Annotated in this window: 91 protein-coding genes, 4 tRNA genes and 1 pseudogene; 48 read left to right on the forward strand and 48 right to left on the reverse strand. The window is 67.5% G+C overall.

The window, feature by feature from the left end; translation table 11 throughout:
- From AC5P7E_RS17485 to AC5P7E_RS17510, 6 genes are all read right to left on the reverse strand, one after another.
- A partial coding sequence (locus AC5P7E_RS17485; protein WP_258010329.1) for a GTP-binding protein occupies positions 1–315 on the reverse strand: 315 nt, incomplete at its 3' end.
- A 41-nt stretch (positions 316–356) separates the two neighbouring features.
- Positions 357–432, reverse strand: a tRNA-Thr gene (locus AC5P7E_RS17490).
- Positions 433–481: 49 nt separating this feature from the next.
- A tRNA-Gly gene (locus tag AC5P7E_RS17495) sits at positions 482–555 on the reverse strand.
- A gap of 24 nt (positions 556–579) precedes the next feature.
- Positions 580–665 (reverse strand) — tRNA-Tyr (locus AC5P7E_RS17500).
- A 137-nt stretch (positions 666–802) separates the two neighbouring features.
- Positions 803–1,819, reverse strand: coding sequence for an isoaspartyl peptidase/L-asparaginase family protein (locus tag AC5P7E_RS17505; RefSeq protein ID WP_024957319.1), 1,017 nt, complete (start codon positions 1,817–1,819; stop codon positions 803–805).
- Between the two features lie 105 nt (positions 1,820–1,924).
- The gene (locus tag AC5P7E_RS17510) at positions 1,925–2,944 is read right to left on the reverse strand and encodes a cyanophycinase (protein ID WP_088611270.1); all 1,020 of its coding nucleotides are present in this window, start codon (positions 2,942–2,944) and stop codon (positions 1,925–1,927) included.
- Positions 2,945–3,114: 170 nt separating this feature from the next.
- Here AC5P7E_RS17510 and AC5P7E_RS17515 point away from each other — a divergent pair, with 170 nt between their 5' ends.
- The 6 genes from AC5P7E_RS17515 (at position 3,115) to AC5P7E_RS17540 (ending at position 17,508) form a co-directional block, all read left to right on the forward strand.
- The gene (locus AC5P7E_RS17515; protein ID WP_088610971.1) at positions 3,115–5,853 is read left to right on the forward strand and encodes a TonB-dependent receptor plug domain-containing protein; all 2,739 of its coding nucleotides are present in this window, start codon (positions 3,115–3,117) and stop codon (positions 5,851–5,853) included.
- A gap of 162 nt (positions 5,854–6,015) precedes the next feature.
- Positions 6,016–8,787, forward strand: a complete 2,772-nt coding sequence (locus AC5P7E_RS17520; protein ID WP_005408198.1) for a response regulator — start codon at positions 6,016–6,018, stop codon at positions 8,785–8,787.
- Positions 8,784–10,004 carry an EAL domain-containing response regulator gene (locus tag AC5P7E_RS17525; RefSeq protein ID WP_005408197.1) on the forward strand — a complete coding sequence of 407 codons (1,221 nt, stop codon included), beginning with the start codon at positions 8,784–8,786 and terminating at the stop codon, positions 10,002–10,004. The genes AC5P7E_RS17520 and AC5P7E_RS17525 overlap by 4 nt, the downstream gene beginning before the upstream one ends.
- A gap of 123 nt (positions 10,005–10,127) precedes the next feature.
- Positions 10,128–13,355 (forward strand): hybrid sensor histidine kinase/response regulator, encoded by a 3,228-nt coding sequence (locus tag AC5P7E_RS17530; protein WP_005408196.1) that lies wholly within the window; start codon positions 10,128–10,130, stop codon positions 13,353–13,355.
- On the forward strand, positions 13,352–13,993 hold the full coding sequence (locus AC5P7E_RS17535; protein ID WP_005408195.1) for a response regulator: 642 nt from the start codon (positions 13,352–13,354) through the stop codon (positions 13,991–13,993). The genes AC5P7E_RS17530 and AC5P7E_RS17535 overlap by 4 nt, the downstream gene beginning before the upstream one ends.
- A 263-nt stretch (positions 13,994–14,256) precedes the next feature.
- Complete coding sequence (locus AC5P7E_RS17540) at positions 14,257–17,508, forward strand: autotransporter outer membrane beta-barrel domain-containing protein (protein WP_099497493.1); 3,252 nt, start codon at positions 14,257–14,259, stop codon at positions 17,506–17,508.
- 504 nt (positions 17,509–18,012) lie between these two features.
- On the opposite strand, the gene ychF is transcribed toward AC5P7E_RS17540, so the two are convergent.
- The 8 genes from ychF to AC5P7E_RS17580 all read right to left on the reverse strand — a co-directional run bounded on the left by ychF (position 18,013) and on the right by AC5P7E_RS17580 (position 25,118).
- Positions 18,013–19,104: a redox-regulated ATPase YchF gene (ychF, locus tag AC5P7E_RS17545; RefSeq protein ID WP_005408193.1), complete on the reverse strand. Its 1,092-nt coding sequence runs from the start codon at positions 19,102–19,104 to the stop codon at positions 18,013–18,015.
- Positions 19,105–19,368: 264 nt separating this feature from the next.
- Positions 19,369–19,947, reverse strand: coding sequence for an aminoacyl-tRNA hydrolase (gene pth, locus AC5P7E_RS17550; RefSeq protein WP_005408192.1), 579 nt, complete (start codon positions 19,945–19,947; stop codon positions 19,369–19,371).
- 48 nt (positions 19,948–19,995) lie between these two features.
- Positions 19,996–20,613, reverse strand: coding sequence for a 50S ribosomal protein L25/general stress protein Ctc (locus AC5P7E_RS17555; RefSeq protein WP_005408191.1), 618 nt, complete (start codon positions 20,611–20,613; stop codon positions 19,996–19,998).
- Positions 20,614–20,722: 109 nt separating this feature from the next.
- A complete protein-coding gene (locus AC5P7E_RS17560; RefSeq protein WP_005415400.1) occupies positions 20,723–21,682 on the reverse strand; it encodes a ribose-phosphate diphosphokinase in 960 nt (319 codons plus the stop codon).
- A 140-nt stretch (positions 21,683–21,822) separates the two neighbouring features.
- Positions 21,823–21,899: transfer RNA gene (locus tag AC5P7E_RS17565), tRNA-Gln, on the reverse strand.
- Between the two features lie 11 nt (positions 21,900–21,910).
- On the reverse strand, positions 21,911–22,780 hold the full coding sequence (gene ispE / locus AC5P7E_RS17570) for a 4-(cytidine 5'-diphospho)-2-C-methyl-D-erythritol kinase (RefSeq protein ID WP_005408190.1): 870 nt from the start codon (positions 22,778–22,780) through the stop codon (positions 21,911–21,913).
- A complete protein-coding gene (gene lolB / locus AC5P7E_RS17575; protein ID WP_088610972.1) occupies positions 22,777–23,436 on the reverse strand; it encodes a lipoprotein insertase outer membrane protein LolB in 660 nt (219 codons plus the stop codon). Before lolB ends, ispE begins: the two co-directional genes overlap by 4 nt.
- Positions 23,433–25,118 carry a tetratricopeptide repeat protein gene (locus tag AC5P7E_RS17580; RefSeq protein WP_171969031.1) on the reverse strand — a complete coding sequence of 562 codons (1,686 nt, stop codon included), beginning with the start codon at positions 25,116–25,118 and terminating at the stop codon, positions 23,433–23,435. Before AC5P7E_RS17580 ends, lolB begins: the two co-directional genes overlap by 4 nt.
- 63 nt (positions 25,119–25,181) lie before the next feature.
- Here AC5P7E_RS17580 and hemA point away from each other — a divergent pair, with 63 nt between their 5' ends.
- The 4 genes from hemA to ppk2 all read left to right on the forward strand — a co-directional run bounded on the left by hemA (position 25,182) and on the right by ppk2 (position 30,216).
- The gene (gene hemA / locus AC5P7E_RS17585; protein WP_005408187.1) at positions 25,182–26,465 is read left to right on the forward strand and encodes a glutamyl-tRNA reductase; all 1,284 of its coding nucleotides are present in this window, start codon (positions 25,182–25,184) and stop codon (positions 26,463–26,465) included.
- The gene (gene prfA, locus AC5P7E_RS17590; protein WP_024957328.1) at positions 26,443–27,525 is read left to right on the forward strand and encodes a peptide chain release factor 1; all 1,083 of its coding nucleotides are present in this window, start codon (positions 26,443–26,445) and stop codon (positions 27,523–27,525) included. Before hemA ends, prfA begins: the two co-directional genes overlap by 23 nt.
- Before the next feature lie 5 nt (positions 27,526–27,530).
- Complete coding sequence (locus tag AC5P7E_RS17595; RefSeq protein WP_088610973.1) at positions 27,531–29,243, forward strand: O-linked N-acetylglucosamine transferase, SPINDLY family protein; 1,713 nt, start codon at positions 27,531–27,533, stop codon at positions 29,241–29,243.
- Positions 29,244–29,433: 190 nt separating this feature from the next.
- Positions 29,434–30,216, forward strand: coding sequence for a polyphosphate kinase 2 (gene ppk2, locus AC5P7E_RS17600; RefSeq protein WP_005408184.1), 783 nt, complete (start codon positions 29,434–29,436; stop codon positions 30,214–30,216).
- Between the two features lie 585 nt (positions 30,217–30,801).
- Here the strand turns inward: ppk2 and AC5P7E_RS17605 are convergent.
- Together AC5P7E_RS17605 and AC5P7E_RS17610 are read right to left on the reverse strand one after the other, a co-directional pair.
- A complete protein-coding gene (locus AC5P7E_RS17605; RefSeq protein ID WP_005408183.1) occupies positions 30,802–31,371 on the reverse strand; it encodes a TlpA family protein disulfide reductase in 570 nt (189 codons plus the stop codon).
- On the reverse strand, positions 31,368–32,642 hold the full coding sequence (locus AC5P7E_RS17610) for a YihY family inner membrane protein (protein WP_005408182.1): 1,275 nt from the start codon (positions 32,640–32,642) through the stop codon (positions 31,368–31,370). The genes AC5P7E_RS17605 and AC5P7E_RS17610 overlap by 4 nt, the downstream gene beginning before the upstream one ends.
- 77 nt (positions 32,643–32,719) lie before the next feature.
- On the opposite strand from AC5P7E_RS17610, the gene wrbA reads away from it, so the two are divergent.
- The 3 genes from wrbA to AC5P7E_RS17625 all read left to right on the forward strand — a co-directional run bounded on the left by wrbA (position 32,720) and on the right by AC5P7E_RS17625 (position 34,210).
- Positions 32,720–33,313 carry an NAD(P)H:quinone oxidoreductase gene (gene wrbA / locus AC5P7E_RS17615; RefSeq protein ID WP_005408181.1) on the forward strand — a complete coding sequence of 198 codons (594 nt, stop codon included), beginning with the start codon at positions 32,720–32,722 and terminating at the stop codon, positions 33,311–33,313.
- Entirely contained in the window at positions 33,310–33,645 is a 336-nt protein-coding gene (locus AC5P7E_RS17620; protein ID WP_005408180.1) for a DUF2069 domain-containing protein, read from the forward strand. Before wrbA ends, AC5P7E_RS17620 begins: the two co-directional genes overlap by 4 nt.
- A 79-nt stretch (positions 33,646–33,724) precedes the next feature.
- Positions 33,725–34,210 carry an asparaginase domain-containing protein gene (locus tag AC5P7E_RS17625; protein WP_010481766.1) on the forward strand — a complete coding sequence of 162 codons (486 nt, stop codon included), beginning with the start codon at positions 33,725–33,727 and terminating at the stop codon, positions 34,208–34,210.
- Positions 34,211–34,330: 120 nt separating this feature from the next.
- Here the strand turns inward: AC5P7E_RS17625 and AC5P7E_RS17630 are convergent, their stop codons facing one another.
- From AC5P7E_RS17630 to sufT, 3 genes are all read right to left on the reverse strand, one after another.
- Positions 34,331–36,073: a S8 family peptidase gene (locus AC5P7E_RS17630; RefSeq protein WP_024957748.1), complete on the reverse strand. Its 1,743-nt coding sequence runs from the start codon at positions 36,071–36,073 to the stop codon at positions 34,331–34,333.
- 452 nt (positions 36,074–36,525) lie between these two features.
- On the reverse strand, positions 36,526–37,620 hold the full coding sequence (locus AC5P7E_RS17635; protein ID WP_005412326.1) for a branched-chain amino acid aminotransferase: 1,095 nt from the start codon (positions 37,618–37,620) through the stop codon (positions 36,526–36,528).
- A 59-nt stretch (positions 37,621–37,679) separates the two neighbouring features.
- Positions 37,680–38,231 carry a putative Fe-S cluster assembly protein SufT gene (gene sufT, locus AC5P7E_RS17640; RefSeq protein ID WP_012479222.1) on the reverse strand — a complete coding sequence of 184 codons (552 nt, stop codon included), beginning with the start codon at positions 38,229–38,231 and terminating at the stop codon, positions 37,680–37,682.
- Positions 38,232–38,353: 122 nt separating this feature from the next.
- Here sufT and AC5P7E_RS17645 point away from each other — a divergent pair, with 122 nt between their 5' ends.
- The gene (locus AC5P7E_RS17645) at positions 38,354–38,773 is read left to right on the forward strand and encodes a hypothetical protein (RefSeq protein ID WP_012479221.1); all 420 of its coding nucleotides are present in this window, start codon (positions 38,354–38,356) and stop codon (positions 38,771–38,773) included.
- 290 nt (positions 38,774–39,063) lie between these two features.
- Here AC5P7E_RS17645 and AC5P7E_RS17650 read toward each other — a convergent pair whose 3' ends face one another.
- Positions 39,064–40,524, reverse strand: coding sequence for an NAD(P)(+) transhydrogenase (Re/Si-specific) subunit beta (locus AC5P7E_RS17650; protein WP_012479220.1), 1,461 nt, complete (start codon positions 40,522–40,524; stop codon positions 39,064–39,066).
- Positions 40,521–40,841 carry an NAD(P) transhydrogenase subunit alpha part 2 gene (locus AC5P7E_RS17655; RefSeq protein WP_088610975.1) on the reverse strand — a complete coding sequence of 107 codons (321 nt, stop codon included), beginning with the start codon at positions 40,839–40,841 and terminating at the stop codon, positions 40,521–40,523. The genes AC5P7E_RS17650 and AC5P7E_RS17655 overlap by 4 nt, the downstream gene beginning before the upstream one ends.
- 98 nt (positions 40,842–40,939) lie before the next feature.
- Here AC5P7E_RS17655 and AC5P7E_RS17660 point away from each other — a divergent pair, with 98 nt between their 5' ends.
- From AC5P7E_RS17660 to AC5P7E_RS17670, 3 genes are read left to right on the forward strand one after another with little or no spacing between them, the layout of a single operon-like run.
- Entirely contained in the window at positions 40,940–41,524 is a 585-nt protein-coding gene (locus AC5P7E_RS17660; protein ID WP_088610976.1) for an RNA polymerase sigma factor, read from the forward strand.
- On the forward strand, positions 41,521–41,847 hold the full coding sequence (locus AC5P7E_RS17665) for a hypothetical protein (protein ID WP_012479218.1): 327 nt from the start codon (positions 41,521–41,523) through the stop codon (positions 41,845–41,847). The genes AC5P7E_RS17660 and AC5P7E_RS17665 overlap by 4 nt, the downstream gene beginning before the upstream one ends.
- Before the next feature lie 3 nt (positions 41,848–41,850).
- A complete protein-coding gene (locus tag AC5P7E_RS17670) occupies positions 41,851–42,312 on the forward strand; it encodes a DUF3106 domain-containing protein (protein ID WP_242877866.1) in 462 nt (153 codons plus the stop codon).
- Between the two features lie 121 nt (positions 42,313–42,433).
- On the opposite strand, the gene AC5P7E_RS17675 is transcribed toward AC5P7E_RS17670, so the two are convergent.
- Both AC5P7E_RS17675 and pacR read right to left on the reverse strand, forming a co-directional pair.
- The gene (locus tag AC5P7E_RS17675) at positions 42,434–43,513 is read right to left on the reverse strand and encodes an NAD(P) transhydrogenase subunit alpha (RefSeq protein ID WP_088610977.1); all 1,080 of its coding nucleotides are present in this window, start codon (positions 43,511–43,513) and stop codon (positions 42,434–42,436) included.
- A gap of 51 nt (positions 43,514–43,564) precedes the next feature.
- On the reverse strand, positions 43,565–45,886 hold the full coding sequence (gene pacR / locus AC5P7E_RS17680) for a PacR family protein (protein ID WP_043033779.1): 2,322 nt from the start codon (positions 45,884–45,886) through the stop codon (positions 43,565–43,567).
- A gap of 331 nt (positions 45,887–46,217) precedes the next feature.
- On the opposite strand from pacR, the gene AC5P7E_RS17685 reads away from it, so the two are divergent.
- Genes AC5P7E_RS17685 through AC5P7E_RS17700 form a run of 4 tightly spaced genes read left to right on the forward strand, consistent with a single transcriptional unit; the run spans position 46,218 to position 49,072 of the window.
- Complete coding sequence (locus AC5P7E_RS17685; protein ID WP_043033804.1) at positions 46,218–46,799, forward strand: nitroreductase family protein; 582 nt, start codon at positions 46,218–46,220, stop codon at positions 46,797–46,799.
- Positions 46,796–47,731 carry a 5'-3' exonuclease gene (locus tag AC5P7E_RS17690; protein ID WP_005408166.1) on the forward strand — a complete coding sequence of 312 codons (936 nt, stop codon included), beginning with the start codon at positions 46,796–46,798 and terminating at the stop codon, positions 47,729–47,731. The genes AC5P7E_RS17685 and AC5P7E_RS17690 overlap by 4 nt, the downstream gene beginning before the upstream one ends.
- A complete protein-coding gene (locus tag AC5P7E_RS17695; RefSeq protein ID WP_062607743.1) occupies positions 47,728–48,282 on the forward strand; it encodes an NUDIX hydrolase in 555 nt (184 codons plus the stop codon). The genes AC5P7E_RS17690 and AC5P7E_RS17695 overlap by 4 nt, the downstream gene beginning before the upstream one ends.
- On the forward strand, positions 48,275–49,072 hold the full coding sequence (locus AC5P7E_RS17700; RefSeq protein ID WP_062607744.1) for an N-formylglutamate amidohydrolase: 798 nt from the start codon (positions 48,275–48,277) through the stop codon (positions 49,070–49,072). The genes AC5P7E_RS17695 and AC5P7E_RS17700 overlap by 8 nt, the downstream gene beginning before the upstream one ends.
- Positions 49,073–49,208: 136 nt before the next feature.
- Here the strand turns inward: AC5P7E_RS17700 and AC5P7E_RS17705 are convergent, their stop codons facing one another.
- Positions 49,209–50,585, reverse strand: coding sequence for an MFS transporter (locus AC5P7E_RS17705; RefSeq protein ID WP_495222859.1), 1,377 nt, complete (start codon positions 50,583–50,585; stop codon positions 49,209–49,211).
- Positions 50,586–50,675: 90 nt separating this feature from the next.
- On the opposite strand from AC5P7E_RS17705, the gene AC5P7E_RS17710 reads away from it, so the two are divergent.
- Entirely contained in the window at positions 50,676–51,575 is a 900-nt protein-coding gene (locus tag AC5P7E_RS17710; RefSeq protein ID WP_231347532.1) for a LysR family transcriptional regulator, read from the forward strand.
- A gap of 173 nt (positions 51,576–51,748) precedes the next feature.
- Here the strand turns inward: AC5P7E_RS17710 and pip are convergent, their stop codons facing one another.
- Positions 51,749–52,690, reverse strand: a complete 942-nt coding sequence (gene pip, locus AC5P7E_RS17715; RefSeq protein ID WP_005408161.1) for a prolyl aminopeptidase — start codon at positions 52,688–52,690, stop codon at positions 51,749–51,751.
- Positions 52,691–52,738: 48 nt separating this feature from the next.
- Positions 52,739–53,596, reverse strand: coding sequence for a peptide chain release factor N(5)-glutamine methyltransferase (prmC, locus tag AC5P7E_RS17720; RefSeq protein ID WP_005408160.1), 858 nt, complete (start codon positions 53,594–53,596; stop codon positions 52,739–52,741).
- A gap of 297 nt (positions 53,597–53,893) precedes the next feature.
- Between prmC and ahpC the strand changes: the two genes are divergently transcribed.
- The 5 genes from ahpC (at position 53,894) to AC5P7E_RS17745 (ending at position 58,856) form a co-directional block, all read left to right on the forward strand.
- The gene (gene ahpC, locus AC5P7E_RS17725) at positions 53,894–54,457 is read left to right on the forward strand and encodes an alkyl hydroperoxide reductase subunit C (protein WP_005408159.1); all 564 of its coding nucleotides are present in this window, start codon (positions 53,894–53,896) and stop codon (positions 54,455–54,457) included.
- Positions 54,458–54,680: 223 nt separating this feature from the next.
- Complete coding sequence (gene ahpF / locus AC5P7E_RS17730) at positions 54,681–56,273, forward strand: alkyl hydroperoxide reductase subunit F (RefSeq protein WP_005412311.1); 1,593 nt, start codon at positions 54,681–54,683, stop codon at positions 56,271–56,273.
- An 85-nt stretch (positions 56,274–56,358) separates the two neighbouring features.
- Positions 56,359–57,321, forward strand: a complete 963-nt coding sequence (locus tag AC5P7E_RS17735) for a LysR substrate-binding domain-containing protein (RefSeq protein WP_005412310.1) — start codon at positions 56,359–56,361, stop codon at positions 57,319–57,321.
- 123 nt (positions 57,322–57,444) lie between these two features.
- The gene (rnk, locus tag AC5P7E_RS17740; RefSeq protein WP_005408156.1) at positions 57,445–57,849 is read left to right on the forward strand and encodes a nucleoside diphosphate kinase regulator; all 405 of its coding nucleotides are present in this window, start codon (positions 57,445–57,447) and stop codon (positions 57,847–57,849) included.
- A 50-nt stretch (positions 57,850–57,899) separates the two neighbouring features.
- Positions 57,900–58,856 (forward strand): transaldolase, encoded by a 957-nt coding sequence (locus AC5P7E_RS17745; RefSeq protein ID WP_111117628.1) that lies wholly within the window; start codon positions 57,900–57,902, stop codon positions 58,854–58,856.
- A gap of 697 nt (positions 58,857–59,553) precedes the next feature.
- On the opposite strand, the gene msrA is transcribed toward AC5P7E_RS17745, so the two are convergent.
- Both msrA and AC5P7E_RS17755 read right to left on the reverse strand, forming a co-directional pair.
- Entirely contained in the window at positions 59,554–60,219 is a 666-nt protein-coding gene (gene msrA / locus AC5P7E_RS17750; protein ID WP_049418682.1) for a peptide-methionine (S)-S-oxide reductase MsrA, read from the reverse strand.
- Between the two features lie 30 nt (positions 60,220–60,249).
- Positions 60,250–60,513 carry a putative signal transducing protein gene (locus tag AC5P7E_RS17755; RefSeq protein WP_005408153.1) on the reverse strand — a complete coding sequence of 88 codons (264 nt, stop codon included), beginning with the start codon at positions 60,511–60,513 and terminating at the stop codon, positions 60,250–60,252.
- Between the two features lie 259 nt (positions 60,514–60,772).
- On the opposite strand from AC5P7E_RS17755, the gene AC5P7E_RS17760 reads away from it, so the two are divergent.
- The 6 genes from AC5P7E_RS17760 to AC5P7E_RS17785 all read left to right on the forward strand — a co-directional run bounded on the left by AC5P7E_RS17760 (position 60,773) and on the right by AC5P7E_RS17785 (position 66,148).
- The gene (locus AC5P7E_RS17760) at positions 60,773–62,521 is read left to right on the forward strand and encodes a glutamine--tRNA ligase/YqeY domain fusion protein (RefSeq protein WP_088610984.1); all 1,749 of its coding nucleotides are present in this window, start codon (positions 60,773–60,775) and stop codon (positions 62,519–62,521) included.
- 43 nt (positions 62,522–62,564) lie between these two features.
- Positions 62,565–63,218: a hypothetical protein gene (locus AC5P7E_RS17765; protein WP_088610985.1), complete on the forward strand. Its 654-nt coding sequence runs from the start codon at positions 62,565–62,567 to the stop codon at positions 63,216–63,218.
- A gap of 51 nt (positions 63,219–63,269) precedes the next feature.
- Positions 63,270–63,992, forward strand: coding sequence for a DUF6348 family protein (locus AC5P7E_RS17770; RefSeq protein WP_088610986.1), 723 nt, complete (start codon positions 63,270–63,272; stop codon positions 63,990–63,992).
- Between the two features lie 97 nt (positions 63,993–64,089).
- On the forward strand, positions 64,090–64,650 hold the full coding sequence (locus AC5P7E_RS17775; RefSeq protein ID WP_004154307.1) for a nucleoside deaminase: 561 nt from the start codon (positions 64,090–64,092) through the stop codon (positions 64,648–64,650).
- Positions 64,634–65,701 carry a 23S rRNA (cytidine(2498)-2'-O)-methyltransferase RlmM gene (rlmM, locus tag AC5P7E_RS17780; RefSeq protein WP_005408149.1) on the forward strand — a complete coding sequence of 356 codons (1,068 nt, stop codon included), beginning with the start codon at positions 64,634–64,636 and terminating at the stop codon, positions 65,699–65,701. The genes AC5P7E_RS17775 and rlmM overlap by 17 nt, the downstream gene beginning before the upstream one ends.
- A gap of 51 nt (positions 65,702–65,752) precedes the next feature.
- Positions 65,753–66,148: an EF-hand domain-containing protein gene (locus AC5P7E_RS17785; RefSeq protein WP_043035675.1), complete on the forward strand. Its 396-nt coding sequence runs from the start codon at positions 65,753–65,755 to the stop codon at positions 66,146–66,148.
- A gap of 143 nt (positions 66,149–66,291) precedes the next feature.
- Here AC5P7E_RS17785 and AC5P7E_RS17790 read toward each other — a convergent pair whose 3' ends face one another.
- Together AC5P7E_RS17790 and ubiH are read right to left on the reverse strand one after the other, a co-directional pair.
- Complete coding sequence (locus tag AC5P7E_RS17790) at positions 66,292–67,473, reverse strand: UbiH/UbiF family hydroxylase (protein WP_005408147.1); 1,182 nt, start codon at positions 67,471–67,473, stop codon at positions 66,292–66,294.
- Positions 67,470–68,678 carry a 2-octaprenyl-6-methoxyphenyl hydroxylase gene (gene ubiH / locus AC5P7E_RS17795; protein WP_062607755.1) on the reverse strand — a complete coding sequence of 403 codons (1,209 nt, stop codon included), beginning with the start codon at positions 68,676–68,678 and terminating at the stop codon, positions 67,470–67,472. Before ubiH ends, AC5P7E_RS17790 begins: the two co-directional genes overlap by 4 nt.
- Before the next feature lie 106 nt (positions 68,679–68,784).
- Here ubiH and AC5P7E_RS17800 point away from each other — a divergent pair, with 106 nt between their 5' ends.
- The 10 genes from AC5P7E_RS17800 to AC5P7E_RS17845 all read left to right on the forward strand — a co-directional run bounded on the left by AC5P7E_RS17800 (position 68,785) and on the right by AC5P7E_RS17845 (position 78,692).
- Positions 68,785–69,369: a hypothetical protein gene (locus AC5P7E_RS17800; protein ID WP_005408145.1), complete on the forward strand. Its 585-nt coding sequence runs from the start codon at positions 68,785–68,787 to the stop codon at positions 69,367–69,369.
- An 8-nt stretch (positions 69,370–69,377) separates the two neighbouring features.
- Positions 69,378–69,932: a cob(I)yrinic acid a,c-diamide adenosyltransferase gene (locus AC5P7E_RS17805; protein ID WP_005408144.1), complete on the forward strand. Its 555-nt coding sequence runs from the start codon at positions 69,378–69,380 to the stop codon at positions 69,930–69,932.
- Positions 69,933–69,941: 9 nt separating this feature from the next.
- Positions 69,942–70,880 (forward strand): histone deacetylase family protein, encoded by a 939-nt coding sequence (locus tag AC5P7E_RS17810; protein ID WP_005408143.1) that lies wholly within the window; start codon positions 69,942–69,944, stop codon positions 70,878–70,880.
- Between the two features lie 89 nt (positions 70,881–70,969).
- Positions 70,970–73,471 carry an LPS-assembly protein LptD gene (gene lptD, locus AC5P7E_RS17815; RefSeq protein WP_080052387.1) on the forward strand — a complete coding sequence of 834 codons (2,502 nt, stop codon included), beginning with the start codon at positions 70,970–70,972 and terminating at the stop codon, positions 73,469–73,471.
- A complete protein-coding gene (locus tag AC5P7E_RS17820) occupies positions 73,468–74,811 on the forward strand; it encodes a peptidylprolyl isomerase (RefSeq protein ID WP_005408141.1) in 1,344 nt (447 codons plus the stop codon). The genes lptD and AC5P7E_RS17820 overlap by 4 nt, the downstream gene beginning before the upstream one ends.
- Positions 74,812–74,814: 3 nt before the next feature.
- Positions 74,815–75,795 (forward strand): 4-hydroxythreonine-4-phosphate dehydrogenase PdxA, encoded by a 981-nt coding sequence (gene pdxA, locus AC5P7E_RS17825; protein WP_062607757.1) that lies wholly within the window; start codon positions 74,815–74,817, stop codon positions 75,793–75,795.
- Positions 75,792–76,595, forward strand: coding sequence for a 16S rRNA (adenine(1518)-N(6)/adenine(1519)-N(6))-dimethyltransferase RsmA (rsmA, locus tag AC5P7E_RS17830; RefSeq protein ID WP_005408139.1), 804 nt, complete (start codon positions 75,792–75,794; stop codon positions 76,593–76,595). Before pdxA ends, rsmA begins: the two co-directional genes overlap by 4 nt.
- Before the next feature lie 13 nt (positions 76,596–76,608).
- Positions 76,609–76,992 (forward strand): Co2+/Mg2+ efflux facilitator ApaG/CorD, encoded by a 384-nt coding sequence (gene apaG / locus AC5P7E_RS17835; RefSeq protein ID WP_495222860.1) that lies wholly within the window; start codon positions 76,609–76,611, stop codon positions 76,990–76,992.
- Positions 76,993–77,007: 15 nt separating this feature from the next.
- Positions 77,008–78,033: a symmetrical bis(5'-nucleosyl)-tetraphosphatase gene (locus AC5P7E_RS17840; protein WP_088610989.1), complete on the forward strand. Its 1,026-nt coding sequence runs from the start codon at positions 77,008–77,010 to the stop codon at positions 78,031–78,033.
- Positions 78,030–78,692 (forward strand): DUF1287 domain-containing protein, encoded by a 663-nt coding sequence (locus AC5P7E_RS17845; protein WP_062607764.1) that lies wholly within the window; start codon positions 78,030–78,032, stop codon positions 78,690–78,692. The genes AC5P7E_RS17840 and AC5P7E_RS17845 overlap by 4 nt, the downstream gene beginning before the upstream one ends.
- Positions 78,693–78,817: 125 nt before the next feature.
- Here AC5P7E_RS17845 and AC5P7E_RS17850 read toward each other — a convergent pair whose 3' ends face one another.
- The 9 genes from AC5P7E_RS17850 to AC5P7E_RS17890 all read right to left on the reverse strand — a co-directional run bounded on the left by AC5P7E_RS17850 (position 78,818) and on the right by AC5P7E_RS17890 (position 86,158).
- Positions 78,818–79,309, reverse strand: coding sequence for a dihydrofolate reductase (locus AC5P7E_RS17850; RefSeq protein WP_088611272.1), 492 nt, complete (start codon positions 79,307–79,309; stop codon positions 78,818–78,820).
- 5 nt (positions 79,310–79,314) lie between these two features.
- Entirely contained in the window at positions 79,315–80,109 is a 795-nt protein-coding gene (locus AC5P7E_RS17855) for a thymidylate synthase (RefSeq protein WP_012479193.1), read from the reverse strand.
- Entirely contained in the window at positions 80,106–80,993 is an 888-nt protein-coding gene (gene lgt / locus AC5P7E_RS17860; protein ID WP_012479192.1) for a prolipoprotein diacylglyceryl transferase, read from the reverse strand. The genes AC5P7E_RS17855 and lgt overlap by 4 nt, the downstream gene beginning before the upstream one ends.
- 51 nt (positions 80,994–81,044) lie before the next feature.
- Positions 81,045–81,539: a TPM domain-containing protein gene (locus AC5P7E_RS17865; RefSeq protein ID WP_033834745.1), complete on the reverse strand. Its 495-nt coding sequence runs from the start codon at positions 81,537–81,539 to the stop codon at positions 81,045–81,047.
- A complete protein-coding gene (locus AC5P7E_RS17870; RefSeq protein ID WP_114619019.1) occupies positions 81,539–82,426 on the reverse strand; it encodes a TPM domain-containing protein in 888 nt (295 codons plus the stop codon). The genes AC5P7E_RS17865 and AC5P7E_RS17870 overlap by 1 nt, the downstream gene beginning before the upstream one ends.
- Before the next feature lie 3 nt (positions 82,427–82,429).
- Positions 82,430–83,050, reverse strand: a complete 621-nt coding sequence (locus tag AC5P7E_RS17875; protein WP_012479189.1) for a LemA family protein — start codon at positions 83,048–83,050, stop codon at positions 82,430–82,432.
- A gap of 544 nt (positions 83,051–83,594) precedes the next feature.
- Complete coding sequence (locus AC5P7E_RS17880; RefSeq protein WP_049395379.1) at positions 83,595–84,755, reverse strand: MFS transporter; 1,161 nt, start codon at positions 84,753–84,755, stop codon at positions 83,595–83,597.
- Between the two features lie 224 nt (positions 84,756–84,979).
- Entirely contained in the window at positions 84,980–85,729 is a 750-nt protein-coding gene (locus tag AC5P7E_RS17885; protein WP_005408127.1) for a TerC family protein, read from the reverse strand.
- A gap of 33 nt (positions 85,730–85,762) precedes the next feature.
- Positions 85,763–86,158 (reverse strand): diacylglycerol kinase, encoded by a 396-nt coding sequence (locus AC5P7E_RS17890; protein ID WP_005408126.1) that lies wholly within the window; start codon positions 86,156–86,158, stop codon positions 85,763–85,765.
- 212 nt (positions 86,159–86,370) lie between these two features.
- Between AC5P7E_RS17890 and AC5P7E_RS17895 the strand changes: the two genes are divergently transcribed.
- Positions 86,371–87,072, forward strand: coding sequence for an SGNH/GDSL hydrolase family protein (locus tag AC5P7E_RS17895; RefSeq protein WP_114619022.1), 702 nt, complete (start codon positions 86,371–86,373; stop codon positions 87,070–87,072).
- A gap of 231 nt (positions 87,073–87,303) precedes the next feature.
- Here the strand turns inward: AC5P7E_RS17895 and AC5P7E_RS17900 are convergent, their stop codons facing one another.
- From AC5P7E_RS17900 to AC5P7E_RS17910, 3 genes are all read right to left on the reverse strand, one after another.
- Positions 87,304–88,575, reverse strand: coding sequence for a sensor histidine kinase (locus AC5P7E_RS17900; protein WP_005412286.1), 1,272 nt, complete (start codon positions 88,573–88,575; stop codon positions 87,304–87,306).
- 156 nt (positions 88,576–88,731) lie between these two features.
- The gene (locus AC5P7E_RS17905; protein ID WP_002811889.1) at positions 88,732–89,445 is read right to left on the reverse strand and encodes a response regulator transcription factor; all 714 of its coding nucleotides are present in this window, start codon (positions 89,443–89,445) and stop codon (positions 88,732–88,734) included.
- A gap of 87 nt (positions 89,446–89,532) precedes the next feature.
- On the reverse strand, positions 89,533–90,177 hold the full coding sequence (locus AC5P7E_RS17910) for an arylesterase (protein WP_099490454.1): 645 nt from the start codon (positions 90,175–90,177) through the stop codon (positions 89,533–89,535).
- A gap of 75 nt (positions 90,178–90,252) precedes the next feature.
- Between AC5P7E_RS17910 and AC5P7E_RS17915 the strand changes: the two genes are divergently transcribed.
- Both AC5P7E_RS17915 and AC5P7E_RS17920 read left to right on the forward strand, forming a co-directional pair.
- Entirely contained in the window at positions 90,253–90,900 is a 648-nt protein-coding gene (locus tag AC5P7E_RS17915) for an ABC transporter ATP-binding protein (protein WP_024957309.1), read from the forward strand.
- Positions 90,897–93,413 (forward strand): ABC transporter permease, encoded by a 2,517-nt coding sequence (locus tag AC5P7E_RS17920; protein WP_114619020.1) that lies wholly within the window; start codon positions 90,897–90,899, stop codon positions 93,411–93,413. Before AC5P7E_RS17915 ends, AC5P7E_RS17920 begins: the two co-directional genes overlap by 4 nt.
- A gap of 107 nt (positions 93,414–93,520) precedes the next feature.
- Here AC5P7E_RS17920 and AC5P7E_RS17925 read toward each other — a convergent pair whose 3' ends face one another.
- The 5 genes from AC5P7E_RS17925 to AC5P7E_RS17945 all read right to left on the reverse strand — a co-directional run bounded on the left by AC5P7E_RS17925 (position 93,521) and on the right by AC5P7E_RS17945 (position 98,984).
- On the reverse strand, positions 93,521–94,447 hold the full coding sequence (locus AC5P7E_RS17925; RefSeq protein WP_088610993.1) for a DUF6607 family protein: 927 nt from the start codon (positions 94,445–94,447) through the stop codon (positions 93,521–93,523).
- 73 nt (positions 94,448–94,520) lie between these two features.
- Entirely contained in the window at positions 94,521–95,120 is a 600-nt protein-coding gene (locus tag AC5P7E_RS17930) for a ChuX/HutX family heme-like substrate-binding protein (RefSeq protein ID WP_088610994.1), read from the reverse strand.
- A 4-nt stretch (positions 95,121–95,124) separates the two neighbouring features.
- The gene (locus AC5P7E_RS17935) at positions 95,125–97,368 is read right to left on the reverse strand and encodes a TonB-dependent hemoglobin/transferrin/lactoferrin family receptor (RefSeq protein ID WP_366559854.1); all 2,244 of its coding nucleotides are present in this window, start codon (positions 97,366–97,368) and stop codon (positions 95,125–95,127) included.
- 154 nt (positions 97,369–97,522) lie between these two features.
- On the reverse strand, positions 97,523–97,717 hold the full coding sequence (gene hemP, locus AC5P7E_RS17940) for a hemin uptake protein HemP (protein WP_005412278.1): 195 nt from the start codon (positions 97,715–97,717) through the stop codon (positions 97,523–97,525).
- Positions 97,718–98,012: 295 nt separating this feature from the next.
- Positions 98,013–98,984, reverse strand: coding sequence for an aldo/keto reductase (locus tag AC5P7E_RS17945; protein WP_114619023.1), 972 nt, complete (start codon positions 98,982–98,984; stop codon positions 98,013–98,015).
- 193 nt (positions 98,985–99,177) lie between these two features.
- Between AC5P7E_RS17945 and AC5P7E_RS17950 the strand changes: the two genes are divergently transcribed.
- Together AC5P7E_RS17950 and AC5P7E_RS17955 are read left to right on the forward strand one after the other, a co-directional pair.
- Positions 99,178–100,476 carry a NupC/NupG family nucleoside CNT transporter gene (locus tag AC5P7E_RS17950; RefSeq protein WP_005408115.1) on the forward strand — a complete coding sequence of 433 codons (1,299 nt, stop codon included), beginning with the start codon at positions 99,178–99,180 and terminating at the stop codon, positions 100,474–100,476.
- Positions 100,477–100,501: 25 nt separating this feature from the next.
- A complete protein-coding gene (locus tag AC5P7E_RS17955; RefSeq protein WP_005408114.1) occupies positions 100,502–101,467 on the forward strand; it encodes a ribokinase in 966 nt (321 codons plus the stop codon).
- Between the two features lie 11 nt (positions 101,468–101,478).
- On the opposite strand, the pseudogene AC5P7E_RS17960 reads toward AC5P7E_RS17955, so the two are convergent.
- Positions 101,479–101,603, reverse strand: a pseudogene (locus AC5P7E_RS17960) (IS110 family transposase); the annotation flags it as partial.

Consider the following 101,603-nt stretch of genomic DNA (forward strand, 5'->3'; position numbering starts at 1 on the left):
CACCAGGATCGCGCCGTCCATCTGGGCGGCACCGGTGATCATGTTCTTGACGTAGTCAGCATGGCCCGGGCAATCGACGTGGGCGTAGTGACGGACCGGGGATTCGTATTCGACGTGCGCGGTCGAGATCGTGATACCACGAGCCTTTTCTTCCGGAGCGGCGTCGATCGAGGAGTAGTCCTTGAACTCGCCACCGAAGCGCTCGGCACCGATCTTGGTCAGTGCGGCGGTCAGCGTGGTCTTGCCGTGGTCGACGTGACCGATGGTGCCGACGTTGACGTGCGGCTTGGTGCGCTCGAACTTACCCTTGGCCATGGCTGCTTATCTCGAATTCGTCTGAGAGGTGATGCTTAAGATGGTGCTCACGAAAGGAATCGAACCTTCGACCTCTTCCTTACCAAGGAAGTGCTCTACCGACTGAGCTACGTGAGCCGAGTTTTGCATTATGACATGAACTCGATAATATTCAAAGTTCATTCAATGGAGCGGGAGACGGGAATCGAACCCGCACCATCAGCTTGGAAGGCTGAGGTTCTACCATTGAACTACTCCCGCGCCGGGAATGTCACAACGTGAAACTGGTGGAGGGAGGTGGATTCGAACCACCGAAGGCGTAAGCCAGCAGATTTACAGTCTGCCCCCGTTGGCCGCTTGGGTATCCCTCCTTACCACCCCATTCCGTTGCCGCCGAAGCGTTGCGGTGCGTGGTGGTGAGCCGCTTATTCTGCTGATGGGACGGGGGGCTGTCAACGCTTTTTTCCATTTTTTTCACACGCTGTCGCAAACCCATTGATACGCAAGGTTATTGCCCGGGAACCGGCAGGGTCTCGTTGGCGAAAATTGCGACATGAGGGACGCCGTCGCCGCCGATCCAGCCCCGATACATGCCCTGGGTGTTGAACGGCGTGGCCATTTTTCCGTCTGCGCCGAGCACGATCGCACCGCCGTCGCCGCCCATCTGCGGAATCGTCTCGTTGATCACGCCCTTGCCGGCCTGCTCCGGGCTCTGCCCCTGGTAGCGCATGCGCGCGCAGATCTCGTGCGCGGCCGCAGTGCGGATGTAGTACTCGCCCCACCCGGTGCCGGACACCGCGCAGCGTGCGTCGGCCCAGGTGCCGGCACCGATGATCGGCGAGTCACCGACCCGGCCGTAGCGCTTGTTGGTCATGCCCCCGGTGGAGGTGCCGGCGGCCAGATGCCCCTGCGCGTCCAATGCGACCGCACCAACGGTACCGAAGTGCTTTGCAGTCTCCAGGTCGGCATGCGCCTGGCCGCTGGCCTCTTCCTTCAGCGCGCGCTGCAGCTGCTGCCAGCGCTTCTCTGTACGGAAGTAGGAGGGATCGACCAGAGGAATGCCCTGCTCGGCCGCGAAGGCTTCGGCGCCCTGCCCGACCATCATCACGTGGCGGGATTTCTGCATCACGGTCTGCGCCAGCAGGATCGGGTTGCGCACCCGCTGCACGCCCGCCACCGCGCCCGCCGCCTGGTTCGCGCCATCCATGACTGCCGCATCCAGCTCGTTGTGGCCGTCGTGGGTGAACACCGCGCCCTTGCCGGCGTTGAAGGTGGGATCGTCCTCCAGCACGGTGATCGCGGCGGTGACTGCGGCCAGCGCGGGTCGCCCCGCCGCCAGTTCCGCATGACCCTTCAGCAGTGCCGCCCGCAGCGCGTCACGTGCGGCCTTTTCCTCGGCCGGCGACAGGTCCTTGCGCTCGACGCCGGCGCCGCCGTGGATGACCAGCAGCGGTGAAGCGGCCGGTGCGGCCTGGGCAAGCATGGGCAGGGACAGCAGCGCAGACAGCGCCAGGCGCAGTTTCATCGGATACGTCTCCAGCAGTAGCGGGGAATGGATTGCAGGATAGTGCCGGCCGCTGGCCGGCGGGGGGCGTATCAGGGAAGGTGGGTTGCCGGCGAGCGGCCGGCACTACCGAAGCGTGAACTCAAGCTCGCCGTCTCTGACGTCGGCCACGGCCTGGTAGTCGGCCTCGGCCTGGACGTCATCCAGGCGCATGCGGCTGCCGCTGGCGACCACCGTTACCGGCACCGCGCGGAAGCGCAGCGGCTCGCCCTCGACCAGGCGGTCGGCATCGCGGCCAGGGTTGACCACCCAGACCTTGCCCTCGCCGTCAGCACTGTAGACCTGCGCCTGGCCATCAGGCTCCACGCACAGGGCGGTGTCCTCGTCGACGCCGATGCCGACGATGTCGGGGTCGCCACTGTCCTGTGCGGCGCGCGCCACGAACACGATCAGGCGACCGAGCCGGTCGCGCTTGTCGAAGTGGGTGTCGGTGACCACGCGCTGCAGGTAGGGCATCTGCAGGAAGCCGCTGTCCATGGTCACCGCGCTGCCCATCGGGTCCGCCAGGGCACCGGCAGAGGTGATGCTGCCGCCGTCCATCGCGCCGTAGGCATAGCCACCGAGGATGGCGAGCCCCGCACTGGTACCGGCAATCGGCTTGCCAGCGCGCACGTGGGCGTTCAGCGCGCGGTTGAGCGCAGTGCCCTTCCAGAAGCGGATGTAGCGCGACTGGTCACCACCGGCAATGAAGATGGCATCAGCTGCGGCAACCACGCGCAGCACGGCCGGATCGTCGGCGCCGCGGCGGCTGTCGAAGACCAGCGTCTGCACTGCGGTGGTACCGCCGATCTCGCGGTACAGGCGGTCCTGCAGCTCATCACTGCCAGAAGCGCGCAGGATCAGCACACGGCCATTGCCAGCCTGCTTCAGCCACCAGTGGAAGGCCTCCGGCACCCATTCGCCACCGCCCATCAGCATCATGGCCGGTGCGCGCGGACCGGGCCGGGGCGCGTCGAGATCGCCGGCTTCGTAGTAGGCGAAGCCCGGGCCCTGCAGGTCCTGCGCAAGGGCGACCAACGGCACGGCCAAGACCAGCAGCGCCAGCCAGGCGAAGGGGGCACGCAGGGTCCGATGGAGGCGTCGCATCTTGATCTCCCTGAACAAAATCGACTTGCAAGCGTTTCCACTCTTTGCCAGATAGGGACCCAGTAGTCAAGGACATGAAAAAGGCGTTAAATGCGCGCGCCCGTTCCGGAAATCTGAATGGGGGACAGGGCCCCTCCTCTGCGGGCCGGCTTCATTTCCGAGAATTCCTCATGCGTAGAAAGGCGATGGCGTGGTCGATCCAGCTGGCGTTGATGGGCGTGGCTGCTTCCGCGGCGGCCCAGGCACCGGCTTCCTCCTCGGTTCAACAACTGGATGCGGTGCAGGTCACCGGATCGCGCATTCCGCGCGCCCAGGTGGAAGGCCCCGCCCCGATCACGGTGATCAACGCCGAACAGATCCGCTCCAGCGGCTTCACCAGCGTGCCGGACGTGCTGCGTGCAATGACCCAGAACGGCGGTGAGACCCAGAGCCAGCAGTCTTCCAGCGGCGCCGACTTCTCGCCGGGCGCCCAGCAGGTGGACCTGCGCGGCCTGGGCCCGAACCACACGCTGGTGCTGGTCAATGGCCGCCGCATCGCCGACTTCCCGATGCCGTTCAAGGGCCGCAGCAACTTCACCGATGTCTCCAACATCCCGCTGGGGATGATCGAGCGCATCGAAGTGCTGACCGGCAGCGCCTCGGCCATCTACGGCTCGGACGCGATCGCCGGCGTGGTCAACTTCATCCTGAAGAAGAAGGCCGACGGCACCATGATCGACATGCGCATGGGCACCACCAGCGAAGGCGGTGGCGAGTCGTTCGACATGAGCCTGGCCAGCGGCTTCAGCCGCGGCAACTTCAACGCCGTGTACAGCGTCGAGCTGCAGTCGCAGACCCCGCTATGGGCCTATGAACGCGACATCCAGGATTCGACCCAGGACGGCCCCACCGAGGGCTCGCGCATCGCCCGCCGCGCTTACCTGCGTACGGACTACAACGACGACTACCTGGATCCGGGCGCGGCCACCTGCGAAGCGCTGGCCGGGCAGAACCAGGGCAGCACCTACCGCGCCTACCGCCCGCGCTACGGTTACTACTGCGGCAGCGACAGCTCGATCGGCTACGGCACCATCCTCAGCAAGCGCCGCGGCGCCAATGGCTACGCCTCGCTGAGCTACGACTTCGACAACGGCCAGCAATGGTTCGCCGATGTGCAGCTGGGCTACCACACGATGTCGCTGATGCGCGACGTCACCAAGTGGGGCCGCATGGACGCCAATGGCGATGAGTCGGGCTACTTCAACAACCAGGCCACCGGCGAGATCGAGTTCTGGCAGCGCCAGTTCTCACCCGAGGAAATGGGGGGCCTGCGCAATGCGATGGTACGCAGCACGCAGAAGACCTTCAGCGTGACCACCGGCTTCAAGGGCAATCTGGCCGGCAACTGGGACTACGAAGCGGCGCTGAGCCATTCGCAGTACCAGTCGCGGATCAGCTGGGCGCAGATCATCGCCTCCAAGGCGAATGACCTGTTCCTGGGCCCGCAGCTGGGCGTGGACGACGACGGTTTCCCGATCTACAACGCGGACCCGTCGCGGCTGTACCGGCCGCTGACCCGCGCCGAGTACGATTCGATTGCCGCACGCACTACCTATTCGCCGAAGTCGCGCACCGAGACGGCTGCATTCACGCTGACCAATTCCGCGCTGTTCGGCCTGCCGGGCGGTGATGCCGGGTTCGCCGCGACCGTGGAAGTGGGCCAACAGGCCTATGCGCTGAATCCCGATCCGCTGGCCACCCAGTACTACTACTACAGCTGGAAGGATTCGGACGGCCAGGGCTCGCGCAACCGCTGGGCGACCGCCGCCGAGCTGCGCATGCCGCTGCACGAGACGGTCAACCTGAGCGTGGCCGGCCGCTACGACCAGTACCGCTATTCCGGCCACACCATCGGCAAGGCGACCTGGAGCGGCGGTCTGGAATGGCGCCCGATCGACACGCTGCTGGTACGCGGTTCGTATGGCACCGCGTTCCGCGCGCCGGACCTGCACTACGTGTTCGCCGGACCGGGCAACGACGAGACCACCGCCGAAGACCTGTACAGCTGCCGCGCCGATGGCGCCAGCGACTGTTCCGACTACGAGCGCAACCTGATCCGCAGCCGCACCGGCAACCGCCAGCTCGACCCGGAAACCAGCACCTCGTGGAGTGCAGGCTTGGTCTGGTCGCCGGCGATCGGCCTGGACCTGTCGGTGGACTGGTTCGACATCGACATGCGCAAGCAGGTGCAGGACATGGATGTGCGCACCCTCCTGGCCAACGAAGCGAACTGCCGGCTCGGCAGTGCCGACATCAATTCGCCGACCTGCGTGGACGCGCTCGACCGCATCACCCGTACCAGCGACGGCCGCCTGTACGGCGTGCGCGTGGCGCCGATCAACGTCGCCCGCGAGTCGACCTCCGGCATCGACGTCGGCCTGCGCTACCGCCTGCAGACCGGTATCGGCGACTTCATCCTCAATGGCACCCACACCTGGGTGAAGAAGCACGATTTCCAGCGCTACCCCGGCGATCCGACCCTGGACCAGTTCGCGGTCAACAGCGGATTCGACATCCCGCGCACCAAGACCAGCCTGAGCGTGACCTGGGAGAAGGACGCGTGGTCGGCCACGGTCTACGGTTCGCGCCTGGGCAAGCTGCCGACCTCGGACAACTACGACCAGTCGTTCGACTGGGAAAGCGGTGACAGCCCCTACGTGAAGGCGACCTACCGCTACAACGCCTCGGTGCAGTATCGCTTCGACGACCATTCGCGCCTGTCGCTGTCGGTGGTCAACGTGTTCAACAAGATGCCGCCGAAGGATGCCACCTACACCGCGTATCCGTACTACGACGTGTCCTGGTTCGACAGCGTCGGCCGCACCATCAACCTGCAGTACACCCACAAGTTCGGTGGCAGCGCGCTGTAAGTGCCCGGCCAATGTCGGTACAGGAAACCCCCGCTTCGGCGGGGGTTCCTTTTTTTGCCACCTGAACAGTGCCCGCGTGCAGGCTCCGGGCCGGTCGGCCAGCCGGAGATTTTAGGAAACAGCTGATTCCGCGCCGTCCGCGCCGCTTCCTAGCATCGTTGCATGTTCCGCTTCCCCCGCCCTTCGCTGCAGAAGACAGTGCCATCGACCACCGCGTCGGTGCTGTTGCGCTGCCTGACCGTCTGTGTCTTCATCTGCCTGGCCGCCGCGGCCGGGTTCTACCTGCTCACGGCATTCACCGAGGACATCTCGACCCATCGCCGCGAGATGAATGCAGCGGCCTACAGGGCCCAGATCTATTTCGACCAGCGCGAAGCCCTGCTGCGCTACCTGGGCGATTCGGTGCTGGCCGGCCGCCCGGATGCGCCAACTGCGGACAGCGAAGGGATGCGCCAGGTGCCGCTGGATGGTCCCGGTGGCCAGCCGGGACAACGGCTGCTGTTGTCAGCGCGTGCCGAGCACACGCTGCAGGCGCTGCAGACGCACCTGCTGCTGGTCGATGCGCGGGGTGCGCATTGGCTGGCCGGCGACGCGGTCGACGTCGACCTGGCGCGCCTGCCGTCGCTGCGTGCACTGCAGGCGCGCAACGGCAGCCTCGAGGGCGCTGACCGGGTGTACTGGCTGCGCCCGGGTGACCGTGGCGTCGCACTGGCGCAGCCGGTGCAGTCCGGTCCCCATCCGGCGCAGTGGCTGGTACTGCTGCTTGATACAGATGCAGCGGCGGGCATGATCGATGGCCAGGGCATCGGCGGTTATGCGTTGCTCGACCGTTCTGGGCAGCCTGCATTGTCCAGCCAGGCGCCGCGGCTGGATCGCGCGGGCTGGACAATCCTGCGGGAACGCCAGGACGACAGCTTCGGTACGTTATGGAGCGGCGGCCTGCCGCGCGGCGTAGCGCTGGTGAAAAGTGTCGGCAATGACGGCTGGCGGTTGGTCTACCACCTGCCGCCGCAGCTGCTGCTGGGCGACCTGGCCGTGCCCCTGCTGGTCTGCGTGCTGTTGCTGCTGCTGGCCGGTGTTGCGCTGCGCCTGCTACGGCATCGCGTGGACCTGCAGCTGATCCAGCCGGCCCTGCAGCAGCACCGCCGCCTGCTGGAGAACCTGGACTTCAGTTCGACGGTGATCGACATGGCGCCGGTCGGCATCTGCGTCCTGCGCCGCAACGACCGCGCGCTGCTGCTGTCCAACCAGCTGCTGCGCGACTGGCTCGGCGAGGAAGGCGAACACAGCGACTGGCAGGCGCCATGGCGCGGACATGCCGGCGAGCGCGGGCGCGGACTGGAATTCACCGCCCGCGACGGGCGCCAGCTGCAGGTGCTGCACGCCGCCTGCCGCTACCAGGGCGATGATGTGCTGCTATGCGTCTTCCATGATATTTCCCGACACCGCCAGGCACAGGCCGCACTGTCGTCGGCACGCCAGGCGGCCGATGCGGCCAATCAGGCCAAGAGCGCGTTCCTGGCCACCATGAGCCATGAAATCCGCACTCCGCTGTACGGCGTGCTGGGCACGCTGGAGCTGCTGGGGCACACCTCGCTGGACGCCCGGCAGTCGCAATACCTGCGCACCATCGAGAGTTCCTCGTCGGTCCTGCTGCAGTTGATCAGTGATGTGCTGGATGTGTCCAAGATCGAGTCAGGGCAGCTCAGCCTGGAGCCGGCGGCGTTCTCGCCGCGCGAGCTGACCGAGAGTGTGCTGCGCAGCTTCGCCGCGTCAGCCACCTGCAAGGGCCTGCAGATCCTGGTCTGCACCGATCCGCGCCTGCCGACGCGGGTGCTCGGTGATGCCGACCGCATCCGCCAGGTGCTGGGCAACCTGCTCAGCAACGCGATCAAGTTCACCGAGCATGGCCGGGTGATGTTGCGCGTGCGCCAAGTACAGCGCGAAGGTGAATCGAGCGTGCTGGCCTGGCAGGTGACCGATACCGGCGTGGGTATCGCTGCGGAGGAACAGGCGCGGCTGTTCGAACCGTTCCGCCAGGTCCGCGGCGCGGCCAGCGCGCAGGGTACCGGCCTGGGCCTGTCCATCAGCGACCGTCTGGTGCGCTTGATGAGCGGCGAGCTGCAGGTGGTGAGCGAGCCGGGCCTGGGCAGCAGCTTCAGCGTCCGCCTGCCATTGCCGGTGCTGGCCGCTGCCGAGGATGGGCCCACATTGCTGCCGGAACCACCGATCCTGGTGCGCGGCCGCGACCGCGAGCTGGTCGACAGTGCCTGTGGCTGGCTGTGTCGCTGGGGTGCCAACGCGCAGCCCCTGCTTGGTGACCCGACGCTGCTGGACCATGACGGCGCGATCCTGATGGATGGCGAAGCAGCCACTCCGCTGGCATGGTCGGGCCCGCGCGTGGTGGCATCGATCGAGGGCGGTGACCAGCCGATCACTGCCGCCGATGGCAGCCTGGTCGTGACCCTGCATGGCATGACCGCGATCGGCAATGCGCTGGCCAACGTGCAGCAGCAACGTGCGGCGCAGCCGGAGACCACGCGCTTGGCACCGCCCGTGCCGCTGGGGCTGCGCGTGCTGGCGGTCGAGGACAACCCGATCAACCGGGTGATCCTGGCTGAGCAGCTGCGCACCCTCGGCTGCGACGTGGAGCTGGCACAGGATGGCATTGAAGCGCTGCAACGGTGCCGCGAGCAGTGCTTCGATCTGGTGGTGACCGACATCAACATGCCGCGCATGGACGGCCACGCGCTGGCCCGCGAGCTGCGCGATGACGGCAACCTGGTACCGGTGATCGGCGCCACCGCCAATGCCACCGCCGAAGAGCGCGAGCGCTGCCTGGCCAGTGGCATGCAGGGCTACCTCAGCAAACCCATCGACATCGCCCGCCTGCGCAAGGCACTCACCGCCCTGCGCCAAGGAGATCCCGCATGACCCAGCGTGTCCTGATCCTGGAAGACCAGCCCTTCCAGCGTGGTTTCCTGGCCAATCTTTTCGGCAGCCGTGCCGGCGTCCAGGTCGATGCCTGCGAAGACGTGGATGCCGCCATCGCACTGTGTGCCTGCCAGCCCTACGACCTGGTGGTCAGTGACCTGCTGATGCCCGGGCAGGACGGCATCCAGTTCATCCAGGCGCTGGCGGCGCAGCCACGCCCCCCCCGCCTTGCCGTGGTCAGCGCGGCCCCGCGGCGGATGATGACCTCGGCACGGCTGATGGCCGAATCACTGGGGCTGGAGGTGATCGGCCTGCTGCCCAAGCCGGTGGCGGCCGCCGAAGTGAATGCCCTGTTCGAGGCGCTGGCGCAGGCGCGTCCGGCCACTGGCAAGGCCCCCACGCGCGCGGCGGCTGCACCCGAACCGGATGTTTCGCAGCTGCGCCAGGCCATGGCCGATGGCAGCCTGACGGCCTGGTTCCAACCGAAGAAGTCACTGCAGTCAGGGCGGGTCGTGGCGGCCGAGGCACTGGTGCGCTGGCGCCATCCGCAGCTGGGCACGCTGGCCGCTGGCAGCTTCCTCCCGGCGATCTGCCGATACGGGCTGGAGGGCGATCTGCTGCGGATGATGCTCAAGGCCAGCATCAGCGCACAGGCACGCTGGCGCAAACAAGGGTTCCGGGTACCGGTATCGATCAACCTGCCCCCTCACCTGCTGGAGCAGTCGGACCTGCCCGACGAACTGCTGGCACTGACCCTGGCCAACGGCGGTACGCCTGGTGAATTGTGCTTTGAGCTGATGGAAAACAGCACCACGCGGCACGTCAGCGACTTCTACGCCGGTGCCTGCCGGCTGCGCATGAAGGGCTTCGGCCTGGCCCAGGATGATTTCGGGCAGGGTCTGAGCTCGGTCCACAACCTGGTCAATACCCCCTTCACCGAGGTCAAGATCGACCGCGCGCTGGTCAGCGGCTGCGCCCGTGACCCGGCCCTGCACCTGACCTTGTCGACGGTGATCGCGCTGGCCAACCAGCTCGGGCTGACCATCGTGGCCGAGGGCGTGGAAAGCGATGCCGACCTGGCCGCGTTGCGCCAGCTCGGCTGCAGCCAGGTGCAGGGTTTCCTGATCTCGCAGGCGCTGCCCTCAGATGAGTTCACCCGCCTGCTGGACGAAGAAGCACCGCGACTGGACGAAAGATCGCGAGCCGCCCTGAGCTGACACGGTTTCCACAGCGACTTCACAACATCATCAAGTGGCATTGACGATCCTGTCTGTGCAGTGGCGGCGGACTTTGCGCTGCCGCCACCGGTGCCGCTGTCCGCCCCTGCCCTGAGACCCGCCATGCCGGCCGAGGCCGCCCCTGTTCGCCGACTCGCTCGCCGCTCACTGCGTGTCCACGCCCTGCTGATCGGCGTGGTGGTGCTGGCGACCCTGCAGGCCGGACTGCTGCTGTCTGCCGGCTCGCAACTTTTGAACGAAGAGCGCAGCAAGATCGAGTACCACTTCCGCCGCCTGGACGGCACGCTTCGCGAGCAGGAGCGCTTCCTGCGCCAGTGGCGGCTGCACGATGTCGGCGCACGAGGACAGCCGGTTGCCGATGCCAGCGTGGAACTGCAACGCGGCCCGTTGTTCGCCAACTTCGCGGCGATCGGGAGCGAGGGAGCCAGTCTTTCGCTACCGAACGAGCTGGGCGATCGTTTCCTGCGCTTCTACGGCACGTTCTGGTCGGCCTCGCACTACCCACCACCGCAATGCCTGCTGGTCGATGGCCAGGGCACGCGCGGGCTGCTGGCACCGGTGCAGATCGGCGTTACCGATGCGAGCCAGAACAGCCCGCATCACCTGCGCCCGGCGATCGCCGACATCCACCGGGTCATGGGCACGCGTCCGGCGCTGCAGCGCGGTGGCATCGTCTGGGTGAGCGTACCGTGGCGCGACCGGCAGACCCGTTTGCTGGCCATCGCGCATGCGCCGCAGGATGCACGCCTGTGGGGCGAGGACGACAAGGATTCACAGGCCGCGCTGGCCTGCCTGCTCGATCCGGGACGTGTCGATGACTACCGGCAGGTGCTAGGTGTTCCGGTGTTCCAGCGGCTGTCGCTGTTCGATACCGATGGCCAGCGCCTGCTGGGCGATGCAGCAGACGCCAGTGACGCTGGCACCTCCTGGAAGGCCGGCCTTGCAGGCCTGCAGTTCCGCATGCGCAGCGAGCGCGGCTGGCTGGCGGTGTACCACGTCAGCTGGCGGCAGGTGTTCCAGCACCCACAGGGGCCCTTGCTCGGCGCGATCGTGGTGGCCCTGCTGCTGGCGTTGGGTGGCACGCTGCTGCTGCGCGCGTATCGGCGTTCGGTCATCGAACCACTGCGCAGCAACCACGCGCGCCTGCTGGAAAGCGAGGCCTTCAGCCGCACCATCCTGGACAACGCGCCGATCGGGCTGTGCCTGCTGCGCCGTACCGATGGCAATGTGCTGCTGGACAACACCCTCGCCCGCCGCTGGCTGGGCGAAGACCACCACAGCGGAGGCTGGCATGGCCCTTGGCGGCGCAGCGTGCTGGCCGCTGGAGGCACCACGCTCGGCGATGGGCTGGCCTACACCACGCCCGAAGGCCGCCACCTGCTGGTGACCGCGACGCCGGCGCGCTATCGCGGCGAGCCGGCGGTGCTGTGTCTGTTCATCGATCTCAGCAGCCAGCATGAAGCCGAACAGGTGCTGCAGCAGGCGCGCCGTGCCGCCGACCAGGCCAACCGGGCCAAGAGCCAGTTCCTGGCCACCATGAGCCATGAAATCCGCACGCCGCTGTACGGCGTGCTCGGCACCCTCGAACTGCTCGGACTCACACCACTGGATGCGCGGCAGCAGGACTATCTGGCGACGATCCAGCGTTCGTCCTCGACCCTGATGCAGCTGATCAGCGACATCCTCGACGTCAGCAAGGCCGAGGCCGGGCAACTGAGCCTGGAGCCCAGCCCGTTCGATCCGGTGCGACTGACCGAGGATGCGCTCGACTCGTATGCTGCCGCGGCCGCCAACAAGGGGCTGCGGTTCTACGCCTGCATCGATGCCGACGTGCCACCCGTGGTGTGCGGTGATGCCGCGCGGATCCGCCAGGTCCTCAACAACCTGATCAGCAACGCACTGAAGTTCACCGACAGCGGGCGCGTGGTGGTGCGCGTTTCGGCACGCTGGCAGGAGCAACGCTGCTGGCTGCAGTGGCAGGTCGCCGATACCGGTATCGGCATTGCCAGCGAACACCAGGCGCACCTGTTCGAGCCGTTCTTCCAGGCCAACCCGGGCACCGATGCGATGCGCGGCACCGGCCTGGGGCTGGCCATCTGCGCGCATCTTGTGGCGTTGATGGAAGGCCAGCTGCGTGTGGTCAGCGAGAGCGGCCTGGGCAGCAGCTTCAGCGTCGAACTGCCGCTGCCACCGGCGCCGGCGGATCCGCAGCAATCCCCTGCGCCGCAGCTGCCTGCGGGCCTGCAGATCCAGGTACGGGGCGGCGTGCGCGAGCTGGTGCAATCGCTGTGCGAACGCCTGCAGCAGCGTGGTGCACAGGCCAGCGTGTACCGGGAAGACAGCACGGCAGACTTGCCATCGCCCACCGTGCTGCTCGACCTGGTCCTTGACGACCCGCTGCCCCGGTGGGCCGGTGGACCGCGTGTGGTCGCCTGCCGCGAAGGCGGCGTGCGCCCCCGGCACATTGATGGCTTCTGGCAGGTTGGCCTGCACCGGTTCGATGCGATCGTGCTCGCGTTGGCCGCGGCCAGTGGCCAGCCACTGGCGGCGAGCGCCGAAGGGCGCCTGCCGGCGACGCGTCGTTTCGGCCTGCAGGTGCTGGTGGCCGAGGACAACCCGATCAACCAGGCGATCCTGCGCGACCAGCTGGAACAGCTCGGCTGCCGTGCCGTGGTCGCCAGCGATGGCAATGAAGCGCTGGGCTACTGGCAGCAGGGCGCGTTCGCGCTGGTGCTGACCGACCTGAACATGCCCGGGATGGATGGCTATGGCCTGGCGCGCGCCTTGCGGGCGCGCGGTGTCAGCGTGCCGATCCACGGAGCCACCGCCAACGCCGATCCGGCCGAACGCCAACGCTGCCAGGAATCGGGCATGCAGGGCGTGCTGGTCAAGCCGATCACGCTGGAAGCGCTGCAACGCCTGCTGATCCGGATCACCCAGGGCGATGTGGCGGTTTCCGCGCCGCCGCAAAGTCCTGTATCCACCGATACGCGCGATGATGATCCGCCGCTGCAGGTTCCCGCAAGAATGCAGGCATTGTTCGTGCAGACCATGCAGGCTGACCTGGACAGCCTGCGCCAGTCGATTGCCACCGCCGATCCCGCGCGCGTGGTGCAGGTACTGCATCGCATCCGCGGCGCACTGGTCATCGTCGGCGCACCTGCGCTGGTGGACAGCGGCCTGCAGATCGAACAGGGCCTCGCAGGCGGCGATGACCTGGTCACCCAGGAGGCTCCGCTTGCCGGCTTCCAGCGACGCCTCGAACAGCTGCTGCATCCGCTGCTCGGCGCGGTATCTCCTTCCTCATCTGACGACCCGAACCCGCCATGACCACACGGATCCTCATCGCCGACGACCACCCGATCGTGCTTGCCGGCATCCGCGACGTACTGGCCGGGGAGCTGGACCTCGAGGTCGTGGGCGAAGCGGCCGACCCGGCGACGCTGATCGAGCTGATGACCCGGACCCGGCCACAGGCGGTGATCACCGACTACAGCATGCCAGGGGGCGACCGCTTCGGGGACGGCATCAAGCTGATCTCGTTCCTGCGCCGCAGCTTCCCGGAGACGCGCCTGCTGGTGCTGACGATGGTGTCCAACCCGTCGTTGGTTGCGGCGATGTATGCCGCTGGTGCCGGCGGCGTGGTGCTCAAGAGCCATGGATTGGGCAGCCTGGTACAGGCCCTGCGCGTGGTGCTGGCCGACCGCGTCTACCGGCCCCCGGGCCTGCTGCCGGTAGCGGCGAGCGAGCCGGCCGATGCCGATGCGGTGCGTGCGCGGCTGTCGCCGCGCGAGCTGGAAGTGATCCGGCTGTTCACCGGCGGCATGAGCGTGGGCGACATTGCACGCCAGCTGCAGCGCAGCGCCAAGACGGTCAGCACGCAGAAGATCAGCGCGATGCGCAAGCTGGGCGTGGACAGTGATCAGGCGCTGATCGAGTACTGCCTGCAGGCCTCGTTGTTCGCCTGAGGTCCACTCCAGGCTGAACCCTGCAGCCCCTGTACAAGGGTCTGCACCGGCTTTAGGAAACGCCTGATTCCATAGGACAGCGCCGATTTCTAGGCTGGACGCATCCCGCCTTGGTGCGCCTGCCGGCAGTAGCTGCGTCGCCCTGGGGGACGGAAGTCCGATGGCGCCTGCAGCTGCCATCGCGTGTGGCTTCCGCAGCGACGCGGCCCTGCCGCGCCAGTTCGCGCAGCCGTGCTGCGCCCTGCCACAGGAAGTCCAACAGAATGTACGCCTCCCCCACACGGTACCGCCGTGCGCCCGGGCGCGCGCGCCTCGCGCCTGCCCCCCTTCTTCCCAGCCTGCTGGCCACCGCCCTGTGGGCGGCGCTGCCGGTCCACGCTGCCGATCTGACCGGGCCGCTGAAGGTCATCAATGGCCAGACCCTGCAGCTGGATGCGAGCGATACCCTGCTGCACTCCATGGGCGGCTTCGCCCTGGACGTGAACGGAGCCGGCAGCACGGCAACGCTCGATGGCACGCGCGTCGATGTCACCGGCGGCGGCAGCGCAATCCAGGCCTCCGCAGGTGGCAGTGTTCTTGTACAGGGAGGTCACATACAGCTTGGCAATGGAAGTTCAGGCGTCGGTTATGCGCTCAACGCAACCGGCATCGGCAGTGTCATCCACGCCAGCAACCTGGTCATCAATGCCTATCGCAACAGTTCCGGCTACGGCACGGTCAACGCCACCAACGGCGGCAAGATATGGCTCGATGGCGGCAGTGTAAGCAGCGATGGTCATGCCCTGTATTCCAGCGGACGTGGAAGCGAGCTGCATGTATCGGGTACCACGATCAGCAACGGTGCCGGCCGCGCCATCTATGCCGACGGCGGCGCACTGCTTTCGTTGGAATCACTGGCGATGACGTTCGCGCAGGCGACCAACGGTTCCAGCGGCCGCCTGTCCGCAAGCGGCAGCGGAAGCGTGTTGTCGCTGCGCGATGTGGATGTCATCAATGGCTACTTCGACATTGACAACGGGGGGATCCTCCGCATCACCGGGGGCACCGCCACCGCCAACGGCAGCAGCATCCGACTGATGGGAAACCGGACCAGTCGAACGTTCGCCACAGCGGAAATCACCAATGCCCGCTTTGAAAGCACCGGCGGCTACGGCGTCAACGTCAACAGCTGGGGCAAGTTGACCGCCGAGGGCGCGCACTTCACCGTGCGCGATGGCAGTTCCGGGATCTGGCTGTCCGGTGCCGACTCGCTGGCGGACCTGAGCAACACTGTGATCAGCACCTTTGGTGACAACGGGTATGGCCACGGTGTGGACGTATGGGGTGGCACCGCGACGATCACCGGTGGCAGCATTGATACCCATGGCGATGGCGTCTACGGCCTGCGCGCTTCCGGCAGCAACCCTCCAACGCCCTACTCCCGGATCCGTGCCAGGAATCTCGACATTGCGACCTACGGTGCGGTGTCCGGTGGTGTGTTCCTGGGCGGCAGTACCGCGGACATACAGCTGGACGGCGGCTCGATCACCACCCATGGCGCAGCCTCGTTCGGCATCGTGCAGATGAACACTGCAAAGCTCACTGCGGACGCCCTGCACATCCAGGCGCTGGGAACGAACTCGGGCGCCTATCGTTCCTACATCACCGTATTTGGTCCCTACTGGGATCGGCTGGTGTTCAACGACAGCCAGATCGAGACCCTGGACGGCCCAGCGTTGTGGCTGCAGGGAAGCAACCACGAACTGACACTCAACAATACCGCCGTTGTCGCCCGTCAGGCAGGTGACCTGGTTGGCGGCCGACTGCTGAGGGTCAGCGATACCGTGTTCACTGATGGCAGCTCGGTGGCAACGTCCGAGATCCGCTTCACCGCGGACAACAGCCGCCTGAGCGGCGACGTGGTCGTCGACAGCGCGACTGCGGAGGTGCACATGGTGCTGCGCAACGGTACTCAGTTCAGCGGCGCCCTGCGCAACGACTCCGGTTACCAGGTCGCACAACTGGCGCTGGATGACAGCAGCCAGTGGAACGTGCGTGCCAGTTCCAGCGTCGGTACGCTCGAACACGCCGGCACCATCGCTTTCGATGCGCCGGCGGCCCGCGATTTCAAGACCGTTACCGTCAGCGGCGACTACGTGGGCAACGGTGGCCATTGGATCTTCAACCGTGCACTGGGTGACGACACCTCGCTCGGCGACCAGCTGATCATCAACGGCAGCAGCAGCGGCACTGCCAGCGTGAGCGTGCGCAACGCCGGCGGCGCCGGTGCACTGACCAAGGAGGGCATCCGCCTGATCACCGTGGCTGGCCAGTCGGATGCACAGTTCAGCCTGCAGGGGCGCGCGGTCGCCGGTGCCTACGACTACTTCCTGTTCAAGGGCGGCGTGTCGACCCCGGATGATGGCAACTGGTACCTGCGTTCGGAATACGCGCCGCCGGTCGATCCACCGGAGCCACCGATTGATCCGCCGCAGCCACCAGATCCCCCGGTCGATCCGCCGTCGCCGCCGGAACCGCCGGTCGATCCACCATTGCCGCCGGAGCCGCCGATCGATCCGCCGCGCCCGCAGGTGGAACGCCCGGAACCGGCGGCCTACCTGGCCAACCGCAGCGCCGCGCTGGGCATGTTCCGGCACAGCCTGCACGACCGCGCCGGTGATCCCGCCGCCGAAGCGGGCTTCAGCGGCGATGCCGTGGCCTGGATGCACCTTCGCAGCGCGCAGCCCGACAGCCACGACCGCAACCGCCAGGTCCAGGTCGATGGGCAGATCAGCAGCGTGCTGGTCGGCGTCGGCCGCCGCTTCGAGGTGGTTGGCGCGGGCGAACTGCAGGCAGGTGCGATGCTCGGCCACGGCCGTGCGCGCAATGACAGCCGATCGCAGGTGACCGGCTACGCCGCGCGGGGCGTGGTCACCGGCACCAGCGTGGGCGCGTATGCCACCTGGCTGCAGGATGCACGCATGCAGGGCGGCGCCTATGTGGATGGTTGGCTGCAATACGGCCGCTTCCGCAACAGCGTGCAGGGCGAAGGCCTGCAGAAGGAGCGCTATGACGCCCGCAACTGGAGTGCGTCGGCCGAAGCCGGCTATGTGCTCCCCCTGCGGCGCACCGCGCAGCGCGGCATCTACCTGGAACCGCAGCTGCAGGTGGTTCATAGCCGCTATGACAGCGACCGCGTGGTCGAGGCCAACGGCACGGTGGTCGAGGACCGCGGCGGTAGCGAGACCAGCAGCCGCCTCGGCCTGCGCCTGTACAGCCGCGGGTTGAGCCCGGCGCAGGGCCAGGTGCACCCGTACGTGGCGGTGAACTGGTGGTCCGGCGGCAATGGCGCAGGCCTGGCGATGGACGGCGAGCGCCTGCAGCGGCAGCTGCCGCGCGACATCTACGAAGCCAAGGCCGGTGTGCAGGTGAATCTGTCCGGCGGTTGGCGAGGCTGGGGTGAATTGAGCCGGCAGAGCGGTGGCATGGGCTTCCGCGATGTCGGTGCGCAGATGGGCGTGTCGTACACCTGGTGATGCGGGAAGTGCCCGGCAAGGGAGTGCCGGGCGCTTTTTCCACATGCCGCGTGGAAAGCGATGGGGGTTAGGTGTGGACAAGTGGCGGTGAGCGCCACGCATCAAGCGTTTCGGCGCGTGGTGAATTTTTGTCCATGCCCATCCGCGGTTTTCCACACCCGGCGTGGAGAGCGGTTTGGATTTGATGTGGACAAGTGGGTGGGAATGTTGCCACGCAAGCGTTTCGATACGTGGCGAAATTTTGTCCACGCGGAACGATTGAGGCGTCTAGCGCCGAGCCCACGCTCAGCTCACGTCCATCGCAGCCGAGCATGGGCTCGGCGCTGCATCAGGTTCGCCGGTTTTCCACACCCGACGTGGAAAGCGATGGGAGTTTGCTGTGGACAAGTACCGGCGAACGTCACACCGCAAGCGTTTCGCAGCGTGGTGTTTTTTTGTCCATTACCGGAAACGCGAACGCCCCGCACAGGGCGGGGCGTCCGGGGTCGATCCGATGCCGCTGGATCAGACGTTGAAGCGGAAGTGCAGGATGTCGCCTTCCTGCACGCGGTATTCCTTGCCTTCCAGGCGCAGGCGACCGGCTTCCTTGGCGCCGGCTTCGCCCTTGTACTTGATGAAGTCGTCATACGCGATGGTTTCGGCGCGGATGAAGCCCTTCTCGAAGTCGGTGTGGATGACGGCGGCAGCCTGCGGGGCGGTGGCGCCCTTGCGTACGGTCCACGCGCGGACTTCCTTCACGCCAGCGGTGAAGTAGGTCTGCAGGCCAAGCAGGCTGTAGGCCGCGTTGATCACGCGGTTCAGGCCCGGCTCGCTCAGGCCCAGGTCGGCCAGGAAGGTATCGCGGTCTTCATCGTCGAGCTGGGACAGCTCTTCTTCGATCGCGGCCGACACCGGCACCACCTGCGCGCCTTCGGCGGCAGCATGCGCACGCACGGCTTCCAGGTGCGGGTTGTTCTCGAAGCCGTCTTCCAGCACGTTGGCGATGTACATCACCGGCTTCAGGGTCAGCAGGAACAGGTCGCGCACCAGCGCCTTCTCTTCCTCGTCCAGGCCCACCGAACGACCGGCCTTGCCGTCCGACAGCGCAGCCTGCAGCTTGGCCAGCACCGGCTTGCGCGCCGCTGCGTCCTTGTCGCCGCCCTTGGCCGCACGCTCGGCACGGTTCAGCGCCTTCTCGACACTGTCCAGGTCGGCCAGCGCCAGCTCGGTGTCGATGGTTTCGATGTCAGAGATCGGATCGACCTTGCCGGCCACGTGCACGATGTCGCCGTGCTCGAAGCAGCGCACCACGTGGGTGATCGCGTCGACTTCGCGGATGTGCGCCAGGAACTTGTTGCCCAAGCCTTCACCGCTGGCGGCACCGGCCACCAGGCCGGCGATGTCGACGAACTCAACCGCGGTCGGGATGACCTTCTGCGGGTTGATGATGCCCGCCAGCTCGTTCAGGCGCGGGTCCGGCACCGGCACGATGCCGACGTTCGGCTCGATGGTGCAGAACGGGAAGTTCGCCGCGGCGATACCCGCCTTGGTCAGCGCATTGAACAGGGTCGACTTGCCGACGTTGGGCAGGCCGACGATGCCGCATTTGATACCCATGGGTGACAGCTCTCTGGGGTGAAAGTGATTGGGGAAACAGCGGCCTGGGCGCTGCTTTTCCAATCATTCTCCGTACCGACCAACGGTCGGTACCTACCGGATTGGTTGGTTCCGTACCGACCAACGGTCGGTACCTACCGGATTGGTTGGTTCCGTACCGACCAACGGTCGGTACCTACCGGATTGGTTGGTTCCGTACCGACCAACGGCCGGTACCTAGCGGATTGGATGGTTCCACACCGACCAACGGTCGGTACCTACAGCTTATTTCGGGGTGTGCAGCCGCTTCATCGCTTCGCTGAAATCGCCCTGTACCGCCAGCGGCATCACGTCGATCGCATCGTCGATGGCGCGTGCGATCAGCACGTCGTCCTCCTTGGACGGGCGCCCCAGCACCCAACCCACTACGCGGTCCTTGTGGCCGGGATGGCCGATGCCCACGCGCAGGCGATGGAACTTGCCGTGGCCGAGCAGGCGGATGGTGTCGCGCAGGCCGTTCTGGCCGCCGTGGCCACCGTCGAACTTCAGCCGCGCCACGCCGGGCGCCAGGTCCAGTTCGTCATGGGCCAGCAGGGTCTCTTCCGGTTCGATCTTCCAGAACCGCTGTGCGGCGGTGACCGACTTGCCGCTGAGGTTCATGAAGGTGGCGGGCTTGAGCAGCCACACCGTCTGCCCGGCGATCTCGACCTTGGCGGTCTCACCGAACAGCTTGCTGTCCACATTCCATCGCGCACCGGCTTTCTCCGCCAGGGCCTCAACGAAATGAAACCCGGCATTGTGCCGGGTCCGGGCGTGTTCCGATCCGGGATTGCCCAGACCGACGATCAGTCGCAGTCCTGCCATGGTTCCTTCCAGTACGGTGCCTGCCCGGAGGCAGGCACCGTAACGGTATTACTCGGCGGCAGCCGCTTCTTCGTCAGCCTCGTCGGCCTTGCCGGCCTTGGCGGTGACGATGGCGTCGTCGTGGTCCTTGCCCAGCGCCAGAGCCGGGATTTCCACGCCCTTCGGCAGCTTGATGTCGGACAGGTACACCACGTCACCGGCCTTCAGCTCGCCCAGGTCGACTTCGATCGACTCCGGCAGGTCCTTCGGCAGGCAGGTGATGGTCACTTCCTTCAGTTCGTGGGTGACCACGACGTCGGCAGCCTTGCCGGCCGGCGAGGTGTCTTCGTTGACGAAGTGCAGCGGGACCGAAGCGGTCAGGGCTTCGTTCTCGTTCACGCGCTGGAAGTCCAGGTGCATGATCAGCTGCTTGTACGGGTGGCGCTGCATGTCACGCAGCAGGACCTTCTGCACCTGGCCATCCAGGTTCAGGTCCAGGATCGAGGCATAGAACCACTCGTTCTGCTGGGCCAGCCAGATTTCGTTGTGGTCCAGGCTGATGGCGACCGGCTCGGCGTTGCCGCCGTACACGATGGCCGGGATCACACCGGCGTGACGCAGGCGGCGGCTCGCACCCTTACGCTGCAGTTCACGCTTGGTGACCTTGATTTCATGGGTCTTCGACATTTTCGACTACTCAGGTTGTTGCCGCGCCCTGCGGCGTGGCGGTTGAAGATGCTTCCGCGACCAGAAGCATCCGGGTATGCCCCCGCCGTTGCCGGCAGGGGCGAAAAACTCAGTCGACGTACAGCGAGCTGACCGACTCGCCGAAGGCGATGCGACGCATCGTTTCGGCCAGCATTTCCGCCACGCTCAGCTGGCGGATCTTGCTGCACACCCGCGCCGCGTCCTTCAGCGGGATGGTGTCGGTCACCACCAGCTCGTCGAGCTGGGAATTGGTGATGTTGTCCACCGCCGGGCCCGACAGCACCGCGTGGGTGCAGTAGGCGGCAACCTTGAGCGCACCGCGCGCCTTCAGGGCAGCGGCAGCGGCGCACAGGGTGCCGGCGGTATCGACGATGTCATCGACCATCACGCAGGTCTTGCCTTCGACGTCACCGATGATGTTCATCACGGTGGAGACGTTGGCGCGCGGGCGGCGCTTGTCGATGATCGCCAGGTCGGCATCATCCAGGCGCTTGGCCACCGCACGGGCGCGGACCACGCCGCCCACGTCCGGCGAGACAACAATCAGGTTCTCGGTGCCGTAGGCGCGCCAGATGTCGGCCAGCAGCAGCGGGGACGCGTACACGTTGTCCACCGGAATATCGAAGAAGCCCTGGATCTGGTCGGCGTGCAGGTCAACGGTCAGCACGCGATCAGCGCCAGCGGTGCTGAACATCTTCGCCGCCAGCTTGGCGGTGATCGGCACGCGCGAGGAACGCATGCGGCGATCCTGGCGCGAGTAGCCGAAGTACGGCACCACGGCGGTCACGCTGGCCACCGATGCGCGCTTGAGCGCGTCGATCAGCACCAGCAGTTCCATCAGGTTTTCCGCGCTCGGCGCGCAGGTCGGCTGGATCACGAACACGTCCTGCTTGCGGACGTTCTCTTCGATCTCCACCTGCACTTCACCATCGGAGAAGTGCGAGACCAGCGCCTTGCCCGGGCGAACCCCCAGTTCCTTGCAGATGTTCTGCGCCAGACGTTTGTTGGCGTTGCCGGAAAAGACCAGCAGGTTCGGGGACTCTTGCATCATGATTGTCTCGGGCGGGGACGAGTGGCGGGGATCCGGAGTCGGCAAGGACCCCGATGGACCCTTGCTGCTGACAACACCGCGGTTGTTTCCACGTCCCGCGCGGGCGATGCGCTGGAAGGCGCGGACACAGCCGCTATTGGCAGGGGCGGTAGGATTCGAACCTACGAATGCCAGGATCAAAACCTGGTGCCTTGGGCCTCTTGGCGACGCCCCTGCATTGATAAATCAGTGTTGCTCGAGTGCATCCAGCAGTGGCGAACGCGCAACGCCCGCTGCCACCCTTGCCCGCAACTCCTTCGGCAACTTCGACCGTCCCTGCTCTGCGGCAGACTGCGATGCGAACTCGACGAAACAACCACTTCCCGAACCGGTCAGCCGCGCCGTGCCGATATCGCTCAACGCGGCGAACGCTGCCTCGACGGCAGGCTCACGGCGGCGCAGCACCGGTTCGAACGCGTTCCCGACCAAGGTCCCGGAAGCGAAGTCCTCTATTTTCGCCACTGGGCTGCCGCGCGTCAAATCCGGGTCTGCGAACAGAGCCGGGGTGGGAACATGAACACCCGGTTCAACCACCACATACCAGGCCGGCTCCAGCACGATCGGCTGTAGGCGCTCACCCACCCCTTCGGCCCAGGCATTGCGCCCGCGCACGAACACCGGCACGTCAGCGCCCAGGCGCAGGCCCAGCGCAGCAAGCGCGTCCTCGTCCAGACCGGCACGCCAGAGCCGGTTCAGCACCACCAGTACGGTGGCCGCGTCGGACGAACCGCCGCCAAAGCCACCACCTGCAGGAACGTGTTTTTCGACGATGATGTCCGCGCCTTGCACGATATTGGCCGCATCTTTCAGAAGCCGCGCGGCGCGGACCGCCAGGTCATCCGCCTCGGCCACGCCAGCCAGCCCCTCGCCCTGCCGGCGCACCTGGCCGTCTTCGCGCAGGCGCAGACCGATGCGGTCGCCCCAGTCCAGCAGGCGGAACACGGTCTGCAGCTCGTGGTAACCATCGGCACGGCGGCCGGTGATGTGCAGGAACAGGTTCAGCTTGGCCGGGGCCGGCCACCAGGACCAGCCCGTGTCATCGCGCCCGGCACTCATGGGGTGCCCTGCCCCCATTGGTCGACCAGCAGGCGCACCTTGGCGTCGCCATTGCTGGCCTCGATCCGGCGCGGCAGCGCCGGGCGCCCGGCCTCGGCCGGGTACCAGTCCAGGTACTGCACCTGCCAGCCCATCTGCTGCATGCGACGCGGCCGGCCTTCACCATCACGCTCGACCTTCTCCGGACCGGCAGCATCACCGGCCACCAGGCCACGGATCCACGCCGGCAGCTGGTTGACCGGGATGTCCCAGCCGGTCGCCTCCAGCAGCAGTTGCTGGGCGTCCTCGCCGGCACGCGGCCCACCGGCCAGTCCCTCCAGGCGACCGGCTTCGGAATGGGTATCGCCGGTCAGCTTCCAGCTCTGCCGGGTCACCGGCGCGCTCAGCTCGACCACATAGCGGCGTCCTTCCTGCTTCCAGTCGATGCGTCCGCTGCCGCCATCCTTGCCCTTGCTGACTGCGACCCGGCCCTGGAAAGCCCAGTCCGGCTGTGCCTGCAGCGCGGCCACGCGCACCGCCTCGGCCTGCGCCGCTTCGGCCGAAACAACCTCGACCACCGCCGGCGCCGGGGTCTTCTGCGTGCCCACGCTGGTACAGGCGGTCAGCGCCAGGGCCGCGGTTGCCAACAGCAGCGGCCGGATCAGGGAAACACTCATGGATTGAATTTCTCGCGGGCGCGCAGCAGCGCGCGGTTTTCAGGGTCGAGCTTGGCCGCTTCGTCGAAGAAATGGCGGGCCTCGTCATGCTTGCCCAGCACCCACAACACTTCGCCGACATGGGCGGCGATCTCGGGGTCCTTGGCCAGGGTCCAGGCACGGCGCAGCTGCACCAGTGCTTCTTCCTTGCGGCCCAGGCGGTACAGCACCCAGCCATAGCTGTCGACGATGGCAGCGTTGTCCGGTTCGGCCACGCGGGCGCGGTCGATCAGCTCCAGCGCTTCCTGCAGGCGACCGGTGCGATCGGCCAGGGTGTAACCCAGCGCGTTCAATGCCGGCACGTTCTCCGGGTCGGTCACCAGGATCTTGCGCAGGTCGGCCTCGGCGCGCGGGATGTCGTCGCGGCGTTCCCAGGTGAGCGCACGGGCGTACAGCAGGCCGTTGTCATCCGGGTAGGCGGCCAGGCCGCGGGCCAGCGCATCCAGCTCCCCGGCACTGTCGTCAGCACGCTGGCGCAGTTCGGCTTCCAGCAGGTAGGCATCGCGGCGCACATCGTCGTCGACCACCGCATCGGACTGGATCGCGTGCACTTCATCCAATGCCTGCGGCAGGCGCCCGGCCAGGGCCTGGGCGTTGGCTGCGCGCAGGCGCGCCTCGCTCAGTTCATCGCCACCGGGCACGCTGTGGTACCACTGCACCGCCTCGGGATAACGCTTCAGGTATTCGGCGATCTTGCCCAGCAGCAGGCGCTGCGCCGGGTCCGGCTTGGCCGCCTGCCGCGACAGTTCGTTGTAGAGGTTGGACAGCGCCGCCTTGTCGCCCTGCTTGGCCAGCAGCGAGGCGCGCATGCCCCAGGTCTGCACGTCCTGCGGGCCGAACGCCAGCACGCGCTCGGCGGCGGCGGGCTGGCCGAGGCTGTCATAGGCAATGGCCACTGCATTGCGCAATTCCGGGTCCTGGCGGGTCTTCGGCTCCACATCGTGCAGCAGCGACAACGCCTTGCCGGTCTCCCCGGCCTGCTGCAGCTGGCTGGCCCGCAGCAGCGCCACACGCGGTTCCTCGGGGAAGCGCTTGACCACTTCATCGATCATGCGCCGCGCCAGCTCGGGCTTGTCCATGCGCAGGGCAAGGCGTCCGAACTCCTGCCACGCCTCGATCTTCGGCGGAATGGCGTTGGCGTCGACCAGCTCGCCCAGCACCTGCGCCGGTACTGCCGGGTCGCGGCCGCCACCGATCAGGGCGGCCAGGGCGAACTTCCAGCCACGTTCATCCGGGTCGGCCAGCAAGGCCTGCAGATCGCCACGCGCTGCCTTCACATCGCCCTGGCGCATGGCCAGCGCGGCAGCGGCACTGCGCATGGTCAACGAGCTGGGCGCGCGCTGCTGCCACAGGGCCAGGCCCTTGGCGGCGCTGGCGTCATCGTTGGCGAGCATGGAAATGCGGGTCGCGCGCTCGGCCAGGCCGGCGTCGCCGTCGGTCTGCTGGGCGGCCTGCAGGTACCAGCGGGCCGCCTCGGCCAGCTTGCCGGCCTGCAGCGCGAACTCACCGGCCATCACCGGTTCCAGCGCCAGTTCCTCAGTGGCCGGGGCCCGTACGGGGGCCTTGGCCGGCACCGCCGCCAGGGCCTGGCTGCAGGCCAGGGACAGCAGCAGAACACTGGGGATGCGAATCAATGCGGGCATCGTCGGCATCGGGGCCTTAAAATGTCGTCCAATGGCCAGCAGCTTATCGCAAGCAACTGAACAATGACCCTGTGGGTGCTCGGACTGAATCACCAGACCGCACCGGTGGAGCTGCGCGAGCGCGCGGCCTTCGCCGGTGAGGCGTTGCCGCGCGCGCTCGGTTCGCTGCGCGATACTCCGCAGATCGCCGAGGCGGTGCTGCTGTCCACCTGCAACCGCACCGAGCTGTATGCCGTGGCCGATTCGGCACAGGCACTGGACCAGTGGCTGCAGGCCCAGGCCGGCGACCTGCAGGGCTACCTGTACCAGCATGCCGATGCAGAAGCCGTACGCCACCTGTTCCGGGTCGCCACCGGCCTGGACTCGATGGTGCTGGGCGAACCGCAGATCCTCGGCCAGGTGAAGGACGCATGGTCGACCGCGCGTGACCACGGCCTGCTCGGCCAGCGCCTGGACCGCCTGTTCCAGCAGACTTTCTCGGTGGCCAAGCGTGCGCGCACCGATACCCAGGTCGGCGCCAACCCGGTATCGGTGGCGTCGGCGGCGGTGCGCCTGGCGCAGAACGCGTTCGCGCGGCTGGACGATTCCACCGTGCTGCTGGTCGGTGCCGGCGAGACCATCGAACTGGCTGCACGGCACCTGAGCGAAGGCAAGGTACGCCGGCTGCTGATCGCCAACCGCACCCTCGCCCACGCGCAGGAACTTGCCAGCCGCCATGGTGGCGTAGCCCTGCCGCTGACCGAACTGGACCGCCACCTGGGCGAGGCCGACGTGGTGTTCTCGGCCACCGCTGCGCGCGAACCGGTGATCCACCGCGAGATGGTGGCCAAGGCCCTGCGCGCGCGCCGGCACAAGCCGATGCTGCTGTTCGACCTGGCCGTGCCGCGTGACATCGAGGCGGAGGTCGGCACGCTCAACGACGCCTTCCTCTACACCGTCGACGACCTGGAGCGCGCGGTGGAAGACAACCGCCGCGGACGCCGCGAGGCGGCCGCCGAGGCCGAGGCGATCATCGACCTTCAGGTATCGCGTTTTATCGAGACCCAGCAGGCCAGCGCCCACCAGGCGCCGCTACGACAGCTGCGTGCGTTCGGCGAGGCCACCCGCACTGAACTGCTGGAACGCGCGCGCCAGCAGCTGGCCAACGGCAAGCCGGCCGACGAAGTGCTGGAACTGCTGGCCCACGGCCTGACCAATCGATTGCTGCATCCTCCTACCGCTGCCCTGCGCGCTGCCGCACTGAGCGGCGATGCCGACCTGACCCGCGCCGCCGAGCGCCTGTTCCCGGCAACGCCGGGTTACCGCCACCCACCCGTGAGACCCGATGACGCCGACCCTGCGCCGTAAGCTGGAAGCGCTGGCCGAGCGCCGCGAAGAACTGGAACGCCTGCTCGCCGAACCCGACGTGGTCGCCGACAACACCCGTTTCCGCGACCTTTCGCGCGAATTCGCCCAACTTGAACCGGTTGCCACTGCACTGGCCGATGAAGCACGTGCCAAGGCCGATCTGGCCGCCGCCGAAGGCATGCGCGCCGACCCCGACCTGCGCGAGCTGGCCGACGAGGAAATCGCCGCCGCGCAGGCGCGCCTGCTGGAACTGGAGCAGGAGCTGGCGCTGCTGCTGGTACCGCGCGACCCGCGCGACGAAGGCAACCTGTTCCTGGAAGTGCGCGCCGGCACCGGTGGCGATGAGGCGGCGATCTTCGCCGGCGACCTGTTCCGCATGTACGCCCGCTATGCCGAGCGCCAGGGCTGGAAGGTCGAGATCGAATCGGACAATCCCGGCGAGCACGGTGGCTACAAGGAAGTGGTGGCACGGGTGGTCGGCCGTGGTGCGTTCTCGCGCCTGAAGTTCGAATCGGGCACGCACCGTGTGCAGCGCGTGCCGGCCACCGAATCGCAGGGCCGCATCCATACCTCGGCGGCCACCGTGGCGATCATCCCGGAGGCCGACGAAGTCGATGACATCGTCATCAACCCGGCCGACCTGAAGGTGGATACGTTCCGCTCCTCCGGCGCCGGTGGCCAGCACGTCAACAAGACCGAGTCGGCGATCCGCATCACCCACGTACCGACCGGCGTGGTGGTGGAATGCCAGACCGAACGCAGCCAGCACGCCAACCGCGACAAGGCGATGAAGCGCCTGAAAGCGCAGCTGCTCGACGCCGAGCGCCAACGCCAGGACGCGGCGCAGGCCGAGTCGAGGCGCCTGCAGGTCGGCAGTGGTGATCGCAGCCAGCGCATCCGCACCTACAACTTCCCGCAGGGGCGCATCACCGATCACCGCGTGGAGGGCCTGACCCTGTACGACCTGCCCAACATCCTGGCCGGCGACCTCGATCCGCTGCTGCAGCGGCTCAGCCACGAACACCAGGTCGACGCCCTGGCCCAGCTGTCGGCAGGCTGAGCACGATGTCGGCCTGGCAGCAGCGACAGCAACTGCAGCAAGCGATCGCCCGCCAGCCCGACGACTTCGTCGCCTGGGTGATGCTGGCCGACGTGGAACTGGAAGCCGGCGACATCGCTGCCGGCGAACAGGCCGCGCGACGTGCGCTGCAGCTGCGCCCGAATCACCCCGAAGCGCTGGCACGGCTGGGCCGCGTGGCGTGGATGGCCGGTGCACATGGCGATGCGGCCAAGCTGCTCGGCCAGGCCTCGGCATTGGCACCGCAGCATCCCGGCATTGCGCTGTGGCTGGGCCATGCACTGGAAGATGCCGATGATGCCGAAGGCGCGTCGGCGGCCTATCGACGCGCGCATGGGCTGATGCCGGCCGAGCCGTACATCGCCGCCCAGCGCCTGGCCTGGCAGCGTCGCCTGTGCGATTGGCAGGACCTGGACACGCTGGCGGCACAGGTGCGCGCCGCCGTTGCCAGCAGCCAGGGCGTGGTCGAGCCGTTCGCCTTCCTCAGCGAGGACGCCAGCGCTGCCGAACAGTTGGCCTGCGCGCACACCCGTGCGCTGGCCGTGGCTGCCTCGGTGCGGCCATTGCCGCCGGCAACGGTGCGCCCGCACGGCCCGCTGCGCGTCGGCTTCCTCTCCAATGGGTTCGGCGCACATCCGACCGGATTGCTGACCGTGGCGTTGTTCGAGCAGCTGCGTCGCGACCCCGCACTGCAACTGCATCTGTTCGCGCTGAACCGCGACGATGGCAGCCGCATTCGCCAGCGGCTGCAGGCAGCGGCGCAGCTGCATGATGTGGCTGGCCTGCGACACACCGATACCGCCGCACGCATCCGCGCACAGGGCATCGACCTGCTGTTCGACCTGCGCGGTTGGGGCGGTGGCGGCACGCCGGAAGTGTTGGCGATGCGCCCTGCCCCGCTGCAATTGAACTGGCTGGCCTATCCGGGCACGTCGGGGGCGCCGTGGATGGACGCGGTGGTCGGCGATGCCTTCGCCCTGCCGCCGGCACTGGAGCCGTGCTACAGCGAACGCGTGCTGCGCCTGCCACGAGCCTTCCAGCCGTCAGACAATACGCGCGTGCTGGAGCCTGCGCCGACCCGTGCGGACTGCGGACTGCCCGCGCAGGGCGTGGTGTTCTGCTGTTTCAACAACAGCTACAAGCTCAACCCGCGCAGCATGGGCCGTGCCTTCGCAGTGCTGCAGGCAGTGCCCGGCAGCGTACTGTGGCTGCTGTCCGGACCGGGCCAGGCCGACGCCCGCCTGCGCACGGCCGCGCAGGCTGCCGGCCTGGACCCGGCGCGCCTGGTGTTCATGGCCAAGCTGCCGCATCCGCAGTACCTGGCCCGTTACCCGCTGGCCGACCTGTTCCTCGACACGCATCCGTACAACGCGCACACCACCGCCTCCGATGCGCTGTGGGCCGGCTGCCCGGTGCTTACCTGCCCGGGTGACACCTTCGCCGCGCGCGTGGCCGGCAGCCTCAACCACCATCTGGGAATGGCACGGATGAATGTCGCCGACGATGCGGCGTTCATCACCACCGCCAGCGCGCTGGGCAACGACCCTGCAGCACTGGCGGCGTTGCGCGCTGAACTGGCACAGGCGCGCGAGCGCAGCGGGCTGTTCGACATGGACGGGTTTGCCCGCGATCTGTCGGCGTTGGTGCAGCAGCTGGCGCGCGAACACGGCTGGCTGGGAACAACCGAACCGACGGGGTAATGTCGGCTGGGTAATGTCGATTGGATGACGTCGACTGGGTAGAGTCGACTGCTGGTCGACTGCCCTCGGCAGGAAGCCGAAAACCCCGCGCTGCGCGCGATAGTCGACTGACCGTCGACTCTACCCGGCGTCGACATCGCCTGGGCAGCCCCTGCGCTACGCTCGGGCTTCCTCCCCGCGTGGTGTGACGATGGCCAAGCTCAAGCGCAAGGACTACGACGAACTGCTGCTGCCGCTGCAGCTGGAACTGACCGCCATGGCGCGCTGGGTGCAGCACAGCGGACAGCGCCTGCTGGTGCTGTTCGAAGGGCGCGACACGGCAGGCAAAGGCGGCGCGATCCAGGCCATCAGCCAGCACCTCAACCCGCGCCAGTGCCGGGTGGTGGCGCTGCCCAAGCCCACCGACCGCGAAGCCACGCAGTGGTACTTCCAGCGCTACGCCTCGCACTTGCCCGCCGCCGGCGAGATCGTTCTGATGGACCGCAGCTGGTACAACCGCGCAGGCGTCGAACGGGTGATGGGCTACTGCAGCGAGACCGAGTACCAGCAGTTCCTGCGCCAGGCGCCGGTGTTCGAACAGCTGCTGGTGGACGACGGCATCCTGCTGTTCAAGTACTGGCTGTGCGTGGACCAGGAGCAGCAGGAGAAGCGCTTCGCCGAGCGCCATCTCGATCCGCTGAAGGGCTGGAAGCTCTCCCCGGTGGACCTGAAATCCCGCAGCAAGTACAGCGCCTACACCGAGGCGCGCGAGGCGATGCTGCGCGCGACCCATCGCGAGGCGGCACCGTGGACGTTGGTGGATTTCAACGACCAGCGGCTGGGCCGGCTGACGCTGGTGCGCAACCTGCTGGACCGGTTGCCGGACACGCGCGTGGATGCACCGTTGCCGGAGCTGCCGAAGCTGAAGGGCAAGCTGCATCGCGAGCACTACGATGTGCTGAAGCCGATCGAGGACTTCCCGGTCGAGGATTAGGGTGGGTCGGCAGGGCCTGCGGCCCTGCACCTGCAGAGGCAACGACAACAGCCGGCTCTGGGAGTTTTGCTTGTTGGCTGGGGTGGTGTGGGTTGGCAGGACACGCCGTAAACCCATCCATGGGGGCTCGATGGCGCCATCCATGGCGCCAACGTTCCTGCCAACCCACACCGCCCCATCCCCGACGGATTTCCGGTGACGGAGGTAGATCCACGCCATGCGTGGATGAATCTCCATTGAAATCGATTATTTCGACAATTGAACGAAGAGCATCCACGCATGGCGTGGATCTACGTGTCGACCAAGGTCGACACCCATCAAGAGCAGGCCATGCATTCCGACAGATCGCGGAGAACTGTCGAAGGCGGGGTGGGTCCGGTGGCGGGGGCGTGAGCCGCATGGATGCGGCGAAATGCGGCGACCGAGCTTACATGGACGTACTTGCAGCGCCCCCCGCCACCGGACCCACCCCGCCTACCCACGGGAAACCCCGCTTGGGCTGTTGCTTTTGCTGTTGCTGGGGTTGCCGGCCAGCGGCCGGCACTACCGCGGGTGCAGGGCCGCAGGCCCTGCCGCCCAACCCCATTACTTGGCAGCAGCGATCTGCTTTTCGATGTCGGCGGCCGTCACCGGGCCGAGGAAGGTGTGCGCCAGCTTGCCCTGTGGATCCAGCAGGTGCGTCAGCGGCAGGCCGCGCGGAGTGGCGAAATCGGCCGGCGGATCGAACGGGTCCACGATCACGATCGGATAGGTCACCGGATGCTTGGTCAGGAACGACTGCATTTCCGGCACTTCGATGTCCTCGTAGGCCAGGCCGACCACTTCGATGTTGCTGCGCATCGCATGCAGCGCCGACAGCTCGGGCATCTCCTTGCGGCACGGGGCACACCAGGTCGCCCAGAAGTTCACCACCACCCACTTGCCGCGGTGCGCGGCCAGGTCGTAGTCGCTGCCATCCACCGCCTTCATCTTCAGCGTCGGGAACTCGGCGGTGGTGCGCTCGGCCGGGGTTTCCTCGACCGGCGCCGGTGCGGTCGGCGTCGGTGCCTGCGCCGGCGGTTGGCTGCTGGCCGGCGTCGGCTCCTGGGCCGGCTTGCAGGCCGACAGTGCCAGCAGCAGGGCCAGCGGGAGCAGCAACGGGGTCTTGCGGGTCATGGCATGTCTCCAGAGTCGGTATAGATATCGCTGACCTTGCGCTTCAGGCGTTCACGCAGGGGCAGCCGCAGATCATCCAGCGCCGCCAATGCGGCACGGCCCAGGCTGTCGTCGCGATACGGCAGATGCTGCTCGGCTACCGGAATGCGCAACTGGGTACATTCGTAAAGATCGGCCAGGCTCACCTGGTCCAGGTCGCGCGAGAGCAGCCATTCGCCACGTTCATCGCGGCGCAGCAGGCCGATCTCCTGCAGGTTGCAGGCCAGGTCCTGCAGCAGCGAATCGGTCAGCATCGGCTCCAGCCGCAGGATTTCATCATCGGCCAGGCCCTTGCCCTTGGCTCGGGCATGGTGGAAGCGGCCGAGCAGGCGCAGCAGGCCATAGAACTCGTAGCCCTGCGGCAGGCGCAGTTCCACCGGCTGGTAGCGGAAGGCCGCCATCGACGAAGACAACGACGCGCCCAGCAGCACCGCCACCCAGCACAGGTAGATCCACAGCAGCAGGATCGGCACGAAGGCGACCGTGCCATACAGCTTCTGGTAGGACTGGAAGCTGCCCAGGTAGGCGCCGATACCCCACTTCACCAGCTCCAGGATCACCGCGGCCAGAATGGCGCCAGGCACTGCATGCCGCCACTTCACCGTGTGGTGCGGCACCACCCGGAACATCAGCGTGATGCAGACGAACTCGATCAGGATCGGCGCCAGCCGCAGTGCCAGTTCGGCCAGCCAGCGGCCCTCCTGCGTGCCGAACAGCGGCATCGCGAACACCCGCGCCGACACCGCCAGCGAAGCCGCCGCGAGCATCGCGCCCAGCGTCAGTACAGTCCAGTAGACCAGGAAACGGGTCAGCTTGGGCCGGGTCGAGCCGACCCGCCAGATCTGGTTGAAGGTTTCTTCAACACTGTTGAGGGTGATCAGCAGCGAGACGACCAGCGCGATGAAGCCGGCGGCGGTGAGCTGGCCGGCACTGGCCGAGAACTGCCGCAGGTAGCCCTCGGCCGCGCGCGCGGCGTTGGGCACGAAGTTGGAGAAGACGTAATCGCTGAGCTGGTCGCTCCAGCGGTCGAAGACGGGGAAGGCCGACAGCACGCCGAACACCACGATGGCCAGCGGTACCAGCGCGAACACCGTGGTGTAGGCCAGCGCCGCCGCTGCCTGGAACAGGCGGTCGTCGAGGAAGCGATGCCACAGGAAGCGGCCGAAACTGATGGCCCGTGCGCGATCCCGCGCGCGCTCCATCCACAGGTTGAGCGTATCCAAAGGTTCCATCGGTGGAAGGGTACCCGATGCGGAATGCTGGCAGGATAGCCATACTGGCGACCACACGACGAGGAGAAGCGGGCACGATGGGCGAGATTCTGGTGCTGTACTACAGCCGGGGCGGTTCGGTGGCACGGCTGGCGCGCCAGATCGCGCGGGGCATTGGCGAAGTGCCGGGCATGAGCGCGCGCCTGCGCACGGTGCCGCCAGTGGCCGCCGTGACCCAGACCGCGCAGCCGCCGGTACCCGACGACGGCGCCCCCTATGTGAGCGTGCAGGACCTGGTGGAATGCCAGGGCCTGCTGCTCGGCAGCCCCACCCGCTTCGGCAACATGGCAGCCCCGGTCAAGCACTTCCTGGATGGACTGGGCGCCGAATGGGTCAATGGCACCCTGTCCGGCAAGCCGGCCGGCGTGTTCACCTCCACCGCCTCGATGCACGGCGGGCAGGAATCGACCCTGCTGTCGATGCAGGTGCCGCTGCTGCACCATGGCTGCGTGATCGTCGGCATCCCGTTCACCGAACCGGCGTTGAGCCACACCACCAGCGGCGGCACGCCCTATGGCGCCAGCCACGTGGCCGGTGCCGCCGATGACCCGCAGCCGACCGACGACGAGGCCGTGCTGGCCCGCGCGCTGGGCCGCCGGGTGGCCGACATCGCGCAGCGGTTGGCCCGATGAGCCGCCCGCCGCGCACGGTCCTGCTGCTGGCCCTGATGGGGCTGGCCGCGCTGTTCGCCGGCTGGTTCATCAATGACAAGCACTGGCTGGCCACCCAGCTGGTGTTCACCGCGCCGCCGCTGGCGCTGGCCTTTGCGCTGCGCCTGGGCTGGCGCAAGGCCGGGTTCTGGGCCTCGGTACTGGCGCTGGGCTGGTTCAGCCACGGCGTGATGAGCGCCTGGAGCCACCCGGAAACACGCTGGCTGGCGCTGATCGAAATCGCCCTGGCCCTGCTGGTGATCTTCAGCGCCAGCCTGCCGGGGCTGCGCGCCCGCTTCGGCAAACGACGCTGACGCTGCGCCCGCCGGGCCGTATCATCTGTGTCCCTGGCCCCGCGCCGCTGTACCTGTCCTGGTTTCGCGCATGCACATGATGGAAGAGCTCCTGGTCGTCACCACCGGTGGCACGATCGACAAGATCTACTTCGACGACAAGTCGGACTACCAGATCGGCGACCCCCAGATCGGCATGATCCTGCGCGAGCTGGGCGTGACGTTCCGCTTCAACGTGATTCCGATCCTGCGCAAGGATTCGCTGCACATCAACGATGAAGACCGCGAACTGATCCGCGCCACCATCGCCGCGCAGCCGACCCGCCACGTGCTGGTGACCCACGGCACCGACTCGATGGTGCAGACCGGCAAGGTGCTGGCGACGATCCCGGACAAGACCATCGTGATGACCGGCGCGCTCAGCCCGGCGCGGTTCCGTGGGTCGGATGCGGAGTTCAACATCGGCTGCGCGATCGGTGCGGTGCAGTCGCTGCCGAGCGGCGTATACATCGCCATGAACGGTCGTATCTTCGATCCGCAGCACGTGCGCAAGAACGTGGCCGCCAACCGCTTCGAGTCGGTCTGAGGAACAGCGTGCCGACCAAGGTCGGCACCCACCAAAGCGCTGCCCTTGCAAGGCCGGTACCTACCCAAAGAAAAACGCCCCGGCCTGAGCCGGGGCGTGCCCATGGAGAGGGGCTTGGGCTCAGTACTGGGCGTTGAGGGTCAGGCCCGAGAAGGTGCTGTAGGCCTTCACCCGCACATACCAGGTGCCGGCGGCAGGACTGTTGATGGTGCAGGTCTCGCTGTTGCCGCTCAGGTACGGACGGCAGGTGTAGGTGGTATCGGTCGGGGCACTGCCCTGGCGCACATACAGGTCGGCATCACCGCTGCCGCCACTGATCGCGACGCGCAGCTGGGTGCTGCCGGCCGGAACCGCGACGGTGTAGTTCAGCTCGGCACCGGTCGCAGCGCCCAGGCCGGTCACCGGCACGTTGTTCTGCAGCACGTTGCCACCCGGGTTCGGGTTGCCGCCACCGTTGATCGCCGCGGCCACGGCGGCATTGGCGTCGATGATGCCGGCGCCGCAACCACCCGAGCAGGCGCCCGGCAGCGGACGTGCCGTGCTCTTGATGATGCTCTCGACCTGCGCCGGGCTCAGCGGGCTCGGAGCGACCGACTGCATCAGCGCGACCACGCCGGCCACGTGCGGCGCCGCCATCGAGGTGCCGTTGTACGACGCGTAGGTCGCGCTGCCCGGCGTGGTGGTGCCGGTGTTGAGGGTGGACAGGATGCTCTGGCCCGGTGCCGAGATGTCGATGCCGGTACCGTAGTTGGAGAAGCTGGCACGTGCACCGGCCGAGGTGGTCGCCGCCACCGCGATCACGTTCGGGCAGTTGGCCGGCACCGACGAGGACACGTTGGTGTTGCTGTTGCCGGCGGCGACCACCACGGTGGTGCCACGGCCGACCGCGCCGTTGATCGCGTTCTGGTAGGTGGTCGAGCAGCTGCCACCGCCGCCCAGCGAGAGGTTGATGACTTCGGCCGGATTGGCGTTGGCCGGTACGCCGCTGACGGTGCCACCGGACGCCCACACGATCGCATCGGCGATGTCGGAGGTGTAGCCGCCGCACTTGCCGAGCACGCGCACCGGCACGACCTTGGCATTGAACGCGGTACCTGCCACGCCGGTACTGTTGTTGGTCACCGCGGCCACGGTGCCGGCAACGTGGGTGCCGTGCCAGCTGGAGTTGGAGGCCGGGATGCCCGAGCCACACTCGTTGGCGCCGTACCAGTCGCCTTCGTCGTTCGGATTGTTGTCGCGGCCGCCGCCATCGCGCGCCATCGCGGCGTCGCTGATGAAGTCATAGCCCGGCAGGATGTTGGCGTTGAGATCGGCATGGTTGGTGATGCCGGTATCGATCACGGCCACCACCACGCCGGTGCCGGTGGCCTTGTCCCAGGCCGGCCGGATGTTGATGCCGGCATTGGAGGTGCCGAAGCCCCATTGCTCGCTGAAGCGGGTGTCGTTCGGGGTCAGCGTCGCGCGCATGATCTGGTCGACTTCGACGTATTCCACGTTCGGGTCGGCGGCCAGCTTGCGCATCAGCAGCTCGGATTCGGCCTGGTCGAGCGGACGGTCGGTCTTGACCAGGGTCGGGCCGACGGCCAGCTTGCGGACCTCCTGCAGGCCCAGCGCGCGGCCCTGGCTGCTGGCCAGGCCAGCGGCGGCCGTCTTCAGCGACGAAGCCAGCGCAGTGGTGTTGGCCACGGCGGCGCTGCCGTCGCGGTACTTCACGATGAAACGCTGGTGCGTCGGCGCGGACTGCAGGCCGCTGAGCTGGACATCACCGGCCAGCGCAGGCGTGGCCAGCAGCAGCGATGACAGAACGGACGCACCAAGGACCACCCACACTCGACGCACACGCGGTTGCGTTACCTGGGACATCGTATTTCCCTTTCTTGTGGTGTGAATGCCGGAATCGGCAGAAGCACCGGCCCGAACCCTGGGCTGGCTTGCATTGGCGAGGTTCGAAGTCCGGTGAGTCAGCGGATCCCCCTAACGATCCGCCGTGCAGATGACGCTAATGGCCGAAACCGGACACCACAAGATTTTCAGCGTCTTTTCAGCAAGATGAAATGTTCGTTCTGAGACTTTTCGGGTCGAGGGTTTGTGAAGGTGAAGGAACCTTCTCGTGTCCTGCACAGACCTGACTGGGCCGTCACGTGTCCTGGGATGACTATGCCGACATCGGCGTTCGCTGATTCGGGGTCAGATCCCTTTTCCCATGGAAAAGGGATCTGACCGCAGGCCCCACAACGCAGAAAGCCCGTCACGGGGACGGGCTTTCCGGAAGCGCCGCCGAGCGCGGGCTCGACGCTACAGTTCAGCGTGGGCGATCAGCCCAGCTTGACCAGCCAGTTGTGGCGGTCCGGCAAGCGGCCGTACTGGATGTCGGTCAGTTCCTTGCGCAACGACATGGTCACTTCGCCGGCCGGCGCGTTGATGTCGCCCACCGAGAAGCCCTCGCCCTTCAGCTGGCCGATCGGGGTGACCACCGCCGCGGTGCCGCAGGCGAACACTTCGCTGATCGCGCCGGAGGCCACGCCGTCCTTCCACTCGTCGATGCTGACCTTGCGCTCTTCGACCTTCATGCCACGGTCGCGGGCCAGCTGCAGGATGCTCTCGCGGGTGATGCCCTCGAGGATGCTGCCCGACAGTTCCGGGGTCACCAGCGTGCCGTCCTTGTAGACCAGGAACACGTTCATGCCACCCAGCTCTTCCAGGTACTTGCCTTCGACCGGGTCGAGGAACAGCACCTGCGAGCAGCCCTGTGCCTGCGCCTTCTGCTGCGGCAGCAGCGAAGCAGCATAGTTGCCACCGCACTTGGCGGCACCGGTGCCGCCCTTGGCCGCACGCGCGTATTCGGTGGACAGCCAGATCGACACCGGGGCAACGCCCTTGGCGAAGTACGGGCCGGCCGGGCTGGCGATGACGTAGTAGCCGGCCTTGTGCGCGCCACGCACGCCGAGGAAGGCTTCGTCGCCGATCATGAACGGACGGAAGTACAGGCTGGACTCATCGGCCGACGGCACCCAGTCACTGTCGACGGCGATCAGCTGCTTCAGCGATTCGACGAAGATCTCCACCGGCAGTTCCGGCAGCGCCAGGCGCTGCGCCGAACGCTGCAGGCGACGGCCGTTGGCATCCGGACGGAAAGTCCAGATCGAGCCATCGGCATGGCGGTAGGCCTTGATGCCTTCGAAGATTTCCTGGCCGTAGTGCAGCACGGCCGCGGCCGGATCCAGCTGCAACGGGCCGTAGGCACGCACGTTGGCGTTGTGCCAGCCGGCATCCTTGTCCCAGCGCACTTCCACCATGTGATCGGTGAAGTGCAGGCCGAAGCCCGGCTTCTCCAGGATCTTGGCGCGCTCTTCAGCGCTGCGCGGGTGGTCCGAACGGGTAACGGCGAAGCTGGGGATGGACTGGGACACCGGAGGATTCCTGTTCTGGTTGCGGGTAGTGCCGGGCCCGCGTCACTGCGGGCCCTGGGTCAAAGCATGCCGGTCTCGAGCCGGGCCGCCTCGGACATCATGTGCTGGTTCCACGGCGGGTCGAACACCAGGTCGACGTCGGCCTCGGCCACCGTCGGGATCATTTCAAGCTTGCTGCGCACGTCGTCGACCAGGATGTCGCCCATCCCACAACCCGGTGCGGTCAGGGTCATCTTCACGTCGATCTCGCGCTGGCCTTCGTCCAGGTGCTTGATCTCGACCTCGTAGACCAGGCCCAGTTCGACGATGTTCACCGGAATTTCCGGGTCGAAGCAGGTGCGCAGCTGCTGCCACACCAGCTGTTCCACCTGTTCATCAGTGGCGTCGGCCGGCAGTTCCAGCGGTGCCGGTGCCTCCTTGCCGATGGCGTCGCCGTCCTTGCCGGCGATGCGGAACAGGTTGCCCTCGACGAACACCGAATAACTGCCGCCCAGCGCCTGGGTGATGTACCCATAGCTGCCGGCGGGCAGGGTCACGGTATCGCCCTGCGGGACCATCACGGCCTCGCAATCGCGCTCGAAGTGGACAGGTTCGCTGCTACGGGAATACATGGGGACCGATATGGGGCCGTGGCCGGGGCCACGCAAGACGGCATTCTAGCCCAGCCGCTCCGGCACCGCCGGTGCACCGCCGCAAACCACAGTATCCTGTGGGTGATCTTCAGGGAGCTTCGATGTCCTCCAATGCCGCGCGTGCCAGGGCCGTGACCTGGCTCTGGCCCATCATGCTGTTGCTGGGCCTGGTTGTTGCTCCCCTTGCCTGGATGGTGCTGGCGCTGATGACCGGCCGGCAGGTCGGCTGGATGGCGGTACTGACCGCCCTGGAACTGGTGTTCATGCTGCGCATGGGCACGCTCGGCCCGGGCCGGCTGCGCATCGTGCTGGTCGTGGTGGGCACCCTGCTGGTGGCCGCCGTGGCCAACTGGACCATCGCCAGCGCCTGGATGGGCGGCTCGATCGGGCTGGACCTGTGGGACGCCACGATGCGGATGGGCCCGCACCTGGCCTGGACCCTGATCACCCTGGCCAATGGCGCGGTGGAGTGGCTGTGGCTGGCCGTGGCCGTGGCCGTAGGCGCCTGGCTGGCGCGCTGAGCGCGCCGGTTGCCACGCCCGCCGGGGACATGCAGGTAGATCCACGCATGCGTGGATGGGATGGTAGTGCCGGCCGCTGGCCGGCAAACGCGTGCGGACCAGGGCCCGCACCCACCCGATGTAGCCGCCACACGTGGATGCGGTAGTGCCGGCCGCTGGCCGGCAAACGCGTGCGGACCAGGGCCCGCACCTACCCGATGCAGCGGCCACGCGTGGATGCGGTAGTGCCGGCCGCTGGCCGGCAAAGGGGTCAAAGCCCATTCCTGCGGAAAGGGATCCGCCCCCGGTCCTCAATGCCCGCCGTCGAGCGCCTTCAACTCGCTGACCAGGGAGGCTGCCGCTTCGGCACCGTCGCCATACAGCATGCGGGTGTTGTCGGCGTAGAACAGCGCATTCTCGATGCCCGCGAAGCCGGTGCCCTTGCCGCGCTTGATCACCACCACGTTGCGCGCATTGACCACGTCCAGCACCGGCATGCCGTAGATCGGGCTGGCCGGATCGGTTCGTGCGACCGGATTGACCACGTCGTTGGCGCCGATCACCAGCACCACGTCGGTGTTGGCGAACTCCGGGTTGATGTCGTCCATGTCCGCGATCAGGTCGTAGGGCACGCCCGCTTCGGCCAGCAGCACGTTCATGTGCCCCGGCATGCGCCCGGCCACCGGGTGGATCGCGAACTTCACCTTCACCCCGCGCTGGCCCAGCCGCTGCGCCAGCTCCCAGATCTTGTGCTGCGCCTGCGCCACGGCCATGCCGTAGCCAGGCACGATCACCACGCGCTCGGCGAAGGCCATCATCGCGGCGACGTCAGCCGCTTCGATCGGCTTCTGCGAGCCGCTGATCGCCTGCGCTTCGCCACCAGCACCACCGCCGAAGTTGGAGAACAGCACGTTGCGGATCGGCCGGTTCATCGCCTTGGCCATCAGACGGGTCAGCAGGATGCCCGCCGCGCCGACCATCATGCCGGCGATGATCAATGCTTCGTTGCCCAGCACGTAACCTTCGAACGACACCGCCAGGCCGGTGAACGCGTTGTACAGCGAGATCACCACCGGCATGTCGGCGCCACCGATCGGCAGCGTCATCAGCACGCCCAGCGTCAGCGCAAGTACGAAGAAGGCAACGATCGCCCAGGTGCTGAGCGTGCTGGCGGCGATGATCGCCAGTACCACCACCGCCAGCGCCACCAGCAGGTTCATCACCTGCTGGCCCGGCCAGGTCACGCGCTTGTCCAGGCGTCCATCCAGCTTGGCCCAGGCGATCACCGAGCCGGACAGCGACACCGCGCCGATCGCTGCGCCGACCACCGCCAGCAGCAGCACCGTGCCCGACGGCTGGCGCGCGGCCAGGTCGGCCAGCGCCTGCGCGCTCCAGTGGCTGGTATCGCGGTTGGCAAGGAAGGCGTAGCGCAGCAGCTCCACCGCGCCGATCGCCGCTGCCGAGCCACCGCCCATGCCGTTGTACAGCGCCACCATCTGCGGCATGTCGGTGATGGCAACCTTGCCGGCCGACCACCAGGCCAGGCCCGCGCCCAGCAGCAGCGCCACCAGGATCAGCGGAACGTTGTGCAGTTCGGGAAGGAAGAAGGTCGCCGCCGTGGCCAGCAGCATGCCCAGTCCGGCCCAGCGGATGCCGCTGCGCGCGGTCAGTGGCGAGGCCATGCGCTGCAGGCCCAGCAGGAACAGCGTGGCGGCGACGAGGTAGCTGGCCTTGACCAGCCAATCGAGCAGTTCGACGGTGCTGATGTTCAAGCCTGCGGCTCCTTCGGCTCGTCCTTGCCGCCCTTGGGCGCGCTCGGCTTGAACATTTCCAGCATGCGCGCGGTGACCACGTAGCCACCGGCGGCATTGCCGGCACCGAGCACCACGGCGAGGAAGCCCAGAGCCTTCTCCAACGGTGTCTGCGCGTGCCCCAGCACCACCATCGCGCCGATCAGCACGATGCCGTGGATGAAATTGGAGCCCGACATCAGCGGGGTATGCAGGATCACCGGCACCCGCGAAATGATCACGTGGCCGGCGATGGCGGCCACCATGAAGATGTACAGCGCTACGAACCCGTCACTCACTGGCAACGCTCCCGCTCTGTCTTCGTCGGCCCATCATAACCATGGGCTGAACCCGGCGTGCACCCGGCGTCAACCGAAGTGGCGCTCACGCGTTGTCGATGGTGACCCCGAGCGAGGAACCGTACCCTGTGCTGGTGAGCAGCCCCGTCCCCCCGAGCGCCGAGACCGATGCCCTGCCGGCATCGCTGGAAGCGTTCCTGGCCAGTGTTGGCCCGCGCGCGTTCCGCTTCGCCGAGGCCGGCCTGCGCCAGCGCGAAGACGCCATGGACGCGGTGCAGGACGCGCTGCTGCGCATGCTGGACTACGCCGACAAGCCGGCAGCCGAATGGGCGCCGCTGTTCTGGAGCATCCTGCGCCGGCGCGTGATCGACGTGCAGCGCCGGCGCCGCTTCCGCCTGCCGTTCTGGGGCGACAACCAGGACGCGGAAGGCGGCGAGATCGACTGGGCCGATCCCGGCCCGGACCCGGCACAGGCGCATGAACAGCGCCAGCAGTACCAGCAGCTGGTGGACGCGTTGCGCCGCCTGCCCGCCCGCCAGCGCGAGGCCTTCACCCTGCGCGTGCTGCAGGACCTGGACGGGGCCACCACCGCCCGCGCCATGGGCTGCAGCGAAGGCGCGGTAAAAACCCATCTGGCACGCGCCCGGCAGGCGCTGCAGGACTACCTGGAGATCCACCCGTGAACCGCTCCCTGCCTTCCGATGACACCCTGCGCAGCCTGCACGCGCAGTCGCTGCACGCGCTGTCGCCGGCCACACTGGCACGCCTGCGCCAGGCCCGACACGGCGCCAGCGCGACCCGGCACGGGCGCCTGCGCTGGTGGCTGGCCAGCGCCTGTTCACTGGTGGTGGCGCTGGGTATCGGCCTGCAGTTCACTGGCCATGGCACGCTGACGGGCCCCGCGCCGGCACCTGTGCTGGCCTCGGTGGAAGACAACAGCGCGCTCTACGACGAAAATCCCGATCTGTACCTGTGGCTGGGCGATACCGACCTGGCGATGGAGTGAATCATGTCCCGACTGCACACCCTGCCCCTGCTGATGACCCTGTTGCTGCTGCCGGCCCTCCCGGCGCTGGCGCAGAGCGCCGCGCCCGCCCCTGCGGCACGCCCTGCGCCGGCCACGCCGCTGCCGGCCTGGGAACAGTTGAGCGAAGCGCAGCGGGAATCGCTGCTGGTGCCACTGCGCGACCGCTGGAACAGCGCCGATGCCGGCCAGCGCCAGCGCATGCTCTCGCATGGCCAGCGCTGGCAGACGATGAGCCCGGAGGAGCGCGACAAGGCCCGCCGTGGCCTGCGCCGCTTCGAGCACATGAGCCCGGAACAGCGTGAGCAGGCCCGGGCCCTGTTCGGCCAGATGCGGGAACTGCCGCCCGCGCAGCGCGACGCACTGCGCGAGCGCTGGTCGCAGATGACGCCGGAACAACGCAAGGACTGGGTGCGCGACAACCCACCGCCGGCGAAGCCGCGCTGAAACGCCGCGAGGAACAGGGGCAGAGCCCTTTGCTGGCGCAAAGGGATCCGCCCCCTGGCAGATTCCGGGAACCAGGGTCAGATCCCTTTGCCAGAGGCAAAGGGATCTGACCCCATGTCGTTCACGCCTGCCAGCGTGTCTTCGCCAGCAGCTCGTCTTCCCAGTCGAAACCAAGCTGCCCTTCGCTCACGAACAGCGCGACGAAGTTGAGCAGGTTGCGCGCATACATCTCGCTGGCCTGGGTGGCGCCGCGGCTGGCAAGGCCCAGCGGACCATCGATGGTCACGCCCTGATGCTCGATGCACTGCCCCGGTTGGGTCAGTGCGCAGTTGCCGCCACTCTCGGCAGCCAGGTCCACGATGACGCTGCCGGTGGCCATGCCCTTCACCATCGCGGCAGTCACGATCGTCGGCGCCGGTCGCCCCGGTACCGCTGCAGTACAGATCACCACATCCACGCTGCGCAGGTGGTCGGCCAGCCGGCGCTGCTGCTCGGCACGTTCCTCTTCGGTCAACGCACGCGCATAGCCGCCTTCACCGGCCGCGCTCACGCCAAGATCGAGGAAGCGCGCGCCCAGCGACTGGATCTGCTCGCGGGTTTCCGGACGCACGTCGAAACCTTCCACCTGTGCACCGAGACGCCGGGCAGTGGCAATGGCCTGCAGCCCCGCCACGCCGGCACCGATCACCAGCACCTTGGCCGGACGCACGGTGCCGGCAGCGGTGGTCAGCATCGGGAAGAAACGTGGTGCGCGTTCGGCGGCGATCAGCGCGGCCTTGTAACCGGCCATGCCGGCCTGCGAACTGAGCACGTCCATCGCCTGCGCACGGGTGGTACGCGGCAGCTGCTGCAGCGGGAACAGGTGCAGGCGGTCATCGGCAGCCAGTGCCGCCAGGCCCGGATCACTGGCCGGGGTCAACAGGCCAACCACGGTGGCACCCGGCTTGAGCTGTTCAAGCACCGCCGCCGGCGGCGCCTGCACGCACAACAGGATGTCGATTTCGGTCCAGCGCCCGGCGTCGAATGCGCGGGCACCGGCATCGTCATAGGCTGCATCGGTGAAACCTGCGGCCAGACCGGCACCGGCCTCGTACCAGACGGTAATGCCGAGGGCGCCGAGCTTGCGCGCGGTTTCCGGCGTCAGCGCCACGCGCCGTTCGCCCGGCGCGGTCTCCTTGATCCCCAGCAACGCCACGGCCATGCAGGTCCCCGCTGATCGGTGAGTTTTCCCGATCCTAGCAGGCGGCTCCACTCAGTGCAGCGTGGCGCTGCCCGGGTCCAGCCGATCGATCACACCCTGCATCGCGCTGTCGAACGCACCGTCATCCACATGGGCGCGCAGGCGTCCCAGCCGCACCATCACCGCCAGTTCCTCCGGCGAGGCCACGCAGAAGCGCACGCCGCGACGGTTGACGAACAGCAGGCGCGAGGAAATCGGGCTGACCCAGGACAGCTTGCCGGCCTGCACCTTGCCGTCCTTGTCGACGAAGTCCAGCCAGTTGCCGATCTCCATGCGACGGAAGCGATCGGCGTCGGCATTGTCGAAATCATCGGCATCGATCTGCCCGCCCAGTTCGACCGCCGGCGATTCGGCCACCGGCGGGGTCGGTAGTGCCACCTGCGGCAGTTCCGGCAGCGCGCGTTGCAGTTCCGGCCGCGATTCGGCAATGCCCTGCAGGGTGTCATGCAGGGCATCGATGGCGCCGGTGGCGGCGTCGCCATGCACGCCCACGCTGGCGAACACCTTGGCCAGCGCCGGCTGCCAGGTCTGCAGCCACGGCTTGCCGACGATCTGGCGGCGGGCCTCGGCCACTTCCTCCAGCAGCCCGTCGCCCAGGCTCAGCGCTTCGGCCACCGATGCGCCCTCCTCGCCTTCGCGCAGCAGCGCCAGGGTCAGGTGGTGCTGCCATGGCTGGCGCAGGAATTCAGCGATGGCCGGCGGCAGGGTGGCATCACCAATGCGGCGGTCCAGCTCGGCGCCGGCACGGGTACGGGCCATTTCCAGCTTTTCCTGGCCACGCTGCGTTTCGGCGGCGCGACGCTCGGCGATTTCCACGCGGCGACGATGCTGCACGAGGAACTCGCGGAATTCTTCTTCCAGGGTCAGGAAGATCGCCAGGTTCTCGTTGAACTCGGCGACCAGGCGCTCGATGATCTCCTCGACCTTGGCCATCAGCATGCGCTCGGCCTGGCTTTCGCCGGTGTTGCCTTCGCAGGCCTCGGCCAGCGAGTTGAGCAGCTTGCGCGCCGGATGGGTCTTCTGCACGAACATGCGACGGTCGAGCATGGCGACCTTGACGAACGGCACCACCAGGCGGCCGATCAACTCGCGCGAGCGGCCTTCCAGTTCGCGCTCGTCCAGCATCACGTCGAACAGCATGCCCACCAGGTCGATTGCATCCTCGTCCTGCGGGTCCAGCCGGGTCTGGCCCGGGTCGACACCGAGACGGGTGGCGCTGGACAGCACTTCGCTCTTCAACCGCTGCGCCAACGATTCGCCGTCCTCGCCGATCGCTGCGCGCAGGGTCGCGCTGGGCGTGGCCTGCAGCAGCGACAGCACCGACATCATCTCGCGCTGGCTGAGCGGACGCTGCTGGCCGATCGCCACCTGTGCGGCCGACGTCGCGTCCTCGCGCACGTGGCGGGTCTGCTGCAGCAGTTCGTGCAGCGCCTCCAGCAGCATGCCCTGCTGGCCCGCATGGGCCTCGCCGGTGCCGCTGCCTTCGGCGCCCAGGTGCTGCTGCATGTGGCCACGCCGCTCGGACCAGCGTGCGGCAAAGCGCTGCGCCCAGGCCGGCGCGGCCTGCTCGTCATCACCGAATTCGCCGTCCAGGCCCGAGCCCGGGCGCTGCTCCACCAGGTCATCCAGGCCCGAGGCCATGCGCGGGTCGGGCGCGGCCGACGGCGGACGCCGCGGCGCCCCCATCTGCGACATCACCCCGGCCGCGGCCAGTTGCTCGTCCAGCTTCTCGTAGATGCGACCCACCGGCGCGCGCAGGTCGCGCTCGCACAGCTTGATCAGCACCAGGTGTACTTCCGGGGCCAGTTCACAGCCGGCAAAGGCTTCGTGGATGGCCACGCCCAGGTGTTCGGGGCTGATGGGATTATGGTCGGCATCCAGTTCGGCGCCGCCGACCAGACGGCCCAGGCGACGGTCGAGCCGCGCCAGCACCGGCTTGAAGTCACGCAGCAGCACCGTGGCGAAATTGCGCACCGCCAGCCGCGACTCCAGCACGTGCTCGGCCAGCAGGCTCAGGCCATCCTCGGCTGGGCCGGACAGCGTCGATTCGGCCGACATGGGCTCACCACTGGCCAGCGCATCCCAGGCCCGCTGCAGGTGGCCAGAGAAGGCACCGGCAATGTCCTCGCGGCGGCGGCGCAGTTCGCGCATCGCATCCAGGAACAGCAGCTGCGACGAACCGGCATTGCCGGCCCGGTCGAACAGGGCATCGTCGAAGCGCGCCAGTGCCGCGCCAAAGGCCTGGCACAGCGCGGGCAGGACCATGTCCCGGGCACGCTGGAGCTGGGCCGGGTCACGGCCCGGCGATCCCATCGGTGTGGGCGCGCTCATCATTCGGGAAGGCTCCCCACCTTCTCTGGTACGACAGACAACGTGGACATCGCGACAACCGGCACACCCCATGTACCGGTACGTCGATGGTAGGCCGGCCAGCCCGTCACGGACAGTGAAACAGTCCTCACTTCAAACCTCATGACCGGCGGCCCGGCAAGGTAGATATCGTAAGCCGTGCAAGGCCTGCGAGGCGAGGGGAAGCGGCCGTCCGTTTCCCGCCAGTGGCATGACGTTCATCACAGTTTGGTATTCAAAGGCCAGACGCGACACAGACGGTGTCTTTGACCACCCCGACTATAATCAAACCTCCGTGATGACCGGTTCAGACTCCATGCCCGACCCCGCCGCCCTGCTCGCCCTGGATGCCCGCCGCTCTGTGCCTTCGCGGCAACTGGCCGAGCCCGGCCCGGACCCGGCCACCCTGCAGCGGATGCTGGCTTCGGCAGTGCGCGTGCCCGATCACGGCAAGCGCGTACCGTTCCGCTTCCTGAAGATCGCCGGCGATGCACGTCACACTCTGGGCGACTTCCTGGCCGAGCGCAGCCGCCAACGCGACCCGCATGCGGGCGAGGCCGTGTTCGAGAAGGATCGCCAGCGTTTCAGCCATGCGCCGCTGGTGATCGTGGTGGTGGCCAGCCCGCGCCCGGACCCGAAGGTCCCCGAGCAGGAGCAGCTGATGACCGCCGGCTGCGTCTGCTTCGCCCTGCTGCAGGCCGCACAGGCGCTGGGCTTCGGCGCGCAGTGGCTGACCGCCTGGATGGCCTTCGACCCCGCCGTGCACGCCTACCTGGGCCTGGCCGAGGGCGAAGGCATCGCCGGTTTCATCCATATCGGCACGCCGAAGGCCGCCGTGCCCGAGCGCGAGCGTCCGGACCCTGCCATCCTGCTGCGCGACTGGACGCCTCCGGCATGACCCTGCCGGTACCACCGCCGTCGCTGTACCTGGTCGACGCCAGCATCTATGTGTTCCGCGCGTGGCACTCCCTGCCCGACCAGTTCCAGGACGCGCAGGGCTGGCCGACCAATGCCGTGCACGGCTTCGCCCGCTTCCTGCTGGACCTGCTCGAGCGCGAACGCCCGCGTCACATCGCCATCGCCTTCGACGAAGCGCTGGACAGTGGCTTCCGCCACCGCCTGTACCCCGCCTACAAGGCCAACCGCGACCCGGCGCCGGAGGCGCTCAAGCGCCAGTTCGTGCACTGCAAGGCGCTGTGCGCAGCGTTGGGCCTCGCCGTTCTGGCCCACCATGAATACGAGGCTGACGACCTGATCGGAAGCGCCCTGCATGTGCATCGTGGCAGCCACCGCGGCGTGATCATCTCCGCCGACAAGGACCTGTCGCAGCTGCTGCTGGATCACGACGAGCAGTGGGACTACGCACGCAACCAGCGCTGGAACGTGGCCGGAGTGAAGGCGCGGCACGGCGTGCACGCGCACCAGATCGCCGACTACCTGGCGCTATGCGGCGATGCGGTGGACAACATTCCCGGCATCAGTGGCGTCGGCAGCAAGTCCGCCGCCGTGCTGCTGGCCCATTTCGGCAGCATGGATGCGCTGTACGAACGCCTGGACGAAGTGCCGTTCCTGCGCCTGCGCGGCGCCGCCCAGATGGCGGTGCGCCTGCGCGAGCAGCGCGAGCACGCCCAGCTCTGGCGCCAGCTGACCACCATCGCGCTGGACGCGCCACTGGAAGGCAGCCAGCCCGGCCTGTTGCGCCAGGCGGCCGATCCCGAGCTGCTCGGCGGCCTGTGCCAGACCCTGCGCTTCGGCCCGATGACCCGCCGCCGGCTGTTCGATGCCGCCGGCGTGCCCGATATTCTTCCCACCCACAGCGAGCCCGCATGAGCCAGCGCAACACCGAAGCCCCGCGTGTCGTCTATGAAGGCAAGTACCAGCGCATGCTGGTGCGCGGCACCTGGGAATACAGCGAACGTACCCACGCCGGTGGCCTGGCCGCGATCATCATCGCCGTCACCCCCGAGGACAACGTGCTGTTCGTAGAGCAGTTCCGCGTGCCGCTGCAGGCACCCACCATCGAGATGCCGGCCGGCCTGGTCGGCGACATCCACGCCGGCGAATCGATCGAAGTCTCGGCCGTGCGCGAACTGGAAGAAGAAACCGGCTGGACCGCCGATCACGCCGAAGTGCTGCTGATCGGCCCGACCTCTTCCGGCGCCAGCAGCGAGAAGATCGCTTTCGTGCGCGCTACCGGCCTGCGCCGCGTTGGCGAGGGCGGTGGTGACGACAGCGAAGACATCATCGTGCACGAGATTCCGCGCAGTGAGGCAGCGGCCTGGCTGGTGCAGAAGATGGGCGAAGGCTACGAGCTGGACGCCAAGCTCTGGGCCGGGCTGTGGATGATCGAGCATCACCTGGACGGACGCCCGCGTGGCTGACGCCGACCTGCACGCGCTGCCGGCGCTGCTCGGCGCCGACGACCCGGCGATCCATACGATCCACCGGCCTCAGGGTGCCTCGCCGTACCTGATGCTGGCCGATCATGCCGGCCAGCAGGTGCCGCGTGCCCTCGCAGGCCTGGGCTTGCCGCAGGCCGAACTGGACCGCCATATCGGCTGGGACATCGGCATTGCCGGCACCACCCGCGCACTGGCCGAACGGCTGGATGCCTGGGCCATCGAACAGACCTATTCGCGGCTGCTGATCGACTGCAACCGCCCGCTGGCCTCGCCGACGCTGATTCCGGAGGTGAGCGACCACACCGTGGTGCCGGGCAATGCCGGGCTGTCGGCGGCACAGCGGCAGCAGCGTATCGATGCGATCCACGCGCCCTACCACGCGCGCATCGACGCGGAACTGGATGCGCGCCGAGATGCCGGCCGCCCCACCCTGCTGGTGATGATGCACAGCTTCACTCCGGCGATGAACGGCGCGCAGCGACCGTGGCATGCCGGCGTGCTGTACCACCAGGACACGCGCTTCGCCCATGCCTTGCTGCAGGCACTGCGCGAGGAAGGCGACCTGGTGGTTGGTGACAATGAACCGTATTCGGTGAGCAGCACCAGCGACTACGCAGTGCCGGTGCATGGCGAAGGCCGCGGGCTGGTGCACGTGGAACTGGAAATCCGCCAGGACCTGATTGCCGATGTGGCTGGGCAGCAGGCGTGGGCGGAGCGGCTGGCGCGGATCTTCAGCGCATTGCAGCCGCAGTTGCTGGCGTTCGGTTGAACGCGCGTGGATCCATTCCGGATCGGTAGTGCCGGCCGCTGGCCGGCAACCTCAATGATCCAACCACCCCGAGGTTGCCGGCCAGCGGCCGGCACCACCGCAGGCGTGGCACATCCACCCACGGCAGCGCCTTCAATCATGCATCGCTGACCGGGCAGACGGTGGCGGCCGATTCGACCGGCGCCGGGCGTAGGCCCAGCGCGATCACCACGCCGAGCGCGGCGAACAACGCGGCGCCGTACTGTGCATTGACCATGCCTTGCAGGGCGTCGGCACTGGTTGCGGCCTGCGTGCCGCGCGCGGCGTTGGCCACCATCACCAGCACCGCCAGTCCCAACGCGCCGCCGATCTGCTGGGCGGTGGCCGCCATGCCGGACGCGACGCCTTGCTGCGGACCCGGCACGCCCTGCCCGGCCACGATCCACATCGCTGTCCAGCTCATGCCCTGGCCGATGCTGAGCACCACGATGCCCGGCAGCAGCGGCCAGTAGCTGGCACCGGCGGCGAAGCCCCAGGCCAGTACCTGCCTTGGCGAACGGCGCCGCAGCATGCGTTCGGCAATACGGATGCCGAAGGTGCACACCAACGTCGGCAGCAGGAAGGCCATGCCGGCCTGCAGCGGGCTCCAGCCATAGCCATCCTGGAAGTAGAGCGCCAGGAAGTAGTACTGCACGCCATAGCTGCTCATGAAGGCGAAGGTCAGGCCGAGTGCCGCGCGCAGGCCCGACAGGCGCAACAGCGAAAACTGCATCAGCGGGTCACGGCTGCGTTTTTCGATCTGTACGAACACCGTCAACAGCACGGCTGAAAGCAGCAGGCAGATCAGCGTGGCCGGTGCCGTCCAGCCCCACTCCGGCCCTTGAACCAGGGTAGTGACCAGCAGGCTGCCGCCGGCGGTGACGGTCAGGCAACCGGCCAGATCGAAGGAGCGGCCGCGCACCCTTGGACCATCGGACGGCAACCACGCACCGGCTGCGACCGCGCACGCCGTGGCCAGCGGCACGATCACCGCCAGCACCGCCGGCCAGCCGAACGCCTGGGTCAGCACTCCACCGAGCAGCGTGCCCAGCGCCAGGCCGACCGCACTGGCCATGCTCCAGATCGCCAGCGCGCGGTTGCGCACCGGGCCTTCGGCGTACAGCGTGTTGATCAGTGCCAGCGTGGCGGGGAACAGCAGGGCCGCACCGACGCCCTGCGCGGCGCGCGCGATGATCAACAAGGTGGCATTCGGCGCCAACGCACCGAGCAGCGACGCCAGTGCGAACAGCAGCATGCCCAGCCGGTAGAAACGGCGACGGCCAATCAGGTCGGCGGCGCGGCCACCCAGCAGCAGGCTGCCACCGAACGCCACGGTGTAGGCACTGACCACCCACTGCAGCTGCTGCGCGTTGATCTGCAGCGCGCGGCCCATGTCATGGAGGGCGACGAAGATGATGGTGGCGTCCAGGGCGATGATCAGCTGCGCGGTGGCCAGCAGGGTCAACGCCCAGCGCGGGTATTTGAGGGGAGGCATCGGCGGTCTGGATCGATGGGGGAGCGCAGTCTCATTGATGCGGGCCAATCAATAAACCCCTGCCCGACCATATCTGTCATGATTTTCGGCATGAATGGATCCTCGTTGGACCTCAATGCCGTGCGCATGCTGGTGCAGGTGGCCGAGGCACGCAGCTTCACCGTCGCTGCCGGGCAGCTGGGCCTGAGCCAGTCCGGCCTGTCGCGCGCGATCGGGCGGCTGGAAGCCACGCTGGGGGTAAAGCTGCTGCAGCGGAACACCCGCAACGTGGCGTTGACCCCGGATGGCCGCCAGTTCGTGGAACAGGTGGCACCGCTGCTGGCCGGCCTGGACGATGCCGAGCGGCAACTGGCCGACCGCCCGTGCACGCCCTCGGGTACGTTGAAGATCAGTGCGCCGTCGATGTTCGGGCGCAAGGTGCTGGTGCCGCTGCTGGGGCCGTTGCTGCAACGGCATCCACAACTGCAGGTGGAGGCGGTGCTCAGCGACCGCCTGGTCGATCTGGTCGAGGAAGGTTTCGACGCCGCGCTGCGCACCGGCGTCATCGCCGACCAGCGCATAGTCGCGCGCCCGCTGCGTCCGCTGCGATGGGTGACGGTGGCCAGCCCGGACTACCTCGACCGCTGTGGCGCGCCCGACGATGTGGCCGCGCTGCAGGATCACGCCTGCCTGGCGGTGCGCAACCTGCGCAGTGGCCGGCTGGTGGACTGGCAGTTCCTGCAGGACGGGCAACTGCGCGAGTTCACGCCGCCGACGCGGATGGTGTTCGACAGCGGCGATCCGCTGGTGGAAGCGGCCATCGCCGGCATCGGCATCGTGCAGGTGATGGATTTCGCGGTGGCCGACGCGCTGGCTGACGGCCGCCTGCAACGTGTGCTGCAGCCGTTTGAAGGTCGCAGCCGTGCGCTGTCGCTGATCTACCCACCGTCGCGCCAGCATTCGCCGAAGCTGCAGGTGCTGGCCGACGCGTTGCTGGCCGGGGATTGGTAGCGCCGGCCGCTGGCCGGCGCCTGCAGGAATCCACCCGTTTCAGGTTTGCCGGCCAGCGGCCGACACTACCAGGCTGTGGTCGATCCACGCCATGCGTGGATGAGGGTTGATAGCGCCGCGCATGGCCCGGCGCTACCGGTGCGGCGTTGCCGGCCAGCGGCCGGCACTACCGATCAGGCGAAGCTGTCGGTGGCGCGCACCAGCGCGTCCACGTTCTCGGCCTCGAACGCCGAATGGCCCGAGGCCGGCGTGATTTCCAGCTTCGCCTTCGGCCAGACCTTGGTCAGGTCCCAGGCATTGGCCAGCGGGCAGACCACGTCGTAGCGGCCGTGCACGATCACGCCGGGAATATCGGCGATGCGGTGCGCGTCGCGCAGCAGTTGGTCTTCCACCTCGAAGAAGCCGCCGTTGACGAAGTAGTGGTTCTCGATGCGGGCAAACGCCAGCGCGAAGTGCGGGTCTTCGTGGCTGTTGATGAAGTCATCATCGACATGCAGGAAGCTGGTCGCGCCTTCCCACACCGCCCACGCCTTGGCCGCTTCCAGGCGGGTGGCTTCGTCGTCGCTGGTCAGGCGGCGGTGGAAGGCCGAGATCAGGTCATGGCGCTCCACCGACGGGATCGGCTTGAGGTAGTGCTCCCACGCATCCGGGAACAGGCGGTTGGCGCCTTCCTGGTAGAACCATTCCAGCTCCCAGCGGCGCAGCATGAAGATGCCGCGCAGGACCAGTTCGGTCACGCGCTGCGGATGGGTTTCGGCATAGGCCAGCGCCAGGGTCGAACCCCAGCTGCCACCGAACACCTGCCAGCGATCGACCTTGAGGTGTTCGCGCAGCTTCTCGATATCGGCAACAAGGTCCCAGGTGGTGTTGTCCACCAGGTCGGCGTGCGGGGTGGAACGGCCGGCACCGCGCTGGTCGAACAGGATGATGCGGTACTTGGACGGGTCGTGGAACTGGCGCATCTTGTCGCTGCAGCCACCGCCCGGGCCACCGTGCAGCATCACCACCGGCTTGCCGTCCGGGTTGCCGCACTGCTCGAAGTACAGCGTGTGGCGGTCGTCGACCTTCAGGGTGCCGACGTCATAGGGGGTGATGGCGGGGTACAGCGTACGCATGCTTGCAGCTCCAGGGTGATGCCCTGCCGTGGCAGGAGAACCTCCATTCTAGGCCGGACGCCGGCCCAGGGTGATGCGGTCGCGCTGCTCCAGATCCTGCACGGTCTGCACCTCGGCAAACCCCGCCGCGTCGAACAGCGCGCGGATCGCCTCGCCCTGGTCCCAACCGTGCTCGATCAGCAGCCAGCCGCCGGGCAGCAGGTGGGCCTGGCCACCGTCGACGATGCGGCGGATGTCGTCCAGGCCATCCGGACCCGAGGCCAGTGCGGTGGCCGGCTCGAAGCGCAGGTCACCCCGCTCCAGATGCGGATCGTCGCTGGCGATGTACGGCGGGTTGCTGGCAATCAGATCAAAACGCGCGCCCTGCAGCGGTGCATACCAGTCGTGCCCGCCTTCAGCGAAGCGGACGTTGCGCAGATCATGGCGGGCGGCATTGCGCGCGGCCACGGCCAGCGCGCCCGGGCTGGCGTCGGTGGCCAGCACCTGCGCCTGCGGCCGTTCGCTGGCCAGTGCCAGTGCAATCGCACCACTGCCGGTGCCCAGGTCGGCCAGCTGCAGCGACTGGTCTGGCGGCAGGCGCTCCAGCGCCAGCTCGACCAGCAGCTCGGTTTCCGGACGCGGGATCAGCGTGGCCGGGTCGACCTCCAGGTCCAGCGTCCAGAATCCGCGACGGCCGGTCAGGTAGGCCACCGGCTCACCGGCCACGCGGCGGGCCAGCAACGCCTCGAAGGCGGCCTGGTCATTGGCGGCCAGCGGATCGGTGGCGTGGGCGAACAGCCAGCTGCGCGGGCGGTCCAGTACGTGCAGCAGCAGCAGTTCAGCCTCGTGGCGGGCCTCGATGCCGCCGAGACGGGCACTGGCCTCAGCCACGGTCTGGCGCAGGGAGGGTTCGGTTTGGAAAGACATGCCGCAATTGTAGAGCCGCAGTCGAGCGTGGCTCGACACTGCAAAAAGCTGCAATCCGTTCAGGTTCTGCCGGAGGGAATAAGGAGGGGCTATCGGCCCCTTTCCGCGCCTCCGGGAGATTTCCCTTGTCACACAGCCAGTTGCAGGATGGGAGCGGCAGGGTTCAGTGCCTGCTCATGACCAAATGATAGACTCCATCTATCAAATAGATGCAATCAATGGATTGTTCTTATCGCCAGTGAGTCGGTAACCTAGCTCCTGTCGATTCACCCACTCCCCTTCACCAGAGGAAAAACGATGTCCCTGATCAACACCCAGATCCAGCCGTTCGAAGCCAACGCTTACCACAATGGCGAGTTCATCAAGGTTTCCGACGCCAGCCTGAAGGGCCAGTGGTCCGTCCTGATCTTCATGCCGGCCGCCTTCACCTTCAACTGCCCGACCGAGATCGAAGACGCGGCTGACCATTACGCCGAGTTCAAGAAGGCTGGCGCCGAGGTCTACATCGTCACCACCGATACCCACTTCTCGCACAAGGTGTGGCACGAAACCTCGCCGGCCGTCGGCAAGGCCCAGTTCCCGCTGGTCGGCGACCCGACCCACCAGCTGACCAACGCCTTCGGCGTGCACATTCCGGAAGAAGGCCTGGCGCTGCGCGGCACCTTCATCATCAACCCGGAAGGCGTGATCAAGACCCTGGAGATCCACTCCAACGAGATCGCCCGTGACGTTTCCGAGACCCTGCGCAAGCTGAAGGCTGCCCAGTTCACCGCCGCCAACCCGAACCAGGTCTGCCCGGCCAAGTGGAAGGAAGGCGAGAAGACCCTGACCCCGTCGTTGGACCTGGTCGGCAAGATCTAACGCAGTACCGGCCTTCCGTGGCCCCACGCCACGGCGCGCCCTTCGTCCCCATGCCGGTGCCCTACCGGCGTGGGGGTGAACCCAAGACAGCCAACGCTCGCCCGCCTTGGCCAGCCAGCCCCTTCCACGGTCGCTGTCTTGGGTTCACCCCTACCCCCAGCTGGTCCGCTACCTTGTACAGCGGTGCCACGCCCCCTGTTTGCCTGAAGCCAGGAGAAGACCGATGTTGGACGCCAACCTGCAGTCGCAGCTGAAGACCTATCTGGAGCGCGTGACCCGCCCGATCCAGATCACCGCGCACGCCGACGACGGCGCCAAGTCGCAGGAGATGCTGGAACTGCTGCAGACCCTGGAAAGCCTGTCGGACAAGATCTCGCTGCAGGTGCTGCGCGATGGCCAGGGCCGCGTGCCGTCCTTCGACCTGGGCACCCCGGGGCAAGACATCCACCTGACCTTCGCCGGCCTGCCGATGGGCCATGAGTTCACCTCGCTGGTGCTGGCGCTGCTGCAGGTGGGCGGTCATCCGTCCAAGGCCACCGCCGAGCTGATCGAGCAGGTGCAGAACCTGGAAGGCGAGTACAGGTTCGAAACCTACTTCTCGCTGTCCTGCCAGAACTGCCCGGACGTGGTGCAGGCTCTGAACCTGGCGGCGGTGCTCAACCCGCGCATCCAGCACGTGGCCATCGACGGTGCCCTGTTCCAGGACGAAGTCGAGAAGCGCGAGATCATGTCGGTGCCGACCGTGTACCTCAACGGCGAAGTGTTCGACCAGGGCCGCATGACCCTCGAGCAGATCGTGGCCAAGCTGGACACCAATGCCAGCAAGCGCGATGCCGAGAAGATCGCCGCCAAGGACGCCTTCGACGTGCTGGTGGTGGGCGGTGGCCCGGCCGGTGCTGCAGCGGCGATCTACGCCGCACGCAAGGGCATCCGCACCGGCATCGCCGCCGAGCGTTTCGGTGGCCAGGTGCTGGACACCATGGCGATCGAGAACTTCATTTCGGTGAAGGAGACCGAAGGCCCGAAGCTGGCCACGGCACTGGAACAGCACGTGCGCGAGTACGAGGTGGACATCATGAACCTGCAGCGCGCCAGCGCGCTGGTGCCGGCCGGCGAAGACGGCCTGGTCCAGGTGCAGCTGGAGAACGGCGCGGTGCTGAAGTCGCGTTCGGTGATCCTGTCCACCGGCGCGCGCTGGCGGCAGATGAACGTGCCGGGCGAAGACCAGTACCGCAACAAGGGCGTGGCCTACTGCCCGCACTGCGATGGCCCGCTGTTCAAGGGCAAGCGCGTGGCGGTGATCGGCGGCGGCAACTCCGGCGTGGAAGCGGCCATCGATCTGGCCGGCATCGTGTCGCATGTAACCCTGCTGGAGTTCGATTCCAGCCTGCGCGCCGATGAAGTGCTGCAGAAGAAGCTGCGCAGCCTGGCCAATGTCACCGTGCTGACCAGCGCACAGACCACCGAAGTGCTGGGTGACGGCAGCCGTGTCACCGGCCTGGTCTACAAGGACCGCATCGGCGGCGACGCCCACCGCGTCGAGCTGGAAGGCATCTTCGTGCAGATCGGCCTGCTGCCCAACACCGAGTGGCTGAAGGATGTGGTGGCGTTGTCGCCGCGTGGCGAGGTCGTCATCGACGACCGCGGCCAGACCAACCTGCCGGGTGTGTTCGCTGCTGGCGATTGCACGACGGTACCCTACAAGCAGATCATCATCGCCATGGGCGCCGGTTCGACCGCCGCACTGAGCGCGTTCGACCACCTGATCCGCTCGTCGGTGAGCAACAGCAGCGGTGCCGTTGCTGAAGCGGCCTGATCCACCGTTCCCAGATCACCGGGAACATTGTCTGCCTGTCGGGTAACCACGCCGTCAGCCGGTCCGTTACCCCTGGGGTGTAAGGATGAACCTACGTGATCTGAAGTACCTGGTAGCCCTGGCCGACCACAAGCATTTCGGCCGGGCTGCCGCCTCCTGCTTTGTCAGCCAGCCCACGCTGTCCACGCAGATCCGCAAGCTGGAAGAAGAACTGGGCCTGCCGCTGGTGGAACGCGCACCGCGCAAGGTGATGCTGACCCCGGCCGGCCAGGAAGCGGCGGCACGAGCACGGGTGATCGTGTCCGAAGTGGAGCAGCTGAAGGAAGCGGCGCGACGCAGCCGCGACCCGGAAGCCGGGACGGTGCGCCTGGGGATCTTCCCGACCCTCGGTCCGTACCTGCTGCCGCATGTGATCCCACGCATCCGCGAGCGCTTCCCGGAGCTGGAACTGCTGCTGGTCGAGGAAAAGAGCGATGTGCTGCTGGACCGCCTGCGCGAAGGCAAGCTGGACGCCGCGCTGCTGGCGCTGCCGGTAATCGACGACCAGCTGCACGCCGAGTTCCTGTTCGAGGAACCGTTCCTGCTGGCGGTGTCCGGGCGCCACCCGCTGGCCCGCCGCGAACACCTGGATGTGCAGGAACTGGCCACGCAGAAGCTGCTGCTGCTGGAAGATGGCCACTGCCTGCGCGACCAGGCGCTGGAAGTGTGCCGCCTGTTCGGCGCCAACGAGAAGTCCGAGTTCCGCGCCACCAGCCTGGAGACGCTGCGGCAGATGGTTGCCGCCGACGTCGGCATCACCCTGCTGCCCAGCCTGTCGGTGCAGCCGCCGGTGCCGCGATCGAACAACATCCGCCTGCTCGACTTCACCGGCGAGGGCCGTCCCAGCCGTCGCATCGCCATGATCTGGCGCCGCAGCTCGGCCATGAACGACTTCCTGATGGAACTGGCCGACCAGTTCAAGCGCCTGCCGCAGGCGCTGTTCACCCTTGATGCGGTGAATGCCACCGGCGAAGCGACTGCTCTGCCCGGCCCCGCCCTGAACGGCTGAACCCCCACAGCACCGGCCTGGAATCGGCAGGAGTCGATTCCGGCCGCATTTGTCCCCACAATACAGACAGGCGGCGCCAGCAGGTGCCGCCTTTTGCATGGCTTTCAACCAAGGAGCTTCACCATGAGTACCGCCAGCGGCCTGCCGCCGTCGATCACCGTTTCCACCTTCGACATGGACCGCCTGGACGCCATGCTCGAATCCCCTGCGCTGAGCCAGACGCCTGCCGCGCTCGCGCTTGCTGAAGAACTCAACCGGGCCACCGTGCTGGCACCGGACCAGATTCCCGAAGGCATCGTCATGATGCATTCGCGCGTGGAGTGCGAAGATGAAGTGTCGGGCGAGAAGCACGTCCTGACCCTGGTCTTCCCCCGCGAAGCCAACGTCGATGAAGGCAAGGTTTCCGTGCTGGCCCCGGTCGGCAGTGCCCTGCTCGGCCTTTCGATCGGCCAGAGCATCGACTGGAACGCGCCCGGCGGCCGCAAGCTGCGCCTGCGCGTGACTGCGGTCCACAACGACCGCCCCTGATTACCGCTGCGCACCGCGCGCGATTCGATCCCCCTGCACCAGGAGCCGTAATGAGTACCCCGTCCAAACTGTCCCAGCTGCGCGAACTGTCCGTGGTCGTTGCCGATACCGGTGACTACGAGGCGATCAAGCGCCTGCAGCCGGTGGACTGCACCACCAATCCGACCCTGGTGAAGAAGGCGCTGGACCTGCCGGTCTACGCCGAGCTGATCGAACGCGAACTGGCCTGGGGCCGCCAGCAGAGTGGCGACCGCGAAGCCGTGGTGCACGCCGTGGCCGACCGCCTGACCATCGGCGTCGGCGCGCTGCTGAGCACGCTGGTGCCGGGCCGCGTGTCCACCGAAGTGGATGCCGACCAGGCCCACGACACCGCCGCCACCGTGGCCAAGGCCCGCCAGTTCATCCAGATGTATGCCGATGCCGGCGTGCCGCGCGAGAAGATCCTGATCAAGATCGCCGCGACCTGGGAAGGCGTGGAAGCCGCGCGCATCCTGCAGGCCGAGGGCATCGACTGCAACCTGACCCTGATCTTCAACCCGACCCAGGCGCTGGCCTGCAGCGAAGCCGGCGCGTTCCTGATCTCGCCGTTCGTCGGCCGTATCCTCGATTGGTACGTGGCCAACGGCCAGACCCCGGCCACCATCGACGAAGACCCGGGCGTGAAGTTCGTGCGTGGCGTGTACGCCGAGTTCAAGCGCCGCGGTTCGCCGACGGTGGTGATGGGTGCCTCGTTCCGTTCGACCGCGCAGATCGAAGCGCTGGCCGGCTGCGACCGCCTGACGATTTCGCCGGACCTGCTGGAGAAGCTGGACGCTGACCACGGCGAGCTGCCGCGCAAGCTGGTGGCCGGTGCGGCTGATGGCGCAGCGTTGACCCCGATCGATGCGGCGAAGTTCGCGGCGGACCTGGCGGCCGATCCGATGGCCACCGAGAAGCTGGCGACCGGCATCGAGGCGTTTGCCAAGGATCTGGAAGCACTGCGCGAGCGGATCCGCGCGGCACTGTGAGGATTACTGCCAACGGCTGAGCCCCTCGTGGCGGGTCGGTAGAGTCGAGCTTGCTCGACTGACTGCTAGAGCAACAGCCGTGCTGGGTCGGGCGGGTTGGGTTCGCGGGAGACGCCGTGAATCCATCCCTGGAGGCTTGGCCGACGCATCCATGCGGCGGACACTCCCGCGAACCCAACCCGCCCGCCCTCTGACAGTTTCCTGTGGCCGCCCGCCACGGAAGAAAGAAAGAAGAGCAACAGCGGGTCGCGCGCTTCGCTTGCTCGGAGCCGAGCATGGCTATGCCGGTCGTCCTGACCGGCACCCTCCGGGCCGTCGCGCAAGCGACGTTGGCAGCGGCTCCTGCCGCTGCCTTCAGCTCTACAGAAAGTACTGCAGGATCAAACAAAAAGGACGCGGCGAACGCCGCGTCCTTTTTGTTTTTCTTCAGTTCGTCAGTAACCAATGCTCTCGCCCACCGTCACCGGAAAACTGTCGAAGGTGGGACGGGTGCAGATGGCGGGACCGTCCACGGCATGGATACCGTGGCCGAGCCCCCAAGGACGGGTTTACGGCGTGTCCCGCCATCTGCACCCGTCCCGCCAAACTCACAGCAAACCAGAGCCGCTTGGCTTTGGCTTTGGCTTTGGCTTTGGCTTTGGCCTTGGCCTTGGCTTTCAGCCGTTGACGTTGCCCGCCGCAGGCGGACCACCGCGCGTCAGCGCGGCGCCTCCACATCCAACCCGATCGGGCAGCTCACGCCGGTGCCGCCGATGCCGCAGTAGCCGTTCGGATTCTTCGCCAGGTACTGCTGGTGATAGTCCTCGGCGTAGTAGTACGCCGGTGCCGGGTACACGATCTCGGTGGTGATCGGGCCGTAGCCAGCCGCATCCAGCTGCGCCTGGTAGGCCTCGCGGCTGGCCAGCGCGGCCTTGTACTGGGCTTCGTCGGTGGCGTGGATCGCCGAGCGGTACTGGGTGCCGGTGTCGTTGCCCTGGCGCATGCCCTGGGTCGGGTCGTGGCTCTCCCAGAACAGCTGCAGCAGGCGCTCCAGGCTCACCACCGCCGGGTCGAACACCACCTGCACCACTTCGGTGTGGCCGGTCAGGCCCGAACAGACCTCTTCATAGGTCGGGTTCGGGGTGATGCCCCCGGCATAGCCCACCGAGGTGCTGTACACGCCCGGTTCGGTCCAGAACTTGCGCTCGGCGCCCCAGAAGCAGCCCAGCGCGAAACGGATCTGCTGCAGGCCGGCAAAACGGTCCTTCAGCGGATGGCTGTTCACGAAGTGCTGGTTGCTGTGCAGCGGCAGCGGCTGGTCACGCCCCGGCAGCGCCTCTTCCGGGCGTGGCAGGCGCTGCTTGAAGGCGCCGATGCCGAGGATGCCCTGGCCAATTCCCAACATGATGCGCTCCTACGCCGGAAGTCCGGCTATGTCGTCTGCATCTGAAATGGGGGCGTCCGGCGCGTGGCCCAAGTCCAGCGCCGCCACGATATCCTCGGCCTGCGGGCGTGCCGCATCGGGGATTCCCACCCGCAGCACACCGAACAGCGGCAGCTCGCCCATGCCGCCCAGCAGCTGCTCGCCAAACACGAAGGCCGGGATGCCGGCATCTTCCAGCGCGTGCTTGACCAGGTGGGCGTCGAACAGGTTGTCGGCCTTGTACACGATGTGCATGCGGCGGCTCCGTGGGACAGGGTTCCAGCATACGCCCGGGGGCTGAATGGTGGTGGTGACGGCGCATGACCGTTCTGCCGGCCAGCGGCCGGCACTACCCATCCACCTTCCGGTAGCGCCGGCAGCGGGCCGGCGGAATGTGGATCGCCGTGCAGTTGGGTAGTGCCGGCCGCGGGCCGGCATCCCCACACCCCACCGGGCAGCCCTGCCCCGTACGCGCTAGACTGTTGGTCTTTCTGCCCTTTTTCGCCCCAGACTCATGTCCGAGCACACCCCCGCCAGCCCCGAGACCCCCGCCGACAGCCACGAGAAGCGCGATTTCATCCGCCAGATCGTGCGCGAGGACCTGGCCAGCGGAAAGCACCAGGCGATCAAGACCCGCTTCCCGCCGGAGCCGAACGGCTACCTGCACATCGGCCATGCCAAGTCGATCTGCCTGAACTTCGGCATCGCCGGCGAATTCAGCGGCGTCTGCAACCTGCGCTTCGACGACACCAACCCGGCCAAGGAAGACCCGGAATACGTGGCCGCGATCCAGGACGACGTGCGCTGGCTGGGCTTCGAGTGGAACGAGCTGCGCCATGCTTCGGACTACTTCCAGGCCTATTACCTGGCCGCCGAGAAGCTGATCGAACAGGGCAAGGCCTATGTCTGCGACCTGTCGGCCGAGGAAGTGCGCGCCTACCGCGGCACCCTGACCGAACCGGGCCGCCCGTCGCCGTGGCGCGACCGCAGCGTCGAGGAGAACCTCGATCTGTTCCGCCGCATGCGTGCCGGTGAGTTCCCGGATGGCGCGCGCACCCTGCGCGCGAAGATCGACATGGCCAGCGGCAACATCAACCTGCGCGATCCGGCGCTGTACCGCATCAAGCACGTCGAGCACCAGAACACCGGCAACGCGTGGCCGATCTACCCGATGTACGACTTCGCCCACGCGCTGGGTGATTCGATCGAGGGCATCACCCACTCGCTGTGCACGCTGGAGTTCGAAGACCACCGCCCGCTGTACGACTGGTGCGTGGACAACGTCGATTTCGCCCATGACGATGCGCTGACCCAGCCGCTGGTCGATGCCGGCCTGCCGCGCGAAGCCGCCAAGCCGCGCCAGATCGAGTTCTCGCGCCTGAACATCAACTACACGGTGATGAGCAAGCGCAAGCTGATGGCGCTGGTCACCGAGCAGCTGGTGGACGGCTGGGAAGACCCGCGCATGCCGACCCTGCAGGGCCTGCGTCGCCGTGGCTACACCCCGGCCGCGATGCGCCTGTTCGCCGAGCGCGTGGGCATCAGCAAGCAGAATTCGCTGATCGACTTCAGCGTGCTGGAAGGCGCACTGCGCGAAGACCTGGACAGCGCTGCGCCGCGCCGCATGGCAGTGATCGATCCGGTCAAGCTGGTGCTGACCAACCTGCCGGACGACCATGAAGAACAGCTGACCTTCAGCAACCACCCGAAGGACGAGAGCTTCGGCAGCCGCGACGTGCCGTTCGCACGCGAAGTGTGGATTGACCGCGAGGACTTCGCCGAAGTGCCGCCGAAGGGCTGGAAGCGCCTGGTGCCGGGTGGCGAAGTGCGCCTGCGCGGCGCCGGCATCATCCGCTGCGACGAAGTGATCAAGGATGCCGGCGGCACCATCACCGAGCTGCGCGGCTGGCTGGATCCGGAATCGCGTCCGGGCATGGAAGGCGCCAACCGCAAGGTCAAGGGCACCATCCACTGGGTCAGCGCCGTGCATGGCGTGCCGGCCGAGATCCGCCTGTACGACCGCCTGTTCTCGGTGCCGAACCCGGATGATGAATCGGAAGGCAAGACCTACCGCGATTACCTCAATCCGGAATCGCGCCGCACCGTCACCGGCTATGTCGAGCCGGCCGCGGCCCGCGCCGCGCCGGAGCAGTCGTTCCAGTTCGAACGTACCGGCTACTTCGTCGCCGACCGCCGCGACCACACCGAAGCCAAGCCGGTGTTCAACCGCAGCGTGACCCTGCGCGATACCTGGTCGGCCTGAGGACCTGCGCGGGCGCCAGCACGGCGCCCGCACGCCATCGACAATGATCACCGCCCTCTCCGTCCTGTTCTGGTTCATCTCGCAGCATCCGCTGCTGACGTTCTTTGCAGCGATGGTGCTGGCCGGGCTGGTCTCGTGGTGGCGGCGCTTTCCGGGCTACGCCATCGTGGTGTTCCCGCTGGCGATGCTCAACATGTTCCTCGGCCACTTCCTCAACGCCACCTTCCTCAACGTGGTGGGCGAGCGTGGTGAAGCGGTGATCGTCAAGGCCGAGCGAACCAGCTCCACGCTCAACGAGCAGTACATCTGGCGCTACGAAGGGGTGCTGCGTACCGCCGAGGGCCGCGACGTGGACGTGGTGTTCCACACCAACACCGCTTCGCTGTGGCCGCTGGAAAACGCCATCCGTATCCCGGCGCGCGACCAGCCGTTCGTGGTCAAGTACACGCCGGGCTTCCCACGCAACTTCGTCATCCTCACCATCGAATCCCCGCACGGCGTCGCCCAGGCCCGGGCCAGCGCGCGCGAGCGGGTGGAGGTGGCGGCACGCAAGCTGCATTTCAGCCCGGGTAATGCCGATTTCCGCGCGGACTATCGCCGCGAGCTGGAAACCTGGCTGCGCGACCACGGCAACGATCCGCAGCAGCAATCCGACGCGCAGCGATATCGCGCCGAACTCGACGCGCTCGACCGCTAGATGCCCAGGCCCTGCCTGGATGTTCCACCCCATCCACCCCACAGGCCTGACATGACCACGACCTCCGCCGCTCTCCTCCCGCTGCTGCAGCAGGTCCTTCAGGACGCGGGCACCGCCAGCCGCATCGACGGCAACGCGCTGCTGCTGGACAGCGGCCTGCGCCTGATCCCGCACGCAATGGCCGCACACGCGCGAGACAACGGTGGTTGGCAGACCTCCACCGTCATTGAAAGCCAGCATCCGCGGTTGTTCGCCGATGGCCTGTTCGAGTACCAGCATGCAAATGGTGCCGATGAGCAGGCATCGCTGTTGTCCGGCTTCCAGACCTGGGCCCGGGTGGACCTGGCGACCCTGCAGACCGCGATCGGCGCCGAAGATGCACAGGGCCTGCCGATGATGGGCCTGACCTATCCGGCCGGTGACGATGGCGAGGAACACGAACGCACCGTGGTGCTGGGGCCGTTGGCGCACTACCGTGCACAGGAAGTGGATGCCTCCACCTGCAGCGAAGACGATCATGGCTCCTGCCCCTGCTGCCTGTTCACCCGCAGCATGGACGCCTTCGACGAGCTGCTGAAAGCCCGCCAATTCCTCGCCATCCGCCTGTTCGCCTCGCGCGATGCCGACGGCCTGTGCGAGGCCGATTGCCGGGTCAACGGCCACGACTTCGCCGCCGCCCTGCCCCTGCTGCGCGCCTACGCGGCCAGCTGGCCGCAGGCCGGGCTGGAATTCCGCAAGCAGTACGTGGTGATCCGCACCGGCTCGCCGGGCTGACCCACGCCCACACCCGGTACAGGCCCATGCGGCTACACTGCGCGCCGGTTCCCCAAGCAACCGCACTTTTTCCCATCCCACACGAGGCACCCCCGCGATGCTGTACGCGCAAGTCCACCTGACCCTTCCCGCCTGGATCCACGACCAGATCGACCTGGATCGTCGATATCCGGGCGATGAGGCCAAGGTCGCGCTGGCGATCGAGCTGTCGCGGTTGAACGTCGAGCACGCCAGTGGCGGCCCGTTCGGCGCGGTGGTGTTCGGCCCGGACGACAAGGTCATCGCCGCTGGCGTGAACCGGGTGATGCCGCACGCGACCTCGCTGGCGCACGCCGAGAACATGGCCTACATGCTGGCCCAGCAGCGCCTGCAGACCCCGCGCCTGAACGCGGTGCTGTCGCCGGTCACCCTGGCCACCAGTTCGCAGCCATGCTGCCAGTGCTATGGCGCTACCGTGTGGGCCGGCATCGACCGCCTGCTGATCGGTGCCAACTCGGCCGACGTCGAGGAACTGACCCCGTTCGATGAAGGCCCGCTGCCGGCCGACTGGGTCGGCGAGCTCAACAAGCGTGGCATCGAAGTGGTGCAGGGCCTGAACCGCGACGCCGCGCGCAGCGTGCTGCGCGCCTATGGGGAAAGCGATGGCGCCCGTTACTGAAACTGGCATCGGCCTGCTGTGCCTGTGCCGGCAGGGCTTCGAGCCCGAGCTGGCCGGCGAGCTGCAGTTCCGCGCCGGCGAAGCCGGGTTCGCAGGTTATGCGCGTACCCAGCGCAATGACGGCTACGTGCTTTTCATGTGCGACGAAGCCGCCGCGCTGGCGCCGCGCCTGCGCTGGCGCGAGCTGATCTTCGCGCGGCAGAAGCTGGTGGTGCTGGCCGAGCTGCCGCAGCTGGACCCGGCCGACCGCATTACCCCGATGCTCGACGTGCTGGCCGATGCGCCACGCTTCGGCGACCTGTGGGTGGAACACCCGGACTCGGACGCCGGCAAGCCGCTGTCCGGGCTGGCCCGCGCCTTTGGCAACGCGCTGCGCCCGGCGCTGCGCAAGGCCGGCAAGCTCACTGACAAGCCGAACAACCGCCTGCCGCGCCTGCACGTGGTGTTCGTCGACGGCACCCACGCCTTCGTCTGCGTGGCCGACCCGGCCGACAGCGCGCCGTGGGCACTGGGCATCCCGCGCCTGAAGCTGCTGCCCGAAGCACCCTCGCGTTCGGCGCTGAAGCTGGACGAAGCACTGCTGACCCTGCTGACGCCGGAAGAACGCGAAGCACTGGCCAAGCCCGGCATGCGTGCGGCCGACCTGGGTGCCGCCCCCGGCGGCTGGACCTGGGTGCTGACCCGCCAGCACATGCACGTGTTGAGCATCGACAACGGCCCGCTGCGCCAGCACGTGCTGGACACCGGCCTGGTCGAGCACCTGCGCGCCGATGGCTTCCACTGGCATCCGGAACAGCCGCTGGACTGGATGGTCTGCGACATGGTCGAGCAGCCGCGCCGCGTGGCCGAACGCATGGCCACCTGGTTCCGCGAAGGCTGGTGCCGGCACGCGATCTTCAACCTGAAGCTGCCGATGAAGAAGCGCTGGGACGAAACCCGCCTGTGCCTGGACCTGTTCCAGGACCAGGCCGGCAAGCCGCTGGTGGTGCGTGCCAAGCAGCTCTATCACGACCGTGAGGAGATCACCGTACTGGCGTCGCCACTGCGCTGACGCCATCACGTCCGCCGGGCATACCCCGGCGCTGCAGAGGGAGGAGCATCCATGCGACATCGAACGATTCCGCTGCTGATCACCCTGCTGGCCGCCGCACCAGCGGTGGCCCAGCAATTGCCGCACACCCCGGCACAAAGCCAGCCGCTGGGCCCCACCGGCGGCGCGATCCGCCAGCAACCGCTGGATGCGGGCCGGGTCAGCGGCAGCGTCGAGATTCCGCAGCCGGCCGGCGAGGCGCAGGTGACCGTGCGTTCGCTGGAACCGAGCAGCGTGGTTGGCCAGTACCGCATCCACTTCGCTGCGCTGGATGTGAACGGCGATGGTTTCATCAGCCGCGAGGAAGCGCAGGCGAATCCGGCGCTGGCCGATGAGTTCAATGCGTTGGACCTGAAGCGTCGCGGCAAGCTAGATCGTGCCGACCTGGCCGGCTGGCTGGTCGACTGAAAAAGGGGACGGAGGGGATTAAGTCGTTTGTGCCACAAACGACTTAATCCCCTCCGTCCCCTTTTTTGATCCAGCGCGATCTTCATCCACGCATGGCGTGGATCTACTGACGTCGGGCACCCACCAGAGCGGTTTGCATTCTGCTACACCCCGGCGGCGCGCTTCCAGAATGCCTGCACCAGCGGTGGCCATTTGCCGACGCAGCCCAGCGCGCGGCCGCGGGCCAGGGTCAGGTGCATTTCGTCGTTGGAGAACAGGCGGTTGATCGCATCGAAGCTGTAGGCGGCGATGTGGTTGTCGCTACGCCGTTCGCGCGCCCAGCGCTGCAGGCGCTGTGGCGACAGCCGCGGCTGACCACGGCGCTCGGCCGACGGCGCCAGCCACTGCTGCAGGGCGGCCACATCGCGCAGGCCCAGGTTCACGCCCTGCCCGGCCAGCGGATGCACCACGTGCGCGGCATCACCCAATGCCAGCACACGGCCGGCCACGTAGTGACGTGCCAGCTGGCGGCGCAGCGGGAAGGCTGCGCGCGGTGATGCCAGCCGCAGCTCACCCAACCGCGCCGCGAAGGCGCGGGTCAGTTCGCGGTTGAAGCTGTCTTCGTCCAGCGCCAGCACGCGCGCCGCCTCGTCCTCGGGCAGGGTCCAGACGATCGAGCTGCGGCGCTCGGCCACCGGCAGCAGCGCCAGCGGCCCGCTCGGCAGGAAACGCTGCCAGGCGGTGGCCTGGTTGGGAAGATCGCTGTCCACGTAGGCCACCACGCCACGCTGGTGGTAGTCATGCTTTTCAACCTCGATCCCGGCCAGTTGGCGCAGGGTCGATTCGGCGCCGTCGGCGGCTACCGCCAACGCCGCTTCCAGGCGACGACCGTCATCCAGGCGCAGGCGCACGCCGTCGTCGTCCTGCTCCAGCGCTTCCACCCGCGCCGGGCAGTGCAGCTGCACGCCCGCCGCCGGCAACGCCGCCCACAGCCGATCCTGCAGCAGGCCGTTCTCGACGATGTAGCCCAGTTCACGACGGCCGAAGCGATCGGCATCGAACAGCAGATCTTCGCCACCGGCCGCATCCCACACCTGCATGCGCCGGTAGGGCCAGGCGCGGGCCTGCGCGATCGCCGGCCACACGCCCAGGCGGCTCAACAGTTGTACGTTGTCAGCAGCGAAGGCGAACACGCGGAGGTCAGGCTGTGCGGCCTGCCACGGCGCGGGCTCACGACCTTCCACCAGCGCAACCGACAGGCCGGCATCGGCCAGCGCCAGCGCGCACGCGGCACCGACCACGCCACCACCGACGATGGCCACATCAAGGCGCATGCGCCGGCTCATGCGGCTTCTCCGCGGCACAGGCGCGGCACTTCGCCGCGGAAGCCCATCGCGCCACCGACCAGCATCGACTGCACCGATGCGCGTTGCGCGGCCACCAGGCCGAGGCTGCGCAGCGGCCGCATCAGCGGCGCCGGGTTGCTGGTCAGGCGCGCCAGGCCGCCGGAGAACGCCACCGTCTGCCGGCGATCTTCCTCGCGGCGCGCGACATAGGCCTGCAGCAGTGCATCACTGCCGGCATCTTCATGCGCATCCTCCAGCAGCTCGGCCAGGGTCAGCGCATCGCGCAGGCCCAGGTTGAAGCCCTGTGCACCCAGCGGATGAATGGTCTGCGCGGCATTGCCCAGCAGCACCGTGCGCTCACCGGCCAGCGCACGCGCCAGCACCTGGATGAGCGGGTAGGCGCTGCGCGGGCCGGACTCGAGTAGGCGGCCGGCACGCCAGCCGATCGCGTTCTGCAGGCGTTGCAGCCAGGCGGCATCGTCCAGCGCCATCACCGCATCGGCCTGGTCGCGCGCAACACCATGCACGGTGCCGAAGTGACGATCGCCGCGCGGCAGCAGGGCCGTCGGGCCGGTATCGGTGAAACGCTCCCACGCGGTGCCATCCGGCGCGCGCTGGCTGCGTACACGGGCCACGAACAGGGTCTGCTGGAAATCATGGCGGTCGACCTCGATGCCCAGTGCACCACGCACGCCACTGGTCGTACCGTCGGCACCCACCACCAGCCGTGCCAGCAATACGCGCTCGCCGGCCTCATCGGCGACCCGCACCTGGCGGTAGCCGTCGACCACTTCACCCAGGCCCAGGAACCGCATCGGCCGGTAACGGCGCAGCCGCGGCAGCTCCTGAAGCCGCCCTTCCAGCGCCTGGCCGAAGTCGCGGGCGACCACCACCTGGCCGAACCAAGGCCGGTCGTAATCGGCCGCTTCCAGCTGCACACGGCCGAAATCGCCGGCACGGCTGACGTGGATGCGCCGGATCGGGCCCGGTGCCATCGCCAGCTTCTGCATCACCCCCAGCGCGGTCAGCGCATTGACGGTGGCAGCGGCGAAACTGAGATTGCGCTGGTCGAACACCACCGGCAGCTCGCCGGCCGGGCTGGCCTCGAGCAGGCCCACGTCGCGGCCGAGGCGGTCCAGGGCAATGGCCAGGCTGGCGCCGACCAGGCCACCACCGACAATCAGCACGTCATGTCGTTCACTCATGCGTTCATGATACGCGCTCGCCCCGTCTGTACGCCGAACGGCCGGTCCTGCGCCAACCCGCGCGGCGGGCTAGAATGAAACCTGAATCCGCTCCGGGCCCGCCACCATGTCCGACACTGCCAACCGCGCCTTCGTCCTGTCCGTGCTCGTTCTGGTGCTGGCAGCGACCCGTGTCAATCACTTCGCGGCGATCCCCGATGCCTCATGGGCGGTGTTCTTCATCGGTGGCTTCTACCTGGCCCGCTGGACGCGCTGGGCGTTCCCGCTGCTGATGGTGTTCGCGGTGCTGGTGGACTGGATCGTGATCCGCAGCAGCGGCCTGGACTTCTGGCAGCACTACTGCGTGTCGCCGGGCTACTGGCTGCTGCTGCCGGCCTATTTCTCGCTGTGGGCCGGCGGCATGCTGCTGGGCCGCAACTACCAGAGCGCGCGCTGGCCGGTACTGGCCAAGGGCGCGCTGCTGCTGGTCGCCTCGGTGGCGGTCTGCCACCTGCTGGCGCAGGGTGGCTTCTACTGGACCAGCAGCAACGTGGCCGAGCCGACCCTGGCCGGCTGGGCACAGAACTACGCGCAGTGGTTCGGCCCCTACCTGCGCACCACGGCGATCTACGTGGCGCTGGCCGCCGCCCTGCAGCTGGCCGTGGAGCAGGTGTTGAAGCTCCAGCAGGCCCGCCGCGACATCCGCCACTGAGCCGCGACATGGGTCATCGCCTCTCGCGCATCTACACCCGCACCGGCGACGACGGCAGTACCGGCCTCGGTGACGGCCAGCGCGTGCCCAAGGATGACGCCCGGGTGGCGTCCTACGGCACCGTCGACGAGGCCAATGCCGCGCTCGGCCTGCTGCTGGCCGTGCCCCTGCCCGAGGATGTGCGCGCGCTGGTGGTGCATCTGCAGCACCAGTTGTTCGACCTGGGCGCCGAACTGTGCATCCCCGGCCACGCCGCGATCCACGCCGCCGATGTCTCGGCCCTGGAACAGCAGCTGGACCATTACAACGCCGACCTGCCGATGCTGAAGGAATTCATCCTGCCGGCCGGCGGCGAAGCCGCCGCGCGCTGCCATCTGGCCCGCACCATCGTCCGCCGCGCCGAGCGCGAAACGGTCACCCTGGCCCGCCACGAGGCCGTGCGCAGCGAGGCGTTGCAGTACCTGAACAGGTTGTCGGACCTGTTGTTCGTGCTGGCCCGGGTGCTGGCACGTGCCGACGGCCAGGGCGAAGCGCTGTGGCAACCACAGCAGCGCCAGCGCTGAGCCTGCACGATGCTGGTCTACACCCATCCGTCCTGCCTGCTGCACGACCCCGGCCCCGGCCACCCGGAGTGCCCGCAACGCCTGCAGCATGTGCTGGACGCGCTGCACACCGCGTTCCCCGGCCAGCTGGAGTGGCGCGAAGCGCCACCGGCCAAGTTCGGTGAACTGACCCGGGTCCACGACAGCGCCCTGCTCGACTTCGTGCTGCAACCGCAGACCGCACCGCTGCGCCAGCTGGACATGGACACCTGGACCTCACCCGGCTCGGCCAGCGCTGCCGTGCACGCCGCCGGTGCCGGCGTGGCCGCGGTCGATGCGGTGATGCTGGGCGACGACCCGCTGGCCTTCTGCGCGGTACGCCCGCCGGGCCACCACGCCACCAGCAGCACGGCGATGGGCTTCTGCCTGCTCAACAACATCGCCATCGCCGCCGCCTATGCCCGCGACCGCCACGGCCTGGAACGGATCGCGGTGGTCGACTTCGACGTCCACCACGGCAACGGCACCCAGGACATCTTCCAGCACGACGCCCGGGTCTCGTACTACAGCACCCACCAGGCCGGGCTGTTCCCCAATTCCGGCCTGCGCCGTGACCGCGGTGCCGGCAACCTGATGAACATCCTGCTGCCGCCGGGCAGCGGTGGCTTCCGCTTCCGCAATGTCTGGGCCGACGAGATGCTGCCGGCCATCGACGACTTCCGCCCGCAGCTGCTGCTGATCTCGGCCGGCTTCGACGCCCACCTGCGTGATCCGCAGGCGGACCTGATGCTGGAGACCGACGATTTCGCCTGGATCACCGGTGAACTGCACGCGCTGGCACGCCGTCACGCGGCCGGCCGGGTGGTCTCGATGCTGGAGGGTGGCTACGACCTGCAGGCCCTGGCCGAGTGCAGCGTGGCCCATGTCCAGACCCTGCTCACGCCGTCCGTGGGCACCTCCGCCGGATGAACCCGAACCGGCAGGCTCCGGCGTCCTTCATTGCCCCTATGCAAGGGATGGGGCAAGCTACCGTCCGTTTTCGCCCGAATCCGAACCGCGTGCGCCGAGCCCTCCGCCTGCTTCCCCTGCCTCTGAGCATCGCCATCAGCCTGCCGGCGATGGCCGATGAAAAGCCGCTCAACTGGGGCCTGTGCCCGGCCACCGACGTCATTCCCGCGTTCACTGACGCCCCCACCCCGGTTCCGGCCCAGGACAAGGCTGCCGCCGCGGCCGCCCGCGAGCAGCAGCCGACCGACATCGAGGGTGACCAGCTGCTGGGCACCACCACCGTGCCGCAGTACGAGGGCAACGTGGCGCTGCGCCGGGGTGACCAGTTCGTCGGTACCGACAAGCTCAGCTTCGACACCGAGACCGGCAACTACATCGCCGACGGCAATGTCCGCTACCAGGACGGGTCGATCCGGATGGTCGCCAAGCGTGCCGAAGGCAACCAGGAAAGCGATACCCACAAGATCTCCGACATCAAGTACCAGCTGGTGTCGCGCCGGGGCAACGGTGATGCCGAGTCGGTCGACCTGCAGGGTGCGGTCGGCCAGATGCACCGCTCCACCTACACCACCTGCGACCCCTCGCAGCCGGTGTGGAAGCTGTCTGCGCCGCAGATCGAAGTGGACAACGACGAGGGCTTCGGCACCGCGCGCAACGCCGTGCTGCGCATCGGCAAGGTGCCGGTGCTGTGGGCGCCGTACTTCAAGTTCCCGATCGATGACCGCCGCAAGACCGGCCTGCTGTTCCCGCAGCTGGGCATGTCCGGGCGCAACGGCTTCGACTACGCCCAGCCGATCTACTTCAACCTGGCGCCGAACTACGACGACACGCTGACCCCGCGCTACATGAGCCGGCGCGGCCTGCTGCTCGACAACGAGTTCCGCTACCTCTACAACGGCGGCCGCGGCGAGGTGTTGACCTCGTTCATGCCCAACGACCGCCTGCGTGACCGTGACCGCGGCCGGGTGATGTTCACCGGCTACCACAACGTGGACAGCCACTGGCAGGCCCGCGCCAACCTGGCCTGGGTCAGCGACGAGCGCTATGTCGAGGATTTCGCCAACCGCCTGGTGGGGGTGACCGCCTCCAACCTGCAGAGCACGGTGGGCCTGTATGGCACCGGCACGAACTGGACGGCCGGCATCATGGCCGACCGCTGGCAGCTGACCGACTACACGCTCGACGAGCGCGCCCTGCCCTACAACCGCCAGCCGCGCCTGTACTTCAACTGGGACAAGCCGGTCCGGCCCTGGCTGGAAGCCGGCATCTACGCCGAAGCGGTGCGCTTCACCCACGACGACATCAACTTCAAGAACGCCGTCGGCACCGGTAAGGATCTGCAGTACACCCGCAACGGAGTGCAGTGGACCGACGGCGTCGGTGTCAGCGGCGGTTCGCGATTGGACGTGAAGCCGTATGTGTCGTTCCCGATCAGCGGCGCGGCCTGGTATGTGACCCCGACCCTGGCCTACCGTTACACCGCCTATCAGCTGGACCGTGGCCTGGTGGATGGTGTGAGAGGCATCCAGGCCCAGATCCTGAGTTCGCAGGGCATCGACCCGAACACGGCCACGCCCGAGCAGCTGCGCGGCAATACCTCGCCCAGCCGCAGCCTGCCGATCGGCAGCATCGACGCCGGCCTGTTCTTCGACCGCGAAACCAGCATCCGCGGCAAGTCGTTCCTGCAGACCCTGGAACCGCGCCTGTTCTACCTGCGCACGCCGTACCGCAACCAGGACGAGCTGCCGATCTTCGACACCCGTGACTTCACCTTCAGCTGGGGCCAGCTGTTCCGCGACTCGCGCTATACCGGCGCCGACCGCCAGAACGACGCCAACCAGCTGACCCTGGCGGTGAGCACCCGGTTCATCGACCAGACCACCGGCAAGGAACGTTTCTCGGCCTCGATCGGCCAGATCCAGTACTTCGATGAGTCGCGGGTGACCACCACCCCAGGTGGTGCTCCGGTGGAAAAGGGCAAGTCGGCCTGGATCGCCGACGGCAACTACATGATCAACGACCGCTGGACCCTGGGCGCCACCTACCAGTGGGACCCGAAGTACAAGCGCGAGGATCTGGCCAGCGTCCGTGCCCGTTACCTGATGCCCAACGACGGCGTGGTCAACCTGAGCTACCGCTACCGCATCAATGCCGGTGCTCTGCCCGGTGCCAACAAGCATGACCGCACCCTGCTGGAGCAGGCCGACCTGTCGTTCCTGTACCCGCTGAATGCGCGTTGGAGCCTGGTCGGCCGCTATTACTACTCGCTGCAGGACAAGGAGCCGCTGGAAATCATCGGCGGTGTCCAGTGGGACAGCTGCTGCTTGGCCGTGCGTGTGGTCGGCCGCCGCTATGTCCGCAATCGCGAAGGCGAGATGAACAACTCCATCCAGGTGGAGTTCGTCCTGAAGGGCCTGAGCTCCATCGGCCAGGACACGGACCGCACTCTGCGCCGTGCTATCCTCGGCTACAACCGCGACGACCTCTATCTCGTGCCGCCCAGCAACACCGGGGCGACCCGCGATGACTACGATCCGAATCTGATCCCATGACCAAGCGCTTCCCCGTTCTACTCGCCTCGCTGCTGGCGGTGTCCAGCGTGTCCGCCCCCCTGCAGGTGCTTGCCCAGGAGGCGCAGCCGCTCGACCGCATCGCCGCCGTCGTCGATGAGGACGTGATCCTGCAGAGCGAGCTCCAGCGTGCGATCGCCAACATCAAGGCGCAGTACGCCGGACGGGAGAACCAGCTGCCGCCGGAAGACGTGCTCAGCCGCCAGGTGCTCGAGCGCCTGGTGCTGGTCAAGCTGCAGGTGGCCCGCGCCCAGGGCAGCGGCATCCGGGTCAGCGACCAGGAGCTGAACCAGGCGATGAACTCCATCGCCCAGCAGAACGGTTCGAACCTGGACGCCCTGCGCCAGCGCTTGGCCCACGACGGCATCGATTTCAACGATTTCCGCGCATCGGTGCGTGATGAGATCACCGTGCAGCGCCTGCGCCAGAGCTTCGCGCAGAGCCGCATCAGCGTCAGCGAGGGTGAAGTCGATGCCGCGCTGAAGCAGCAGGCCACGGTAGGCAACCAGTACCACCTGGCGCACATCCTGGTCGCGTTGCCGGACGGCGCCAACGCCGACCAGATCGCCACCGGCCAGAAGAAGGCCGATGGCGTCAAGGCCCTGCTGGACAAGGGCGAGCTGGACTTCAACGCGGCGGCCGTGCGCTATTCCGACAGCCCCAATGCGCTGGAAGGCGGCGACCTGGGCTGGCGCAGCCTGGATGAAATCCCGCAGGCCTTCGCGCAGATGATGGAAAAGATGAAGCCCGGCGAAGTGGTCGGCCCGATCCGTGGCCCCAGCGGCTTCCAGCTGTTGAAGCTGGTGGAAGTGCGCGATGCCAGCGCCACCGCTGGCGCCAGCACCGTCACCGAGTACCACGGTCGCCACATCCTGGTGCGCGTGGACGATCATCAGACCGACGCGGCCGCCAAAGCCAAGATCGATACCCTGCGTGCCCGCATTGCCGGTGGCGCGGACTTCGAGACCGTGGCCAAGGAGTCCTCCGAGGACAACAACAGCAAGGGCCAGGGCGGCGATCTGGGCTGGTTCCCGGCCGATGCGTTCGGTCCGGCCTTTGGCCAGCAGGTGGCCGCCATCCAGGACGGCGGCGTCAGCCAGCCGTTCCGCACCGATGCCGGTTGGCACATCCTGCAGCGCGTGGCCACTCGCCAGACCGACGTGACCAACGACAACCAGCGTGCCCAGGTCCGCGAGACCATTGGCCGCCGCAAGCTGGAAGACGAGTACAACCGCTTCCTGCAGGAACTGCGTGGCGAAGCCTACGTCAGCTTCCGCAGTGGCGACCGCGCGGAAAACACCGCTACGCCGCCGCAGTCCTGATCGATGCGCCCCGAGCTCGCTCTGGTACCGGGCGAGCCCGCCGGGATCGGCCCGGAGCTGTGCGTCCGCCTCGTCCAGCAGCCGCGTGAAGATTGCCGGCTGCTGGCCTTCGCCGACCCGGACACCCTGCGCGCGGCCGCGGCCGCGCTGAACCTGCCGCTGCAACTGCTGCCCGAGGGTGCCGAAGCGCGCGTCCCCGGCGACCTGCGCCTGCGCGTGGTGGCCAATGCCACCCCGAGCCGTTTCGGCCAGGCCGATCCGGCCAATGCCGGCGCGGTCATCGGCGCCCTGCTCGGTGCCGGCCAGGCCTGCCTGTCAGGCGAACTGCACGGCGTGGTGACCGGCCCGGTGCACAAGGCCGTCATCAACGAAGGCGGCATCGCCTACAGCGGCACCACCGAACTGCTGGCCGACCAGGCTGGGGTGAAGGTGGTGATGATGCTGGCCAACCACATCGTGCGCGTGGCCCTGGCCACCACCCACCTGCCACTGCGCGAGGTGGCCGACGCGATTACCGCGCCCAGCCTGGAACACACCCTTCGCACCGTGCACGCCGCGCTGCGCCGCGAGTTCGGCCTGACCGCGCCACGCATCGCCGTGCTCGGCCTGAACCCGCACGCCGGCGAAGACGGCCATCTGGGCCGCGAGGAACTGGACCTGGTCATCCCGCTGCTGCAGCGCCTGCGCGCGGAGGGCATGGACCTGATCGGGCCGCTGCCAGCCGATACCGCCTTCCTGCCGGCCAAGCTGGCCGGCTTCGACACCGTGCTGGCGATGTACCACGACCAGGGCCTGCCGGTGCTGAAGTACTCGGGCTTCGAGCAGGCGGTGAACCTGACCCTGGGCCTGCCCTACCCACGCGTTGCAGTGGACCACGGCACCGCGCTGGACCTTGCCGGCCGTGGCGTTGCCGATCCTTCCAGCCTGCAGGCGGCAACGACGTTGTGTGCGCAGCTTGCGCGGCAACGTACACTGAGCGCATGAATTCCCCGCATTCCCCCTCCGGCCCGGTGTTCACCGCCCCGGCCAAGAAGCAGCTTGGCCAGCATTTCCTGGCCGACCGCCACTACATCGACAAGATCGTGATGGCGGTCAACCCGAAAGACGGTGACCGCCTGGTCGAGATCGGTCCCGGCCAGGGCGCGATCACGCTGCCGCTGCTGCGCGTGCATCCGAAACTGACGGTGATCGAGTTCGACCGTGACCTGATCGCGCCGCTGACCGCCGCCGCCGAGCCGCTGGGCGAGCTGACCATCGTCCACCGCGACGTGCTGCGCGTGGACTTCACCGAGCTGGCCGCCGGCCAGCCGATCCGCCTGGTCGGCAACCTGCCCTACAACATCTCCTCGCCGATCCTGTTCCATGCACTGGAACATGCCGCGGTGATCCGCGACATGCATTTCATGCTGCAGAAGGAAGTGGTCGACCGCATGGCCGCCGGCCCCGGCAGCAAGGTGTACGGCCGGCTCAGCGTGATGCTGCAGGCCTACTGCCAGGTGACCTCGCTGTTCGTGGTGCCGCCGGGCGCGTTCCGGCCGCCGCCGAAGGTCGATTCGGCCGTGGTGCGGCTGGTGCCGCGTGACCCGGCCACGATCAACATCAACGACCACAAGCGTTTCGCCGAGGTGGTCAAGGCCGCCTTCGGGCAGCGCCGCAAGACCCTGCGCAACGCCCTGAACAACGTGGTGTCCGCCGAACAGTTCGTTGCCGCCGGCGTGCGTCCCGATGCCCGCGCCGAACAGCTGGACGTGGCCGAATTCATCGCTTTGGCCAATGCCTCCTGATTACACTGCCGGTATGGAAGACGCTGACGTTTACGCCATCTCCGTCGAAGTCGCACCGCGCTTCCTCGACGATCAATCCGCGCCGGAAGACGGACGCTATGCGTTCGCCTACACGATCCGCATCCACAACCAGGGGCGTGTTGCCGCGCGCCTGGTCGCACGCCACTGGCGCATCACCGATGCCAACGGCCGCGTCGAGCATGTCGATGGCGACGGGGTGATCGGCGAGCAGCCACGCCTGCGTCCCGGTGAAGACTTCCATTACACGTCCGGTGTCATGCTGGGGACCGATCACGGGACCATGCAGGGCCACTACGACATGGTCGCCGACGACGGCACCGAATTTGCCGCGCCGGGCGCACCTTTCGTGCTGGCCATCCCGCGTACCCTGCACTGACACGGAGGCCGGACGATGAGTGTGTGGGCGATCGGCGACCTGCAGGGCTGCTATGACGTCACCCAGCGGCTGCTGGAGAAGATCCGCTTCGACCCGGCGCAGGACACCCTGTGGTTCTGCGGCGACCTGGTCAACCGCGGTGGCCAGTCGCTGGAAACGCTGCGGCTGGTGCATTCGCTGCGCGAGCACAGCGTGGTGGTGCTGGGCAACCATGACCTTTCGCTGCTGGCCGTCGGTGCACGCACCGAAGAGGAACAGCGCAAGGTCAACCCGGACCTGCTGCGCATCGTGCAGGCCGAGGACCGCGACGAACTGCTGGACTGGCTGCGCCTGCAGAAGCTGGTGCACGTGGACCGCGAGCTGGGCTGGATGATGGTGCACGCCGGCCTGGCGCCGAAGTGGACCACGCAGATGGCCGAAAAGCATGCCGCCGAGGTCGAGGCGCAACTGCACGGTGCCGGCTACCGCAAGCTGTTCCGCAACATGTACGGCGACAAGCCGAGCTGGGCACCGAACCTGTCCGGCTACGACCGTTCACGCGCGATCATCAATGTGCTCACCCGCATGCGCTACTGCACCCCGCGCGGGCGCATCGGCATCGAGGACAAGGGCACGCCGGGCACGCAGGAACAGGGACTGTACCCCTGGTTCGAAGTGCCGGGCCGGGTCGAGCGCGACCTGAAGATCGTCTGCGGCCACTGGTCGGCGCTGGGCCTGACCATCACCCAGGGCGTGCATGCCATCGACACCGGCGCAGTCTGGGGCGGCAAGCTGACCGCGATCCAGCTCGATACCGATGAACTGCGCGTGGTGCAGGTGCCGGGCCGCGATGTCCCCGCACCCGTGCCCAACGCACGCCCGCCAGCGCGACCGGCGCACGAGCGCCCGGCGGCATCGGCGCAGGGCAAGGAACAGGGCGGCGGCAACACCCCGGCCGCCAACCCGGGCAACCGCGGCCCACGCCGTCGTCGTCGCCGTGGCGGCGGCGCGGGTGGTGGCTCTGCGGGCCCCGGCAGCAGCAGTCCCCCGCCGCAGGCATGACGCGGCGCGGTGGGGCACCATGGACGGTGCTGCTGCTGACGGTGGCCCTGGCCAGCGGCTGCCAGCCCCCTTCGGCCCCGGCCCCCGCCGACGGCGGAAACGCCGGCCTCACGCCATCGCAGCCGCAGGCGCCTTCGCCGCCGCTGGTGGCAGCGGCGCGCGCACAGGTCGGCGTCACCACCCGCTACGACCCTACCTATCAGGTGCTGGCCTATCCCGGCGGCGACGTTCCGGTTGATCGCGGCGTGTGCACCGACGTGGTGGTGCGTGCCCTGCGCAGCCAGGGCCTGGACCTGCAGGCACGCGTGCATGAAGACATGCGCGGCAATTTCAGTGCCTATCCCGCGATCTGGGGCCTGTCACGGCCGGACCGCAACATCGATCATCGCCGTGTGCCGAACCTGATGCGCTGGTTCGAACGGCAGGGCTGGCAGCAACCGATCACGGCCGCCGCCACCGACTATGCGGCCGGCGACATCGTCGCCTGGAAGCTCAACGGCAACGGCCTGCTGCACGTGGGCATCGTCTCCGACCGGCGGCTGGCCAATGGCACGCCGCTGGTGCTGCACAACATCGCGCGCGGCACGCGCGAAGAGAACCTGTTGTTCCAGCACGCCATCATCGGGCATTACCGGATGCCGCAGCGACAGCCCAGGTAGAGTCGACTGTCAGTCGACTATCGCGCGCAGCGCGGGTTTTTCGGGTGACCGCCGAGAGCAGTCGACCAACAGTCGACTCTACCCCGTCGACATCCCCGTCGGTGTTTTCGTTGGTATTTGCGCGATCAGCGGCGCACGTAGTGCGCGAAGCGGAACGCGTAGGCATGGCGTTCGTCGGCCGGGTGCGGCTCGCTGCTCACTTCCCGCCAGTCCTGCATGTCGACTTCGGGGAAATGGGTATCGGCGGGGACTTCGGCATCCACCCAGGTCAGGTACAGATCACTGGCCTGGTCCAGCAGCTGGTGGAAGATCTCGCCACCACCGATGATGCACAGCTCGCTGGCCCCCTCGCCTTCGGCAATCGCCTTGACTTCGTCCAGCGACGCCACCGCGCGCATGCCCTCGAACGGCACCTGGCCGCTGCGGGTCAGCACCAGGTTGGTCCGTCCCGGCAGCACGCGGCCGATCGATTCGGCCGTCTTGCGCCCCATCAGGATCGGCTTGCCCAGGGTGAGCGCCTTGAAGTGCTTGAAATCATCCGGCAGGTGCCAGGGCATGGCATTGCCCTGACCGATGCCACGGTTGCGATCCAGCGCCACGATCATCGACAGCTTCATCGCGCTCATACCGCCACCGGCGCCTTGATGGCCGGGTGCGGATCGTAGCCGTCGATGCGGATGTCGTCGAACTGGAAGCCGAACAGATCGGTCACCTCCGGGTTCAACCACAGCTTCGGCAGCGCGCGCGGTTCACGCGACAGCTGCTCGCGGGCCTGCTCGAAGTGGTTCGAATACAGGTGCGCGTCGCCCAGCGTGTGCACGAAATCGCCCACGCCCAGGCCGGTGGCCTGCGCCACCATATGGGTCAGCAGCGCATAGCTGGCAATGTTGAACGGCACGCCGAGGAAGATGTCGCCGCTGCGCTGGTACAGCTGGCAGCTGAGCTTGCCGTCCACCACGTAGAACTGGAACAGGTTGTGGCACGGCATCAGCGCCATCTGCGAAAGCTCGCCCACGTTCCAGGCGCTGACCACCAGCCGGCGCGAATCGGGGTTGCGCTTGATCTCGTCGACCAGCCACTGCATCTGATCGATCTCACGGCCATCGGCGGTGGCCCAGCTGCGCCACTGCTTGCCGTACACCGGGCCGAGATCGCCGTTCTCGTCGGCCCACTCGTCCCAGATCCGCACCTGGTTGTCCTTCAGGTAGCCGATGTTGGTGTCGCCCTTCAGGAACCACAGCAGCTCGTGGATGATCGAGCGCAGGTGGAGCTTCTTGGTGGTGACCAGCGGGAAGCCGTCGGCCAGGTTGAAACGCATCTGCCAGCCGAACACGCTGCGGGTACCGGTGCCGGTGCGGTCGCTCTTCTCGGCGCCGTGCTCGAGCACATGCGAGAGCAGGTCCAGGTAAGCCTTCATGCCTTGCCCCCGGCAGTCACCGGCAGCTGCGGCTGCAGTACCGGCGCACGGCGCGACATCACCAGCAGCACCAGGCCGAAGGCAATCAGCGGCAGGCTGAGGATCTGGCCACGGGTCAGCCAGTCGAAGGCCACGTAGACGCCGTTGTCGGGCATGCGCACGAACTCCACCGCGAAGCGGAACAGTCCGTACATCAGCGCGAACAGACCGCCGACCAGGTAACGGTGGCGCGGCTTGGCCGACACGGCCCACAGCACCACGAACATCACCAGGCCTTCCAGGAAGGCTTCATACAGCTGCGACGGATGGCGCGCGAACTGGTTCAGCGCGCCGGTGGCGAACTGCGCCTGCAGGGTCGCGTGGTCCAGCTGGTTCAGCGGTGCCGGCAGGCCGGACGGGAACACCACGCCCCAGGTACCGTCGGTGTACTTGCCCCACAGCTCGGCACCGATGAAGTTGCCGATGCGGCCGAAGCCCAGGCCCAGCGGTACCAGCGGCGCCATGAAATCCATGGTGTCGAAGAAATGCAGCTTGTGCTTGCGCGACCACCACCAGCAGGCGCCCAGCACGCCCAGCAGGCCACCGTGGAAGCTCATGCCGCCGTCCCACACCTTGAACAGCAGCAGCGGGTTGTGCAGGAAATCGCCCAGCGCGTAGAACAGCATGTAGCCGATGCGCCCGCCCAGCACCACGCCGAGCATGGCGTAGAACAGCAGGTCGGAGAAACCATTGGCGTCGACGCCCGGCAGGCGGCCGGCGGCGATGCGCTTGCGTCCCAGCAGCCAGGCGGCGGTGAAGCCCAGCAGGTACATGATGCCGTACCAATGCACCTTGATCGGCCCCAGCGAGAGGGCGATGGGGTCGATGTCGTGGAAATAGATCATGGAAGGTGCCTTGCGGTTGAACGCCTATTCTCGGGCCAGTGCCGCCCCGGCTCAACCAAGGAGCTGGGGCGAGTTCGGCAACGCGTCATCGTTCGACCGGGTCGAGGCCGGAAAGTGCCCTTCGATCAGGCTGGAGACCTCGTCGATGGCATCCTGCAGCGCTTCCACCGGATTGGAGCCACGCAGGCCCTCCCGCAGGTGGGTGCAGACCCGCTGCCATTGTGCCGGGCTGACCCGGCCCTGCAGGCCACGGTCGGCGACGATCTCGATGGCGTGGTCGGCCAGCAGCAGGTAGATCAGCACACCGTTGTTGTGGGTGGTATCCCAGGTGCGCAGGCGCGCGAAGGCATGTTCGGCGGCCTGGCGCGGGGTGACCTTGTGCCACAGCGCGGCCAGCGGCAGATCCGCTTCCACCGCGAACATCACCTGACCACCGTGGCGCTGCTCACCGGCTGCGATGGCCTCGGTGATCGCCTGCAGCGTGGCCGGCGGGAACGCGCGCCGTACAGACGGCGAAAATACATGACGACACAGTCGTTGGATCATCACCAGCCCCCCGAAGCACCACCACCGCCGGAGCGGCCACCGCCGCCGCCCCAACCGCCGCCGCCGCCGAATCCACCGCCCCCGCCGAAGCCGCCTCCGCCGCCCCAGCTGCCACCGCCCCAGCCACCGCCACCGGCAAAGCGGCCCGGGTGACCGGAGAGCATGGCAACAATCAGGCCCACGACGCCAGCCAGGCCACTGGCGAGCAGCGTGGAGGTGAACAGGAATGCCGCCAGCGCCGCACCGGCACCGCCGAGCAGGCCACGCAGCGGTCGCGGCACGCGCGAGAACACGCCGCGCAGGATGCTGCCGGCGAACACACCGATGAACAGCGCCAGGAACCAGGTATCGCCACCACCGCTGGGCTCACGCCCGCGATGGCCACTGACCGGTGCCGGCAGCGTTTCGCCGTCGATCAGCTTGACCAGCACCGCCGTGGCATCGGTGATGCCACCGGCGTAGTCGCCGCTGCGGAAGCGCGGCACCAGGTATTCCTGGATGACGCGGTTGGCGATGGCATCGGGAATCGCGCCTTCCAGGCCGTAGCCTGGCTCGATGCGCACGCGCCGGTCGTCCTTGGCCACCACCAGCAGCACCCCGTCGTCCACGCCCTTGCGGCCGATCTGCCATTGGTCGAAGACCCGCGTGGTGTACTGCGCGATGTCTTCCGGCTGGGTGGTGGGCACCACCAGCACCTGCAACTGGCTGCCCTTGCGCTGCTGCAGCTCAATCGCCTGCTGCACCAGCGCCTGCTTCTGCGTGGCGTCCAGCGTGCCGGTGGTATCGACCACCGGCGAATCCAGCGCCGGAATCGGAGCGAGCTGCTGTGCATGCGAAGCCAGCGGCAGCCACAGCAGCAGGGCCAGGAGCGCAGTGGCCAGGCGCATGGGTCAGTGGCCCGGCTGCGGTGCCGGCTGCTGCTGCGGCGCGCTGCCGAAATCGACCGCCGGCGCGTTGGAGATCTGCGCTTCGTTTTCCACGGTGAAGTTCGGCTTGGTCTTGTAACCGAAGATCTTGGCGGTGATCACCTGCGGGAACGAGCGGATGTAGGTGTTGTAGTCCTGCACCTGCTGGATGTAGCGGCCGCGGGCGACGGTGATGCGGTTTTCAGTGCCTTCCAGCTGGGCCTGCAGGTCGCGGAAGTTCTGGTCCGACTTCAGCACCGGGTAGTTCTCGGTGACCACCAGCAGCCGCGACAGTGCGCTGCCGAGTTCACCCTGGGCCTGCTGGAACTGCTTGAGCGAGGCTTCGTCGTCGGCGTTGACGTTGATCTGGCCAACACGCGAGCGGGCGTTGGTGACTTCGGTCAGCACGCGCTCTTCCTGGCTGGCAAAGCCCTTCACGGTCTGCACCAGGTTGGGCACCAGATCGGCGCGGCGCTTGTACTGGTTGAGCACTTCGGACCAGCTGGCCTTGACCGCTTCATCCTTCTGCTGGATGGCGTTGTAGCCGCAGCCGGACAGCAGGGAGGCCAGCAGCATCAGGGGCAGGACACGGGTGAACAGGCGCATGGCGGAGGTTCCGGGTGGACTGGGCACCGAGCATGCCACGGTTCGGGTGAAAGACCGGCCATCGGGCGCCGCCCCCTCCGCGGTGGCCATGCTCATGGATCGCCTGAGTAGTCCGGGCGGGTGGGCATGGCGGGGGACGCCGTGAATCCGTCCCTGGAGGCTTAGCCGCGCCATCCATGGCGCGGATACCCCCGCCACGCCCACCCGCCCGGCCTCATACGGTTTCCTGGGCACCGCGGGGAGATCAAAAGAAAAATCAAAAGCAAAACGCGGTTCTTCAGGCATTCGTGTCGACCAAGGTCGACACCTACCAGAGCAGAACACCGTTCCGACAGACCGCGGGAATCTGTCGAAGGCGGGGTGGGTCCGGTTGAGGGGGCGTGAGCCGCATGGATGCGGCGACCGAGCTTACATGGACGTACTTGCAGCGTCCCCCTCAACCGGACCCACCCCGCCAACCCACGGAATGCAGGCTTTTGCCGTTGACGTTGACGTTGATTGCAGCGGGTGCAGGGCTGCAAGCCCTGCCGGAAACCCTCTCCCCTCAGCAGGCTTCAGCCACCGCAGTGCGGGGACGCCCCAGCCACGCCAGCAGCAGCCCCGATGCCGCCAGCAGGCCACCGGCCACCGGAATCGCCGCGTAACCCAAACCCGAGCTGATCACCGCGCCCCCCAGCGCGGCACCCACCGCATTGCCCAGGTTGAACGCACCCACGTTGATCGACGACGCCAGGCCCGGCGCCTCGCTCGCCGCCTGCATCACCCGGATCTGCAGCGGCGGCACGATGGCGAAGGTCGCCGCGCCGAACAGCAGCACGCCCAGCGCCGCAGTGGCGTGGTGCATGAACGCCAGCGGCAGCAAGAACATCAGCACGGCCAGGACCGCCAGCAGGATGCGGGTCGCGCCATCAAGCGACCAGTCGGCCATGCGCCCACCGATGCCATTGCCAAACGTGAAGCCGATACCGATCAGGGCCAGCGACATCGCGATGAAGGTGTTGGAGGCGCCGGTCAGTTCGGTCAGCACCGGCGCCACGTAGGTGTACAGAGTGAACATCGCACCCGCGCCGAGCACCGTGGTGCCCATCGCCAGCAGTACCTGCGGCTGCAGGATGGCCTTCAGTTCGCGGCGCACGTCCGGGCGCGGCCCCGGTGCAGATGCCGGCAGCGCGAAGCCGAGCGCGGTGATCGCAATCAGGCCCAGCACTGCAGTACCGGCGAAGGACAGGCGCCAGCCCAGTTGCTGGCCCACCCAGGTCGCCAGCGGCACGCCGCCGATATTGGCGATGGTCAGGCCCATGAACATGGTGGCCACGGCGGCGGCCTGCTTGTCCTTCGGCACCAGGCTGGCGGCAACCACCGCACCGATGCCGAAGAAGGCACCGTGGTTGAGGCTGGTGACCAGGCGCGACAGCAACAGCAGGCCGTAGTTCGGGGCCAGTGCCGAGAGCAGGTTGCCGACCACGAAGATCGACATCAGCAGCATCAGCGCGGTGCGCTTGCCGAAGCGGCCCATCAGCAGGGTCATCACCGGTGCCCCCAGCATCACGCCCACGGCGTAAGCGGTGATCAGCATGCCGGCAGTGGGAATGCCCACGCCCACGCCGTCGGCGATGACCGGCAACAGGCCCATCGGCGCAAACTCGGTGGTTCCGATGGCGAAGGCGCCGACGGCAAGCGCCAGCAAGGCGGCTCTGGAATTCATGGGGGGGGTCCTGGGGGAGGGATTCGGGAGTGCGTAGCCTGCGCGCTTTGCTGTGGCGGATTAAGCCTCGTCCCGGGAAAACACTGTTGATCCTGGTTCACAAGTGGGGCACGGAAACCCGCTACAAGTGCAAAAACCGCAGCGCCGTAGCAGAGCCGTGCCCCCACAAACGCAGAACCCCCGGTCGGGCCGGGGGTTCTGAGGGACTTACATGCCAGAGGCGCTTACCAGTTACCAGCGCCCGGCACGTTGTGCTCGCGGGCGCGACGGCGCATCAGCAGGTTCAGCCATTCCACCAGCACCGAGAAGCCCATCGCGGCGTAGATGTAGGGCTTGGGCACGTGCACGTCCAGGCCGTCCAGGATCAGCACCGCACCGATCATCAGGATGAAGGCCAGCGCCAGCATCTTCACTGTCGGGTTGGCGTCGATGAAGCGGCCCAGCGGGTTGGCGGCCAGCAGCATCACCAACACCGACAGCAGAATGGCGGCGACCATGACCGGGATGTGGTCGGCGATGCCAACCGCGGTGATCACCGAGTCCAGCGAGAACACGATGTCGATCACCGCGATCTGCGCGATCACGTAGCCGAACACGGCCGAGGCCTTGGTGGTGCTCGGATCTTCATCCTCGCCGCCGCTGATCAGTTCCTTGATCTCCATGCAGCCCTTGATGATCAGGAACAGGCCACCGACGATCAGCACCAGGTCACGGATGGAGATGCCCATGCCGGCCACCGTGAACAGGTTGGCCGCCATGTGCGCCAGATACGCCAGCGACACCAGCAGACCGATACGGGTAATGCAAGCCACGGCGATACCGAGCTTGCGTGCGAACGGGCGACGCTCTTCCGGCAGCTTGCTGACCGCGATGGAAATGAACACCAGGTTGTCGATGCCGAGCACGATTTCCAGCGCGCTGAGCGTGAACAGGGTTACCCAGGCATTGGGGTCGGCGAGGAACTCAAAGGACATGGAATCTCTTCAAGGCAGTGGGGGAATGGGGTTTCAGCCGTAGCTGCCGGCCAGCGCGTGCGGAACCACGACCAGGGCCCAGCACAACAGCACGTTCATCATCAGCACGAACACCGCCGCCGAGCCCATGTCCTTGGCGCGGCCAGCCAACTCGTGGATTTCGCTGCCGTAACGTTCGATCACCGCTTCGATGGCCGAGTTGGCCAGTTCCATCGCCAGCACCAGCAGCATCGAACCGATCATCAGCGCACGCTCGACCGGCGTCTGCCCCAGCCAGACCGCGACCGGCGCCAGCAGGATCAGCAGGTAGACCTCCAGCCGGAACGACGATTCGTGCAGCCAGGCGGCGCGCAGGCCCTGCCAGGACCAGCGGGCGGCCTGGAAGATGCGGCGCGGGCCGCGGGGCAGATGACCGAACTGATCAGCCACGGGTGGAACATCCAGCAACAGGGGCGCGGCGCAGCGACCGCTCAGACGCACGGCAGGGAATCATGGGTGCACAGGGATAGGCAGATGGCCGCCATTTTGCCACAAGGCCGCCAGCCGCATCCCGGCACCGGCCCGGTGAATGGACCGCCAGGGGCAAGCCCCGGCCCGCCCCAGCTTCTATGATGGCGTTCCCTTCCCTGCTGGAGCGCCTGATGTCCCGTCGCCGTACCTGCCTGCTGATGCTGGGCCTGCTGACCGCCGCACCGCTGGCCCAGGCCTTGGGCCCGACCACGTCGCCCCGGGTACCCGAACAGGTCTCCAACGTGGCCTGGGCCGGCGACATGGCCCGGTTCGCCAGCGCCGACCAGGCCAACCCGCCGCCCCGCGGTGGCATCGAATTCATCGGCAGCTCCTCCATCCGCTTCTGGGAGAGCCTGGCCACCGACTTCCCCGGCCAGCCTGTATTCAACCGCGGTTTCGGCGGCTCGGAAGTGCGCGACAGCACCTGGTATGCCGGCCAGATCGTGGTGCCGTATGCGCCGTGCAAGGTGTTCTTCTACGCCGGTGACAACGACCTCAACAGCGGCCGCACCGCGACCCAGGTGCGCGACGACGTGGTCGCCTTCGTGCAGCGCGTGCATCGCGACCTGCCGAAGACCAAGGTCGAGTACCTGTCGATCAAGCCGAGCCCGTCGCGTGCGCACCTGCTGCCGGCGATCAACGAGGCCAACACGCTGATCAAGGCCGCGCTGGCCAAGCTGCCCAACACCGGCTTCACCGATATCTACACGCCGATGCTGGGCGCGGATGGCCAGCCGGATGCGAAGCTGTTCCGCGAAGACATGCTGCACATGACCCCGGCCGGGTATGACATCTGGACCAAGGCGCTGGCGCCGAAGGTCAACTGCAACTGAGCAACCCCATCCACGCATGGCGTGGATGTACTGCGGATCGCGGGAAACTGTCGAAGGCGGGGCGGTGTGGGTTTGCAGGACCGTTGGCGCCATGGATGGCGCCATCGAGCCCCCATGGACGGGTTTACGGCGTGTCCTGCAAACCCACACCGCCCCGCCATTCCACGGAATGCCCGCTTTTGATGTTGATGTTGCCTCGGCGGGTGCCGGGCGCAGCCCGGCAAAATCCCTCTACCGGAAGATCACCGTTGCCTCGGTGCCCTGACCCGGCTCGCTGGCCAGGCTGACCTTCCAGCCGAAGCGATCACACAGCCTGCGTACGATCGACAGGCCCAGGCCGGTACCCTGCGGCCGGCTGGGTTCGGCGCGATAGAACGGTTCGAACGCCCGCGACAGCGCTTCGGGGGACATGCCGATGCCGGTATCGTGCACCACCACCCGATCGTTGTGCACATGCACGTCGATGCGCCCCTCGTCGGTGTAGCTGCATGCATTGCGCACCAGGTTGCTGACCACCACCTGCAGCACCCGCGGCGGCGCATGCAGCTGCACCGGGCCATCGCTGTGCAGGTGCACCGACACCGGGCGAGCCCCCAGCAGTTCGTTGGCGTTGTCCACTTCATAGCGGACGATGTCGTTGACGTCGAACAGCTCGATCTGCGGTTCGACGTCTGCCTCGCGGGCCAGGATCAGGAACGCATCGATCACCGCTTCCATGTCGCGGCCGGCCCGCTGGATGCGCTGCAGGCTGCGGCGCAGGCGCGGCTGCAGGCTTTCATCACCCAGTGCCATGTCGCTGGCAACGCGGATGACGGTCAGCGGCGTGCGCAGTTCATGGCTGGCATCGCGGGTGAAGTTGCGCTCGCGTGCCACGTGCGCGCTGACCCGGTTGGCCAGCGAGTGCAACGCGGCCGCCAGCTGCCGGGTCTCGCCCTGCATGTCCGCCGGCAGCTTGTTGGGCTCCAGGTCGGCCGCTTCCGGATGCCCCGGGTCCCAGCGCGAGACGCGCCGAGCCAGCCAGTTCACCGGCGACACCAGGCGCTTGGACGCGCGGTAGGTCACCCAGCTGGCGCCATACACCGCCAGCAGGGTCAGCAGCACCGGCACGATGCCGAACCAGAACGCCAGCATCTCTGCGCGCGAGCGCAGGAACACCAGGTACAGGCGGCCAGCCGGGCGCACATCAACCAGCACCAGCTGGTCGTCCTTGGGCAGTTCGTGGAAGCCGGGCTCCAGATTGCGCAGGTTGGCCGGCAACGACAGTGCCGACTGCCCGCTTTCCAGCAGGTAGCCGCGGATGTTCTGGGTATTGGGCGGCGGCTGCACCGGGGACGCTTCGTGCAGCGTCCAGTAGTACGCCGCCTCCTCGCGCAGGGCAGCGCCCACCAGGCTGTGCTTGATCACCAGCGAGACCAGCCACGCACCCAGCAGGATGCCCAGGCTGGCCAGCACTGCCTGCAGGATGAAGGCGATACGGATCTTGCGCGGCAGGCCGTGCGGCATTGCGGAGTCCCGGTCAGAGCGCTGCGATTATAGGCAGCGCGCCACGCCGTGCGGGTGCATGGGCGATGACCGGCGGCAACGCCGGCCGGTCATGCCCTGCCCTCGTACGTGGCCACAACCCGGCCGGGCCTGCTGCTGCACCGGCGAGTATCCTGCTCAGGCCATCGGCTGGGCGATGTCGGCAATGCGGTAGCCGGCACTCTGCACGGTGTGCAGCAGCGGACGGTCGAACGGCTTGTCGATGATCTTGCGCAGGTTGTACAGGTGGCTGCGCAGGGTGTCCGAATCCGGCAGGCCATTGCCCCAGATCTCGCGCTCGATCTCCTGGCGGGTGACCACGCGCGGCGATTCGCGCATCAGGATGGTCAGCAGGCGCAGGCCGATCGGCGAAAGCTGCAGCTCGGTGCCGGCACGGGTCGCACGCATGCTGACCGGATCGAGCACCAGGTCGGCCACCTTCAGCACTTCCGAACCGACCTGGCGACGTTCGCGACGGATCAGCGCGCGCAGGCGGGCTTCCAGCTCCTGGATCGCGAACGGCTTGGTCAGGTAGTCATCGGCACCGAAACCCAGGCCGGTGAGCTTGTCGTCCAGCGTGTCGCGTGCAGTGAGCATCAGCACCGGGGTGGACTTGCGCGCATCGTTGCGCAGGCGACGGCACACTTCGATGCCATCCAGGCGCGGCAACATCAAGTCGAGCACCACGACGTCATAGCTGTTCTCCGCCGCAAGGCGGTAGCCATCCAGGCCGTCCTGTGCATAGTCGACTTCGAAGCCGCGACCTTCCAGGTATTCCCCGATCATCTCGGAGATGTTGCGGTTGTCTTCGACCACCAGCACCAAGCCGGAGGTCTCCTTCGTCTGACGCATGTGATTCCCTCTAACTTCAGCTTTGTGAAACATGCCGGATCGACGGTGGACGCGATGTGAAGTTCCGTCAAGAGGTAAACAAACGGTTCAGAGCAGCGGCCTGAGCAGCGGCCAGACGTTGTCCAGCACCTTTGACTGCGCCTGTGCGGTCGGGTGCAGGCCGTCGGCCTGCATCATGCCCGGCTGCAGGGCCACCCCCTCCAGCAGGAAGGGCAGCAGCGGCACCTTGTACTGCGTGGCCAGCGCCCTGTAGGCCGCCGCCAGGCGCTGGCGATAGGCCGGCCCGTAGTTGGGCGGCACGTCAATGCCCAGCAGCAGCACCTTCGCGCCGGCCTTCTGGCTGGCCTGCACCATCTTTCCCAGGTTGCCCTGCACCTGCGCCGGGGTCAGCCCGCGCAGTGCGTCGTTGCCGCCAAGGGCGATCACTACCACGGTCGGCTTTTCCTTCGCCAGCAGGCCCGGCAGGCGGGTCAGCGCGCCGGCGGTGGTCTCGCCGCTCATGCTGGCGTTGACGATGCGCGCCGGGGTTTTCGACTGCTGCCTGACCCGCTGCTGCAGCAGGCTGACCCAGCCGGCGTCGGCAGGGATATTGTGGGCAGCACTGAGGCTGTCGCCGAGCACCAGCACGGTGCCGGCCGGACCTTTGGCACAGGCCAGCCCCGGCAACAGCAGGAACCCTAGCAGCAGCACCATCATCGCGCCGGCTCGCCGGCTCCATCCCGTCTTGCGCATTGGAGTCTCCTCATCGACAGCCTGTCCCCCCGCAGCGCGCCCGTCGCCATCGCCGTCGACCAGGTCGGCAAGTCCGTGCAGGGCCCGGAGGGTGAAGTCCACATACTGGACAACATCACCCTGACGGTCCATGAAGGCACCAGCGTGGCCATCGTCGGCGCCTCCGGTTCCGGCAAGACCACCCTGCTCGGCCTGCTGGCCGGGCTGGACCTGCCCAGTCGCGGCCGCATCGCGCTGGCTGGCCAGGACCTGTCGGCGCTGGACGAGGAGGCCCGCGCCCAGCTGCGCGCGCGTGAGGTCGGCTTCGTGTTCCAGAGTTTCCACCTGCTGCCGGCGCTGACCGCCGCCGAGAATGTCGCGCTGCCGCTGGAACTGGCCGGACGCGAAGACCGGGCGCGGGTCGATGAAGTGCTGGCCCAGGTCGGGCTGGCCCATCGCGCCCGCCACTATCCGCGCCAGTTGTCGGGCGGCGAGCAGCAACGCGTAGCATTGGCACGTGCGTTCGTCACCCGCCCGCGCATCCTGTTCGCCGACGAACCGACCGGCTCGCTGGACCACGCCACCGGCCAGCACATCAGCGACCTGCTGTTCGAACTCAACGCCGGCAGCGGCACCACTCTGGTGCTGGTCACCCACGACCTGCGCCTGGCCCAGCGCTGCCAGTACATCCACCGCATCGACAACGGCCGCCTGCTGCCGGTCGAGCGTGGGGCGCAGGCATGAACCTGCTGCGGCATGCGTGGCGCGCGCTGCGCCGCGAGGCGCTGGCCGGTGACCTGCTGACCGTGTTCGCCGCACTGGTGCTGGGCGTGGCGGTGATGACCGCGGTCGGCACGCTGGTGAACCGGGTCAACCTGGCACTGACCGGCAGCGCGGCGGAGATGCTCGGCGGCGACCTCGGCATCGCCGGGCGCGATGACCCGCCGCAGGCATTCGCCGACGAGGCGCAGCGGCGTGGACTGGCCTTCACCCGCACCGCCAGCTTCGGCAGCGTGCTGTTCAACGGTGATGCCAGCCAGATGGCCAGCATCAAGGCAGTGCAGGCGGGCTATCCGCTGCGTGGCGCGCTGAGGGTGCGCAGCACGCCCGGTGGCGCGCTGATTGCCAACGCCGGCATGCCGCCCAAGGGCCAGGCCTATGCCGACCCGCGCCTGCTGCATGGGCTGGGACTGAAGGCCGGCGATGACCTCGAATTCGGCGCCGGCACGCTGCGCATCGCCGGCATCATCGAGACCGAGCCGGATGCCGGCGGCGACCTGCTGACGCTCTCCCCCACTCTGCTGGTCAACCGCGCCGATGTGGAAGGCACAGGCCTGCTCGGTCCGGGCAGCCGCATCAACTACCGACTGATGTTTGCCGGATCAGCCGACCAGATCGCCGCGCTGCGGCAATGGCTGCTGCCGCAGGTGAAGGGCCTTCGCCTGCTGAGCGTGGACGACACCCAGCGCGGCGTGCGCCAGGCCTTTGATCTTGCCGGGCGCTTCCTCGGCCTGAGCGCGCTGCTGGCGGTATTGCTGGCCGGCGTGGCGACCGCGCTGGCGGCCAACCGTTTTGCCCTGCGCCGCATCGACCAGGTGGCGATCCTGCGCTGCCTGGGCGCGCGCCAGCGCGACATCCTGCTTGGCCTGGCGCTGCAGCTGCTGATGCTGGCGGTGCCGGCCTGTGCGCTCGGCATCGGCCTGGGCATGGCCGCGCAGGAAGGCCTGGTGCAGGTACTGGGCAGCCTGGTGCCGCAGCGCCTGCCGCTGCCGGAAGCGATGCCGGCGCTGACCGGCGCCGGCATCGGCCTGTTGCTGCTGTTCGGCTTCGGCCTGCCGCCGCTGCTGCGCCTGCGCGGGGTGCCGCCGATGCGCGTGCTCAACCGCTCCTTCGCCGCCCTGCCCCCGGCCTCGCTGCTGGCCTACGTAGCGGCGCTGGCGGCCAGCCTGCTGCTGGCGGTGCAGGTGACCGGTGATCTCAAGCTGGCGCTGTGGGTGCTGGGCGGCCTGGCCGCGTTGGCGGTGGCGGCCGGCGTGGTCGGTTTCGTGCTGCTGCAGCTGCTGCGCGGCCTGCAGCACCGTCTGCACGGCCACTGGCGGCTGGGCCTGGCGGCGCTGACCCGGCGCCGGATGCTGGCGGTGATGCAGCTGGTCGGGCTGTCGCTGTCGCTGTGCGCGCTGTTGCTGCTGGCGGTGACCGGCCCCGGCCTGCTGCAGCAGTGGCGCGAGCGACTGCCTGCGGACACGCCGAACTACTTCCTGATCAACATCCAGCCCGAACAGCGCGACAGCGTGCTGGCCGCGCTGCGTGGACTGGGCGCCAACGACGCCAGCATCGAACCGATGGCCACCGGCCGCCTGATCGCGATCAACGGCAAGCCGCCGCTGCGCGTGGATCGCTCGCCGGACCAGAGCGGGCAGCCGGCGTCAGGCGAAGCCCAGCGCGATGACGACGACGAGAACCGGCCGTTGAACTTCAGCTGGCGCAGCAGCTTCCCGCCGGCCAACACGCTGATGAACGGCACCTTCTGGACGCCCGACAGCACGGCGGCGGAGGCGTCGGTTGAAATCGGCTGGGCCAAGCGCTACGGCGTGTATCCGGGCGACCGCATCACCATTGCAGTTGGCGAGCAGGAGCGCGAGTTCACCGTGACCAGTGTGCGCAAGGCCGACTGGAACACCTTCCGGCCGAACTTCTTCGTGCTGCTGAATCCGAATGCGGTGGGCGACACCCCGCACAACCTGCTGTCGGCATTCCACCTGTCGGCCGGCAAGGCAGCCGGACTGGGCGAGCTGATACGCGCGCAGCCCAACCTGTCGCTGCTGGACGTGGACGCGGTGATCTCGCAGGTGCGCGATGTGATGGAGCGGGTGGCACAGGCGGTGCAGCTGGTGATGGTGTTCAGCCTGCTGGCCGGCGTGCTGGTGCTGCTGGCCGCACTGCAGGCCACGGCGGGCGAGCGCCGCTACGACAGCGCGGTGCTGCGCACGCTGGGCGCGACCCGGCGCCAGCTGCGTGGCGCGGTACTGGTGGAATTCGGCGCGCTGGGCACGCTGGCCGCGTTGCTGGCGGTGGGCGCCGCGGCTGCGATCGGCGTGGCGGTCTCGCAGAAGGTGTTCGAGCTGCCGTTGCTGCCGCCGTGGCCGGGCCTGCTGGTCGGCGGCGTGGTCGGCATCGGGCTGAGCCTGCTGGCGGGCTGGTGGGGTACGCGGGCGATCCTGCATACGCCACCGGCATTGGCGCTGCGCGAGGCCTGAGGCGGCGCCGGACCGGGGCGCGTGCCGAGCAAGCTCGGCACCTACCAAGAGCCCAGGACGGCGCTGCCAGTGTTCAAGGAACAAGCACATCCACGCATGGCGTGGATCTACTGGGCCTTTTCCACGTACTTGGCGAACACGTCGTCAATCTGCTTGTCCTTCACCTTCTTGCCGGCCTGGATCTCTTCGGCCTGGGTGAACAGCGGAATGATCATCGCCATGCCGTCGATCCTGGTCTTCAGGTGCACGCCGGGGGCCTGGGTCAGGAAACCGTCCCAGCGCTGGCGCACCTTGGCCCAGTAACCGGCGGTGGCCTGCCAGTAGTTGCGCGCCGGGGTGAAGTCGACCTCGGTGGTCTTCACGTAGTCGTTGAAGCCGAACTCGCGTGCGATCTCCACCTGGCTGCCATCGGCGTTGCGCTGCACCTTGGTGTTGAACTGTTCGTGGGTCCAGCCATTGGGCGTGAGCGTGTGGCGGTTGACCACGGCCAGCGCGTTGTAGTCGCTGCGCTTGGTGTACTCACGGCGCGGCAGCGGGCGCCAGCTCAGGTCGCTGGTCCAGCTCGGCACGTTGTTGGTGTAGGTCCAGGTGCCGGTGCCGCAGTAGCGCGGTGCGTCGCTCACTTCGTACACGCACTGGGTCCAGGCGCCCTGGTTCACCGCCGACGGAATACTGCGCACCTTCCAGGTCTGGTCGGCGCTGAACTCGAAACGGTTCGGTGCTTCGTACACCCAGTCCTGGCGCCAGTGCTTGGTGATGTGGCCGCTCTTTTCATCCAGCAGCAGGTGCTGCAGCACGATGCGCTTCGGGGTGTCCTCGACCACGATGACCACTTCACTGCCGCCGCTGCGCATCGCCGGTGCACGCTCGTAGCCCGGCTTCAGCAGCACGGTCTCGTCGAAGGCGAAGTCCACGGTGTACTCACCCTGCATGGCGAGGATGCTGTCGTGGTCGCGGGCGATATCGGAGGGCTGCGCGCTGGCCACGCCGCTGGCGGCGAGCAGCAGCATGGCGCTGGCTGTCTGGAGCTTCATCGGGGTCTTCCTTCGGGGTTGCAGATTCATTGAGGGGCCATCCGTGGCCAACGGGCGTTCCATCAGGAGAGGGTCACAGGCGGATCAGCGGCAGGTCGCCGGGAATCTGGGGCGCCGGACGCCTGGCGGCGTCGGCACAGCAGCAGTCGTCGATCGCCAGCTCGCCTTCAGCACCTTCCAGGCGTGCGATGCGGCGCGCGGTGGCCGCGCCCAGCGAGGACAGGGTCGACAGACTGGCGGCCAGCGTGCGTCCGTCGTCGGCGGCATGCAGGCGCAGCGCGCACAGGCGCCAGCGCTGGCCGCCAAGATGGCCGGCCAAACGCCGCCACAGGCGTTCGCCAACGCTCGCCTCGCTGTCGTGTTCCGGTCCCGGCGGCAGCGCCGCGACCAGACGGTCCCAGGCCAGGAAATCGCTGTCGGGCAGCAGGTACAGGCGCCACACGCAGCGGCCGCGGCCATCAAGGAAGCACAGGCTTTCGCGCAGGCCCTCGCTGTCCACGCCCTGGCAGGCGTGTACGCCTACGGCCTGGCGCCAGCCGCCCAGCTCGTTGCCGTCGGCGTGGTACAGGCACAACACGGTGCCGAGCGTGGCCAGCTGTGCCGGGGTCGGCCAGGCCGCGCTGTTCGGCGCGGCGATGGAGTCATTCCTGCGTGCGGACAAGGCTCGGCTCATGAGGTCACCAGGAAACGGCAAGGCTGGCGGACAAGGTGCGGCCCGGGCTGCTGAAACGATCGCTCAGTGCGCGATCGGTGATCAGGCTCGGGGTGATCGACGACCATTCGATGTAGCGCTTGTCGGCCAGGTTGAACACGCCGACATTGAAGGTGGCACCCGGCGCGAAGTTCCAGTGCGCCATCAGGTCCAGCACGCCGTAGCCGGCCGGCTGGTAGACGAACGGCGCCGGTGCGTTCGGATTGGTCTGCGCCGCAGGCGGCGGCAGGCGCTTCTTGCGCTGCACGAAGGTACCGGCCAGTTCGACGCCCCAGGTATCGGTGTCGTACATCAGGCCCAGCGTGCCACGCAGCGGATCGACCGAGGCCAGCGGTTCGTCATCGGTCCGGTTGTCACCACGCGACCATGCCAACGCACTGCGCAGCGCCCAGCCCTTCAGCGCCGGGCTGAGTTCGCCGAACTCGATGCCGGCCTTCATTTCCGCGCCATAGATGCGCGCGTCGGCGATGTTCTGCGACTGGAACACGGTCAGACCCTGTGCGTTGCGACCGGTATCGACGTTGGACTGGATGAAATCCTTGTAATCGTTGTAGTAGCCGCTGACGCTGACGTACGCCGCCGGCGCGATGAAGCGCAGGCCCATTTCGTAACCGTCGCTGGTTTCCGGCTTCAGATCCGGGTTGGCGATGGCGGTATAGCGGAAGGCGACGTTGGTCAGGCCGATGTTGACGTCGTTGTACGGCGGCGAACGGAAGCCACGCGCATAACCGGCGAACAGCGACCATTCGTCGGTGAAGCGCCAGACCATGCCCAGCTTCGGCGACACGCTGGTCTTCTTCAGCTGCGCCACGGCCGTGGTCGGGTTGTCTTCGGCGAAGATGCTGTCCACTTCCGGCTTCAGCTCGTAGCGGTCCACGCGCACGCCCGGCACCAGCGACAGCCTGCCATCGGCAAAGCGCATCTCATCTTGTGCATACAGGCCCAGCTCGGTGGTCTTGCTGATCGGGAAGTCACGCACCGGGAAGGTGTCCGGCAGCACCGTGTTGCTGACCACGCCAGCCTTGCTGACCTGATAGCCGTCGCGCTTCTGGCGGATCTCGGTACGGGTGCCTTCGAAACCGTAGGTCAATGCGTGCTCGACGCTGCCGGTGGTGAACGCCTTGTTGAACTGCGCCTGCAGGCCATAGGCATGCTGGTCGAAGGAGAACACGCGGTGGCGGCGGGTGCCGTCGGTGCGGGTCTCGTCGGTCTGCTGCCGGGTTTCGCTGTTCTGCGCGTACACCTGCCAATGCAGGCTGTCGGCGAACGGCTGGTCCAGCGCATCCATCTCGTGGGCGAAGGACACGCGGTTGCGCTTCTGGGTGTCGTGGGACTTCATGCCAGTGGCCGCAGCCATCGCGCCGGGGCGCGGTGCAACGCTGGCGATCGCCGACAGCACATTGGTATCGGTCGTGTCTTCGTTGCCTTCCACGGTCAAGCGGAAGCGCTGGTCCTCGCTGGGTGCATAGACCAGTTTGCTGAGCAGGCTGCGGCCGTCGCGATCCTGCGGATTGGACGCGGTGCGGGTGTCGTTGTCGCTGCGCACCGTGCCCTTGTTGTCCGTTTCCTGGCCCTGGTGATGGTTGACGTTGACCAGGCCGCTCCAGTGGTCGCCACCGAAGGCGGCGGTGGCACCGCCGAGCAGGCCCTTCCACTCACCGTCGTAGCCGAACTTCAGGCCGAAGTAGCTGTTCTTGCCGTCCTTGAGATAGTCGGCCGGGTCTTTGGTCACGAACGCGACCACGCCACCGAGTGCGTCGGAGCCGTACAGCGAGCTGGCCGGTCCACGCACGATCTCGACGCGCTTGAGCGTATCGAGGTCGGTGAAGTTGCGGTTGGAACTGGCGAACGAACCGATGTCGAACCGGGTCGGCATGACGATGCCGTCGGTCTGGATGCGCACGCGGTTGCCGTCCAGGCCACGGATGCGGAAACCATCCAGGCCGAAGCGGGTCGCGCTGCGGGTGACCGACAGGCCCGGCTCGTAGCGCACCAGATCCTTGATGTCCTGCACCAGGTGCCGGTCCATCTGCTCACGGTCGATGACATCCACCGTTGCCGCCACGTCGCTCACCGCCCGCTCGGTGCGGGTGGCAGTGACCTGCACCCGATCGAATTCGCGCGCATCGGGGGCAGCAGTGGCAGCAGCGTGGGCGGACAGCGGCAGCGCCATCCAGACAGCAAGGCAAAGGGCGGTATGGCGGGTCATCTGGGTTCGTTCGGTCAGGCAGGGGAACCCCCGGTTACCGGCACACCCGGAAGGTGCACGCGGTAGACCGAGGGGGAGAGAGCGGGAGCGGACGGGTCGCCCACCCTGTCGGCGCTGCCGGCAGGAGGGAGGGAGGCGGGCGACCAGACCGCGATTACTTGGTCAGGATCAGCTTGTCGTTGCTGGTGTGCCGCAGGCGATAGAAGCGGTCGCCGTGCTGGATCAGGATTTCACGACGGCCCTTGAGCAGGGCTTCGCTGTCGATGACCTCTTCCGGCGGAACGACGCGGACCGGTCGATCGCGGAGGGTCAGCGTTTCGGGGCGCAGCAGTACAGGTTGAGCATTCATGAGCATCTGGACTCGTGCGAGGGACGAGTTAAATGATAATGATTCTCAGTTGACAATCAACAACCATTCTCAATTTCATTAATGGGATTAATGATCGAATTCCGTAATTCGATAGATCGCATCAATTAAATGGCGGGACAGGTGTGTAGAGTCGACTGTTAGTCGACTGCTGTTGCTCGAAGCAGTCGGTTATTCGAAGCAGTCGACTGACAGTCGACTCTACCGTTCCCGTTCCCGTCCCGTTCCCTCGGCCGAACCGGCCCGACCGAGGCCCCAGGCCCGGTCGGCCCGGGGTTCAGGCGAAAGCGGCTTCGACGTCGGCCCAGCCGGCCGCGTCGACCTGCTCCAGCACGTCCAGTGCCTGCAGGTTCTGCAGCAGCTGGCTGACCCGGCTGGCGCCGAGGATCACGCTGGAAACGTTCGGGTTGCGCAGGCACCAGGCGATGGCCAGCGTGGCCGGGGCGTGGCCCAGCGCGCGTGCCACCTCGCTGAAGCGCCGCACCTGGCCCAGGCGGGCCCCGGCGTCGGCCCCCAGCACCAGGTCCTGCAACCATTCCATGCCTTCCCGCCCCAGCCGTGCATCGGCCGGAATGCCCTGGTCGTACTTGCCGGTGAGCAGGCCCGACGCCAGCGGCGAGAAGATGGTGGTACCCAGGCCGGCACCGGCATACAGCGGCGCGTACTCGACCTCGACCCGCTCGCGGTGCAGCAGGTTGTACTGCGGCTGCTCCATCGACGGGCCCTGCAGGTTGTGCGCTTTGGCGATGTCCAGCGCCTGCTGGATCTGCGCCGCCGACCACTCCGAGGTGCCCCAGTAAAGGATCTTGCCCTGCCGCACCAGGGTGTCCATGGCGTGCACGGTCTCGGCGATCGGCGCGTCCGGATCCGGCCGGTGGCAGTAGTAAAGGTCCAGGTAGTCCACCCGCAGGCGCTTGAGTGCAGCGTGGCAGGCGTCGGTCACGTGCTTGCGCGACAGCCCGCGCTGGGTCGGCCGCGGGTCCTTGGCGCTGCCGAAAAACACCTTGCTGGACACGCAGAAACCGTCGCGCGGCAGGCGCAGGTCGGCGATCACGTCACCCATGACCTGTTCGGCACGGCCGTTGGCATAGCCCTCGGCGTTGTCGAAGAAGTTGACACCATGATCCCAGGCGGCGGCCACCAGGTTGCGCGCCTCATCACGCGGGATCTGGTCACCGAAGGTCACCCAGGCGCCGAAGGAAAGGGCGGAAATCGGCAGGCCGGTGGAGCCCAGGCGACGGTATTGCATGCGAATCTCCTGCTGCGGGCCCGCATCCGGGCCGGGATCGACCCCCATTCTACCTGCCGCCGCCAGCCGCAAGCCCTTGCCGTTGCTGGCCTGATCGGTACCGTTGGCCGCGCGCACGCTGCTTTTTCTTGCCCCGGCCCCTGCCCTGCACTAGGCTTCCCGTTTTTCGCGACGCCCCAGGGGAGTCACTCACATGGTCGAAGGTTTGGGCAGGATCGGCTTCGGCCTGTTCGGGTTGGCGGTGCTGATCGGCATCACCTGGTTGTTTTCCAATAACAAGCGCGCGGTTGACTGGAAGCTGGTTGCCACCGGTATCACCCTGCAGATCGCCTTCGCGGCGCTGGTGATCCTGGTGCCGGGCGGGCGCGACGTGTTCGACGCGCTGGGCCACGGCTTCGTCAAGGTGCTGAGCTTCGTCAACGAGGGTTCCGGTTTCATCTTCGGCTCGTTGATGGACACCAAGAATTACGGCTTCATCTTCGCCTTCCAGGTGCTGCCGACCATCATCTTCTTCTCGGCGCTGATGGGGGTGATGTACCACCTGAACATCATGCAGGCGATCGTGCGCGTGATGGCGTGGGCGATCACCAAGGTCATGCGTGTGTCCGGTGCGGAAACCACCAGCGTCTGCGCCAGCGTCTTCATCGGCCAGACCGAGGCGCCGCTGACCGTGCGCCCGTACATCGCCAGGATGACCCAGTCCGAGCTGCTGACCATGATGATCGGCGGCATGGCACACATCGCCGGCGGCGTGCTGGCGGCCTACGTGGGCATGCTTGGCGGCGGCGACCCAGCGCAGCAGGCCTTCTACGCCAAGCATCTGCTGGCGGCCAGCATCATGGCCGCGCCGGCCACCTTGGTCGTGGCCAAGCTGCTGATCCCGGAAACCGGCACCCCGCTCACCCGCGGCACGGTGAAGATGGAAGTCGAAAAGACCTCCAGCAACATCATCGACGCGGCTGCGGCCGGCGCCGGCGACGGCCTGAAGCTGGCGCTGAACATCGGCGCGATGCTGCTGGCCTTCATCGCCCTGATCGCGCTGCTGAACGCCCCGCTGACCTGGATCGGTGAAGTGACCGGTCTGGCTGCGCAGATCGGCAAGCCGACCAACCTGTCGACCATCTTCGGCTACCTGCTGGCCCCGATCGCCTGGGTGATCGGTACGCCGTGGGCCGATGCCACCACCGTCGGTTCGCTGATCGGCCAGAAGGTCGTGATCAACGAGTTCGTGGCCTACACCGAGCTGTCGCAGATCGTGAACGGCCAGGTGGCTGGCGTCAGCCTGTCCAGCGAAGGTCGCCTGATCGCGACCTACGCGCTGTGCGGCTTCGCCAACTTCAGCTCGATCGCGATCCAGATCGGCGGCATCGGTGGCCTGGCCCCGGAACGTCGCCACGACCTGGCCAAGTTCGGCCTGCGCGCGGTGCTGGGCGGTACCATTGCCACCTTCATGACGGCGACCATCGCCGGCGTGCTGACGCACTTCAGTTGAACCCTTGGTTGAGAAAAGATTCCCTATGAGCAGCAGTGTCGTTGTCGTCGGTTCCTTCAATGTCGATCACGTGTGGCGGTGCGAGTCGCTGCCGGCACCGGGCGCGACCATTGCCGGCCGCTACAGCACCGGCCCCGGTGGCAAGGGCTTCAACCAGGCCGTGGCGGCCTGCCGCGCCGGTGCCGAGACGCACTTCGTGTGCGCGCTGGGCGACGACGCCGGTGGCGCCACCGCGCGCGAACTGGCGGCGCAGGATGGTTTCGGCCTCATCGCCGAAGCCAGCAGCGAACCGACCGGCACCGCCGGCATCTACGTCGATGCCCGTGGCCGCAACACCATCGTGATCGGCCCGGGTGCCAACGCTGCGCTGAGCACCGACTTCCTGCAACAGCAGCAGGCCCTGCTGACCGGCGCCAGGGTGGTGCTGGTGCAGCTGGAATCGCCGGTGCAGACCATCGAAGCGGCACTGGCCACGGCCCGCGAGGCCGGCGTCACCACCGTGCTCAACACCGCACCGGCCGATGCCCCCTCGACCATCGGCCTGCTCAAGCTGGCCGATGTGATCACCCCGAACGAGACCGAGTTCGCTGCCCTGCTCGGCCGCCATGTCGGTGAGCGGGTGGATGCCAACGACGTCGCCGCGCTGGATGGCGCCAGCCTGCACGCGCTGTGCCGCAAGCTGGTCGGCAACGGTACCGTGGTGGTCACCCTGGGTTCGGTGGGCGTGTTCGTGTCGCATGCCGACGAGAACCTGCGCGGCGATACCCAGCCGTACTACCGCGTGGGCGCCGAACAGGTACAGGCCATCGACACCACCGGTGCCGGTGACGCCTTCAACGGTGCGCTGGCCGCGTCGCTGGCGCAGGTGGCCGACGCCCCGTTCGCCCGCCACGTGCGCTTCGCCAACCAGTTCGCCGGTCGCTCGACCGAGAAGGAAGGCGCTGCAGCGGCGATGCCGCGCTTCACCCCGGCCGACGCCGAAGCAAAGTAGCAACTGTCTTGTCAGGGGCAGCCGAGGGCCACCTCGGCGTCTCGCTTACGGGCGTTGAGGATCACCAGCATTTTGCGCATGACCGCCACGAGCGCCACCTTGCTCGCTTTGCCCTTGGCCTTCAGGCCAGCGTAAA

The organism is Stenotrophomonas sp. YJH_SMC_25, from assembly GCF_059369595.1.

Excerpts from the sequence above, each read along its gene's own strand:
- rnk (WP_005408156.1), top strand. The coding sequence starts at position 57,445 with ATGAGTACCGCCAGCGGCCTGCCGCCGTCGATCACCGTTTCCACCTTC.
- AC5P7E_RS17710 (WP_231347532.1), top strand. The coding sequence starts at position 50,676 with ATGAATGGATCCTCGTTGGACCTCAATGCCGTGCGCATGCTGGTGCAG.
- AC5P7E_RS17895 (WP_114619022.1), top strand. The coding sequence starts at position 86,371 with ATGTCCCGTCGCCGTACCTGCCTGCTGATGCTGGGCCTGCTGACCGCC.
- AC5P7E_RS17695 (WP_062607743.1), top strand. The coding sequence starts at position 47,728 with ATGAGCCAGCGCAACACCGAAGCCCCGCGTGTCGTCTATGAAGGCAAG.
- AC5P7E_RS17530 (WP_005408196.1), top strand. The coding sequence starts at position 10,128 with ATGCCGGCCGAGGCCGCCCCTGTTCGCCGACTCGCTCGCCGCTCACTG.
- AC5P7E_RS17920 (WP_114619020.1), top strand. The coding sequence starts at position 90,897 with ATGAACCTGCTGCGGCATGCGTGGCGCGCGCTGCGCCGCGAGGCGCTG.
- AC5P7E_RS17735 (WP_005412310.1), top strand. The coding sequence starts at position 56,359 with ATGAACCTACGTGATCTGAAGTACCTGGTAGCCCTGGCCGACCACAAG.
- AC5P7E_RS17955 (WP_005408114.1), top strand. The coding sequence starts at position 100,502 with ATGAGCAGCAGTGTCGTTGTCGTCGGTTCCTTCAATGTCGATCACGTG.
- AC5P7E_RS17675 (WP_088610977.1), bottom strand. The coding sequence starts at position 43,513 with ATGGCCGTGGCGTTGCTGGGGATCAAGGAGACCGCGCCGGGCGAACGG.
- lolB (WP_088610972.1), bottom strand. The coding sequence starts at position 23,436 with ATGAGTGTTTCCCTGATCCGGCCGCTGCTGTTGGCAACCGCGGCCCTG.
- AC5P7E_RS17610 (WP_005408182.1), bottom strand. The coding sequence starts at position 32,642 with ATGGAACCTTTGGATACGCTCAACCTGTGGATGGAGCGCGCGCGGGAT.
- AC5P7E_RS17885 (WP_005408127.1), bottom strand. The coding sequence starts at position 85,729 with ATGTCCTTTGAGTTCCTCGCCGACCCCAATGCCTGGGTAACCCTGTTC.
- AC5P7E_RS17515 (WP_088610971.1), top strand. The coding sequence starts at position 3,115 with ATGCGTAGAAAGGCGATGGCGTGGTCGATCCAGCTGGCGTTGATGGGC.
- ppk2 (WP_005408184.1), top strand. The coding sequence starts at position 29,434 with ATGGCCAAGCTCAAGCGCAAGGACTACGACGAACTGCTGCTGCCGCTG.
- AC5P7E_RS17660 (WP_088610976.1), top strand. The coding sequence starts at position 40,940 with ATGGTGACCCCGAGCGAGGAACCGTACCCTGTGCTGGTGAGCAGCCCC.
- AC5P7E_RS17645 (WP_012479221.1), top strand. The coding sequence starts at position 38,354 with ATGTCCTCCAATGCCGCGCGTGCCAGGGCCGTGACCTGGCTCTGGCCC.
- AC5P7E_RS17605 (WP_005408183.1), bottom strand. The coding sequence starts at position 31,371 with ATGACCCGCAAGACCCCGTTGCTGCTCCCGCTGGCCCTGCTGCTGGCA.
- AC5P7E_RS17850 (WP_088611272.1), bottom strand. The coding sequence starts at position 79,309 with ATGAAGCTGTCGATGATCGTGGCGCTGGATCGCAACCGTGGCATCGGT.
- AC5P7E_RS17910 (WP_099490454.1), bottom strand. The coding sequence starts at position 90,177 with ATGCGCAAGACGGGATGGAGCCGGCGAGCCGGCGCGATGATGGTGCTG.
- AC5P7E_RS17865 (WP_033834745.1), bottom strand. The coding sequence starts at position 81,539 with ATGATCCAACGACTGTGTCGTCATGTATTTTCGCCGTCTGTACGGCGC.
- AC5P7E_RS17900 (WP_005412286.1), bottom strand. The coding sequence starts at position 88,575 with ATGCCGCACGGCCTGCCGCGCAAGATCCGTATCGCCTTCATCCTGCAG.
- hemA (WP_005408187.1), top strand. The coding sequence starts at position 25,182 with ATGACCCTGTGGGTGCTCGGACTGAATCACCAGACCGCACCGGTGGAG.
- AC5P7E_RS17745 (WP_111117628.1), top strand. The coding sequence starts at position 57,900 with ATGAGTACCCCGTCCAAACTGTCCCAGCTGCGCGAACTGTCCGTGGTC.
- AC5P7E_RS17505 (WP_024957319.1), bottom strand. The coding sequence starts at position 1,819 with ATGAAACTGCGCCTGGCGCTGTCTGCGCTGCTGTCCCTGCCCATGCTT.
- apaG (WP_495222860.1), top strand. The coding sequence starts at position 76,609 with ATGGAAGACGCTGACGTTTACGCCATCTCCGTCGAAGTCGCACCGCGC.
- AC5P7E_RS17670 (WP_242877866.1), top strand. The coding sequence starts at position 41,851 with ATGTCCCGACTGCACACCCTGCCCCTGCTGATGACCCTGTTGCTGCTG.
- ahpC (WP_005408159.1), top strand. The coding sequence starts at position 53,894 with ATGTCCCTGATCAACACCCAGATCCAGCCGTTCGAAGCCAACGCTTAC.
- AC5P7E_RS17800 (WP_005408145.1), top strand. The coding sequence starts at position 68,785 with ATGTCCGACACTGCCAACCGCGCCTTCGTCCTGTCCGTGCTCGTTCTG.
- prfA (WP_024957328.1), top strand. The coding sequence starts at position 26,443 with ATGACGCCGACCCTGCGCCGTAAGCTGGAAGCGCTGGCCGAGCGCCGC.
- pdxA (WP_062607757.1), top strand. The coding sequence starts at position 74,815 with ATGCGCCCCGAGCTCGCTCTGGTACCGGGCGAGCCCGCCGGGATCGGC.
- AC5P7E_RS17690 (WP_005408166.1), top strand. The coding sequence starts at position 46,796 with ATGACCCTGCCGGTACCACCGCCGTCGCTGTACCTGGTCGACGCCAGC.
- AC5P7E_RS17905 (WP_002811889.1), bottom strand. The coding sequence starts at position 89,445 with ATGCGTCAGACGAAGGAGACCTCCGGCTTGGTGCTGGTGGTCGAAGAC.
- AC5P7E_RS17765 (WP_088610985.1), top strand. The coding sequence starts at position 62,565 with ATGATCACCGCCCTCTCCGTCCTGTTCTGGTTCATCTCGCAGCATCCG.
- AC5P7E_RS17755 (WP_005408153.1), bottom strand. The coding sequence starts at position 60,513 with ATGCACATCGTGTACAAGGCCGACAACCTGTTCGACGCCCACCTGGTC.
- AC5P7E_RS17535 (WP_005408195.1), top strand. The coding sequence starts at position 13,352 with ATGACCACACGGATCCTCATCGCCGACGACCACCCGATCGTGCTTGCC.
- AC5P7E_RS17820 (WP_005408141.1), top strand. The coding sequence starts at position 73,468 with ATGACCAAGCGCTTCCCCGTTCTACTCGCCTCGCTGCTGGCGGTGTCC.
- ahpF (WP_005412311.1), top strand. The coding sequence starts at position 54,681 with ATGTTGGACGCCAACCTGCAGTCGCAGCTGAAGACCTATCTGGAGCGC.
- AC5P7E_RS17685 (WP_043033804.1), top strand. The coding sequence starts at position 46,218 with ATGCCCGACCCCGCCGCCCTGCTCGCCCTGGATGCCCGCCGCTCTGTG.
- AC5P7E_RS17510 (WP_088611270.1), bottom strand. The coding sequence starts at position 2,944 with ATGCGACGCCTCCATCGGACCCTGCGTGCCCCCTTCGCCTGGCTGGCG.
- AC5P7E_RS17705 (WP_495222859.1), bottom strand. The coding sequence starts at position 50,585 with ATGCCTCCCCTCAAATACCCGCGCTGGGCGTTGACCCTGCTGGCCACC.
- AC5P7E_RS17875 (WP_012479189.1), bottom strand. The coding sequence starts at position 83,050 with ATGCGCCTGTTCACCCGTGTCCTGCCCCTGATGCTGCTGGCCTCCCTG.
- AC5P7E_RS17855 (WP_012479193.1), bottom strand. The coding sequence starts at position 80,109 with ATGAAGGCTTACCTGGACCTGCTCTCGCATGTGCTCGAGCACGGCGCC.
- AC5P7E_RS17945 (WP_114619023.1), bottom strand. The coding sequence starts at position 98,984 with ATGCAATACCGTCGCCTGGGCTCCACCGGCCTGCCGATTTCCGCCCTT.
- AC5P7E_RS17775 (WP_004154307.1), top strand. The coding sequence starts at position 64,090 with ATGCTGTACGCGCAAGTCCACCTGACCCTTCCCGCCTGGATCCACGAC.
- AC5P7E_RS17930 (WP_088610994.1), bottom strand. The coding sequence starts at position 95,120 with ATGAGCCGAGCCTTGTCCGCACGCAGGAATGACTCCATCGCCGCGCCG.
- AC5P7E_RS17520 (WP_005408198.1), top strand. The coding sequence starts at position 6,016 with ATGTTCCGCTTCCCCCGCCCTTCGCTGCAGAAGACAGTGCCATCGACC.
- pth (WP_005408192.1), bottom strand. The coding sequence starts at position 19,947 with ATGGCAGGACTGCGACTGATCGTCGGTCTGGGCAATCCCGGATCGGAA.
- AC5P7E_RS17870 (WP_114619019.1), bottom strand. The coding sequence starts at position 82,426 with ATGCGCCTGGCCACTGCGCTCCTGGCCCTGCTGCTGTGGCTGCCGCTG.
- AC5P7E_RS17595 (WP_088610973.1), top strand. The coding sequence starts at position 27,531 with ATGTCGGCCTGGCAGCAGCGACAGCAACTGCAGCAAGCGATCGCCCGC.
- AC5P7E_RS17540 (WP_099497493.1), top strand. The coding sequence starts at position 14,257 with ATGTACGCCTCCCCCACACGGTACCGCCGTGCGCCCGGGCGCGCGCGC.
- ubiH (WP_062607755.1), bottom strand. The coding sequence starts at position 68,678 with ATGAGTGAACGACATGACGTGCTGATTGTCGGTGGTGGCCTGGTCGGC.
- prmC (WP_005408160.1), bottom strand. The coding sequence starts at position 53,596 with ATGTCTTTCCAAACCGAACCCTCCCTGCGCCAGACCGTGGCTGAGGCC.
- AC5P7E_RS17845 (WP_062607764.1), top strand. The coding sequence starts at position 78,030 with ATGACGCGGCGCGGTGGGGCACCATGGACGGTGCTGCTGCTGACGGTG.
- ispE (WP_005408190.1), bottom strand. The coding sequence starts at position 22,780 with ATGAGTGCCGGGCGCGATGACACGGGCTGGTCCTGGTGGCCGGCCCCG.
- sufT (WP_012479222.1), bottom strand. The coding sequence starts at position 38,231 with ATGTATTCCCGTAGCAGCGAACCTGTCCACTTCGAGCGCGATTGCGAG.
- lgt (WP_012479192.1), bottom strand. The coding sequence starts at position 80,993 with ATGATCTATTTCCACGACATCGACCCCATCGCCCTCTCGCTGGGGCCG.
- AC5P7E_RS17840 (WP_088610989.1), top strand. The coding sequence starts at position 77,008 with ATGAGTGTGTGGGCGATCGGCGACCTGCAGGGCTGCTATGACGTCACC.
- AC5P7E_RS17620 (WP_005408180.1), top strand. The coding sequence starts at position 33,310 with ATGAGCCGCCCGCCGCGCACGGTCCTGCTGCTGGCCCTGATGGGGCTG.
- AC5P7E_RS17950 (WP_005408115.1), top strand. The coding sequence starts at position 99,178 with ATGGTCGAAGGTTTGGGCAGGATCGGCTTCGGCCTGTTCGGGTTGGCG.
- AC5P7E_RS17625 (WP_010481766.1), top strand. The coding sequence starts at position 33,725 with ATGGAAGAGCTCCTGGTCGTCACCACCGGTGGCACGATCGACAAGATC.
- AC5P7E_RS17785 (WP_043035675.1), top strand. The coding sequence starts at position 65,753 with ATGCGACATCGAACGATTCCGCTGCTGATCACCCTGCTGGCCGCCGCA.
- AC5P7E_RS17770 (WP_088610986.1), top strand. The coding sequence starts at position 63,270 with ATGACCACGACCTCCGCCGCTCTCCTCCCGCTGCTGCAGCAGGTCCTT.
- AC5P7E_RS17880 (WP_049395379.1), bottom strand. The coding sequence starts at position 84,755 with ATGAATTCCAGAGCCGCCTTGCTGGCGCTTGCCGTCGGCGCCTTCGCC.
- AC5P7E_RS17935 (WP_366559854.1), bottom strand. The coding sequence starts at position 97,368 with ATGACCCGCCATACCGCCCTTTGCCTTGCTGTCTGGATGGCGCTGCCG.
- AC5P7E_RS17580 (WP_171969031.1), bottom strand. The coding sequence starts at position 25,118 with ATGCCCGCATTGATTCGCATCCCCAGTGTTCTGCTGCTGTCCCTGGCC.
- ychF (WP_005408193.1), bottom strand. The coding sequence starts at position 19,104 with ATGGGTATCAAATGCGGCATCGTCGGCCTGCCCAACGTCGGCAAGTCG.
- wrbA (WP_005408181.1), top strand. The coding sequence starts at position 32,720 with ATGGGCGAGATTCTGGTGCTGTACTACAGCCGGGGCGGTTCGGTGGCA.
- AC5P7E_RS17760 (WP_088610984.1), top strand. The coding sequence starts at position 60,773 with ATGTCCGAGCACACCCCCGCCAGCCCCGAGACCCCCGCCGACAGCCAC.
- AC5P7E_RS17630 (WP_024957748.1), bottom strand. The coding sequence starts at position 36,073 with ATGTCCCAGGTAACGCAACCGCGTGTGCGTCGAGTGTGGGTGGTCCTT.
- AC5P7E_RS17555 (WP_005408191.1), bottom strand. The coding sequence starts at position 20,613 with ATGTCGAAGACCCATGAAATCAAGGTCACCAAGCGTGAACTGCAGCGT.
- rlmM (WP_005408149.1), top strand. The coding sequence starts at position 64,634 with ATGGCGCCCGTTACTGAAACTGGCATCGGCCTGCTGTGCCTGTGCCGG.
- AC5P7E_RS17810 (WP_005408143.1), top strand. The coding sequence starts at position 69,942 with ATGCTGGTCTACACCCATCCGTCCTGCCTGCTGCACGACCCCGGCCCC.
- AC5P7E_RS17790 (WP_005408147.1), bottom strand. The coding sequence starts at position 67,473 with ATGAGCCGGCGCATGCGCCTTGATGTGGCCATCGTCGGTGGTGGCGTG.
- pacR (WP_043033779.1), bottom strand. The coding sequence starts at position 45,886 with ATGATGAGCGCGCCCACACCGATGGGATCGCCGGGCCGTGACCCGGCC.
- rsmA (WP_005408139.1), top strand. The coding sequence starts at position 75,792 with ATGAATTCCCCGCATTCCCCCTCCGGCCCGGTGTTCACCGCCCCGGCC.
- AC5P7E_RS17925 (WP_088610993.1), bottom strand. The coding sequence starts at position 94,447 with ATGAAGCTCCAGACAGCCAGCGCCATGCTGCTGCTCGCCGCCAGCGGC.
- AC5P7E_RS17525 (WP_005408197.1), top strand. The coding sequence starts at position 8,784 with ATGACCCAGCGTGTCCTGATCCTGGAAGACCAGCCCTTCCAGCGTGGT.
- AC5P7E_RS17805 (WP_005408144.1), top strand. The coding sequence starts at position 69,378 with ATGGGTCATCGCCTCTCGCGCATCTACACCCGCACCGGCGACGACGGC.
- AC5P7E_RS17560 (WP_005415400.1), bottom strand. The coding sequence starts at position 21,682 with ATGCAAGAGTCCCCGAACCTGCTGGTCTTTTCCGGCAACGCCAACAAA.
- hemP (WP_005412278.1), bottom strand. The coding sequence starts at position 97,717 with ATGAATGCTCAACCTGTACTGCTGCGCCCCGAAACGCTGACCCTCCGC.
- pip (WP_005408161.1), bottom strand. The coding sequence starts at position 52,690 with ATGCGTACGCTGTACCCCGCCATCACCCCCTATGACGTCGGCACCCTG.